We start from the raw sequence: 111,194 nt of genomic DNA on the forward strand, positions 1-111,194 counted from the left end.
GTAGGCGTAGACACCTGGCTGCAGGAACGTATAGAGCGCCGAGCCCGCCGAGCCGCCTCGGATGAACCAGGTTTCCAGGTCCTTGGCCGGCGGGTTGGAGAATTTGCCCTGTTCCCAGACATAGTCGCCATGACCGCCGATCAGATGCGGCCGCGTATCGCGATTGGCCTGCGAATGGACGATAAGCACGGTTTCACCGACCTTGGACTTCATGGCGTTGTCGCCGGTCAGGGATCCAGCCTTGCCATTGAACACCACATGGGTCGGGATCAGTCCACGCATGACCTTGACGACGTCATCGTAGCCGTCGCCGGCGGATTCGTAGCCCTTGAAGTTGCCCTTCTCGTCGCGCGGAATGTAGAAGTCGCTCTCGCCGATGTAGAAGATCTTGTCGTACTTGACCGGTTCGCCCTTGTCGTTCCTCAAGCCGTCACGCGGCAGCACCATGATGGCGCCATTCATGCCGGAGACGACATGCCAGGGGATCATCGCGCCGCCAGGAGCGCAGTGATAGACAAACGTTCCGGTCCGCGTCGCCTTGAAGCGCAGGGTCACCTGTTCACCAGGATTGATCAGCGTGAGCTCGCCGCCACCCAAGGCGCCGGTCGCGGCGTGAAAGTCGATGTTGTGGGCAAGCGAATTGGTATCGGGATTGATGAGCGTCAGTTCGAGGTAGTCGTCCTGATGCACGACCATCAGCGGGCCGGGGATCGATCCATTGTAGGTCATTGCATTGAGCTTTGTGCCATTGGCATCGATGACGACAAACTTTTCCTCGATCATCATCGTGAATTCGACGATCTTCGGACCGCCCTTGGCGATCTGGTCATGCGGATGCACGAAAGGCGGTGCCACGAGCGTGATCTTCTCGCGAGGTAGCCCGCTAATCTCTGCCTTTGTAACCGTGGCCGACAATGCGGGCAGTGCCGCAACGGCGGCAGCGCCAAGTGCTGCTCCAAAGAGGGCTTCGCGTCGCGTGATCATGTCAGTCTCCTGTCTTTCTACCGTTGCAGATGAGTAGAAGCTATCTGACCTGACGCAGCGTTTCTTTGCGCTGGCGCAAATTGATAGACGTTAATCGCAGAAACAACAGCCCTTGAAATGCGGCTATTGCGCGCGAATTGAGATGCAGCAGTTTCGTGTCGCAGTTTTCTGCAAGCCTGCGAAGTCACCGGTGGCTTTCTGAAGATCAGCGACCGCTTTTGTTTTTCAAATCGATCGCAATTCGCGCGGCGGCCCCGTCGCGATCTTCGTGCTGGTCACTCTTTCAGAGCTCAAACAAAGCAATCCAGGCCAAGCGCACCAAGAAAGGTTGGTGGTTCCAATGAGGAGATGTCTGTCAGATCGGCTTTTTTAAGACAGGCGGGACGTTATCACAGAGGGCGCATTCGGCGCGGATGGCACGCCAAGCATGACGAGCGCAATATGCCGAAGGAAAGTTGCCAACGGCCTCATGTCGAAGATGTGGGAGGAAAGGAGAACCCAATGGACTCTGCTTTGCGGCCCCCGCTTTTTTGCAGCTACGAAACCATCATCACCGAGAACGGATCTGTACGGAGGTGGAGGCCGTCCTTGACTTGCCCAATGCCGGCAACGTTCTCCGCCGCAACGATCGCTGCCTTGCGTTGACGCTCGTCGACAATCGCCCCTGTGAGTTCGACCACGCCGTCGCTGACCCTCACACCAATCAACTCACCACCGTTCCACGATTGCCGTTGCAGTTCGGCAAGTATGGCCTTACGGATCTGCTCGTCATCGGGCAGCGTGGTGCCCGGTTTCGGCAAAGTGCGGATCAGGACGCGTAGCAAATCAGTTCGCGTGATGATGCCGACGACCCTGTTCCGGTCGACAATCGGCACATTGTTGATGCGGTGTTGCATCATCAAGTTTACAATATCAGCAATCGAGGCGCCTGGAGGCGCCGAAATGACGTTTGTAACCATCACCTGATGGACAATCCGTCCGTTCGATCGCGCATAGCCATCGGCGATTGTGCCAGGGCCAAGGTCAAACTCCAGCCAGCGAGGACGCGTCCGCTGCGTCCCCAGTTCCTCTCGGCGCAAGAAGTCGCTTTTGCTTACAATGCCAACAAGGGCACCGTCGCTGCCCGTTACCGGGAGGCAGCTTATTTTGTTTGAGAGCATGAGCTCGACTGCTTCGGCAATCGTCGCGTTCGCATCCGTCGTGATGACCGGCTTCGTCATTATGGCTTCGGCTTGCATGCTCACCTCCTGATTTTTTGTCAGACGATGATAGGACATCGCCACACACGGCACCTTGATCTGAGTCACTTGGAACGAGGGGCATTCTCCGCGCCGTCGTCGCGTTCGATGAGAATGCGCTCCGCCGCGCCGTCGAGATCCTCGTACTGGCCGCTTCTCAACGCCCACAGGAAGCCGGACAGGCCGAGTGCGCCAAGGAAAAGCGCGACGGGTATGAGGTAGGTGAGAGTGGTCATGACGATCCGACCAGTTCGTTGGCGTTGGATAGTCTTTCGCGGCGAATATTCCTGGCCGGTGAAATTGGCTCTGACGAGCGCAGCCGCAGCGCATTGCCAATGACAAGCAGTGACGAGGCGGACATGGCGATCGCCGCTATCAAAGGCGTGGCGTGTCCGAGGATGGCGATCGGTACCGCGACCGCATTGTAGACGATCGCGATGACGACGTTCTGCCGGATCAAGCGTCCTGCCTGGCGCGAGACGTCCAGCGCCAGTGGGACCGCCAGGAGGCTTTCGCGCAGAAAAACGAAGTCGGCTGCATTGCGGCCAATGTCGGCGGCTGTGGCGGGCGCGATCGAGACATGCGCAGCCCTCAGCGCCGGCGTGTCGTTGAGCCCGTCGCCAACCATCAGAACCTTGTGCCCGTCTCTCGCCAGACTCTCGATGCGTTCGACCTTGCCGGACGGCAGCAGGCAGGGAACGAAGTCATCGACACCCAGAACGTCCGCAACCTCCGAGCAGGCTTTGGCGGTGTCGCCCGACAGCATTTCCACGCACAGACCAGCATTATGCAGCTGGTCGATGGCTGTTCTGGCGCCGACGCGCAGCGCATCCTCGAAAACGAAGGATGCGACAATCATCCCGTTTTCCGTCAGGACTGTTCCGCCGTAGCCATGTTTGCCTTCACCGCCAGTTCGGGCCTTCCAGCCAGCCCATCCGCGTCGGCCCAGCCGCCAGATGCTTCCAGCGGCGGTAGCTTCGATCCCGAATCCCGGGTGCTCGGTGACTTTATCGAATTTGTTCTGGCTGCTGCTGGCGGCAAAGCCGGAAATGGCCTTTGAATATGGATGGCGCGAATGCGCGGCCAGGCCGGCTGCGATTTCCAGCATGGCGGGATCGATCGACGACGCGTTGACGAGCCGCGGCTGGCCAAGCGTGAGCGTGCCGGTCTTGTCGAACACCGCCGTGTCGATTGTCGCCAGGCGCTCCATGGCCGAGCCATCCTTGACCATGATGCCGTTCTCGAACAGGCGCCGTGCGGCGACCACCTGCACGATCGGCACGGCGAGGCCGAGCGCGCAGGGGCATGTGATAATGAGAACAGCGATGGCGATCGTCATCGCCCGGTGCCAGTCGCCCGTCGCCGCCATCCAGCCCAGGAATGTCACGAAGGCGGTGAGATGAACCACCGGGGCGTAAAGCGCTGAAACTCGGTCAGCGATGCGGCGATAGTGCGCGCGACCGCCCTCGGCGGCTTCCATCAGTCGAACCATTTCGGCGAGGAACGAATCCTTTGCGGCTGCGGTCGCCTCGATCGTCAGCGGGCCGGTGAGATTGAGCACGCCGGCCTGCACGGCTGCGCCCGGCGCCACGTTTTTCGGCACGCTTTCGCCTGAGGCCAGCGAGCAGTCGAGATCAGACGCTCCGTGGATGATCTTGCCATCCACGGGGATCCTTTCACCGGCCGCGATCAGCAGCTGCATGCCTGGTTCGATCTCGCCAACCGGCAGATAGTCGCGCGCGCCGTCGCCGCGCAGCACCATGGCGCCACGCGCGGCGAGCTGCGACAGGCCTTTCACCGCGGTGCGGGCACGTTCGCGCATCACGTGATCCAGCGTGCGGCCGATCAAAAGGAAGAACAGCAGTGATACCGACGCGTCGAAATAGGCGTGATCGCCATGGTTGATCGTCTCGTAGAGGCTCATCGCGTAAGCGAGCGACACCCCAACCGCGATCGGCACGTCCATGTTCATGCGGCCGTGGCGCAGTGCCTTCCAGGCCGAGCGGAAGAAGATGCCGCCGGCGAAGGCGAGCGCCGGGATGGCAATCAGCGCCGAGACCCAGTGAAACAGGTCGCGGGTGGCCCCTTCGGCGCCGGACCAGACCGAGACCGAAAGCAGCATGATGTTGCCTGCGGCAAAGCCGGCGACAGCAACGGCGCGGATCAGCTCGGCAAGCGTCTTGTCTTTTTCATCGATCTCGGCGGCGAACAGATGCGCCTCGTATCCCAGTCGTCCCAGCGCAGCGACGAAAGGCGGCACCTTGTCTCCACGCCACCGGATCGCGACCCGCTTCGTCGACAGGTTGACACGCGCGCCTTCGACATTGTCGAGTTTCGCCAGCGCCGTCTCGATCGTCCGGATGCAGGCTGCGCAATGAACCATCGGCACTGACAGATCGGTCTGACGAAGATCGTCGCCAAGCGAGCGGCTCGCGAGCCTGATTTCCTGGCTGGATGGCAGCACCGATGCCGCGCTGCCCAGGTCCAGCGCCATTTCGGCGCCCGGTGCACAACAGCTCATTGCAGCGCTCCATGGGAGATCATGATCCGGCTGACGTCGCGATACGGTTTATCCAGACCGGCATCGGCGTCGATCTCGACGATCCAGACGCCGTCCTTGGGCATATGCTGCGCGGCGAATTCCTGGCCGGAGCCGAGCGCGAGCGTGACAGACTCGTCCTCTTTCTCGTAAGCCGGATGACGAAACAGCATTTTGACACCGTGCAGGGGAACCGGCTTGCCAGCGGCATCGGTGAGGCTGTAGCGGACTTCACCCCATGCGATGGTCAGCTTGCCGGTCCAGCCAAGGGCTGCCTGNCCGTGCAGGGGAACCGGCTTGCCAGCGGCATCGGTGAGGCTGTAGCGGACTTCACCCCATGCGATGGTCAGCTTGCCGGTCCAGCCAAGGGCTGCCTGTGCCCGTCCTTCCGTGGCCTTCTTGTTGAATTGCTGGCTCGCCACATAGGTGTTTTCGACGACGAGGCCAGTCCAGCTTGTGCTGGCGAGCGTCGCCATGGTCAAATTGACCGCGATGATCACGCCGAAAAAGGCGAGGATGATGGCCAGCATGTGCCTGCCGGTGAATTCACGAGGCTTTTGTACATTGGCAGTCATCTGGGGGCCTCCGGCGCGTTGAAGGTGGCGGTGTACTCGTTCGACTCGAAGCTGGCTCTGTCCTCGACGCGGAACTTGAAAGTCTGCGCCGGCGCGCGGATCTGGTCCGCCGGCGCAGACTTTCAAGTTCCGCGTCGAGGNTCCTTCCGTGGCCTTCTTGTTGAATTGCTGGCTCGCCACATAGGTGTTTTCGACGACGAGGCCAGTCCAGCTTGTGCTGGCGAGCGTCGCCATGGTCAGATTGACCGCGATGACCACGCCGAAAAAGGCGAGGATGATGGCCAGCATGTGCCTGCCGGTAAATTCACGAGGCTTTTGTACATTGGCAGTCATCTGGGGGCCTCCGGCGCGTTGAAGGTGGCGGTGTACTCGTTCGACTCGAAGCTGGCTCTGTCCTCGACGCGGAACTTGAAAGTCTGCGCCGGCGCGCGGATCTGGTCCGCCGGCTGGCGCACGAAGACCTTCAGCATTTTCAGGCGGTCGGGTTCCACCGGAATGGCGAAAGAGCGGCCTGCCGGGATGTCGTCGCCGACGACGACCATGTCAGCGCCTTCAAGGCCCTGCATGGTGACGACGAGCGTCCGCGGCTCGGGGATCATGTTGAGCAGCTTGACGGTATAGCCATTGCGGATGGAGCCGTCGGACAGCGTGACGAACTGAGGATTGCGATCATGCAATACGTTCAGTTCGAGCCGATCGCGCGTCAGCAGCGAAAAGAGCAGGCCCAGGCCGATCAGCGACCAGATGCCCATGTAGACGTAGGTGCGTGGCCGAAAGATCTTGCGGATGTGAAAATGCGCTAACTTGTCGGAGAACAGGCCATCAGCGGTCCTGACCAGCGGCGGGTTGACTGAACTGGAGCCGCCCGCGGTTGCCAGCATCATATTGGTGTTGTAGTCGGAGAGCGTCGCGTAGGAGATCAGCCCGCGCTCCTTGCCGAGNCGGGTTGACTGAACTGGAGCCGCCCGCGGTTGCCAGCATCATATTGGTGTTGTAGTCGGAGAGCGTCGCGTAGGAGATCAGCCCGCGCTCCTTGCCGAGCTTGTCCATGACGCCGTCACAGGCGTCGATGCAGAGCGCGCAGGTGATGCATTCGAGCTGCTGGCCATCGCGAATGTCGATCCCCATCGGGCAGACCGCGACGCAGGCATTGCAGTCGACGCAGTCGCCGACGGACTGCCCTGCAGCTTGCACCTTCTTCGCATGACGCGAACGCGGTTCGCCGCGCCAGTCATTNGCGACGCAGGCATTGCAGTCGACGCAGTCGCCGACGGACTGCCCTGCAGCTTGCACCTTCTTCGCATGACGCGAACGCGGTTCGCCGCGCCAGTCATTGTAGGTGACGGTGAGCGAACTTTCGTCGAGCATGGCCGCCTGGATGCGTGGCCATGGGCACATATAAGTGCAGACCTGCTCGCGCATCAGCCCGCCGAACGTGTAGGTGGTCGCCGTCAGGACGGCGACGGTGATGTAGGCGACGGCCGCCGCAGTGCCGGTGAAGAGCTCGCCGAGCAGTGTCGGTGCATCGGCAAAGTAGAAGATCCAGGCGCCGCCAGTCGCCGCGCCTATGACCAGCCAGATGGTGTGCTTGGACACGCGCAGCATGAGCTTGCGCGCGGTCCAGGGACCTGCATCGAGCGTCATGCGGGCGTTGCGGTCGCCCTCTATCGCACGCTCGACGACAAGGAACAGATCGACCCACACCGTCTGAGGGCATGCATAGCCGCACCAGGCACGGCCGACAGTCGAGGTGATCAGGAAAAGTCCAACGCCGGCCATGACCAGGAGACCAGCCACGTAAAAGAATTCCTGCGGCCATATTTCTATGAAGAAGAAGTAGAAGCGCCGATTGGCGACATCGAGCAGCACGGCCTGGTCGGGCGCAAACGGACCACGGTCCCATCGCAGCCATGGAGTCAGATAGTAGATGCCAAGCGTGATCGCCATCACCAGCCATTTGAAGCGTCGAAAGTTGCCCGAGGCGCGTTTTGGAAAGATCTTCTTGCGCGCAGCATAAAGGGGCTGACGGATCTTGGCGGAATTGACCGCCTCGGCTTCCAGCCGTTCTACCTGCGTCTTGTCCAGCAACGACTTTTCTCCGCTCTACACGCAGACGGTGATTTGACTGCGTCAGGCAACAATGCCGCCGGGTGGACCTGCCCGCGTTGATGCAGGTCAATCTGCGCGCTCCGGAAAAGAGTCGAGGCCCGGCAGGGCCGGGCCTCGTCGCCTGGAAGGTGAAGGGTTGAGAATAGGTCCCCGCTTCCTATTCTCCACCGCCAAGCGAATGGATGTAGACCGCCAGTTCCTTGACCTTGGTTTCGCCAAGACGCGCTCCCCAGGCTGGCATGACGCCCTGCTTGGGTGCTCGAACCTGGTCGGCGATCGCCGTCTCGCCGGAGCCGTAGAGCCAGATAGCGTCGGTGAGGTCGGGTCCGCCGAGCTCTCGGTTGCCTTTCGCGTTGTCGCCATGACAGGCAACGCAGTTGTCGGCAAAGACCTTGGCGCCGGATTGGATCAGACTTGCATCGTGGACCTTGCCTGACAGGCTGGCGACGTAGGCGCTGACCTGTGCAATCTGGTCAGCGGTGATGATGTCGCCAAAGGCCGGCATTTCCGACAGCCGCGTTTCCGCATCAGTCGCAAAGCGGATGCCATGCGTGATCGTCTGCTGGATCTGCTCGGCCGTGCCGCCCCATAGCCAGTCGTCGTCATTGAGGTTGGGAAAGCCAGCTGACCCCTGGGCGCCAGAGCCGTGGCACTGCGTGCAGTTGACCTTGAACGCGGCGCCGCCAGCGGCGACCGCGAATTCGCGCAAGGCATCGTCCGCGGCGATCTCCGAGACCGTCTTCGACTCTACGGCCGCGACATACTTGCCCTTCGACACTTCTGCCGCCGCCAACTCGTTCTTGACGTCCTTGCGGCTCGAATAGCCGAGCACACCGGTTGTCGCGGAGTGCAGCAGCGGCCATGCCGGATAGGCGATCATGTAGCCGATCGCCCAAACGATGGTGACGTAGAAGGTTATGACCCACCAGCGCGGAAGCGGATTGTTCAGCTCCCGGATGCCGTCCCACTCATGGCCAGTGGTTGAGACGCCAGAGATTTCGTCGATGTGCTCGTCGCTCATGATCACTCGTCCTCAAGGGGAATCCGGGCAGCTTCGTCGGCCAGCTTGCGGCTGCCAGGGCGCAGCGCGAAGGCAACCGCGCCGACAAAGAAGAGCGCCATGGCGACCAGACCCCAGCTGTCAGCAAACTCCCGCATCAAATTGTATTCCATGAATAAAGCTCCTCAGCGGTAACCGGCGGCCTCGTCGTAGTTCTTGAAATCCACCAAGGTCCCGAGCATCTGCAGATACGCAACGAGGGCATCCATTTCAGTCACCTGTTGCGGATTGCCGTCGAAGTCTCCGACCTTGGCTTTGGGATAGCGTTTCTCAAGGCCGGAGGTGTCGGCATTGGGGTCGGCCTGCGTCGCCAGATCGGCATTGGCATTGGCGACCATGTCATCCGAATAGGGGACGCCGACGCGCGCGTTTGCAACCAGGTGTGTCGAGAAGTTCTTCACCTCGATGGGCGCGTCCTTCAGGAAGGCATAGCTCGGCATGACCGATTCCGGCACGACCGAGCGCGGGTCGGCAAGATGCGCGACGTGCCAGGCATTCGAATAGCGGTCGCCAACCCTGGCGAGGTCCGGTCCAGTGCGCTTCGATCCCCACTGGAAAGGATGATCGTACATCGACTCGGCCGCCAGACTGTAGTGACCGTAGCGTTCGACTTCGTCGCGGAACGGTCTGATCATCTGGCTATGGCAGAGGTAGCAGCCCTCGCGCACATAGATGTTGCGCCCGACAAGTTCGAGCGGCGAATAGGGGCGCATGCCTTCCACCGTCTCGATCGTGTTGTCGAGATAGAAGAGCGGCGCGATCTCGACGATGCCGCCGACGGTCACCACAAGAAGAGAGCCAACGAGAAGGAGCGTGGCGTTCTTCTCGATGATTGCGTGTCTGTCCATCAAGCCCATTATCTGGCTCCTTATTCGGCAGGCTGAAGGGCGGGAACGGAGCCGGGCATCGGCTGCTCCTCGCGCTGATATCCGAGGATGGTCATGGTGATGTTCCAGGCCATGATCAGGGCGCCCGAGAGGTACATGGCGCCACCGACGGCGCGCATGACGTAGTAGGGGTGCATGGCTGCGACCGTTTCGGCGAAGGAGTAGACCAGGAAGCCCTGCTCGTCGTACTCACGCCACATCAGGCCCTGCATGATGCCGGACACCCACATGACCGCGGCGTAGACAACGATACCAAGTGTCGCCAGCCAGAAGTGCCAGGTGACCAGCCGCAGCGAGTAGAGCCGTTGCCGGTTCCAGAGCTTCGGCACCATGTAGTAGATCGCGCCGAACGAGATCATGCCGACCCAGCCGAGCGCGCCGGAATGGACGTGACCAATGGTCCAGTCGGTATAGTGGGATAGCGAGTTGACGGCCTTGATCGACATCATCGGTCCTTCAAAGGTCGACATGCCGTAAAAGGCGATCGCCATCACCATCATACGGATGATGGGGTCGGTGCGAAGCTTGTCCCACGCGCCGGACAGCGTCATCAGGCCGTTGATCATGCCGCCCCATGATGGCATCCACAGCATGATCGAGAACACCATGCCGAGCGTCTGCGCCCAATCGGGCAGGGCGGTGTAGTGCAGGTGGTGCGGCCCGGCCCAGATGTAGAGGAAGATGATCGCCCAGAAATGGATGATCGACAGCCGATAGGAATAGACCGGCCGGTTTGCCTGCTTGGGCACGAAGTAATACATCATGCCGAGGAAACCGGCAGTCAGGAAGAAGCCGACGGCGTTGTGTCCATACCACCATTGCGTCAAGGCGTCCTGGACCCCGGAAAAGGCGGAATAACTCTTGGAGCCCAGGAACGAGGCCGGCATCGACAGGTTGTTGATCACATGCAGCATCGCGATGGTCACGATGAAGGAGAGGTAAAACCAGTTGGCGACGTAGATGTGCGGTTCCTTGCGCTTGAAGATCGTGCCGAGGAACAGGATGAGATAGGCGACCCAGACGATGGTCAGCCAGATGTCGACATACCATTCGGGTTCGGCGTATTCGCGGCTCTCGGTGATGCCGAGCAGGTAGCCGGTCGCCGCCATGACGATGAAGAGCTGGTAGCCCCAGAACACAAACCAGGCGAGATCGCCACCGAAGAGCCGGGCGCGACAGGTTCGCTGTACGACATACAATGATGTGCACAAGAGCGCGTTGCCGCCGAAGGCGAAGACGACGCCTGAGGTATGCAGCGGCCGCAAGCGGCCGAAATTGAACCAGGGCTGGATGTTCAGATCGGGGTAGGCAAGCTGCAGCGCGATGACGACGCCGACCAGCATGCCGACGACACCCCAGAACATGGTGGCGATGGCGCCGTAGCGGATTGGACCATCCATGTATGCGGATGGGTCAATCGGAGCGGTCACCTCGAAATTCGTGTTGCGGATGAGGATGGCGACAAAACCAAGCAACACAAAAAACAGCACCCACATATGCTGCCGGAAAGGCTCGTCGACACCGAAGCCGGCCGCGACAAGGGCTGCAAATGTGAACAGGCCCAAAGCGAAGATTTGTGTACCAAACTTCATGACATGTCCCCGACGTCGATTCCGATGCGCGGACGCCAATCCGCGTGACACCAATTCAGCAGTCGGCCCATCGCCGCCTTGATCCATGTCAAAGCCACATCCTTTTGGATTGGGCAGCGTTGGTCGCACAAACGATCAGGAGGCTGTCGTTGAACAGGTTGAAGGAGCTGGGATCGTTGCTGAACGAAACAGGCCGTGAAAATACGGCAGCTCGATCTGGCCGGGAGGCGGTTACGGCGGCGGTGATGAAACGTGCCCATCTGGAAAAGCTGCAGCTCTGCGCCGCGCTGGAAAAAATCGCAGACACGCTGCCCCGAGTCGATCCTTTGGCATGCCTGACTTTGGCGAACGCAATCGTTCCGCTTCTGCGCGACAGCCACGAATACGAAGAATCGGTTATCTTCCCTGCCTACGAGACCGCCCTGGCCAACAATCGTGATTCAGCCCGGCGATTGCGCGCCGAGCATGTCGAGGATGAATGCTTTGCCGCCGAGGTGACCGAGATTCTGCTGGCCATCGGCCATGGCAAGACCATCGACAATGCCGAAGCGGTTGGCTTCATGCTGCGCGGCTTCTTCGAAAGCCTGCGCCGGCATATCGCCTTCGAGCGCGAGCACGTCTTGCCGATGATTGGATCCGACTATTGATCCTAAGCGCCGGAGCGGCGCTGTAGCCGGTTCAGGTTATCGACTGTGACATGCCGATTGTTCTCAATCCGGATCACGCCATCTGATCGCAACCTGGTCAACTGGCGGCTAACTGTCTCGATCGTCAGACCGAGAAAATCGGCGATGTCGGCGCGGGTCAATGGCAGGTCGAAACTTGTCGACTGGGCGGAGGGGTCGAGCGCGGGGTCGATGTTCCTGGCGATCATGAGAAGAAAGCTCGCCACCTTTTCCGAAGCACTCTTGCGGCCCAGCGTCACCATCCAGTCGCGGGCATCATCGAGTTCGTTCAGCGTCTGCTTGAACAGGCGATGCTCCAGTCCCGGCGACTCTTTCATCATCCGTTCAATAGCGGCCTTGGGGAATGAGCACAAGGAGACTGCGGTTGCAGCCTCGGCGTTGATGGCGCTTTCCACCTTGAAGGGCCTGCCCAAAAAATCGGGAGCAAATTGAAGCCCGACAATCTGCTGGCGCCCATCCGAAAGGCTCTTTGTGAGCTTGACCACGCCGGAAAGCACATTCGAGTAACTGTCGACTGTCTCGGCGTCGCCAATCAATTCCACGCCGGGCTCAACCGTATGTTTCGATGAAGTTCTGGCGAGACCCACCAGTTGTTCAGGGCCGAGAGCGCCGCAAACGCCATGGTGGCGCGCCTCGCACGATTGGCAAAGCACGGGAATGCCGGCGCTGTGTACATCCTGACGCACTGTCATCGTGGTCTTCCGCGGGTCCAAAGTCCTGTCACGATATAGCATCGACCCAAGCAAAAGCGCTTGCGGCAGTTTGTCCGCAGCCGATGGGCATTGACCGAAATCAAGGCGCTACTGCCTCTTGTGAGCAACATCGCGCGACACAGCCCGGAGCAGATTAGGACATGCGCCCAGATTTAGTTGCCCGACTTGGCGAGAACGTGCCGCGTTACACGAGTTACCCCACGGCGCCGCATTTTCATCCGGGTGTCGATGCTGCTGTGTGTCGTGGTTGGCTGCAGGCGCTTGGCGAGGATGACGAGATCTCGCTCTATCTGCATATCCCTTATTGCGACAAGCTTTGCTGGTTCTGCGCCTGCCATACGAAGCAGACACGCCACTACGAGCCGGTGACCCAATATCTGCACTCGCTGCATGACGAGATCGCGACCGTTGCCTGTCTTGTCGCAGGCAAGGGCCGCTTGCGTGCCGTTCATTTCGGTGGTGGTTCGCCAACCATGCTCAAACCGCAGGATATCGTTGCACTATCGGAAGTCTTGCGCGATGGATTCACATTTCTTCCCGACGCCAGGATCAGCGTTGAAATCGAACCCAACGACATGGACGAAGCCCGGCTCGACGCACTCGCCGAAATCGGCATGACGAGAGCGAGCCTCGGCGTCCAGGATTTCGATCCCAAGGTCCAGAAGGCCATCAATCGCGAGCAGACCTTCTTGCAAACGAAAGCTGTCGTTGACGGCGTTCGTTCGCGCGGCGTCGAATCGGTCAACTTGGACCTGCTCTATGGCTTGCCGCACCAGACCCGGGAGAGCGTTTCCTCGACGGTCGCACAAGCGTTGACCCTGGAGCCGGATCGGATCGCCCTTTTTGGCTACGCGCATGTGCCGTGGTTCAAAAAACATCAGACAATGATCGACGAGGCCTGGTTGCCAGGTCCGGAAGAGCGGTTTGCCCAATCGCAACTGGCAGCGCGCGCCATCCTTAACCAGGGATACGAAGCAATCGGGCTCGACCATTTCGCCAAACCGGACGATGCGCTGGCGGTTGCCGCGCGTTCGGGAACTTTGCATCGGAACTTTCAGGGCTACACCGAAGATCGCTGCGAGACTTTGATTGGCCTTGGCCCTTCATCCATCAGCCAGTTTCGCCAGGGCTACGTCCAGAACATGCCTTCGACCGCTGAATATGGCCGCATGGTGGGTGAGGGTGGGTTGGCTTCGGTCCGCGGGATTGCCTTTTCCAACGACGACCGCGCTCGCGGGTGGATCATCGAGCGGCTGATGTGCGACTTCGCCTTTTCGGCGATCGACCTAGTTGAGCGCTTCGGCGAAGCCGGCCAAAAGCTTCTCAGCAAGGCAAGCTCGACCGCGCTTCTTGACCCCGCACGCATGCTTGAATTGAACGGCGACCACTTCGTCGTGCCGGTGGAAAGCCGCCCCTTTGTCAGGAGCGTCGCCGCGAAGTTCGACAAATATTTCGAAACCGGCAAGGCCAGGCATTCAGTAGCGGTCTGAACATTGGCCCGGTCAGAAATGCTCGCCGGCCTTGAACGGGCCGATACGAGTGCCTGCCGCGATCAGGTAGGCGGTCGACCAGCCGATTAGCAAGAACCCGTTTACGCCCTCCAGCGCCGCCAGCACACGCCACGCATGGGCAGGCACGATGTCGCCATAGCCGACGGTCGAAAAGGTAATGGTCGAAAAGTACAGTGCGGTTTCGAAGTCGGCGAAGATATCAAGCAACCTATATAGGCCGGCCCAGAGCCAGACCTCTACGGTCATGACCGCAAAGAGGCCCATCACCACGCTGATCATCGCCACGATGCGGCTGCGGCGCCCGTGCATGCGAAACCGCGCGACCAGATACCCCATCGCGTGTGTGACGGCGATCAGACCAAATGTGTGGACGAGAACCGTCAGACTTATGACGACAGTGCCGATGAGTAGATTGAGGATCATGCGCGGAACGTAGCCGCCAAGAGCCCTTCGTCCTTGTGCGAGATCAATCTCAATCCCGACGGAGGTCTGAAAGCGCGGAAGCTCTGGCCAAAAACCGACACTCTGCTCTTTAGACTGAATCTCAGATTTCAGCCATTTCAGCCTTGAGGCAGCGTGCCCAAAGTTTGAAGGTCTGTAATATTGGCCGTACTAATTTGGAAAAAACCACCCAAAAAAGTACGGCGACAATTTCGCTAAGTGTTTGAAATGCATGGTGATCCCGACAGGAATCGAACCTGTGACCTACAGATTAGGAATCTGCCGCTCTATCCTACTGAGCTACGGGACCACGCGGCCAGACACATAGCCGCTTCGGATCGTTTCGCCAAGAGGCCGGCCGAAGGCAATCCGGCCGGCTTTGCGCTGCCGCCGTCAGGCGGCCAGCGCGGTTTCCGCCAGTTTCACCCAGTAACTCATGCCGTGCGGGATGACCTCGTCGTTGAAATCGTAGGCAGGGTTGTGGAGACCGGCGGTGTCGCCATTGCCGATGAAGATGAAGGCGCCGGGGCGGGCTTCGAGCATGTAGGAAAAATCCTCGCCACCCATCACCGGCTGGATGCCGCGGTGGACATGGGCGTCGCCGGCGACACTCATCGCGACATCACCGGCAAACACCGTCTCTTCCGCGTGGTTGAAGGTCACGGGGTAATTTGCCTGGTAGTCGACCTCGATCTTTGCCCCGAATGCGGTCGCCAGCCCGTCGCATATGCTGCGGATGCGCTCTTCGGACTTCTTGGCGATCTCCTTGCGCAGGGTGCGCACGGTGCCGGCGATTTCAGCGGTTTCGGGGATGATGTTGTAGGCGTCACCGGCGTGGAACTTGGTCACCGACACCACCACGGCCTCGACCGGATCGGTGCTGCGCGAGGCGATCGTCTGCAAGGCGCCGACCAGTTGGCTGGTGATGACGATCGGGTCGATCGTGCCGTGCGGCATCGCCGCGTGGCCGCCCTTGCCGCGCACGGTGATGGTGAACTCGGCGGTCGCCGCCATGATCGGGCCCGGGCGAATGGCGAACTGCCCGACAGGCAGGCCCGGCATGTTGTGCATGCCGAACACCCTGGAGATGTCGAAACGCTCCATCATGCCGTCCTTGACCATCTCGTTGCCGCCGCCGCCGCCCTCTTCGGCCGGCTGGAAGATCACCGCCACGGAACCGGTGAAGTTGCGCGTCTCGGCGAGGTATTTGGCCGCGCCCAGCAGCATTGCCGTGTGGCCGTCATGGCCGCAGGCGTGCATCTTGCCGGGGATGGTCGAGGCGTAGGACTTGCCTGTGATCTCGTTGAGCGGCAGCGCGTCCATGTCGGCGCGCAGGCCGATGGTGGGGCCTTCGCCCTGCCGGCCGCGGATGATGCCGACGACGCCGGTCTTGCCGAGGCCGGTGACCACATCGTCACAGCCGAAGGCTTTCAGCTTCTCGGTGACGAAGGCAGCGGTCTTGAAGACGTCGAAGTTCAGTTCTGGCGTCTGGTGCAGATGCTGGCGCCAGCCGGCAACTTCGTCCTGCATTTCGGCGGCACGGTTCAGGATTGGCATGATGGTTCCATCTCGCTGTTGGGACAGGCGGGTGTCGTCCGCTGCCTTGCAATTGTGATCGCCAGGCACTTTGCCATCTTGGCGTCACATAGGGTAAATAGCACCGCAACGATGCGGTCCGGTTTTTGAGGGTCGGACCAATCATGCTGGCGATCGCGTAACGAAATCTTACGGAGCCAGGGGCGACTACGGCAAGAGGCGATTTCGGATTTGATCATGCGGTACAGGCATTTCCTCAAACTATTCTCGGTTGGCACAATCGCGCTGTCGGTCGTGGCCGGGCCGGCGCTGGCCAATCCGGTGGTCGTATTCGATCTCGGCAGCGGCAAGATCCTGCAGCATCAGGACGCGTTCAAGCGCTGGTATCCGGCATCGCTGAGCAAGCTGATGACCGCTTATGTCACCTTTCGGGCGATCGCCGCCGGCGAGGTTCAGCTTGATTCGCCGATCAAGGTGACCAAACACTCCGCCGCCGAGCCGCCAAGCAAGATGGGCTTCAAGCCGGGCTCGGTGATGCGGCTCGACAACGCGCTGAAGATGATGCTGGTCAAATCGGCCAACGACATCGCCATGGCGGTGGGCGAAAATGTCGGAGGTTCGCAGGCGGCCTTTGCCGACCGGATGAACGCCGAAGCGACCCGGCTCGGCATGAACGGCACGCATTTCGTCAATCCGAACGGGCTCTATTCGCCGGATCAGTACACGACAGCGCGCGACCTCGCCGTGCTGGTGATGGCGATCCGCCGCGAATTTCCGCAATATGCGCCGTGGTTCTCGATCGAAGGCCTTGCCGTCGGCAAGAAGGCTATCCCCAACTACAATCTCTTGATTGGCCGTTATCCCGGCGCCGATGGCATGAAGACCGGCTTTGTCTGCCCTTCCGGCTTCAACATGATCGGTTCGGCGACCCGCAACGGGCGCACGCTGGTCGCGGTGGTGCTTGGCGAGAAATCGGCGGTCACACGTGCCGAGACCGCGGCAAAACTGCTCGATCAGGGTTTTGACGCGCCTGCCGCCGGCTCGGCCACCGTCACCACGCTGGCGCCCTATGGCGACACGGTCTCGCCCAACGACATGAAGGACGAGGTCTGCAAGAAGAAGACGCCGCAGGAGCAGTCGGAGGCGCCGCCGGTCGTCGCCAAGGACGTGCCGAAATCGCCCTATCAGGAAAAGCTCGACCATGTGCCAACGCTGGTTGCCGTCGGCCTTGGCGGCGCCACCGGTCCGGCGCCGAAGGCCATCCTCGACCGGGGCGGTCAGGAATATGCCGATGTGCCGATCCCGAGCTGGCGGCCCGACAGGCCGGCACCGGCCGGCGCAGGCCCGAAGATTGCCGGCTCCGCCGCGCAGGGCGACCAGCCGGCCAAGGTTGCGAACTAGCCAATGGGCAGCGGCTTCCCGATCCCCGTCTCGGTGCTGACCGGCTTCCTCGGCGCCGGCAAGACGACGCTGCTCAACCGGCTGCTCAAGGATCCGGCGCTGGCCGACACGGCGGTGATCATCAACGAGTTCGGCGAGGTGGCGATCGACCATTTGCTGGTCGAGCAGTCTTCCGACGGCATCATCCAGCTTTCGGACGGCTGCCTGTGCTGCACGGTGCGCGGCGAACTGGTCGATACGCTGGCCGACCTGGTCGACCGGCTGCAGACCGGCCGCATCGCCCGTCTGGCCCGCGTCATCGTCGAGACCACCGGCCTTGCCGACCCGGCGCCGGTGCTGCAGTCGATCATGGCCCATCCGGCGCTGATCCAGGCCTTCCGGCTCGACGGCGTCATCACGCTGGTCGATGCCGTCAACGGCAACGCCACGCTCGACGCCCATGTCGAGGCGGTCAAGCAGGCTGCCGTCGCCGATCGCATCGTGCTCAGCAAAGCCGATCTGGTCGCCGATCCCAATGAGTTGGAAATGCTTCGGGCGCGCCTGCGGCAGATCAATCCGGGCGCCGAACTGCTCGATGCCGGCGACACGGGGACAGGCGTGGCGGCGCTGTTTGATTGCGGCCTCTACAACCCGGCAACCAAATCCGCCGATGTGCGGCGCTGGCTGGGCGAGGAAGCCGCTCATGATTATCACCATCATGATCATGATCACCATGATGGGCATGATCACGAACATGGCCATGACCACGGTCATCGCCACGATTCGCGGGTGCGTTCCTATTCGCTGGTGCATGACGGCCCGGTGCCGTTTTCGGCGATCGAGATGTTCCTCGACCTGCTGCGCTCGACACATGGCGAGCGCCTGCTGCGCATGAAGGGCGTCATCGAGCTCAGGGAAGACCCGTCGCGGCCTTTGGTGATCCATGGCGTGCAGAAGATCCTGCATCCGCCGGTGCAATTGCCGTCCTGGCCAGATGGCCAGCGCGGCACGCGGCTGGTGCTGATCACGCTCGATATGCCCGAAGATTATATCCGCAGGCTGTTCGCCGCCTTCACCAACCGGCCGTCGATCGACACGCCCGATCGCGCCGCGCTGGAAAACAACCCGCTGGCGATTGCCGGGCGGTAGCTCCCACGATTACGGCGCGCCGCGCTCGACCAGGAAGCGATGGCCGCCGGAGACCGCCGCCGTTTCAATCAACTGGTGGCCGCTCTCGGAACAGAATGCCGGAATGTCGATGACGGCCAGCGGGTCGGTGGTCTCCAGCCAGAGCCGGCTGCCCGGTTGCATCCCCGCCAGGCGCTTCTTGGCCTTGAGCACGGGCAAGGGGCAGTTCAGCCCCTTGAGGTCATAAATAGCGGCGCGATCATCCACGGGCGAAATCAACCGCCGAACATGCCGAGCAGCTTGTTCTTCAGCTTCGTCACGCGGCTCTCGTCGGCACTCGCCGCTTGCGTCTCGGCCATCGGTGCCGCTTCCGAAGGGGCCGCGATGGTCGCGGTGGCGACAGGGGCTTCCTTGGCAGCCTTTTCGGCCTCCTTTTCGGCCAGAGCCTGGGCCTTGGCGGCTTCCTTGGCTTGCTTGGCCGCCTCTATGGCAGCGAGCCTCTGCTCCTCGGCCTTCTGCTTGGCCGCCTTTTCGGCATCGAGGGCCGCCATCTTGCGGCCAGCGGGCGAATCGATGCGGCCCATGCGTGCCGTCTCGGTGACCGAGCCGTCATTGTTGAGCGACGGCGGATCGATCGGCACGCGTTCGCCGCGTGCGCGGCGCTTGGACCAGTCGGAGACGATGCTGGCTTCCTTGATGCCGGCGATGGTCGGCTTGGGCGCCGGCACGCTGGCCTTGACCGCGCCGCTGAACGCAGCGTCGTAGGTGCTCATGTAGGAATTGTAGGCGCTCTTCAGCGAATCAGGTTGCGTGGTCGCCGGGCAGGCGCCGGTCGGATCGAATGTCTGACCGTCGGCGGCAACCTGGTTGAAGACATAACGCTTCTCGCAGACATCGACCTTCGGCGGCACCTTGGTGATCTCGAAATTGTCGTAGCCGACCTTCAGCATCTTCCAGAAGTCGTAATTGGGGTCGTTGCGGTAGCGCGCCATGTTGGCGGCGGTCATGCGGAACGGAAACGCCTGAATCTGGAACTCGGTCTGGCCGCCCTGGAATGCGTCGCGGCCGAAGGCATAGATCTGCTCGATCTGCGCATCGGTCATCGAATAGCAGCCCGACGACGAGCAGGCGCCGTGCACCATCAAATTGGAGCCGGTACGGCCATTGGCGCGGTCATAGGCGTTGGGATAGCCGATGTTGAAGGACAAATGGTAGTTCGAGCGCGGATTCATCTGCGCCGGGCGCACCGTGTAGAAGCCTTCCGGCGCCTGGCGGTCGCCTTCGGTGTATTTCGGCCCGAGCTTGCCCGACCATTTGCAGATGTCGTAGCTGGCGACCATGTCGTAGCGGCCGTTGGTCTTGGCCTTCCAGATCTCGAGCTTGCCTTCTTCCTTGAAGATGCGGGCCATCACCGACGAGGTGCGGACCATGCCCTTGGCTCTCATGTCGGCGAGGATCTTGTCGGGCAGCGGCTTGTTGGCCTCCGGGGCAAAATCCTTCATCGACGAATTGTTGCAGCCGGCAACGCCGAGGGCAGCGATCAGGATTCCGGTGCGGGCAAGCTTGACAAACATGGCTACGGATATCGTCTTTTCTCTGGCGCCAGGACGCTTCCTGCCCCGGCTGCTACACTGCGCATCGACGGACCCTAAGCCCGTTAACCCTAATAAATTCCTTACCGCAAGTGCCGACGCATCCCCCTGCGGCAGTCTCATTGAGCCGAATGCAGCGGCATTTTTGTGGCAAAAATGCTCCGCCCCGCCACATTGTTGCGGCCAAGGCTGCCTGTGGTCAGAGACTGCGGCCCATGGCCAGGTATTTTTCGCGGCGCTGCTCGCGGAAATCGGTGTTGGCGCCGGCAAAATCCTTCATCGTCCTGGCGATGAGGTCTCCGGTCGCGGCGATCACCGTTTCGGCGCCGCGATGCGCACCGCCGAGCGGCTCGGGGATGATGGCGTCGATGATCTTTAATTCAAAAAGATCCTGCGCGGTGATCTTCATGTTGGTCGCCGCGTCCTTCGATCGCGTTGTGTCGCGCCACAGGATCGAGGCGGCCCCTTCCGGCGAAATCACCGAATAGATGGCGTGTTCGAGCATGTAGACGCGGTTGGCGGTGGCGATGGCAATGGCGCCGCCCGAACCGCCTTCGCCGATGACCACCGAGATCGACGGCACTTTCAGGCCGAGACAGGTCGAGGTTGAACGGGCGATAGCCTCCGCCTGGCCTCGCTCCTCGGCGTTGACACCGGGATAGGCGCCGGCCGTGTCGACCAGCGTCAGCAGCGGGATCTTGAAGCGGTCGGCCAGTTCCATCAGCCGTACCGCCTTGCGGTAGCCCTCCGGGCGAACCGATCCGAAATTGTGTTTCAGGCGGCTGGCTGTGTCGGAACCTTTTTCCTGGCCGATGATGGCAATGGGTTCGCCGCGGAAACGGGCGAAACCGCCGACGATCGCCTGGTCCTCACCGAAATTGCGGTCGCCGGCCAGCGGCGTGAAATCGGTGAGCAGGCCCTTGATATAGTCGACGCAATGCGGCCTGTCGGGATGGCGAGCCACCTGCACCTTCTGCCACGGCGTCAGCGCCTTGTAGGCGTCGCGCAGCGCGTCGCGGGAGCGCTTCTCAAGACGGCTGATCTCGTCGCCGACATCGACCGCCTCGCCATTCTCGGCAAGCTTCTTCAGCTCGAGGATCTTGCCCTCGAGGTCCTGCACCGGCTTTTCGAAATCGAGGTAATTATACATGCGTGAGCGGACCGATACGTCGGAAGGCAGTGGCTGACGGAACCCTTGAATCCAAGGCTCCGGGCGGTGAAATGTCGTCCTCACATAGCGATATGAGGCCTAGTCGGCAAGCGGATGATGATCGTTGACCAGCCGCACCAGCCGCTCTTCCAGCACATGGGTGTAAATCTGTGTCGTCGATATGTCGGCATGGCCAAGCAATTGCTGCACGGCCCGGAGATCGGCGCCGTTCTGCAGGAGATGGCTGGCGAAAGCATGGCGCAGCACGTGCGGCGAGATCTTCGCCGAGGCGATGCCGGCCCTTGCCGCCAGCCCTTTCAGGTCACGCGCGAAGACCTGGCGCGAGAGATAGCCGCTGTCGGAGGCGGCCGGAAACAGGAACGGACTGTCGGCAAAGGCGGGCACCCTGGCGCGGGCGGCAAGCCAGGTCTTCATCGCCGCGCGTGCCTTGGCCGAGAGCGGCACCATGCGCTCCTTGTCGCCCTTGCCGCGCACCATGAAGAAACGGTCGTCGCGCTGCGCCACCGTCACCGGCAGGCCGACCAGCTCGGAAACGCGCAGGCCGGTGGCGTAAAGCACCTCGACCAGCGCATGCAGGCGCAGTGACGCCAGACTGTCCCCATCGTCCGACGAGGCATCGCCGGCCTCAAGCGCCGCACGGTCGATCAGCCGGCCGGTGTCCGCCTCGCTCATCGTCTTGGGCAGCGGGCGGCCCTTTCTCGGGCTGTCCAGCGTGCCGGTCGGGTCATCGCCGCGCAGGCCTTCGGCGTAGAGGAATTTGAAGAACTGGCGGATCGCCGACAGTTTGCGCGCCTGCGACGTGGCGGCAAAGCCGCGGGCGGCAATGTCGTCGAGATAGGTGCGGATATCGGCGGCGGCGGCACCAGCCAGCCCGCCATCGATCGCGCCAGAAGCGTCCTCGAGGTCGCGGCGGTAGGAGGAAAGCGTATTTTCAGCCGCGCCCCGCTCGGCGCTCAGCATTTCCAGAAAGGCTTCGATGCGGGCGGCGCTGTTCATTCAACTTTTCTTCGGGTTCAGCTTTTCTTGGGGTTCAGCTTTTCCGGAGGGATGCGCACGCTCATTTCGCCCTTCTTTGGCTCGACGAACATCACCAGTGCGAACATCGCACCATAGGCAATACCTGCCAGAATCGCTGTTACCACGACAAAGCGAAACAGTGTCGGCATCAATTTTCGCCCGTCTTCTTGTTCTGCGTTTCCAAACCCTGTCCCCTTATGGGACGCCAATCCGGCCAATTCAAGGAAGAAGCGGAGGCCTGTTAGCAACTTCTGATGCAGACCCTGCCGGTCCATGTCGGGTTCAAGGCGCTTGCCACGCTTGACGCAAACGGGCTTTTCATGTCGATACGCCGGCAAAGAGGGCCTTCGAAACATCCGATGAACGCGTTGCCAGCAAATCCTCCAGACGAGACCTACGCCGCGTTGCTTGGCCGGCTGGGCAGCCGTTCCGTCGTCTTCGTCGGATTGATGGGTGCCGGCAAGACGGCGATCGGCCGCAAGGTGGCGACGATGCTGGCGCTGCCCTTCATCGACAGCGACCAAGAGATCGAAAGCGTCTCGCGCATGACCGTTCCGGAGCTGTTCGAGCGCTATGGCGAGACCGAATTCCGGGCGCTGGAGCAGCGCGTCATCCTGCGCGTGCTGGAAAACGGCCCGCAGGTGCTGTCGACCGGCGGCGGCGCCTTCATGAATGCGCAGACGCGCGAGGCGATTGCAGCGCAGGGCGTGTCGGTATGGCTGAAGGCCGAGCTCGATCTTCTGATGGACCGCGTCTCCAAGAAACAGAACCGGCCGCTCCTGAAAAGCGACGACCCCCGCGCCGTGCTGGAGCGGCTGATGGGCGAGCGCTATCCGGTCTACGCGACATCCGACGTCACAGTGCCGACCCGCGATGATCGCAAGGAAGTCATCGCGACCGAAGTGGTGGACGCGCTGTGCCGGCATTTCGGCATCGATGAGGCGGCTGCGACGGGCGAGGTGGAATCGTGAGCATCGAGGCACCCGTCGTCGTCGAAGTCGGCCTTGGCGATCGGACCTATGACATTCTGATCGGCTCGGGATTGTTGTCCCGCGCGGGCGCCGAGATATCGGGTCGCCTGCCGGGCACACGCGCCGCGGTCGTCACCGACGCCAATGTCGCGGCAGCGCATCTCGATGCGCTCAAGGCCGGGCTCGACACGGGTGGCATCCAGCCCGCCATCATCACGCTGCCGCCCGGCGAGAAGACCAAGAGTTTTGCCCATCTCGAGGAAGTGGTCGACGGTGTTCTGGCTGCGAAACTGGAGCGCGGCGACATCGTCATCGCCTTCGGTGGCGGCGTTATTGGCGACCTTGCGGGCTTTGCCGCCGGCATCGTGCGGCGCGGCATGAATTTCGTGCAGATCCCGACCTCGCTGCTGGCGCAGGTCGATTCCTCGGTCGGCGGCAAGACCGGCATCAACAGCCCACGCGGCAAGAACCTCGTCGGCGTCTTCCATCAGCCGAAACTGGTGCTGGCCGACACCGGAGTGCTCGACACGCTGCCGATCCGCGAATTCCGCGCCGGCTATGCCGAACTCGCCAAATACGGGCTCATCGACCGGCCAGAATTTTTCACCTGGCTGGAAAAGAATTGGGCCCAGGTTTTTGCCTGCGGGCCGGAGAGGACGCAGGCGATCGCCGAAGCCTGCCGCGCCAAGGCCGACGTGGTTGCGCGCGACGAGTTCGAGACCGGCGACCGCGCGCTGCTCAATCTCGGCCACACATTCGGCCACGCGCTGGAAGCCGCCACCCAATATGACGGAAGCCGCCTCGTCCATGGCGAAGGCGTCGCCATCGGCATGGCGCTGGCCTACCGGTTCTCGTCGCGGCTCAATCTGGCCAGCCCCGACGATGCCGCGCGCGTCGAGGCGCATCTGCGCGCCGTCGGCCTGCCCTGGCGGATAGCCGACATATCGGGCGATCTGCCTGACGCCGAGGCGCTGCTGGCATTTATCACCCAGGACAAGAAGGTGTCGCGCGGCGCGCTGACCTTCATCCTGACGCGCGGCGTCGGCCAAGCTTTCATTGCCAAGGATGTTCCGGCATCGGAAGTGCTGTCGTTTCTGACAGAAAACCATCCGGACCAGCAGAAAATGCGGCCGAGATGACCAACGAGCCCGGCTGGATCGTCGTTGCCGTCCTTGCCATCCTCATCGTGCTGCTCGTTGCCGTGCGCACGCGCCTGCTTGCCATGTTCGGATACGAGCTTTCGCGCATCGAGCCGCAGCGTTCCAGCCAGGACGAATTGCGCGGCGCGGTCGATGATTTCCGCCGCGACGGCCAGGTGGTGCGCGAGGATCGCGACCGCGTCGGCGGCCTGTTCGATCTCGCCGAGCTCGAAGTCTCCGACATCATGGTCCACCGCACCAATATGCGCTCGGTCAATGCCGACAATGCGCCGGAAGCGGTGGTGCGCGAGATTTTGCAAAGCCCGCACACCCGCATGCCGCTGTGGAAAGGCTCGCTCGACAACATCGTCGGCGTGCTGCATGCAAAGGATCTGCTGCGCGCCTTGAACGAAGTCGGCAACGACTTCTCCAGGATCGATGTGATGAAGATCGCCTCGAAACCATGGTTCGTGCCCGACACCACGACCTTGCAGGAACAACTCAACGCCTTCCTTCGCCGCAAGGCGCATTTCGCCGTCGTGGTCGACGAATATGGCGAGGTCGAAGGGCTGGTGACGCTGGAGGACATTATCGAGGAGATCGTCGGCGAGATCGCTGACGAGCATGATGTCGACATACAGGGCGTCAAGCAGGAGGCCGACGGCTCCGTGGTCGTCGACGGTACGGTGCCCATCCGTGATCTCAACCGGGCTCTCGACTGGAACCTGCCGGATGAGGAGGCCACCACCATTGCCGGCCTCGTCATCCACGAGACGCAATCGATCCCCGAGGAGAAGCAGGCTTTTACGTTCCACGGCAAGCGCTTCATCGTCATGAAACGCGACAAGAACCGGATCGCAAGGCTGAGGATCAGGCCAGCCGGCGACACCTGATACGTGCAGGGAGGCCGGGGCACGTCATCCGGCGATCTGGCTTGTCGAGCGTTCGTGGATCGTCGCGCCGGTCTCTGCATCTATGGCCGCCAGGCTGACTTCATAACCCCAAAGCCTGCGGATGTGACGAAGCGTGGCGTCGCGGCTGGCATCCTCGAGCAGGATGCCGTCATTGACCTTGTGCTGCAGGCGCAAATGGCGGTCGCCGAGCAGATCGACATCCACCACCTGAATGTCCGGCCGGTTCGCGCCGAGATCATAGCTGTTGGCGAGCGTGGCGCGTATCTTGGCGTAGCCGCGCTCGTCGTGGATCGAGGCGACCAGACAATGCGGTTGGTCGGCAGCGTCGCCAAGCACAAAAAACCGCCATTTCCGGATCAAGGCGGGACTGAGGTACTGGCGGATGAAGGATTCGTCGCGGTGCTCGGCCCAAGCGTCAAGCAGGACCTCGCGCCAGTTGCCCTGGCCAGCGATGTCGGGGAACCAATCGCGGTCCTCAGCCGTGGGTTTGGTCGAAATGCGCTGAATGTCCTGCATCATGTCGAGGCCGAGAGCATAGGGGTTGATGCCTGAAAAACGCGGATCGTCGAACGCCGGCTGAAAGACCACGTTGGAATGATTGCGCAGGATTTCGAGCATGGCGCCTTCGCTGATCTGGCCGCGGTCGAACAGCATGTTCATCAGCGTATAGTGCACGAACGTGGCGCAGCCCTCGTTCATCACCTGTGTTTGCCGTTGCGGGTAAAAATATTGCGCGATGACCCGAACGATCCTGATGATCTCACGCTGCCAGGGCTCCAGGACCGGGCTGTTCTTTTCCAGGAAATAGAGCAGGTTTTCCTCAGGCAGGTTTAGCGATTTCTTCCGCTCCGGGTCCTGGCCCTTGTCGTTGGCCGCTTGCTGCGAAGGCGGCAGCGTACGCCACAAGTCGTTGTAGGAGCGCTCCTCGTATTCGAGACGCTCGCGAATTCCTTCGCGCTGCCGTTCCGACGACAGCCTCGGCGGCCGGTGATAGCGAAACACGCCCTGATCCATCAGCGCGTGGGCGGAATCGAGCACAGCCTCGACGGCGGCGAGGCCGTGCCGCTCCTCGCAACGGACTATGTAGCCCTTGGCGAAGTCCAGGTAGCCGAGGATCGCACCTGCATCCGTCCATTGTTTGAACAATTGATTGTTCTTGAAGAAATGATTGTGCCCGAGAGCTGCATGGGCCGTCACCAAGGCCTGCAGGGCCATGGTGTTTTCCTCCATCAGATAGACGATGCAGGGATTGGAATTGATGACCAGTTCATAAGCAAGCCCTCGCCCGCCCTTGCGATAGAGCAGATCCTGGTGGAGGAAATGTTTGCCGAAAGACCAGTGACGGTACATCAATGGCATGCCAATGGACGAATAGGCGTCGAGCATCTGTTGCGAAGAGATGATCTCCATCTGAACGGGATAGGTGTCCAGATGAAGCTCTTCGACCGCAAGTGCCTCGATCGCGTCATAGGCCCGCGACAATGTTTTGAAATCCCAGTCGGACCCTGAAAAAAGCAGGCTGGATTTGCTGGCTTGTCTGACCATCGGGAACCCTCATGCCCGCTTGAGGGAGACCGGCTGCCTGCCGAAAAGCTGGCGAAAGACCGGGTAGATATCGGCGGGCGTAGCGATGCGGCTCATCTGGAAGTTCGGCCATTTCTGGTCGATGGCGTTATAGGCACGCCACAGCGATGTCCCGTTTTCGGTCGAGCCGAAAATATGGGCTTCACGCTCGTCGATGATCTCGACATAGGCAAAATACTGGCACAGCCGCATGAGCTCGCCGTTGAGAAGCGAAATGCATCGCTCTGAATCGCCGGCGAAATTGTCGCCGTCCGAGGCCTGGGCAGCATAGATATTCCAGTCGTGGGCCGGGTAGCGGCTCGCGATAATACGGTGCATTTCCTCCAGCGCGGTGGAAACGACAGTGCCGCCGCTTTGGGTGTTGTAGAAAAATGTCTCCTCGTCGACCTCCTGAGCCAGGTGCGTGTGGCGGATGAAGACAATCTCGATGCGGTCGTAGCGTCGTTTCAAGAACAGGTGCAGCAAGACGAAGAAGCGCTTGGCCAGATCCTTCTCGCGCTCGCCCATGGACCCGGACACGTCCATCAGACAGAACATGACGGCATTGGCGTTCGGCACCGGCCGGGAATCGAAGCGGTTGAAGCGGATGTCGACCGGATCGACATAGGCAATGCGTCGGCGGCGTCGTTCCAGCCGGTCAAGCTCTTCGCGCAATGCCGCGATACGCCGGCGCGCGTCGGCGCTGTATGGCGCCTCCTCGAGCGAGGCGATTTCCTCGAGGATCGCATCCAGTTCGACCTGCTTGGGGCGCCTCAGCGCAATGCGGCGGCCGTGGCTGTTGCGCATCGTGCGGCCGACATTGATGTTGGTCGGCGAACCGGTGGCGGCGAAGCCCGCCCTACGCGGCTTGAAGGCAAGGATCTCCTTGAGGTTGAGCTTGACCATGTCGGGGAGTTCGAGATCCTCGAAGAAAAGATCGAGCACTTCCTCGCGCGACAGTACGAAACGAAAGTCGTCCTCGGATGCCTTGTTTCCCGGGGACGACGCTCCCCCGCCGCCTCCGCCGGGCTTGGGGATCAGGTCTCCAGCGGAGAAATGCCTGTTGCCCGGCAAGATGTGCTGGCGCCTGCCGCTGTCGCGGGCGTTGTTGAAGCTCGGCTCGCTTGTGCCTCTTTCGGGCATGCGCACGGCGTGCTCGGAGTCCGCGTCGGCGATCCTGCCGGTGCGGATCTGGTCGCGTATGCTCCGTTTCAATTCCTCGCGCGCGCGTCGCAGGAAGCGCTGGCGATTGCCGAGGCTCTTGTCTTTCGGGTTCAGGCGGCGGTCGATGAAGATCGGCATGGAACCATCCGGGTTCTCTAACCCGCCCTGTTCACCCGCATGTACCAGTCCACAAGGCGACGAACCTGCCGCTCGGTGTAGCCGCGCTCGACCATCCGCTGCACGAATTCATTGTGCCGCTTTTCCGTGACGCTGTCCTGCTTGGAGCCGAAACTGATCACCGGCAGGAGGTCCTCGACCTGGCCGAACATGCGTTTCTCGATGACTTCCCGCAGCTTTTCGTAACTTGTCCACGCCGGGTTGCGGCCATGGTTTCTTGCACGGGCGCGCAGCGTGAATTTCACCACCTCATTGCGGAAATCCTTGGGATTGGCGATGCCGGCCGGTTTTTCGACCTGCGAAAGCTCGTTGTCCAAAACCTCGCGGTTGAGGATCTGGCCGGTGTCGGGATCCTTGTAGTCCTGGTCTTCGATCCAGGCGTCGGCATAGGCGATGTAGCGGTCGAAAAGATTCTGGCCGTACTCGCTGTACGATTCCAGATAGGCTTTCTGGATCTCATGGCCGATGAACTCGGCATACCGCGCGGCCAGCTCGGACTTGATGAACTCCAGATAGGCGGCTTCCGTCTCCTTCGGAAACTGTTCGCGCTTGATCGCCTCCTCCAGGATGTACATGAGGTGCACGGGGTCGGCGGCCACCTCTTCGGTGTCGTAGTTGAAGGTCTGCGACAGGATCTTGAAGGCAAAGCGCGTGCTGACGCCGGCCATGCCCTCGTCGACGCCGGCGGCGTCCCGATATTCCTGAACCGACTTTGCCTTGGGGTCGACCTCCTTGAGGTTCTCGCCATCATAGGCGCGCATCTTGGTGTAGAGCGGCGAGTTGTCGTGCTCGGCCAAGCGGGTCGAGACGGTAAACCGGCTGAGGATGTCCAGCACCTCTGGAGCGCAAGGACTGGCGGCCAATTCGCTCTCCCGCAGCAGTTTCTCGTAGATCCGCCGCTCTTCGGTTATCCGCAGGCAATACGGCACCTTGACCACGAGGATGCGATCGAGAAAAGCCTCATTGTTCTTGTTGTTCTTGAACTGCAGCCATTCCGACTCATTGGAATGGGCCACGATGATTCCCTGGTAGGGAAAGGCGCCGAAATTTTCGGTGCCGTTGTAGCTGCCTTCCTGGGTGGCGGTCAGCAGCGGATGCAGGACCTTGATAGGCGCCTTGAACATTTCGACGAATTCAAGCAGCCCCTGGGTGGTCCGGTTCAGTCCGCCACTATAGGAATAGGCGTCCGGATCGGATTGGCTGAAGTTTTCCAATTGCCGGATGTCCACCTTGCCGACCAGGGCCGAAACGTCCTGATTGTTCTCGTCGCCGGGCTCGGTCTTGGCGATGCCGATCTGGCGCAGTCGCGACGGCATCAGCTTGACGACGCTGAACTTGGAAATGTCGCCGGAAAGTTCGTCGAGGCGCTTGGCCGCCCATGGCGAAATGAGCCCATTCAACCGGCGTCGGGCAATGCCGTATTTGTCCTCCAGCAGGTCGCCCATGCGATCAGGATGGAAAAGACCAAGCGGCGATTCGAAAACCGGGCTGACCTGATTACCGACCTTCAGCGTGTAGATCGGGCGCTGTTCCATCAATTTCTTCAGACGCTCGGCAAGGGAGGATTTGCCGCCGCCCACGGGGCCGAGCAAATAGAGGATTTGCTTGCGCTCCTCGAGCCCCTGGGACGCATAGCGAAAATAGCCGGCGATGCGCTCGATTGTGTCCTCCATGCCATAGAAATCGGCAAAGGAGGGGTACACTTTCAGGGTCCGATTGGAGAATATGCGGCCGAGCCGCTCATCCTTGCTGGTGTCGACCAGGTTCGGCTCGCCGATCGCCTCGACCATTCGTTCAGGCGCCGAGGCATACATCGACTTGTCCTCGCGGCAGGCAAGGAGATATTGCTGGATGCTGATCTCTTCCTGCGCCGCGTTGGTGTAAATTTCCGAAAACAGATCGAAGACGTCAGACTGGTTCTCTCGCATGATGCTTTTGCCCTCGGAGCCGCTGTGGCTTCCATTCGGCTCACCTCGCATTCAACTGTCGGGGGGTACCGTTTGTTCCCTTCATGTGAAGAGGTGGCTGCGATCGTAAGATTCGAGGCCACTCCGAGATCAAGGCGCTCGGTGCGGAGCGGCATTCAGCGCGGGTAGCGGGTGTGTTGCGAATCCCTGACTGGACGGCTGGGGCCGCCGCGTGCAGTCTTGCCTCGCCAGGAGACAATGATGATCGATCGACGAAGCCTGATCATGGCCTCGGTGGCGGCGATGCTGCCGTTGGAAGCATCGGCCGCGTCGGAAACACGCCGACCCACGCCAAAGACCTTCGACTACGGGCCGGCCAAGCTCGACATCTATGCGCCCGATGGGGCAATCGGCCTGCCGGTCGTGGTTTTCGTTCATGGCGGTACCTGGCAGTTTGGCAAACGCAGTCAGGTCGACGCCAAACCGGCTTTTCTGCTCGCCAACGGCTTTTGCTTCGTCTCCATCGATTATCGCATGTTGCCGCAGGCCGATGTCGCCACCCAGGCCGGTGACGTCGAAAAGGCCTACGCCTACATCAGGGCCAACATCGCCCGGCATGGCGGCGATCCAAACCGCATCGTTGGCATGGGCCATTCGGCCGGCTGCCATCTGATTGCGCTGACCGGCATGCGCGGCGGATTGCCCGGCATAGCTGCGCTCATTCTCGACGATACCAGGGCCTATGATCTTGCAGCACTTGCCAGGAAGGGCGGCATGGTGCGGGCCTATGCCCGCGTCTTTTCCAATCCCGCGCAATGGGCGGCACTGTCGCCGGCCAGCCATGTCGACGGCCGCAAGCACCCGCCGACGTTCATTGCCTATTCGCGCGCCCCTGGCCGGAGTGAGGACTCCAAGGCCTTTGCCGAGCGCCTGCGCGCGACGGGCACCCAGGTCACGCTGTTCGACGGCAGCGCCTACACGCATATGTCGATCAATCGCGATTTCGGCGAGGACGGCGATGCGCTGACCGCGGCCGCGCTGGCATTCCTGAAATCGACGGTTGGCTGATCCTTACGGCACTGGATCAGATCAAAAGTGGCGGCGGGATATTGCTGTGCGGGCGCGCCCGGGTGCAAGTGCTCTTCGATCGTGAGCGGGAGGGAATTGCATGAACGGCGCCGATGTCCTGTGTGACGTGCTTCTGGCCAATGATGTGACGGTCTGCTTTGCCAATCCCGGCACCTCCGAAATGCATTTCGTTGCAGCACTTGACCGCAAGCCGAAAATGCGTTGCGTGCTCGGGCTGTTCGAGGGCGTGGTGACGGGTGCCGCCGATGGCTATGCGCGGATGACCGATCGGCCGGCCGCGACGCTGCTGCATACCGGTCCCGGCCTGGCCAACGGGCTCGCCAACATGCACAATGCCCGGCGTGCCTTCAGCCCGATGATCAACATCGTCGGCGACCACGCCTCTTACCATCTGCCGCTCGATGCCCCGCTCACCAGCGATATCGAGAGCCTTGCGGCGCCGATGTCCAACTGGGTCGGCCGCGTCAAGGGCTCGGCCGATATCGTGCCGGCAGCTGAAGCAGCCTTTCGTGCCTCGCTGACACCGCCCGGCGTCGCGACGATGATCCTGCCGGCGGATGCCGCCTGGGGCGCAGTCGACGCGGTTTCGGTCGGCAAGGTGAAGCTGGTGCCAGCGCCGGCCGTCGATATGGATGCCGTGCGCAAGGTCGCCGCGGCGATCCGTACCGCTCCGGGCCGGGCAGGCATGATCGTTCGCGGAAAGGCCGCACGCGCCGATGGGCTCGCCATCGCCGGGCAGATTTCGACGGGCAGCGATGTCCGCCTGTTCGGCGAGGTTCTGATCGCACGGATGCAACGCGGGCGCGGGCGTGTCGCGCCGACCCGCATTCCCTATCCGGTCGATGCGGCGATGGCTGTGCTCAGGGATGTCGATGTTCTGATCCTGGTCGGCGCGAAGGAGCCGGTGGCCTTCTTCGCCTATCCGGGGAAACCGGGACGGCTCGTCCGGGAAGGCTGCGAGGTGCTGACACTGGCCGCCCATGGCGACGATCTGCATGCGGCGCTGGAGGCGCTTCGCGACGAACTTGGCATCAAGCCGTCACAACAACAGGTGCTCGCGGCCGCTTTTCCCGACGAGGCAACGCCGAACGGCAAGCTGACGGAAGATGCCATCGCGCTGTCGGTGGCGCGGAAACTGCCGGCCGATGCGATCGTTTGCGATGAAGCGGTCACCTCGGCCAGGCGTTTCTTCGCGCTGTCGGCCTTTGCAGCGCCGCACGACTACATGATGGGCACGGGCGGATCGATCGGCGGCGGCATCCCGATGGCGACCGGGGCGGCAATCGCCTGTCCGGACCGCAAGGTGATCAACCTCGAAGCCGACGGCAGCGGCATGTACACGGTACAGGGATTGTGGACGCAGGCGCGGGAAAAGCTCGACGTGGTGACGATCGTGTTTTCCAATCGAACCTATGCAATCCTGCATGGCGAGATGAAGAATGTCGGCGTGGGCGCGATCGGCGAGAACGCCAGGCGCATGCTCGACCTCGACCATCCCTCGCTCGACTGGGTGTCGCTGGCCAAAGGCATGGGCGTGGAGGCGGCTCGCGCCGATACGTGCGAGCGCTTCGAGGCGCTGCTGGACAGCGCGCTGTCACGGCGCGGGCCGTTCCTCATCGAAGCGGTGCTCTTCTGAGCGCGGCGAAAAACGATCGGCGGAACCGAGCTACCAGCGGGTCTTTTCGCCGGGAGCCGCCGGTTCGATCGCCAGCGCGTGCACGCCGGCCTTCAATTCGTCGGCAAGCAGTTCATTGACGGCGCGGTGACGGTCGATGCGGCTCATGCCGGCAAAGGCGGAAGCGACGACGCGGACGCGAAAATGCGTCTCGCCGGTGCCGTCATAAGTGCCGTGATGGTCGGAGCCGTGATGGTGGTGGCCGGCATGGAGATGGCTCTCGTTGATGATAACCAGCCTGTCCGGCGAAAATGCCTTATTGAGCTTGTCTTCCATGGTCGCCTGTATGGACATCGCCATCTCCCTTCACCACATATCGCTGGCGTCTCGGCCTGGAAACCGAAAATCGGTTTCGCAAGGGGCCGCCGCCGAGCAACAAAATCCGCCATTCGCCTGCTTTATGCCGCGATTCAGCGGTTAGGGCGATGATCGCGAAAATGTCAATTCTTGTTTCGCATCTGCGAACGCCCCATAAATGGGTAAGATGAAGCCGTACCCCAAATATTTCGAGAAGATTCGCGTCCGCCCCGACAAGGACGCGGAGCTGAAGTCGCACTCGCCGATCTGCCAGTGGGACGGCTGCAAGGAAGCGGGCACCCATCGTGCGCCGGTCGGGCGCATGAAGGAAGGCGAGTATTTCCACTTCTGCTTCGATCATGTGCGCGAGTACAACAAGGGCTTCAACTACTTTTCCGGCGTGCCGGACACCGAGGTCGCGCGCTTCCAGAAGGAAGCCATGACCGGGCACCGGCCGACCTGGAAAATGGGCGCCAACGGAGCCTCGACGCGATCGTCGCCCGATATGGCCCAGATGCGTTCCGGCCGGGCCGGCTACTATAACCGCATGCGCGACCCGTTCGACCTGTTCAAGGGACCGAAGGATCCGCGCGAGGCGCGCGAGCGCAAGGCCAAGCCGCTTGAGGCCAAGGCGCTGGAAACGCTTGGTCTTGATACAAAGGCGACTGGCAAGGAGATCAAGGCGCGCTATAAGGAACTGGTGAAACTGCACCATCCGGATGCGAATGGTGGCGACAGAGGTTCGGAAGACCGGTTCCGCGATGTGCTGCAGGCCTATCGCGTGCTCAAACAGGCGGGCCTGTGCTGAGCGGCCATACGGTTCGTGTCGTTTTCCAACTTTCATAAGGTTGGAAAAGGCTCTAAGACCGCCCCCGGACAAAATCGATTGCCGGCGAAATCAGACGTTTCGCCCGTGGAGACGTTGAGAGATATGAACAAGGTCGATCGTGACATCGCCAACCTGCCCGACACGACGGTGTCGGTGAAGGAGAAATTCGGCTTCGAGTCCAAGATGGTGGTGCCGGCCTATTCGGTGACATCGGAGCATGTGCCGGACATCGATCCGGACTATCTGTTCGACAAGAACACGACGATGGCGATCCTTGCGGGCTTTGCCTACAACCGCCGCGTCATGGTGTCGGGCTATCACGGCACCGGCAAGTCGACCCATATCGAACAGGTCGCCGCTCGCCTCAACTGGCCTTGCGTGCGCGTCAACCTCGACAGCCATGTCAGCCGTATCGATCTCGTCGGCAAGGACGCGATCGTCGTCAAGGACGGTTTGCAGATCACCGAATTCCGCGACGGCATCCTGCCCTGGGCCTACCAGCACAATGTCGCGCTGTGCTTCGACGAGTACGATGCCGGCCGTCCGGATGTGATGTTCGTCATCCAGCGCGTGCTGGAATCGTCGGGCCGGCTGACGCTGCTCGACCAGAGCCGGGTCATTCGCCCGCATCCGGCCTTCCGGCTGTTCTCGACCGCAAACACGGTCGGCCTTGGCGACACCACCGGCCTCTATCACGGCACCCAGCAGATCAACCAGGCGCAGATGGACCGCTGGTCGATCGTCACCACGCTGAACTATTTGCCGCACGACAACGAAGTCGCCATCGTGCTGGCCAAGGCCAAGCACTATCGCGACGGCAAGGGCAAGGACATCGTCAACAAGATGGTGCGCGTCGCCGACATGACGCGCTCGGCCTTCATCAACGGCGATCTGTCGACCGTGATGAGCCCGCGCACGGTGATCACATGGGCCGAGAATGCCGAGATATTCGGCAATATCGGCATGGCGTTCCGGCTGACCTTCCTCAACAAATGCGACGAACTGGAGCGCTCGGTGGTGGCCGAGTTCTATCAGCGCGCCTTCGGCGAGGATCTGCCCGAGAGCGCCGCCAACGTGGTGCTGGGCTAAGCAGGGTCTCGATGGCGGGTCCGGGCGACAACACGCGCAACAAGTCGAAGACGGGGTCTGAAGCCGATAGCTTCAAGCGCGCCGTCACCGTCTGCATGCGCGCCATTGCCGGCGACAAGGAACTGGAGGTCGGTTTCGCCAAGGACCGGCCGGCGCTCGCCGGCAGCCGCGCGCGCTTGCCGGAGCTGCCCAAGAAGGCATCGAAGACCGATATTGCGATCACCCGCGGCCTCGGCGATTCCATGGCGCTGAAGCGCGCCTGCCATGATGTGCGCATCCACACCAAGCTGGCGCCGGAAGGCAAGGCGGCCCGCGCCATCTATGACGCGGTCGAGCAGGCTCGCGTCGAGGCGATAGGCTCACGCGCCATGCAGGGCGTTGCCGACAATATCGGCTCGATGCTGGAGGACAAATACGCCAAGGCCAACCTCGTCGACATCAAGGACAAGGCCGACGCGCCGATCGAGGAAGCTCTTGCCCTGATGGTCCGCGAGAAGCTGACCGGCCGCCCGGTCCCGAAAAGCGGCGAGCGGCTGGTCGAACTCTGGCGCCCTTGGGTCGAGGAGAAGGCCAAGGCCGACCTCGACGGATTGTCGGCCAAGCTCGGCGACCAGCAGGCGTTCGCCCGGGTCGTGCGCGAGATGCTCGCCTCCATGGAAATGGCCGAGGAACTTGGCGACGACCAGGAGACGGAAGATTCCGAGGACAATGACGACAACCAGCCGCAAGGCGAGGAGCAGAGCGAGGAGGGTGGCGAAGAGGATTCCGGCTCCGAGCAGTCGCAGTCCGAGGATGCCGAAGCTTCGGCCGATGACGAGCAGTCGGCCGAGACGGAAGCCTCCGATGCCACCGCCGACGATCTGTCCGACGATGACGACGCCGATGCCGAAACACCCGGCGAGGCGCGCCGTAACGACAATCCCTTCACCAATCTGCCGAAGGAAATCGACTACAAGGTCTTCACCACGGCTTTCGACGAGACGGTCGGCGCCGAGGAACTGTGCGAAGAAGAAGAACTCGACCGGCTGCGCGCCTTCCTCGACAAGCAGCTGGCCAATCTGTCCGGCGTCGTTGGGCGGCTGGCCAACCGGCTACAGCGCCGGCTGATGGCGCAGCAGAACCGCTCCTGGGATTTCGACCTGGAAGAAGGTTACCTCGACCCGGCAAGGCTGGTGCGGGTCGTCATCGACCCGATGCAGCCGCTGTCGTTCAAGCAGGAGCGCGACACCAAATTTCGCGACACGGTGGTGACGCTGGTGCTCGACAATTCCGGCTCGATGCGCGGCCGGCCGATCACGGTCGCGGCAACCTGCGCCGACATCTTGGCGCGCACGCTGGAGCGTTGCGGCGTCTCGGTCGAGATCCTCGGCTTCACGACACGGGCGTGGAAGGGCGGGCAGGCGCGCGAGAAATGGCTGAAGGATGGCAAGCCGCCGAATCCTGGCCGGCTCAACGATCTGCGCCACATCATCTACAAGTCCGCCGACCATCCATGGCGGCGGGCACGGCGCAATCTCGGCCTGATGATGCGCGAAGGCCTGCTCAAGGAAAATATCGACGGCGAGGCGCTGCTGTGGGCGCACAACCGGCTGATCGCCCGGCCCGAGCAGCGCAAGATCCTGATGATGATCTCGGACGGCGCGCCGGTCGACGATTCGACGCTGTCGGTCAATCCGGGCAACTATCTCGAGCGCCATCTGCGCGCCGTCATCGAGCTGATCGAGACGCGTTCGCCGGTGGAACTGCTGGCCATCGGCATCGGCCACGACGTCACGCGCTACTACCGCCGCGCTGTCACCATCGTCGATGCCGAGGAACTGGCCGGCGCCATGACCGAGCAACTGGCTTCGCTGTTCGCCGAGGAAAGCGCGAAGGATACGCGACGCGGCGGTGGTATGCGGCGCGCCGGATGATTTCCAGGCGCGGCGGGTTTCGGCAGACGCTTTTCGCCGCCATCGTCCTGCTTTCCGGCGTGGCTTCGGCGGCAGCCGGTTCGGCTGACTCTGGTTCTGTCGAACCGGTCGAAATCTCGGCCCGCCCGATCACCCAATTCCACATTGGCCGTGCCGACAAGCAGTTCGGCGCTTTCGAATTCGTCGGCGGGCTGGAGATGACCTCGCCGACACGCGATTTCGGCGCGCTGTCAGCCTTCCGCTTCCTGAAAGCCGGCGGTGACTTCATCGGCGTTGCCGACACCGGCTTCTGGTTCTTCGGCACGGTGGTCCGCGACGCGGAAAAGCGACCCTCCGGCATCCAGAATTTCCGCATGCAGCAGATGGTGGACCAGACCGGCCGGCCGATCGACAGGAAATGGGAGGTCGATGCGGAAGGTCTCGCGGTCAAGGACGGCATCGCCACCGTCGGCTTCGAGCGCAGCCACCGCGTCGCCCAGTTCAAGATCGACCCCAACGACATGAAGGCGCCGTTCAAGCCGCTGGATTTCGTCGTGCCGGCCCGCGAGCTGCGCCAGAATCGCGGCTTCGAGACCGTCACCCACGCCAATGCCAACGGCCAGCATGAGGGCGGCCTGGTCGTGGTCTCCGAGAAGAGCCTGGACAAGGCCGGCAACATCTATGCCGCCATCATCGAAGGGCCGCACAAGGGCGTCTTCACCGTCAAGCGCAATGGCGATTTCGACATCACCGACGGCGCCTTCCTGCCCGATGGTGATCTGTTGCTTCTGGAGCGCAGTTTCTCGATGGCCAGCGGCGTCAAGATGCGGCTGCGGCGCATCTACGGCGAAAGCGTCGAGAAGGGCGCGGTCGCCGACGGGCCGGTGCTGCTGGAGGCCGACATGGACTACCAGATCGACAATATGGAAGGGCTCGACGTCTGGAGCCGCGACGACGGCGCGCTGATGGTGTCGCTGATCTCCGACGACAACCACTCGATCCTGCAGCGCAACCTCTATCTGGAATTCATTCTCCACCAGGATTGAGCCAGCCGGCTTACGTCCTGTTGGCGATCCAGATGACATGGCGGGCGCCGCGCTTGCCGTTGGCGCGCGTACTGACCTCTTCGACCGCGAAGCCTGCCTGCTTCAGCCGCCGCGTGAAGCCGCTGTCGGGGCCTTGCGACCACACCGCCAGCACGCCGCCGGGTTTCAGGGCGCTGCGTGCGGCTGCGAGGCCTTGCACGCTGTAAAGTGCGTCGTTGGATTTGTGGACGATGCCTTCCGGGCCGTTGTCGACATCGAGCAGGATGGCGTCCCAGGCCGCGGGCCGCGACCGGATCAACTGCCCGACATCGGTTTCCTGGATGGTGACGCGAGGATCGTCGAGACAGCCGTCAAAGATTTCGGCCATCGGGCCACGTGCCCAGGCGACGACGGCGGGCACCAGTTCGGCGACGACAATTCCGGCATCATTGGCCAATTCTGTGAGTGCGGCGCGCAAGGTAAAACCCATGCCAAGCCCACCGATCAGGATTGTGGGCCGGCTATGGCCGGCAATCCGCTCACAGGACAGTTTTGCCAGCGCTTCCTCGGAACCGCTGAGGCGGCTGTTCATGAGCTCGTTGGTGCCCAGCATGATCGAGAATTCGGTGCCGCGCCGCTTGAGGCGAAGTTCTTGTCCGCCGTCCGGGGTCTTTGCCGAATCGAGCTGAACCCACGGGATCATGATCTTTGTCCGACCATGATCTTTTCCGAAAATCGGGTCCCACTTTTCGGGATCATGGTTTAAGCCGCAACCGCGGGCTGGCTCCAGCGGGCCGCGAGCAGACGGTAGGGGATCAACGCCACCACGGCGATGATCAGCTTCACGCTGAGGTCGCCCAGCGCCCAGGAGATCCAACGCATCGCGTCGACATGGAACACGCCCATCAAGGGTGCGTTTTCCAACGCAAAGCCGTCGTTGGGACCAGCGAAGGCAAAGGCGGCCGAGAACGCGACGGTGAAGAACACGGCTGTGTCGAACACCGACCCGACCAGCGTGCCGACGATCGGCGCCCGCCACCAGCTCTGGCGGCGCAGCCGGTTGAAGACAGTCACATCGAGCAATTGCGCGGCAAGGAACGCCGCTCCGGACGCGGCCGCGATCCGCACCAGCCGGTCGGCGGCGGTCTCGAATTCGATCAGGCCGTGACGGAACAGGAAGGGCGGGACAAGGATCGAGCAGATCACCGCCGTCATGAAGCCGACAAAGACGATCCGGCGCGCCACAGTGGGGCCGTAACGGCGGTTGGCGAGGTCGGTGACCAGAAACGAGAAGGGATAGGTGAAGGCCCCCCAGGTCAGAAGGTCGGCCAGCGAGAGGCCGCCGATCTGGCCCTGCATCGGGAATTGCACGAGAATGTTCGATGCCACGACGACAAGCGTCATGGCGGCCACGAAGGGCAAGTATCGCGAGAAGAAAGTCATTTTTTTATCCTGGGTAATGGAACCAGCGGAACGTATTCCGAAATCGGATTACGCTAGCTTCGTAATTTAAGCATCGGGTTGCCGAAACCTTGCGGCTTCGATCCGATGCCTAGGCCAACAAGAGGTCGGCCAGAGGCCAACAAGAGGTTGGCCAGGGCGGTCGTCCCCCGCCTTTGAACTGTTTTAAGCGGCAGCCTGTTCGGCGGTCTTCTTGGCGATCTGCTTCTTCAGCAAACGGGCGCGCTGCGACAATTCCTTGACGTCGGCCTTGGCCAGGAAGGCGTCGAGGCCGCCGCGATGTTCGACCGAACGCAGCGCGTTGGCCGAAATGCGAAGACGCACGTTCTGGTTCAGCGCTTCCGAAATCAGCGTCACATTGACGAGGTTCGGCAGGAAGCGACGCTTGGTCTTGTTGTTGGCGTGGCTCACATTGTTGCCGGACATGACTGCCTTGGCAGTGAGTTCGCAGGTGCGGGACATTGTTCTAACCTTCAGTTCTCGGGGTCTGCCAAACACTCAAGCCCACGCCGGGTGGCGCGCGGTTCTGGTCAGGCGGCCTTATGGAAAAAGTTGGCGTTCCATAGTTGCATTTCGCCGAGGCGTCAAGCTCCAGCTTGCCTGCGGACACGCCCGGCATTTCATATTAAGGCCGGAATTCATCCTATAAGCGGTTCCATAGGGACATGCCAGACCGGAGTTGCCCGCCTCCGGCCGAAAATCAAGGACCCGATCCCGCCATGCTTCGTTCGCCACATGCCCTTGTTGCCATGCTTGCCATAGCTTTGCCGTCCGCCGCGTCTGCTGCCTCGCCGCAGTCGTTCAAGGGCGAGTACACAGTGTCGTTCCTCGGCCTTTCGATAGCGAAATCAACGTTTTCCAGCCGCTATGAGAACGGCGCCTACGCGATCCAAGGCAGTGTCACCGCAGCCGGCCTCGCCAAGCTGTTCGACGATACGCGCGGCACGATCTCATCCAAAGGCACGATCGCGGGCAAGAAGATGGTGCCGCAGGCATTCCGCGCCGATTACACCTCCGGCAAGAAGGCATCGGTTGTCGATATCCGCTTTGCCAATGGCAGGGTCACCTCGACGAAGGTCGTGCCGGCGCCGGGCAAACGCGACCCCAAGAACTGGGTACCGCTCGGTGCCGGCGACCTGGCGTCGGTGCTCGATCCCATGGCCGCCACCGTCATTCATGCCGACAGTCTCGACCAGGTCTGCGGCCGCACGGTGAAGTTCTATGACGGCGAGATGCGTGCCGACCTGACGTTGACCTACGCGTCGAAAGGCACGATCTCGGTCCCAGGCTACAAGGGCGACACCGTCACCTGCCAGATGGGCTTCGAGCCGGTGGCGGGTTATCGCAAGGGCCGCAAGGCGCTCAACTATCTCAAGAACAAAAGCCGCATGATGGTGACGTTTGCACCGCTCGGCCAAACCGGCGTATATGCGCCGATCCGTGCCACGGTGGGCACGCAGATCGGCACCTTGACCATCAGCGCCGGGCGTTTCGAAGCCGTACAATAGCCAGGCGCGGAATTGGCGCGCCACTGGAGACAGAATGGGGCGCGCAACACTGATCGGCTTTTCGGCGGTCGCCATGTGGGCGTTGCTCGCACTGCTCACCGATGCGTCGGGCCAGGTGCCGCCGTTCCTCTTGTCGGCGATCACCTTCTCGATCGGCACCGGGGTCGGGCTCATCGCGCGGCTGTTCATGCCGGCACCCGACAAGAGCCAGAAGATACCGCCGCAGGTGTGGCTGATCGGCATTGCCGGCCTGTTCGGCTACCACTTCTTCTATTTCACCGCGCTGCGCAATGCGCCGGCGGTGGAGGCGAGCCTGATCGCCTATCTGTGGCCGCTGCTGATCGTGCTCGGCTCGGCGCTGATGCCGGGCGAAAAACTGGCGTGGAACCATGTCGTCGGCGCGCTGCTCGGCCTTGCCGGCACCGTGCTGATCGTCACCAAGGGTGGCGGGCTGGCCTTCGACGCCCGCTATTCCTTCGGCTATGCCATGGCTGCCGTCTGCGCCGTCCTGTGGTCGTCCTATTCGTTGTTGTCGCGGCGCTTCCCGTCGGTGCCGACCAGCATCGTCACCTGGTTCTGTGCTGCCACCGCGGTGCTGTCGCTCGCCTGCCACCTGGCGCTGGAACAGACCGTTCTGCCCGTCGGCGCCGGCCAGTGGCTGGCGGTGCTTGGTCTTGGCCTGATGCCGGTGGGCGCTGCCTTCTATGCCTGGGACATCGGCGTCAAGCGCGGCAACATCCAGGTGTTGGGTGCCGCAAGCTACGCCGCACCGCTGTTGTCGACGCTGGTGCTGATCGCGGCCGGCGTCGCCGAGCCGTCGCTGCGCATCCTCGCCGCCTGCGTGCTCATCACCGGCGGCGCGGCGCTCGCCGCAAAATCCCTGTTCCTGCGCAAGCCTGCGGCGACCGAGAGCCGAGCCGGGTCATCCGAAGGCGGAGCCCGGGGCATCCAAAGGCGGAGCCGGGCATGACGATGCCGTTTGCGGGCGGTATCGACGCCAATGCCAATGCGACACTGATTTTTTCGCTGGCGGCGGCGATGATCTATGCGTTCACGCTAGGCATGCCGCCGACGCTCGCCCGCTCGGCGGCAAAGACGCTTGCCGTGGCGATGCTTGCCGTTCTGGGCGGGCTACAGGGCGGCCCGCTGCTGCTGGTCGCCGCGCTCGCCCTCAGCGCCGCTGGCGACGCCTTCCTGTCGCGCGACGGCGAAAAGGCCTTTCTCGGCGGGCTGGCCAGTTTTCTCGTCGCCCACATCGTCTATGTCGCGCTGTTCCTGCGCAGCGGTGGCGGATTGGGAGTGCTTGGCGCCGAGCCGTGGCGCGGTGCGATCGCGCTCGCCATGGCGGTGTTCGTGGTCATCATGCTGGCGGCGCTGTGGCGTCGCGTCGGTCCCGGCCTGCGTATCCCGATCACCGTCTATATCGCCGCCATCCTGGCAATGGGCATCTCGGCGCTGACAACAAGCAATATGTGGGTGATCGGTGGCGCCGTGCTGTTCATGGTATCGGACGGGCTGCTCGCCACCGAGAAATTCCTTGTCGCCGCCATCTCGCCCCACCGCGCCTGGATGCGCCTCGCCGTCTGGGCGCTGTACTACGCCGCCCAGCTCGCGACGACACTTGGGTTCCTGCTAAATTTGGGTTCTTATTGAGTTAGGGTTGTTTCGGCTGCCAGCCGGGTTCGGCCAGCTCAAAGGCGGCAAACTCGAAGCCCGGCGCGACGGTGCAGCCGACCAGCGTCCATTCGCCCAGGCTGCGCGCCGACTGCCACCAGCCTGCCGGCACGACGATCTGAGGCCGCTCACCGGCTGCGAGATCGATGCCGAGGACTTGCTCTACAAGGGCGCTGCCTTCTTCCCACATCGAGAGCGCCAGCGGTGCGCCGGCATGGAAATGCCAGACCTCGGCGGCATCCTTGACCCGGTGCCAGGCCGAAACCTGATGCTCCTCAAGCAGGAAATAGATGGCAGTCGAATGGCCGCGCGCGCCGCCGGTGCCATCGCGAAAGGTCTCGGCATACCAGCCGCCTTCCGGATGCGGCTTCAGCCCGAGCGTCGCGATAATTTCTGCGGAGCTGGTCATGGCGACGACACTACCGGGCCTAGAAATTGTCCTTGCGCTTGCGGATTTCGGCAAAGACCTCGGCGTCCGAAGCTTTCTCCAGCCCCAGATGCTTGCGGATCGCCGGATCGTGCCAGCGCAGGAAGGGATTGGTCGACAGCTCTTCGCCGATCGTCGTCGGCAGCGTCGGCTTGTTGTCGGCGCGCAGCTTTTCGATCCTGGCGGCGCGTTCCTTCAATGCCGAATTGGTCGGGTCGACGGTCAGCGCGAAACGGGCGTTGGAGAGCGTATACTCGTGGCCGCAATAGATGGCCGTTTCAGCTGGAAGTGCAGCCAGCTTCTTCAGCGATTCATACATCACCGGCGGCTTGCATTCGAACAGCCGTCCGCAACCCAGCGCAAACAGCGTGTCGGCGGTGAACGCCACACCCGACGCCGGCAAATAATAGGAAACGTGGCCGGCGGTGTGGCCGGGCGTGGCGATGACTTCGATCTTTTCATCGCCAAGATGGAGAACCGAGCCGTCTTCGACGGTCTCGTCGATGCCGGGGATCTTGGCCTTTTCCGCTTCCGGGCCGACGATGCGCAGCTTGAAGCGCTCCTTCAGCGCCAGATTGGCCTCGACGTGATCCATGTGATGATGCGTGGTCAGGATCGTCGTCGGCGTCCAGCCAGTGCGCTTTATCGCTGCCAGGATAGGCGCTTCCTCGGGCGCGTCGATGATCGCGGTCTGGCCGCTTTTGGGATCATGCACCAGCACGCCGAAATTGTCGCTGCGGCACATGAACTGTTCGATTTCGACCGGCATCGCATCTCTCCGTTTATGGCCGCAGACATAGGGCGCCGGCGCGTGGATGTCATCCCGGATGTCGAATGACATCTCGGAATGTCAGATGTCGCGGCCTTTTGTTGAAACCCGCCGATATCACGGCTACATCCCTGCCATGCATTCCGACATCGTCGATCTTCGCTCCTTCTATTCGACAACACTCGGCCGTTTCGCCGAGCGTTCGATCACCATGGCGTTGTCGTCGATATGGGCAGCGGTACCCAACGAGCGGCTGGTTGGTCTGGGTTACACCTTGCCCTGGCTGGAGCGGTTCGGCACCGATGCCGAGCGGGTCTTTGCCTTCATGCCGGCAACGCAAGGCGCGGTGGTGTGGCCGGCGACAGGGCCGACGGCGACGGCACTGGTCTTCGACGAGGAACTGCCGCTGGTCGATTCCTGCATCGACCGCATGCTGCTCGTCCATTCGCTCGAACATGTCGAGAACCCGCGTGAGACGCTGAACGAGATCTGGCGCGTGCTGTCGCCGGCTGGCCGGGTGGTCATCGTCGTGCCCAACCGGCGCGGTGTCTGGGCGCGCTTCGAGCACACCCCATTCGGCAATGGCCGGCCCTTTTCGCGCGGCCAGCTTACCGAATTGCTGCGCGAGGCGAATTTCACGCCCGCCGCCTGGTCCGATGCGCTGTTCTTTCCGCCGTCGAGGCGCCGTTTCATGATGCGCTTCCACAATGTGCTGGAGCGCGCCGGCCGGCGGCTGTGGCCGATCTTTTCCGGCGTCATCGTCGTCGAGGCGCAGAAACGGCTCTATCAAGGCGTGCCCGTCGTCCAGCGCGCCTCGCGCCGCGTCTTCGTGCCGGTGCTGTCGCCGCATGGCGCCACCCGGCTTGGCCGTCACAAAGCCGATGCCGAGCCCTCGGCTGCGCGGGTGACGGCTTCGTGATCACGGCAAACGTGCCTGACGTCGTTTCCCGGCCTATCTGTCGCAAGTGGACCGACAGGCCATCCGGCAGCCCATACGAACGCCTGGCAAATTTCTCCATCCGGTTTCGGCACTGACGCAAGGACCTCGGCCATGGCTGATCAACCGGACAATGCCGCCGTCGTTCAGCCGGTTGCGGTGGCGGTCGAAGCCAGCAGCCTGCGCGATCAGGTGGCGACGATCCGGCGGGCGCTGGCGGGATCGCCGGTTCGCAAATGGTTGCTGTGGACGTCGGTCGGTATCATGGCCGTGATCATCGCAACGTCGATCGGCCAGGTTCTGCTCAACCGCTGGAACCAGCCTTTCTACGATGCGCTTGCGCGCCGCGACATGGCGGCCTTCCTGCACCAGCTCCTCGTCTTCGCGATGATCGCCGGCGGGCTGCTGGTGCTCAATATCGGCCAGACCTGGCTCAACCAGATGATCAGGCTCAAACTGCGCGAGGCGCTGACGCTGGATCTGATCGATCAGTGGATGCGGCCGGCGCGCGCCTTCCGGTTGGCCAATGCCGGCGCCATCGGCGTCAATCCCGACCAGCGCATGCAGCAGGACGCCGCGCATCTGTCCGACCTGTCAACCGATCTCGGCGTCGGGCTGCTGCAGTCGTGCATCCTGCTCGTGTCCTTCGTCGGGGTGCTGTGGGAGCTGTCCTCGGGCTTCGTGTTCCACATCGGCGGGACCTCGCTGGCCATACCGGGCTACATGGTCTGGGCCGCTATCCTTTACGCCGGCATCGCTTCCTGGCTGAGCTGGCTGGTCGGGCGCCCGCTCATCCGCCTGAACAGCGACCGCTATACACGCGAAGCCGAGCTGCGCTCCTCGATGGTGCGCGTCAACGAGAATGTCGATGCCATTGCGTTGTATCATGGCGAGGCCGACGCAAGGCGGCGGCTCGAACTCGATCTCGGCACGGTGCTGGGTGCCATGCGGCGCATCTACACCGCCCAGATCAACCTGTCCTGGGTGACCGACACCTATGGCTGGATCACCGTCGTGGCGCCCATACTGGTCGCTTCGCCGGTCTATTTCTCAGGTGATATCAGCTTTGGCGGGCTGATGATGGCGGTCGGCGCCTTCAACCAGGTCCACTCTTCCTTGCGCTGGTTCATCAACAACATCGGCAGCATCGCCGATTGGCGCGCCACGCTGATGCGCGTGGCCGATTTCCGCATCGCGCTCGATGAAACCGATGCGCTGCACGACACGGAAAAGCGCATCGCCTTCGGCCAAAACGTCGATGGCAGCCTGACTTTCGAGAAGCTCGAAGTGACCTCGCCGGAGGGTTGCACCAGACTCGCCGATCCGCATGTCGAAATCCGCCCCGGCGAGCGCGTCATGATCACCGGCGACCCCGGTGCGGGCAAGACGCTGTTCTTTCGTGCCATTGCCGGCCTGTGGCCATGGGGAAGCGGCCGGATCGGCCTGCCGTCGGGAGAAACCCCCATATTCGTGCCGCGCGTGCCTTATTTTCCGGTCGGCACGTTGCGCGAAGTCCTCGATCACCCGAACGGGCCCGCGCCGGCGAACGATGCCGACATTTCGGCGGTGCTGGCCGAGGTCGGTCTGGGACGGCTGTCCTCATCGCTCGACCGTGCGGGGCGTTGGGACCATGAGTTGGGCGATGACGAACAACGCTCGCTGGCCTTCGCCAGGCTCGCGTTGCGGCAGCCGAAATGGGTGATAATCGACGAGGCGCTGGATGCGTTCGACGGCCCATCGCTAAGACGCGTGCTGTCGATGCTCGAGAAGCGTTTGCCGGGGACAGCGATCCTCAACATCGGGCGCGGCCAGCACAACAACCACTTCTTCCCGCGCGCGTTGACGATCGTCAAGGATTCCGGTGCGCCAGCCCTGAAGCCCGCCCGCGTCAGGGCCGGCGCGATCGAACCGCCGCCAGCCGCCGCTCGTCGCAAGAAATGAGCTGATTTCCGGGCGGGGGAAGCAAAGCTTTATTTTGCCGCGATCGCGAGGGAAGCTCCTCGGGAGAAACAACCCTGGCGACGGCCATGCTTCATGCCCTGCGCCTGCTTGCCTGTCTTGCCTGCGCCCAGGCTGCCCCGATGGCCTCGCCGGCGGATGCGCTCGCCGTCGACGTCGAGCTGGTGCTGGCGGTCGACATCTCGCTGTCGATGGACGAGAAGGAGTTCGCCCTGCAGCGGGCCGGTTATGTCGAGGCGCTGCGGCATCCCGACTTCATCAAGGCTGTCCGCGCCGGCGCCACGGGCCGCATAGCGCTGACCTATTTCGAATGGGCCGGCACGGTGCGCGACGACGCGGTCATCGGCTGGCAGATTATCGATAGTGCCGAGAGCGCGAACAGCTTTGCCGACAAGGTCGCGGCTCGCCCGTTCCGCAGCTTTCGCGGCACTTCGATTTCCGGCGCGCTGGCCTTCGGCACCGAGCTTTTCGACCGCACGTCTTTCCAGGGCGAACGCAGCGTCATCGACATTTCGGGCGACGGACCGAACAATATCGGGCCGCCGGTCACCGCGACGCGTGATGCGGCGACTGCCAAAGGCATCGTCGTCAACAGGCTGCCGATCCTGATCAGCCCGTCGCCCACCTTCAGCCATCTCGACCAGTATTATGCGCAGTGCGTGATCGGCGGACCCGGTTCCTTCGTGCTGCCTATCTATGCCGCCGCCGAGTTTTCGACAGCCATCCGGCGCAAGCTGCTCCTGGAAGTGAGCGGCATTCAGGACGAGGTGAGAAGCATCCCCATCGACGCGGCGACGCCGATAGACTGCCTGCAAGGCGAACGGGACAGGCGGTTTCTATCGGATCCGTATTTTCCCGAACTTGACCGTTGAGCTCTCGACAGAGGGGTTAACGCGATCCGGAGGGAAAACCGTTCCACAATTTCCCGGAATCCCTCTCGGTTTAAGCGGGCCGGGCACCAAATTGATTGCGAAACTCGTTGGAGAGATCGCGGCGCCAGCGCCGGCCGTGGACATAGCCTTGCATCAATTCCGGCAGCGAATAGCCAAGCGTTTTGGATGAACGGTTGGCCATGTAGCCCTGAAATGCCTCCGGTATCCTGCCTCGCAGGATGTCGGCGATGAGTTGCCGCGAGATCATGTAAGGCGGAATGTGCGGGTAGGCATGGGCAATATGCGGATGTTTGCCCATCAGGTTCGCATAGGCCTCGACATAGCCGTCACGGCGGCCGGAAATCGAGTTCTCCGAATTGTATTTCGTCCAGTCCAGATCCCTGGACAACTGCGCACCGAAGCGCCGGGCAAGGCGCAGCAGCAATTCGCGATCCTGCATGCGGGTGATGTCGCTGTCGTAGCCGCCGATGGCCAGCAAGGCTTCGCGGCGAGCCGTGATCGCGGAGCCGGCAATGAAGATGGTCTGCCCAACCAGCGTCCGCTCAAGCATTGCGGGGCTCACGAACGCCTCGGGGTTGACGCAGTTTGTGATGCGACTGCCTTTCAGGGACACGAACGAACTGATCAGCACTTGCAGTACAGGATTTTCCTCGAACCAGGTCAGGGTTCGTTCGAGCCGGTGCGGCATGTAGATGTCGTCCGAATCGAGGAACGTCACCAACGGTGCCCGCGCGCGCTCGATGCCGGCATTCCTGGCTGCGTTGGCGCCTCGCCATTTCGCCCCGACATAGATCAGCCGCGGGTCCTGGATGCGGGCCAGCGCCGATTCGGTCCCATCGGTCGAACCATCGTCGACGACAATGTGCTCAAGCCTCGACATGCTCTGGGAGAGTACGCTTTCCACGGCGCGCAACACCGTTTCGCGTCGGTTGTGGGTCGGCGTAATGACCGTGATGAGAGGTGTCGGTTCGATGGTTTTGCCCATTTTGACCATAGTGCTTCAGCTATGTCCCACGTAGAGGGGCACGTTTTCAACCTTGTCCCGAACCAGCCCAAGGGCCATGGCCGCTTGTGCACAAAAAACCAGCGCGCAAAAGGCCAATCCGACGATCAGTGCAAACGGGATCTGCCATGCCGGCATTCCGAGCCGAGTTGCATGCGTCAGAATACGCCCGCCCACTTTCCAGGATGTCGAAAACCAACGTCTTGTCGCCTTCAGCACTCGCGCGGCTTGGGATGGCGATGCCAGTGCCACATATTTCCGGTCCGCATCGCGCCCGGTGACCAGGGCACGCCAAAAGAAAAACCGCCAACCGCGCGGAGGATCATGGCTGGCCCGGGCATCGACTCTGACAAAATCATGCCCGCTTGCTCGTAACTGGCTGGTGAGCAACGTGCAAGAAACCTTGAATCCATTGCTGGCCGGAAAGGGATGGCCGGCTAACCAGCTTCTGCGGAAGGCGCAATTGTTGGCGTTCATCGCGCGCTTGGAGGCAAAGCGTCGATCACCATCACGCAGCGGGAAGAACCACAGAAGCGCAAAGGTCCGCGAAGCGAAATCGTCACAGCCGAGATAGGTGTAACCGTTCACGGCGATCGTCTTCGGATCTTGGAGCGGTTTGAGAAGTGCCGACAGCCAGCCGTCTTCGATCACTGTATCGGAATCGCAGAAAATGACGATGTCGCCCTTGGCCAACGCGGCGCCTGCGTTCTTGACCTCATAGTACCGGCCGCCTGTGCAGGCGCTGAAGACCGTATTTGCTGCCATGCCAAGTTGCGGAACAATTTCGGTGAGACGATGCCGGAGAATCGGTGTGTCGGTATCTGGTCCGCTGTGAACGACGATGACCTCCGGTTTCAGGTATTGACCGGTTGTCGTCACGGCTTTTATTTCCCGTGCCAAAGCGCTGAACGAAACGCCGATCTCATCTTCATTGATGGACTTGGCGTTTTCCATTTCGACAACGATCGAATAGGTCAGGTTCCCCGCTCCGTGCTTCGCTCGGCATCGCGTCCGGCATGACGCTACGAAAAACATGCTCCCGTGTCATCATCTGGTTGCAGAGTTCAATCCGTCCGCAACCCCGAATTCGCAACCTTGCGTCTCAACGGCAACACCCTGAGGGCCGGAGACTGGAAACCGCCTCAGGATCGCGCAGGCCGATTCGTCTTGATCGCCTCATCTCATTCTTATTACTTTTGGGGTAATCGAATTCTGTCACAACCCTTGGCAATCTGTGCCTTCGGAGCCGGCAATCGGCTTCGATTGAAAGGGAGTGCACTTATGACCGCTTACGCCGTCGCCCATATGCGCCAAGCCACGATGGGCCCGCAGATCATCGAATACCTGCACAAGATCGATGCCACGCTGGAACCTTTCGGCGGCCGTTTTCTGGTCCATGGCGGCGATGTCGAGGTGATCGAGAACAACTGGCCGGGCCATCTGGTCATCATCGAATTTCCCGACAGGCAGCATGTGCATGGCTGGTACAATTCGCCCGCCTATCAAGCGATTCTGGCGCTGCGCACGGACAATTCGGAGGCCGACGTGGTGTTTGCTGACGGCGTCGAACATCCGCACAAGGCCACGGACATCCTCGATTAGCTTGCGGCTACTGCCGTTTCAGCAGGAACACTGCCTGCTGGCCGAAGAAGTTCCAGAACCACCACGGCATCGACAGGCCGATCTTCTGGCCGTTGGCGTCGAGAGCGGTTGCCTTCTCGACGGTCGCGCCGAGCTCGTCGCACAGATTGACGAAGTCGCGGATGGTGCAGAAGTGGATGTTGGGCGTGTCGTACCAGGAATAGGGCAGGTCCTTGGTCACCGGCATGCGGCCGTTGACGAACAGTGACAGACGCACACGCCAATGGCCGAAATTGGGGAAGGAGACGATGGCGCGATTGCCGATCCTGAGCAGTTCGTCGAGCACCAGCTTCGGGTTGCGGGTGGCCTGCAGCGTCTGCGAGAGGACGACGAAGTCAAAGCCCTTGTCGGGATAGAATTCGAGATCCTTGTCGGCATCGCCCTGGATGACCGAGAGGCCGCGCGCCACGCATTCGTTGACGCCGCGCTGCGACAGCTCGAGCCCACGGCCGTCGACCTGCTTGCTGTCCTGCAGCAATTCGAGCAGCGAGCCGTCGCCCGAGCCGACATCGAGCACGCGCGACTGTGGTGGGATGAGGTTGGCGACGACTTCAAGGTCGACGCGCTGGTCGCGGTTGACGCTCATAGGCCCAGCCCTCTCGCCCTGGCGGCCGAGCCGATGAAGCCGTTGATGGCGGCAAACAGTTCCGGCTCGTCGAGCAGGAATGCGTCGTGGCCGCGGTCGGTCTCGATCTCGACGAAGGATACCGATGCTCCGGCGGCGTTGAGCGCATGCACGATCGAGCGGCTCTCCTCGGTCGGAAAAAGCCAGTCCGAGGTGAACGACACCAGGCAGAAGCGGGTTTTCGTGCCGGCGAAAGCATCGGCCAGCCGGCCGCCATGGTCGGCGGCAAGGTCGAAATAGTCCATCGACCGCGTCATGTAGAGGTAGGAATTGGCGTCGAAGCGATCGACGAAGGTCATGCCCTGGTGGCGCAGATAGCTTTCGATCTGGAAGTCGGCGTCAAAGCCGAAGGTCAGCGCTTCGCGATCCTGCAGATTGCGGCCGAACTTGCGGTGCAGGGCGGCTTCCGACAGGTAAGTGATGTGGGCGGCCATGCGCGCCACCGCCAGGCCCTTTTCCGGGCGTTTACCGTGCTCGAAATATTTGCCGCCATGCCAGTCCGGATCGGCCATGACAGCCTGGCGGCCAACCTCATGAAAGGCGATGTTCTGCGAGGAATGGCGCGCGCCGGTGGCGATCGGCAGCGCCGAGAAGACGCGCTCCGGATAGCTCGACGCCCATTCCAGCACCTGCATGCCGCCCATCGAGCCGCCGAGCACGCAAAACAGTTTCTCGATGCCGAAATGGTCGATCAGCATCTGCTGCGCCCGCACCATGTCGCGAATGGTGATAATGGGCAGGTCAAGCCCGTAGGGCTTGCCGGTGGCGGGATTGGTCGAGGCCGGACCGGTGGACCCAAGGCAACCGCCGATAACGTTGGAGCAGATGACGAAGAAGCGATTGGTGTCGATGATCTTGCCGGGGCCGATCAGCACTTCCCACCAGCCAGGCTTGCCGGTCACCGGATTGGTGCTGGCGACGTGCTGGTCTCCGGTCAGTGCATGGCAGACGAGGATGGCGTTGGAGCGGGCATCGTTCAGCGTGCCGTAGGTCTGGTAGGCGATCTGGAACGGTGACAGCAGCGTGCCGGCGTCCAGCTTGAGCGGCTTGTCGGATCCAAAACGCAAAACCGGGCTCGACGGCTGGTCGACCTCGTTGTTGGTTTTGCGGGCGCGCAGAACGGCCATGACATCCATCTCACACTTTGAGCCCACGCATCGCGCTTGTCGAAAGTCGATGCCGATACGGGTGTCCGGCCGGGGCGGACAACAAAAAACCGGCATTGCAGTCGCAAAGCCGGTTACAGGATGCAAACGGCCCTTTAGCAAGTTGTTTAACGTGGCTGCAAGCCGACCGGCCAAATCACCACGGAAGTTCGCACCCCTTCTAGGGCTGTGGCGCGCCGTCGTCAACGGCCAGCCCTGGGCGATGGCTGTCGCCTCTCGACATTGCAGGCCACGGCTTGTATTTCCGCTGCGGCTTCCCTCAGGAAGCGTTCTCGACGGATTTTGCGACATGAGCCAGACACCGGACCAGGCACGTCCAACCCCGCGTGCGGGCATCATGGACATCGACGCCTATGTGCCGGGCAAGAGCACGGCGCCCGCCGGCGTCGCCAAGGTCCACAAGCTGTCATCAAACGAGAATCCGCTAGGGCCCTCGCCGAAAGCGATCGAAGCCGCGCGCGAGATTGCCGGCAAGCTCGACATCTATCCCGACGGCACCGCCAGGCGGCTGCGCGAAGCGATCGCCGAGGTGCACGGCCTCAACCCGCAGAACATCATCTGTTCCAACGGTTCCGACGAGATTCTCGGCCTGCTGGCGCAGACCTATCTGGCGCCCGGCGACGAGGCCGTCATCACCGAACACGCCTTCATGGTCTACAAGATCTACATCCAGTCGGCGGGTGCCGTTCCGGTGACGATCAAGGAAAGAGACGAGCGCGCCGACATCGACGCCATCCTGGCCGCGGTCACGCCGCGCACCAAGATCGTGTTCCTCGCCAATCCCAACAACCCGACCGGCACCTATGTACCGTTCCAGGAGGTACGCCGGCTGCATGCCACGCTGCCGAAGAACGTGCTTCTGGTGCTCGACGCGGCCTATGCCGAATATGTCCGCCGCAACGACTATGAGGCCGGCATCGAACTGGTCGGCAGCACCGAGAACGTGGTGATGACCCGTACCTTCTCCAAGATCGGCCTGGGTGGCGCGCGGATCGGCTGGATGTATGCGCCGATGCATATCGTCGACGCCATCAACCGCGTGCGCGGTCCCTTCAACGTCAATGCGACGGCGATCGAGGCCGGTATCGCAGCCATCCGCGACCGCGCCCATGTCGAGCGCAGCGTGGCGCACAACGAGACCTGGCTTGCCTGGTTGAGCGAGGAATTCACAAAGCTCGGGCTGCGGGTGACACCCAGCGTCGGCAATTTCATCCTCGTTCACTTTCCCGAGGACGAGAAACATTCCGCAGCGGCGGCGGACGACTATCTGACGGCGCGCGGCTATATATTGCGGCGCGTTTCGGGCTATGGCTTTCCCAACGCGTTGCGCATGACCGTCGGCACCGAAGAGGCCAATCGCGGCGTTGTCGCCGCTCTCACGACATTCCTGAAAAGCTAGAGACCATGACATCACCGATGTTTGAAAAGATCGCGCTGGTCGGCATCGGCCTGATCGGCTCGTCGCTGGCCCGCGTCATCCGCCGCGAAGGGCTGGCCCGTCACGTGGCCATATCAACGCGCAGTGCGGCGACGCTGGCGCGAGCCGAGGAACTCGGGCTGGGCGATAGCTATACTACCGATGCGAGAGAAGCTGTCCGCGATGCCGACCTGGTCATCGTCTCGGTGCCGGTCGGCTCGTCCGGCGCGGTGGCCGAGGAAATCGCGCCGGCGCTGAAGCCGGGCGCGATCCTCACCGATGTCGGCTCGACCAAGGCGTCTGTCATCGCGCAGATGCAGCCTTATGTGCCTGAAGGCGTCCATTTCATTCCCGGCCATCCGCTGGCGGGCACGGAAAAATCCGGCCCCGACGCCGGTTTCGCCGACCTGTTCGACAATCGCTGGTGCATCTTCACGCCGCTGCCCGACACCGACCCGGACGCGCTGGAGAGGCTGTCGGAGTTCTGGCGCCGCTGCGGCGCCAACATCGACACGATGGACCCGCAGCATCACGACATGACGCTGGCCATCGTCTCGCATTTGCCGCACATCATCGCCTACAACATCGTCGGCACCGCCGATGATCTGCAGTCGGTGACCAAGTCCGAAGTGATCAAATATTCGGCTTCCGGCTTCCGCGACTTCACCCGCCTTGCCGCCTCGGACCCGACCATGTGGCGGGATGTCTGCCTGCACAACAAGGACGCCATCCTCGAAATGCTGGCGCGGTTCTCGGAAGACCTTGCGTCGCTGCAACGCGCGATCCGCTGGGGCGATGGCGAAAAGCTCTTCGACCTGTTCACCCGGACGCGGGCTGTGCGCCGCTCGATCATCGAAGCCGGCCAGGACATCGACGTGCCCGATTTCGGTCGCCAGGCCGTCGAGCACCCCGCGAAGGGCTAGAGCAATTCCAGGAAAAGTGTGAGGCGTTTTTCCCGGGAAAAGCGCTAGCGCTTTCCCTTGGGAATTGCGTCAAAACAAAGCGTCGGTTTCAGGCTGGCCAGGTCTGCGCAACCATGGCCAGCGTCTCGGCCCTATCCGGCGCGCCCAGCCTGCCGCCGAAGCGCAGGCATTTGAGCGCCGCGGCCGCACTGGCAAAGCGCAAAGCCTGCTCGACCGGCATGGCTTCCGCCAACCCGACGGCGAAAGCACCGTGGAAGACATCGCCGGCGGCCAACGTGTCAACCGCCTTGACCCTTGGCGCCGCGACATGGCGCACATAGCCTGCGCGACGGTCGTGCCACCAACAGCCCGCCGCGCCGCCGGTTACCGCGACAAAGGCGTCGGTGCGGCTGGCGAGATCGGCGCAAGCCGTTTCCGGATCGAGCGCCTGGCCGCAGACGATGCGCGCCGCCGGCTCCGAAGCGACGATGTGCGTGGCGAGCGGCAACAGCTGTTCCAGAACTTCCAGCGGCGCGGTGTCGGCATCGAGGATCGCCGGACGCCCAACGGCGCGTGCCGCCTTGAGTGCCAACGCTGCCGCGCCCGGCCAGCGGACATCGACCAGCACGGCGTCGAATGCGGTGAGGTCGGCGACCGGCAAGACTTCGGGATCGGCCTGGGCCAGCCCGTCATAGAACGGCACGATGATGCGCTCGCCATGCGCGTCGACCAGGATCGAGGCCAGCGCCGAGCGGGCGCCTCTGACGCGGCGCACAAAGGTGCAATCGACGCCTTCGGCCTCGATGCCGGCGATGAGCTGGTCGGCGACGGCATCGTCGCCCGCACTCGCCCACAGCGATACCTCGGCGCCCAGGCGATGCGCGGCGCAGGCAGCACTGGTGGCCATGCCCGAGGCGATCTGGACGCCGTCGGAGGCAATGAACTTGCCTTGATGCACAGGCAGTGTCTCGACGCGCAGGATGGTGTCCAGCGTCAAGGCGCCAACGCTCAGCAGCTTCACGGGTTTTGCCATGGTTGAGCTATTCGACCGGCTTGATCTTGCCCAGCGGAATGAAGCCGAGCGAGGCCTTGCCCCTGACCACCTTCAGCGGCATCGACGGTTCGTTGCCGAGCACCGCCAGGGCAGAAAAACCCTGCTCGATCTGGCTTTTCTGCTCGGGTATGGCGGCGCCGAGGATGGCCGCCACCGCCTTCGGGTCCTTCAGCCTGATCATCAGGTCGGCGTTGACCAGGCCCTCGGCATCGACCGAGAGCGGTCCCGAAACGGTAATGCGCGCCGTGCCCGACGACAGGTCAAGGTTGCGGATTTCGATCGCCTGGCCACGAAGGCTCTTCACCTGCGTGCCGATCAGTGCGACGCCGTTCTTCAATGTCACATCGCCGCTGGCATCGAGCGCCGGAAGCACGCGCCCTCCAATTGCGTCGGGGTCGATCTCGAGATCGCCGAAACTGCCGAGATAGTCGATATCCTCGCCGTTGGGCTGCAGCTGACCCGATGCCTTGCCGGCGCTAAACAGTTGCACCGGATCGGTGTCGTCGGCCGGATCGGTCTGGCCGGACAGGCCCTCCGCCTCCAGCGAGATCCGCTGCGGCAGCGGCCACCACAATTTGAAATTGGCCTGCAGATTGTCCCAGTCGATCCACAGCGGCACCATGTCCGGAACGGCGGTCCTGAGCGGGCCGCGCAGATTGGCAACCGGCGACAGAGGCTGGATGATCTGGGCGGCCGCGTTGAAACTGCCGGCTGAAGCCGCAATGTTCCTGGCATCGTCCTCATAGGCGAGGTTGTCGCAGGAGACGGTAAAGCTCAAGGGATAGCCGCTGACCTGGAGATTGGCACAGCCGGCCTCGACGCCATTCTTGTTGAGCGTGGCAACCGCCTTGTCGGCCTCGCTCCTGACGCGGTCGGCCAGATAAAACCAGCCGCCGCTGTAAAGGGCGAACAGCACGACGATGAACGCTGCAAGCCAGAACAGGCGGCGACGGTTACTTGGCTGGCGTTCGTCACTTGACGTCATGCTTTGGCTCTCGTTAACGCATGGGTGTTGCGGACGGGTGGTCGATTCCGCCAGGCAGACAGACGAATAGTTAGACGGGACGGGCGGAAAAAACACCGGTCCGGGTGCGGTGTTGGCATCTTTTGCAATCAGGCGCGGCGATATGGGCGATTTTTGGGTGTTTGGCTATGGCTCGCTGATCTGGCGGCCGGGATTCGCGCATGTCGAAACACAGCGTGCCCGCCTGCATGGCTACCGGCGCTCGCTCTGCGTCTATTCCTTCGTGCATCGCGGAACGCGCGAGCGGCCGGGGCTGGTGCTCGGCCTCGACCGTGGCGGGTCCTGCGTCGGCCTCGCATTCCGCGTCCCCGGCGACTTGCGCGACGAGGTCATGGCCTATCTTCGCGAGCGCGAACTGGTCACCAATGTCTATCTGGAGCGCATGCTCAAGATTCGCCTCGACGGGGGCGATACGGTCGACGCCGTGGTCTACATTGTGGACCGCCAGCACGAGCAATATGCCGGAGCGCTCGATGTGGCGGATGCGGCGGCCGTGGTGCGCGGCGCGGTCGGCCAGTCCGGCAACAACGAGGACTATGTGCTGAGCACGCTGGAGCATCTCGAGGCATTGGGCATAAGCGACCACTGGCTGGAGGATGTCGCCAGCCAGGTCGCGCCTTTGTGAAGCTGGCTCTGCGGAAAATGGCGGCCAGGCCTTTGACCTCGTTCAGGCAAGACCTAGGTTAGGCTCCGACCCTCAGCCCGCGGCGCCCTTTGCCCGCCGCAATCATCCCGGAGATCCGCCTTGCAGAAACGTCGTCTCGGTCGCACCGACCTGTCCATCGCGCCGCTGGTTCTGGGCGGCAATGTCTTCGGCTGGACCGCCGACGAGAAAACCTCGTTCGACCTGCTCGACCGCTTCGTCGGCGCCGGCCTCAACGCCATCGATACGGCGGATGCCTATTCGCGCTGGGTTCCCGGCCACAAAGGCGGTGAATCGGAAACCATCATCGGCAAATGGATGAAAGACCGTGGCAATCGCGACAAGGTCGTGGTGATCACCAAGGTCGGTTCGGATATGGGGCAGGGGCACAAGGACCTGTCCGCCGCATACATCGAAAAGGCCGTCGACGCATCGCTGAAGCGGCTGCAGACCGAAGTCATCGACCTCTATCTGTCGCACTGGCCGGACCCTGCAACGCCCTATGAAGAAACGCTTGGCGCCTACGAGAAGCTGCTCGCCAAGGGCAAAATCCGCTATGCCGGCTGTTCGAATCTCGACGCCGGCCAGTTGCGTGCCGCACTCGATGTGGCGAGCTTGCGCAGTCTGCCGCGCTACGAGGTGCTGCAGCCGGAATACAATCTCTACGATCGCTCGTCCTTCGATGGGCCGTTGCGCGATCTGTGCGTGGCCGAGGACATCGGCGTCATCACCTATTTCAGCCTGGCCAAGGGTTTTCTCAGCGGCAAATACCGCAGCGAGGCCGATCTCGGTCAAAGCCCGCGTGGCGGCGGGGTGAAGGACTATCTCAATGCGCGCGGCATGCGCATCCTTGCGGCACTCGACGCGGTTTCATCAAGGCATTCGGCCAAGCAGGCGGAAGTCGCGCTTGCCTGGGTGATTGCGCGGCCGGGTGTCACCGCGCCGATCGCCAGCGCCACCAAGCCTGAACAGATGGACAGCCTGATCAGGGCGGCGTCGCTGAAACTGACCGCCGCCGACATGGCCGAACTCGACAAAGCGAGCGGCTGAAGCTTCAGGCGCCGCGCCTCGCACGAACGTCCAAGACGCCCCTCTGGTCCTGCCATACTGTCTCTTCGCGCAAGGCAGGACAGAGGAGAAAATGACTGAGCCGCTTCTTTCGCAGCCGGATCTTTGGGGGCAACTTCTCGCGCTCGTGCTTGCCGCCCTGGTGATCATGGGCAGCCCGGGTCCGGCAACGATAAGCGTTACCGCCGTTGGGACCGCCTTCGGTTTGCGCCACTCGCTGGGCTATGCCTGGGGGATCATCCTGGGCACGATCGCCGTGCTTCTGGTTGTCGCGACCGGGGTCGTGGCGGTGCTCACCGCGACGCCGAAGCTGGCGCCGTTGCTGGCTTTCGCCTCGGCGGCCTACATCCTCTATCTCGCCTTCAAGATCGCCACGGCGCCGCCCATGGCAGCACGCGGCGCGGAGGCTTCGTGTCCAACATGGCTGGCTGGATTCCTTCTCGCGGTCGCCAATCCGAAGGCCTATGTGGCAATCGCCGCCGTGTTCGCCGGTGCTTCGCCCAAACAGGGTAACACTGAGCTTGGTCCATGGCTGAAGCTGATGGCTCTCGCGCTGATGATCGTCGCCATCCATGCTCTGTGGCTTGTCTTGGGAGTGGCATTCGCGCGCTTCCTGCGCCGGCCGGCGGCCTCGCGGATCGTCAACCTGGTCTTTGCCGCGACGCTGGTGTTGACCACCGCGCTGGCCGTTTTCGGCTGAGAACTGCCGGCAGGAGACTTCCGGTTCAGGCTTTGTGTCTTGCGGCGTTGTCCAGCTCTTGCAGTCTTTTCACCGCTGTCGGCGGCAAGGCAGGCGGATTCGGGCCCCGCGCGGCATCAATCAGGAACTGGTCGCAGGCAGCCTCGGTCTCGCCGATCAGCCGGGCCATGAATTCGTCCTTGCTCAGTCCCGGTGGGATCGGCGGCAGGAAGCGCGCCTTCACGGTGCCGGGGTAGCGCAGAAATTTTCGACGCGGCCAATAGAGACCGGCGACATGGGCAACCGGCACCACCGGAACGCCAAGTTGCGCATAGATTTCGACGATGCCGTATTTGTAGGCCGGCTCGTCGCCCGGCGCGCGTCTTGTCCCTTCGGGGTAGATGATGAGCTGGCGAGGATTGCGCGCCATCTCCGCCTTGGTCGCGGCGACCACGGCCTTCAGCGCTTTCGAACGGCTGCCGCGATGAACCGGAATCATGCGCATCTTCATGATGTACCAGCCGAAGAACGGGATCCAGGTGAGCTCGCGCTTCAGGATGTAGAGAGGGTCGTGAAGATAGGGAAAGAAGGCGATCGCATCCCAGAACGACTGGTGTTTGGGGGCCAGGATGAAGGAGCCTTCGGGCAGGTTTTCCCGGCCGGTGATCTCGCTCTTCGTTCCGGCGATCTTGTCGTAAAGCCACATCGAGGTGCGCGACCAGAATTTCGGCACGAACCAGGCGCGGTGCCGGGGCGACAGGAAATAGTACGGGGTCCAGAGGATCATCTGGACGATCAGGTTGACGTAAAAGACGAAATTGAACGTCAGCGATCTGATGTAGAGCATTGGGGGGGAGCCCGGTGAGGAGGTGAGCGTTGGTTACACCAAGCGCGGGAAAAAAGGAAATGGCCGCAGGGCGCTTTGGTTGGCAACGAAGAACGGTCGCCAATGGGAGATTGGCCTGGTTCCGCTACATCAGCTGTGCCAGCCGCTCCTTCAGGCGCGGGGCGGCAAAATCGAGGAATGCGCGCAGCTTGACCGGCAGCAGGCCGTGGCCCGCATGCACCAGGCTTACCGGCCATGACTTTGGCTCGAACTCCTGCAGCAGGATGCGCAGCGTGCCGGACCGCAGCGCGGCTTCGATCTGGTAGGAAAGCACGCGTGTCAGCCCGACGCCGGCAATCGCGGCATCGATGGCCGCTTCGGCGGTGTTGACCTGAAGCCGCGAGCGGACCCGAACCGGGATTTCGGCCTTGCCCCTGATGAAGCTCCAACTGGCGGCGGAGGCAAGTCCCTCGAAGGTGATGCAATCGTGTGTTTCCAGATCCTCCGGGGCCGTTGGCGTGCCGTGTTCGGCCAGATAGGCCGGGCTGGCGCAAACGACGCGGCGGATCGCGCCGACGCCGATGGCGACCAGGCTCGAATCGGGTAACTGGCCGATGCGGATGGCGAGATCGAAATGGTCCTCGACCAGCTGGGTTATGCGGTCGGCCAATGTCAGGCGGATGTCCACGTCGGGATAGGCGGCGAGAAAGCCGGTGACGACCGGCAGCACGTGCAGACGGCCAAAGACGACCGGCGCGGTGATGGCCAGTTCGCCGGTCGGAGCACTGTATTCGCCGGCTGCCGTGCGTTCGGCCTCGCCGACGTCGTCGAGGATGCGGCGGCAGGCGGCAATATAGGTCTGGCCGGCATCGGTCGGTGTTAGCCGTCGCGTCGAGCGATTCAGGAGGCGTGTGTTCAGATGGCGCTCGAGATCGGAAATCTTGCGGCTGACCGTCGCCAGCGGAATGCCGAAACGGCGGCTGGCTGCTGAAAGGCTGCCGGCCTCCACCGCGGCGACAAAGAGCGACATGGCTTCGAGACGATCCATAGCTTCTTCCGGAAAATGGAAGGACGGGTTACGAATATGTCATCTGCATTTGAATGATGGAAGGCTCTATATTGTGTCTGTCAGCCTGCCCGCAGCATGGCCCACAAAGGAGTTGCCATGTCCGAAGCCCGCCCGCCGATGCCGCCGTTTACCGCCGAGACATCAGCACAGAAGGCGCGCATGGCCGAGGATGCCTGGAATTCACGCGATCCGGCGCGGGTTGCGCTCGCCTATACCAAGGACAGCCGCTGGCGCAACCGCGCCGAATTCCTGCAAGGCCGCGACGCCATCCAGGCCTTCCTGACGCGAAAATGGAGTCGCGAGCTCGACTACCGGCTGATCAAGGAGGTCTGGGCCTTCCACGGCAACCGCATCGCCGTGCGTTTCGCTTACGAATGGCGCGACGACAGCGGTTCATGGTTCCGCAGCTACGGCAACGAGAACTGGGAATTCGATGAACACGGGCTGATGCGCCTGCGCATCGCCAGCATCAACGACCTGCCGATCGGCGAGGCCGATCGTAAGTATCACTGGCCGCTCGGCCGGCGACCGGACGACCACCCGACGCTGTCGGAGCTCGGACTTTAGCATCTTGCCGCAAGGAAGCTTTCAATGAACGCGCATGCTTTCACCAGCGACGTCGCCTTCACGCCGACCGTCAAGGCGATCCAGGCCCGCAAGGGCTCACGTCAGTCCTATGCCCGCGTCGAGGAGCGTGGCGGCTGGCAGGCCGGCATCACCCCGGACCTTGCCGCCTTCATCGAAATGCAGACCAGCGTCTTCCTGTCGACCGCCAACAGCGAGGGGCAGCCCTATGTCCAGCATCGCGGCGGGCCGGCCGGCTTCCTCAAGGTGCTGGATGAACATACGATCGGCTTCGCGGATTTTTCCGGCAACCGGCAGTTCATCACGCAGGGCAATCTGGCCGACAATCCAAGGGCGTTCCTGTTCCTGATCGACTATATGCACCGCCAGCGCATCAAGATCTGGGGCACGGCGCGGGTCGTCGAGAGTGACGCCGAACTGATGGCGAAACTGATGCCGCAAGACTACAAGGCGCGCCCCGAGCAAGTCATCCTGTTCACCGTCTCGGCCTGGGATGCCAATTGTCCGCAGCACATCCCGCAACGGTTCGAGGCGGCCGACGTGGCGGCGGCACTCGGCGAGCGGGACAAGCGGATCGAGCGCCTTGAACAGGAGATCGCACGGCTCAGGGGAGATTCGGGCGCGGCCGCAGCGGAATAATCAGCCGCCGGCCGCGGTTTCGGCCAATGCGATGCCGTTGGGCGTCGGCTTGACCGGCACGATGCCGCGCGCCAGCGCCAGCAAATACTTGTTGTATTCGGTGAACAGCACGCGCAATGCCCGCGGCTTGGTCAGCCAGCCGCCATTGTCGAGGTTGGAATTGACCACCGGATAGGGCTCGAGCTTGGCGCCATGCAGCAGCCTGCCCATTTCCAGCAGGCTGCGCGGCATATGATAATTGTTGGTGACAAGGATCACCGTGCCATAGGCGTGGCTCTCGACCCATTTGGCGCTTTCCTCCGCATTGCCGATCGTATCGAGCGCGGCGCGGTCGATGTCGACGCAGCAGGAGAACAGCTTCTTGTCGCCGCCGGTCGCCGCCTGCAACTGGCGGCGGCTGGCCGAAGGATGGACGCCGCTGATCAGCAGCCGCTCGCCCTTGCCGGACGCCAGCAGATCCATCGCCGCATCGAGGCGGGACTGGCCGCCGGTCAGCACGATGATCGCGTCCGCCTTGGCCGGATTGGCAGGCGTGGTCAGGTGACTGACCTTATTGGCGAACCAGCCGAAGCCGCCGGCAAACAATGTTGCGAGGATGAGGACAGAGAGAGCGGACAGACGCAACGCGGCTCTTAGACGGCTCACAGCGGAGCGGTCATGCGAACGGGCAACCACCACTGGCATCTGCCCAGCCGTACCGGTCGAATCCCGCGCGTCCATCGCCATATGGTTAATCCTGAAATGCGGCTTTGGGTAGGTAAAAGACGCACTTTGCGTTACGTGAATTCTCCATCCGTGATCACCCTGTCCTATCTATGTCGTTGTCCCAAAACCGGTTCCCACTTTTGGGCGACATGAATTAGCCTGCATCCGGCTGGCGGACATCGATGTCGCTGAGATAGGCAACGACGGTGGCGTGGGACGTGGCAGCCGTCAGTCCGCCGATCACCAGCACCATCAACACGACACCGAGATAGCCTGCCGAACCGATGGCGAAATTGCCGAACAGGGCGGTCGCCTGGTCGGCCTGCGGCGTCGCGATATTGCGCGACGACCACCAGGAAAAGACGATGAAGACGAGCACTGCCGCGGCACCGCCAGCCGCCGCTCCCTTCATGCCGGTGACCAGGAAATGCCGGCGGAATTCGCGCGCGATGAAGCGTGCTTCGGCGCCGACGAAATGCAGTACTTCGATGATGTGACCGTTGCCGGCCATGGCGCCGCGCGTCGCGAACACCACGGTCAGCACGGTCGCCGACAGCATCAATGCCAGCACGGCAATGCCGATGGTCACCGTGGTGCGGGCCATCGCTACCAGCCGGTCGACCCAGGTGCGGTGATCATCGAGCGATGCGCTCGGCAGTTTCGGCGTGATCGCGGCGCGCATGGCAGCGAAATCGGGCGGGCTGTTCTCGTCGATGGTGACGATGATCAGGCGCGGCACGGGTAATTCATCGATGTTGAGCCCCGAGCCCAGCCAGGGCTCAAGGAGCCTCGCGGTCGCCTCGCGGTCGATGATCCGGGTCGTCTTGACGCCAGGGAATTCACCGGCGATCTGGGAGGCCTGGGTAAGGGCTGCTTCCATGTCGAGGCCGTCGACCGGCTTGATCTGGATGGTCGCCTCGCGTGAAATCTGGTTCTCCCAGACGGACGCTGTGTCGCGCACCAGCGTCACCGCGCCGAAAGTCAGGCAGGACAGGAAGGTCATGATGGCGATGACCAGGACCAGTGCCCGGCCGGCGATGTTCTGCGCCGGCACGATCGGCGCCATCCTGCGCTGGGCGCGGGGCTTTGCCTCGGTCGCCTCGGCGTCCTGCTCCCGTTCCACAAAATGTTCGGCGGACAGTTCAGTCATAGATGTCCAGCCTTCCGCCGGCCAGGATCATGCGGCGCGCGTCGACCTGTTCCATCAGGCCAAGGTCGTGGGTGGCGATCACCACCGCGGTGCCGAGCCGGTTGAGCTCGATGAACAGCCGCAGCAGGCGTCGCGCCAGCGGCGGATCGACATTGCCGGTCGGTTCGTCGGCGAGCAGGATTTCCGGCTGCTCGATCAGCGCCCGCGCGATCGCCGCGCGCTGCTTCTCGCCGCCGGACAGAACCGGCGGCAGCACGTGCATGCGCTCGCCCAGCCCGACCCACTTCAACAGTTCGGTGACATCGGTGCGGTAGCTCGCCTCCTCGCGCCCGCGCACGCGCAGCGGCAGCGCGACGTTCTCGTAGGTGGTCATGTGGTCGAGCAGGCGAAAATCCTGGAACACCACGCCGATGCGGCGGCGCAGATGCGGCAATTCGGTGCGCGAGATGCGCGAACGGTCCTTGCCAAAGATGGTGATCAGCCCGCGCGTCGGCTTCAGCGACATGAACAGCAAGCGCAGCAAGGTCGTCTTGCCGGCGCCCGAAGGCCCGCTGAGGAACTGGAAGGAGCGCTCCGGGATGTGCAGGGAGATGTCGCGGAGGATTTCCGGACCCATGCCATAGCGGAGGCCGACATTTTCGAAACGAATCAATTTCGACGACCTGAATTTCGGCACGGCGGCGAGCCGGCCTGTTCTGGGTAAAGACCATCGGCCGGCATGGTTAACCGGCGGTTAATTTCTGGGCTCTTTCGGCTCGTCACGAGGGCTCCGGTGGGGAAGCGTTAACCATTTGTGTTTACGCAAAAGAAACGAAAAGCGAACACGTGCTGCAATGCTGGGGCCATGATGGCTGACGATCGAACCGCGCGCCCGGTTTCCGGCGAAATCATGACCGATCCGGCGGCAATTGCCGCAGCGGACCGGTTCATGCGTGGTTCGGCCGCCGACATCGTCGATGCCGACTACGTGGTGATGCCGCGCCTTGCGCCTGCCGTGGAGAGCGTTTCGCCGCTGCCGCGCGCGATCGTCATGCCACCCGTCGCGGGCATGGACATGCTGCGCAAGCCCGAGGCCCCGCCGGAGCGGCTACCAGCCTCGCGCGGCGGGCCGATCTTCTGGGTCGCTGGCATCGGCGCTGCCTTGGCCGCGTTCTGGGTCTCCGGCGGGCACGCGCTGGTGCGCCAGGCGCCGTTCCTGTCCAGCGCGCAGGCGTCGGCGCTCAGCATTTCGGGCGTCACGTCACGCGTCGACGCTACCGGGCCGAACGCCGCACTGTTCGTCGATGGCGAGGCCGTCAATGATGGTGCGAAACCGACGGAGTTGCCGCCGCTCGAAATCCGGGTGACCGGCAATGACGGGCAGACTACCCGCTATACGTTGGGGACATCCGGCCGTTCGCTGGCGTCTGGCGAAAGATTCGGCTTTGCCAGCCGGCTCGACGTGCCTAGAAACGGTGTGAAGACCGTGTCGGTCACTTTCGCCGAATAGGCGATCACCGGGGAAGACCATCAATGCCCATCGTACGCGGCAAGGACATCGAGGTTCTGTTTTCAGCATCGGCGATCGCGCGGCGCAATCTCGAGCTCGCCAAGGAGATTGCCGGACACGACTATCACGATCTGCTGGTGATCTCGGTGCTGAAGGGCTCGTTTATCTTCGCCGCCGATCTTATCCGGGCCATGCACGATGTCGGCCTGTCGCCGGAGGTCGAATTCATCTTCATCTCCAGCTATGGCGCCGGCACCAGCAGCGGCGAGGTGAGGGTGCTGCGCGACATCGACAATGAGGTCGCCGGCCGCGACGTGCTGCTGATCGACGACATTCTCGAATCGGGCAAGACGCTGAGCTTTACCCGCGAGCTGATGTTGTCGCGGGGCGCCAAGAGCTGTTCGATCGCCGTGCTGCTCGACAAGCGCATGCGCCGCCAGACCGAGCTCAATGCCGATCATGTCGGCTTCGACTGCCCCGACTATTTCGTCGTCGGCTACGGCATGGATGTAGCCCATGCTTTTCGCGAGTTGCCGTTTGTCGGTGTCGTCAAAGGGGATGTCTGAGCGGCATCAAAAAGGTTTGCTGATGCTTAGAGCGGTTCGCCGCTTCACGAAAACGCCGAACCGCTCTAGTTTTTTGTTTTGACGCAATTCCCAAGGGAAAGCGCTATGCGCTTTTCCCGGAAAACCGTCTCACACTTTTCCTGAATTGCTCGGGGGCTTTCAGGAAAAGTCAACTTTTGGCGGCCAAATATGCCGGCCATGGCAAAGCTTCTGATCGTCGAGGACGATGAGTCCGTCCGCACCCTGGCCGCCCGCGCGCTTGAACGCGCCGGGCACACAATCGATATCGCGGCGGACGGCGCGCAGGGACTTTCGCTGATCCAGGCGGCGCGTGGCGGCTACGATCTCGTCGTCTCCGATATCCGCATGCCGGAGATGGACGGCATCGAGATGGCGATCGCGGCTGCTGCATTGTTTCCGTCGATCAAGATCGTGCTGATGACCGGCTATGCCGACCAGCGCGAGCGCGCCGAGGAATTGAACGGCATCATCCTCGATGTCGTGCAGAAGCCCTTCACGCTGGCCGAAATCCGTTCGCGAGTCGAGCGGGCGCTGATCTGCTTCGCCTGATCAGGCTGGGTCGGCGGCAGCGAGCACGGGTGGAACATTCTTGCGCCGTTCGGTGTTGAGCGCCAGCAGACCGGCGCCGATAATCAAGGCAGCACCGATCACCGTGGTCGACCGCGGCACCTCGGCGAAGAACAGGAAACCCCACAGCGGCGACCACAGGATGCCGGTGTATTCGAAGGTGGCAACGCGGTTGGCCGGCGCCATCCGGTAGGCCTGCGACAGCAGGATCATGCCGGCGGAGGCGACGAAACCGCAGGCCGCCATCTTGAGAAAATCCGGCAGCGTTGGCCAAATCCATGGCCGTACCAGGAATTCCAGGCTCGGGTGAACGGCGTGTGTGATGCCGGCCAGGTGAAACGCCCCGGCAACCACGGCGGCGCCGACCAGATAGGCGCCGTTCTGATAGAAGGCCATGACGGTGGACGATTCAGTATCGCCGATCTTGCGGGCCATCAGCTGCGAAAAACCATAGAGCGCCGCCGAGCCCAGCGACAGCAGCGCTGCCCAGTCGAACAGCCCTGCGCCGGGGCGCAGCATCACGAGGACGCCGAACAAGCCGATCAGCACGGTTGCCAGTGTCTGCCAGGAGACGCGCTCGCCAAGGTAAGGTCCGGCCAGCACCATGATGAACAGCGGCGCCATGAAATAAAGCGCCACCGCATCGGCGAGCGGCAAAGCAGCGATGGCCAGGTAGTACATCGTATAGGAGGTGAACTGGATGAAGGCGCGCACCGTCAGCATGCCGAATCGCTTCGACAGGATCGCCCGCAAGCCGACATCGGCATGGACCAGAACGATCAGGATCGGCAGGGCGACGATCGAGCGGATCGCCATCACCTCGGTCACCGGATAACCGCTCGACACGGCTTTGACGAGCGGATCCTGCAGCGAAAAGACCAGCACGCCGAGGCACAGGCTCAGGATGCCGCCCACCATCCGATTCTGCATCTGCATCCAGGCTCCTGCGCGTACGACCCGAAGCTGCCGCCTGCGGGGGTAAAAAGAACCCGCCACCGTTTCGGGCAGCGGGCACGAGTGAGGACTCTTGATTGGTCCGCGGCTGATTTCGCAGCCGCATATCCAATGGGTATAGCGACTATCGTCCGCCATTTGACATGTTGCAAACGAATTGGAATGATACCAGCAATCAAATTCTCTTATGGCGGATTCCATGCGGCCGACCCTCGACAGCGACCTCCTGCGAACCTTCGTGGCGATTGCCGAGACCGGCAATTTCACCAAGGCGGCGGAGCAGGCCGGCCGCACCCAATCCGCGGTGTCAATGCAGATGAAGAAGCTCGAAGAGCTGATCGGCGCCAGCCTGTTCGAGCGCGGTTCGCGCGGCGTCGCGTTGACGCGGCGCGGCGGCGAACTCATCGTCAACGCCCGCCGCATTGTCTCGCTGCTCGACGAGACGTCGGCATCGATGGCGGCAGCGCCGCTTGGCGGGCCGGTGCGCATCGGCATTCCGGAGGAATATGGCCACGCCATCCTGTCGCGCGCGCTCGGCGCCTTCTCGAAGCGTCATACACAGGTCGAGGTCACCGTGCGCTATGCCCATTCCGGGGCACAGATGGCGGCGCTCGCTGCCGGCGAACTCGATCTGTGCGTGGTGTTCGAATGGCAGGATCCCGCCGGCGGCGAAGTGCTGATGCACGACCCGACCGTGTGGGTGACGTCGACCCTGCATCACATGCATGAGGAACAGCCGGTGCCGATCGCGCTCTACAACCGGGCCGGCTGGTGCAAGGACTTCGCCATCAAATCACTGGAGCAGCGCGATCTTGCCTATCGTGTCGCCTATACCAGCGACACCACCGGCGGCCTCAAGCTCGCCGTCACTTCCGGACTGGCGATCGCGCCGATTTCGCGCAGCAACATTCCGGACGGCTGTCGTGAACTGACCACCGCGGACGGATTCGGCGCCATCGATTCCTCCAACGTGGTGATGCACCGCAACCCCAATGCGTCAGGTGAGGCGATCGACGGCATGCAGGATGCGATCCGCGAAGCCTTCGTCAACAGGCTCAGTCAGCCGGCGGCATCCTCGTAGAAATGCAGCCTGTTGCCGAACGGATCGGCGACCGACACCTCGCGGGTCTTCCAAGGCGTATCTTCCACGCCCGGCCTGGCGAAGCGATAGTTTTTGCCGATCAGTTCGCCATGAAGAGCGGTGATGTCCTCGACCTCGATGCGCAGGGCGATGCCGGGTGCACCGTCGCCATGATGTTCGCTGAGATGCAGAACGCAGCCGTCGCGGCCGACCGCCATGTAAAGCGGCGCGTCGTCGGCGAAGCGATGTTCCCACTGCACCTCGAAGCCGAGGAAGCCGACATAGAATTCACGCGCCTTGGCAATGTCGAAGATGCGCAGGATGGGTGTGACAGCGCCAAGTCTGGGCATGGTGGTGCACCCGTGCGAGAGGTTTTCAGGTGGGATGGACGCGGGCGGCAATCCCTTTGTTTTTTCGCAATTCCGGACGGAAAACCGCTTCACAATTTTCCTGGAATTGCTCTATTTCAGCTCGAGCAGCCGTTCCAGATAGCTGCGTTCGATGTCGGGGCTGAGCGCATTGCCGAGCCGTTTGCGGATCGCTTCCAGAATCTGACGGGCGCGCTGCACGTCGATCTCGTCGGGCACCTTCACCGAATCGCCGAAATCGGGACCCTGGCTGGCGCGTGGCCGGCCGAGCGGATCACGATCGGCGTTCTGCTGGCGGCCGCCTTCCTCGCCGCCGCCCTGGTCGCCCTGCATGGCCTGCATCTGCTTCATCATGTCCTTGGCGCCCTTGCGCAGCGCTTCCAGCGCCCGGCCCTGATGACCGACGGCCGCATCGCCTTCGCCCTCGCCGAGTGCCTGTTCGGCATTGCCCATGGACTTGCCGGCCTCGCCAAATCCTTCATTGGGCTCCATACCCATGCCTTCGAGGCCCTTCTTCAGCTGATCCAGGTCGCTTTGCAGCTGGCCCTGGCCCTGCTGCAGCTGTTTCAGCGCATCGGCGAATTCCTGGGGTGTCATCGGCTTTTGCCGGGCGAGCGGATCGCGGTCTTCGCCGACGCCGGGTCTGTCCTCATCCTGGCCGCCTTCGCCGAGCTGCTCGTCACGGTTCTGCCCGCGCTGGCGCTCGCCGCGTTGCATCTGATCCATGCGGAAGGTGTCGTTCATCATCTCCTGCTGACGCCGCAGGATCTCACCCAGCTTGTCCATCTGCTGGCGCATCTCGCTGTCCTGCTGGCCGCCTTGCTGCTGACGGCCGGCTTGCAGATTGTTCATCATGTCCTGCAGTTGCGACAGCAGTTGCTGGGCCTTGTCGCGATCTCCGGACTTCGCCAGGTTTTCGATCTGGTCCATCATGCGATCGATGTCGCTCTGGCGCAATTCCTGGCCGTTCTGCTGCATCTGCGGGGCGTTGGGATTCTGCTTGGCGCGCTCCGCGAATTCCTGCAGGAACTGGTTCATCGCCTCGCGCAGTTCCTTCATCGCCTTTTCGATTTCAGCGTCGCTGGCGCCATTCTTGATGGCGTCCTGCAGCGCCTGTTGCGCCTGGCGCAACCGCTTTTCGGCGGCCGATAGATTGCCTTCCTCGATGCCGAGCGCGATTTCCCAGAGATAGGAGACCTCGCTGCGCAATTGATCGTCGCTCTCGGCCATCTTCAGCCGGGTGCGGGCGCTCATGATGGCGAGATAGTGAGACATGTTGTCGAACGTGTCTTCCGGCCGAAGTGTGATGGCGTCCATCAGGTCGAGCACGCGCGGCTTGGCGTTGGCGTCGAGCGCCAGCAGGCGGCGCTGTTCGATCACGGCGCGTGCCAGCGGATTGGCGAAAGGCCGCTCCGGCATCAGCAGCGTCTTGGTTTCGCTCGATGCGGTGTGCCCGGCATCATCGGTGGCGACCAGCGTCAGCTTGATGCTGCTGCCGGCCCAGACATGCTCGGTCAGGTCCTTGGAGGTCTTGGCGGCGTTCGACTTGCCGCCGCGGCGCGGCAGCGTCAGCGGCATTTCAGGTGCACCGTACAGCGGGCGCGCATTGGGCGCCTGCGGATCGGCGAGCGCGAACACCGCTTTGGCGGTGGCGGCGCCATAGTCGTCGTCGATCTGGTAGTTTAGCTCGAAGGCGCCGTTTGCGGCGCGCTTGGGCTCGCCGACGAAGCGGATCTGCGGCGGCTTGTCCGATATGACCGCGAAGGCCCAGCGGCCGAGCTGGTCCTCGCCCGACGTCAGCGTCAGCGTGCCGTCGCCGGTCAGCTTGCTGGTGAACTGGCGCACCTTGGACGGCGGCGCCGGGCTTGCAGCCGGCTTGGCGGCGGCCTGCGGCGCAGCGGGGTCGATGACGCGGGCGTTGCCATTCTTGTCGGCATAGCCGAGCGTTTCCTCGCCTGAGCCGCCCGTCACGCGCAGCGAAACGTCACTGCCTTCGGGAACCGTAAAGGTCGGGATCGCCTGGTTGGCGTCGGCGGTCAGGAAGATCGGCGGCTTGCCGGTATAGGCCGGTGGCGTCACCCATGCATCGATGCGCGGCGGCACGATATCGCGCGCGCCATGGGCAGTGAAGCCGTCGCTGATCCTGCCGCCCGTCGGCCCGAAGGAGAAGGCGAAGGCGGTAACGAGCAAAAGGGCCGCCACCGCGCGCAGCCCCCAGGGGTCGCGCTCCGGCACGCGCGTGCGCGGCAGGTCGGCGCCAAGGTTGTCGAGCTTTCCAGCCATACGCTTCTGGTGTTCGCGCCACAGCGCCTGCGAGAAGCTGCTTTCCCGGCCGCTGGGCCGGTCGGTCTGCACCAGCACCGGGCTGTGCAACAGTTGATTGGCGGCCTCTATGCGGCGGTCGATTTCGGCGGCGCCCGGCAGGCGGAAGAAGCGCAGCGGATAGAGCGCGGCCAGTGCCGCTATGGCAAAAGCAGCGACCAGGCCGACGCGCGCCATATCCGGCAGCCGGGAGAACAGCCCCAGCCAGGAGATGCTGAGGAACAGGCTGGCGACGATGACGAGCGGAAGCAGCAACGGCCAGCCGCGCTCGACCATCATCGAGACCCGCGTCGCCAACCGGCTCAAGGCCAGGCGTCCGGCCAGGCCGCGATCGCTGCTGAAGGTGGGTCGTTGCGTCATCGGCCCTTCCTTGAGCCTATCCCGAAAACCGGGATGCGGCCCTATCCCTTTGAGCATGATCTGTTCCGAAAGGGATTTCACTTTTCGGGATCATGCTGTGGAGCGGGCAGGATAGCCCGACGCCTCACGACTCAAAGAATACCAGCAAACACGGCAAAGGCGAGGCAGTTCGGAAAAACGTGAAGTGGACCGTTATAGTTCCATCCTGCATACCCTTTAGAAGGCTGCAGGCCCTTTAGAAGGCAGCAGGCCCTTTAGAAGGTAGCGGGGTCCGCATTCGCTCCGCAGACCAGTACGGCGACCCGTTCGCCCGCCGCCGGCGCATAGCGGCCCGACAGGACCGCGGCAAAGGCGGCGGCGCCACCCGGCTCGGAGATGATGCGGGCCCGGTTCCACAGCGCCTTCTGCGCGGCGATGATGTCGTCGTCGCTGACCAGGATCGAGCGTTCGACAAAGGCTTCGGCAATCGGGAACATCATTTCGCCGACGCGCTTTGGCGCCAGTGAATCGGCGGCGATGCCCTCGGCCGGTGCGTCGACGGGGTGTCCGGCCTCGAAGGCGCGATGCAGCGTCGGTGCTCCTTCCGGCTCGACGGCGATAATGCGGATGCGGCCGGCAAACCAGGCAGCGATGCCGCCGATCAGGCCGCCGCCGCCGACAGCGACCAGCAGCATGTCGATCCGAGGCAAATCGCTCTCGATTTCGAGCCCGAGCGTGCCCTGGCCGACGAGCGTTTCCTCCTGGATGAAGGCATGGATCTGCAAGGCGCCGGTCTCCTCGGCGAACCGTTCGCTGGCCGCCAGCGCCTCGGCGTAGCGGGCGCCGCCGACGATCAGTTCGGCGCCGTAGGAGCGGATTCGCTCCAGTTTGGCTGGCGGGCTCACTTCGGGAACGAAGATGGTCGCCTTGTGGCCGAGCCGCATGGCGGCATAGGCGACGGCCGCGCCATGGTTGCCGCCCGATGCTGCGACGACACCGGCCTCGGGAACCGGACGCTCCAAGAGATTGGTGAAGGCGCCGCGCGCCTTGAACGAGCCGGAATGCTGCAGGCATTCGAGCTTCAGGTCGACGGCCAGCGGCGGCTGGTCGAAGTCGGCCATGTCGACGCGCAGCACCGGCGTGTGCCTGATATAGGGGCGGATGCGCGGTTCCATCGCGGCAATGCGCTCGCGTGTGACGGTGATGCCGTTCGTCATGACTTGCTCCCTATGACGGGTAGGTGTGTTTCCGGCGCTTCTATGCAAGCCAGTCGGGCATGGAATCCAGCCCGATCAGGTCGTCATAGGTCGGGCGTGGGCGCACGACGTGGAACCGGTCGCCGTCGACCAGCACCTCCGGCACCAGCAGGCGGGTGTTGTAGGTGCCGGCCTGCACCGCGCCATAGGCGCCGGCGGTGGAGACGGCAATCAGGTCGCCGGCCTTCAGCCTGGGCAGATCGCGGTCCAGGCCGATATAGTCGCCGGTCTCGCAGACCGGGCCTACCACGTCGACCATCATGCGCGGCGTGTCGGCCGGCGGCTGCACGACCGGACGGATGTCGTGGAAGGCGTCGTAGAGCGTCGGCCGGATGAGATCGTTCATGGCGGCATCAACGACGAGGAAGTTCTTGGCGTCGCCTTCCTTCACGAAGATCACTTCCGAGACGAGGATGCCGGCATTGCCCGATATCAGCCGGCCAGGCTCGAACATCACCTTCAGCCCGAGCTTGGTGACATGCTTCCTGACGATCTGGGCATAGGCGTCGGGCAGCGGCGGCGGGTTGTTGTCGATGCGGTAGGGAATGCCGAGCCCGCCGCCGACATCGATATGCTCGATGGCATGGCCGTCCGCCCGCAGCGCGCCGACGAGATCGACAAGCAGGGCGAAGGCATCGTCGAAGGGCTGCAGCTCGGTGATCTGGCTGCCGATATGGGTATCGATGCCGGTGATCCTGATGCCGGGAAGCTTTGCCGCGCGGGCATAAACCTGCCGCGCCCGCTGCCACGGGATGCCGAACTTGTTCTCGGCCTTGCCGGTGGAGATCTTCTTGTGGGTCTTGGCGTCGACGTCGGGATTGATGCGCAGCGAGATCGACGCCACCTTGCCAAGGGCGGTGGCTCGCGCCGACAACAGCTCGAGTTCAGGCTCGGATTCGACGTTGAAGCAAAGGATGCCGGCAGCAAGGGCAAAGTCCATTTCGCGCGCGGTCTTGCCGACGCCCGAAAACAGGATCTTGCCGGCCGGAATGCCGGCGGCGAGCGCCCGGCGCAATTCACCTTCCGAAACCACGTCGGCGCCGGCGCCGAGCTTGGCCAGCGTCCGCAGGACGGCCTGGTTGGAATTGGCCTTCATGGCGTAGCAGACCAGCGCGTCCAGCCCTGCAAAGGACTGGGCAAACACCCGGTAGTGCCTGGTCAGGGTCGCCGTCGAATAGCAGTAGAATGGCGTGCCGATCTGTGCGGCGATGTCGGGGATCGCCACGTCCTCGGCATGGAGCACGCCGTCGCGGTAGTCGAAATGGTTCACGAGAGTGGTTCCGGAAGTTGGGGCGCGATGAGATCGGGTTGAAAGGCCCGGCTCTCGTCGGCTCTAGATCAGCGGGTCGAGGATGAATTTCTTGTCCTTGACCGGTTTTTCCGGCTCCGGCGGCACGGGCTGGTGGGCCTTTGAGGCATCCTTGCGCGCCTGCACGGCCGCCTCATAGGGCGTGTCGAGAGCGCCCCTCCTGCCGCAGGCCGAAACGGCCGCGATCGCAACCAGCAGCGTCAGCGTCACCAAAATCCTGCTTCCGGTCATCGATCCATCCGTCCGAAACGTTTGTCAGCCGCCGCTTTTAGCCGAGTTCTCGGCGCATTGCACCCCGAGATATTGCCCGTCGCAATATCCGGGATATTACTGCTCGCAATATCCGGCATTACGCTTTCGCCAGTCGCTTTTTCCAGGCACGGATCTGCTTCCTCACTTCCGACGGCGCCGTGCCGCCGAAACTGGTGCGGCTCTTGACCGAGTTCTGCACCGCCAGCACCGAAAATATGTCGGCCGTGATGCCGGAATTGATCGACTGCAAATCCTCCAGTGAAAGCTTCTCCAGCCCCACCTTCCTGTCTTCGGCCAGCGCCACCGCCCGGCCGGTGACATGATGCGCCTCGCGGAACGGCAGGCCGAGCGTGCGCACCAGCCAGTCGGCAAGGTCGGTTGCTGTCGCGTGGCCGGAGCCGGCGGCCTTCTTCATTGCGGCAGCGTTGACCGTCATGTCCGAGACCATGCCGGTCATCGCCGCCAGCATCAGGTCGAGCGTCTCGGCGGCGTCGAACACCGATTCCTTGTCTTCCTGCATATCCTTGCCATAGGTCAAAGGCATGCCCTTCATCACCGTCAGCAGGCCGACCAGATGACCGGTGACGCGGCCGGTCTTGCCGCGCACCAGTTCGGCGGCATCGGGGTTCTTCTTCTGCGGCATGATGGAGGAGCCGGTGGAAAACGAGTCCGACAGCCTGACGAAGCCGAACTGCGGCGTCGACCAGATGATGATCTCTTCGGCCAGCCGTGACAGATGCGTGGCGCAGATCGCCGCCACGCCGAGGAACTCGAGCGCGAAATCGCGATCCGAGACGCTGTCGAGCGAATTGCGCATCGGCTCGCGGAAGCCGAGCGCCTTGGCGGTCCGGTGACGGTCGATCGGGAAGCTGGTGCCGGCGAGGGCCGCGGCACCGAGCGGGCTTTCATCCATCCGCTCGATCGCATCGCGCACGCGCGACAGGTCGCGCGAAAACATCTCGACATAGGCCATGCAGTGATGGCCGAAGGTCACCGGCTGGGCCGCCTGCATATGGGTAAAGCCCGGCATCACGGTCGCGGCATGCTCCTCGGCCCGCTCCAGCAGCGCCTCGATCAGCCCTTTCAACGCCTCGGCGACGCGAAAGCATTCATCCTTGACCCACAGCCGCAAATCGACCGCGACTTGATCATTGCGCGAGCGGGCGGTGTGCAGCCGGCCGGCCGCCGGGCCGATCAGATCGGCGAGGCGCGCCTCGATGTTCATGTGGATGTCTTCGAGCCGTGTCGAAAACTCGAAGCTGCCGGCCTCGATCTCTTTCAGGATCGTGTTCAGCCCGTCAGCGATTTTTTCTTGGTCGGCCGCCGAAATAATGCCCGTTTGCGCCAGCATCTCGCTATGGGCGATCGAGCCTTTGATGTCCTGCGCATAGAGTTTGCGGTCGAAGGAGATAGACGCGTTGATCGCTTCCATGATCGCGGCCGGACCCGAGGCAAAACGTCCGCCCCACATCTGGTTGCTGGTTTTCTTGTCGCTCATGGCTATAACCCGTGCTTCGGAGCAGTTTTGAGAAAATGGCAGACGGTAGTAGATTCTTCCCGGCCCCGCGCCTGATCCTCGCCGCCTTGGTGGCGGGCGCGCTGGCGGGCGCGGTCGCGGTATATGTCAGCGAGAGCCGGTCTGGCAACAATGCACCGGCACAAGCTGCCGTGGGTGACAGCAGGGACGACGTGACTTGCGCGGCCAAGAGCGACCGCGCCAAGAAAGTCGCGGCGTCGGCCACCGGTGAGGTTGCGGCACTTTTGCCGGCCGATCCGCCTCAATCCATGAAGAGCCTTGCCTTCAATGGTCCGGACGGCAAGCCGATGACGCTTGCCGATCATGCCGGCAAGACGGTGCTGCTCAATCTGTGGGCGACATGGTGCGCGCCGTGCCGTGCCGAAATGCCGGCGCTCGATGCGCTGCAGAAGGAAAAGGGCAGCGACTCCTTTGAAGTGGTCGCCGTCAACGTCGATGCCGGCGACGATGTGAAGCCGAAGAAGTTCCTCAGCGATACCGGCGTCGCGACGCTCGGCTATTACCGGGATTCGACGATGACGCTGTTCAACGACCTCAAGAAGCGCGGCTTGGCGCTAGGCCTTCCCGTCACCATGCTGATCGACGGCGAGGGCTGCCTGATCGCCCACATGAACGGCCCGGCCGAATGGTCGGGGCCGGACGCCAGGCGGCTGGTCGAGACGGCACTCAAGCCCGAGAGCCTGTAGTCTAGCGTGTGGCTAGCGCGGGTGCGGGCGCGAAGGCCAGAACGCTTCTGTCGCGCAGGCTGGCGGGTTTGCTGCCGACAGCGGGTGCGACGACGCCGGTCAGATCGCCGAATTCCTCGATGAGAGCCGGCTTGCCGATATAGTAGCCCTGGCCGATCTCGCAGGCTTCGGCGTCCAGGAACTTCAGTTCGCCGAGCGTCTCGACACCCTCCGCCAGAACCGGCAGGCCGAGCCCGCGTCCAAGTCCCAGGACGGCGCGCACGATCGCCGCGACCTGGCCGTTCTTGTCGACGGACTTGATGAATGAGCCATCGATCTTGATCTTGTCGAAGGGAAAGGCGCGAAGGTTGGAGAGCGAGGAATAGCCGGTTCCAAAATCGTCCATGGCGACGCGCACGCCTAGCGCCTTGACCTGCCGCAAGGTGGCCAATGCCCGCGGCATGTCCTTGACAAGCGCCGTCTCGGTGATCTCAAGCTCGAGCCTGCCGGGCGCCAGGCCGGAATTCAGCAAGGTTTCGTGGACCTCGCGGCTGAAATTCGTGTTGTGGAGCTGCACCGCCGAAACGTTGACGGCCACCGTCAGCGGATTTTCCCAGCGGGCGGCTTCCTCGCAGGCGGCCGTCAGCACCCATTCGCCAATCTGGCCAATGGCGCCGCTGTCTTCGGCGACCGGGATGAATATGCTCGGCGAGACGTCGCCGCGCGTCGGATGCCGCCAGCGGACCAGGGCTTCGAAGCCGACCATCTTTCCGCTGCTGATCTCTTTCTGCGGCTGGTAGACGAGGTAGAACTCCTGGCGTGCGACCGCCTGGCGCAGTTCGTGCTCCATCACGCGCTTGTCGCGGGCCTCGGCCCCCATCGAAGCTTCGAAATAGCGGTAGGTGTCCTTGCCTTCGGTCTTGGCCCGGTAGAGCGCCGTATCGGCGTGGCTTATCAGGCTGGCCTGGTTTTCGGCATCCGATGGATACAGCGCAATGCCGATGCTTGCCGACACAAGGCCGCCGCCGACAGAAAGCCGGTTTTCCTCGCGCATGGCGGTCAGCACGGTGTTGGCGATACGGCCCGCCTCCAACGGGTCGGTCAGGTTCGGCGCGATGATGGCGAACTCATCGCCGCCCAGCCGCGCCACCATCTGTCCTTGGCGAAGAATGCCGGTAACGCAGTGCGCAACCTTCTGCAGCATGGCGTCGCCCGCGCCGTGCCCATACAGGTCGTTGACCTCCTTGAACCGGTCGAGATCGAGCAGCAGAAGCGCAAGCTGGCCGCCTTTCCTGGTCCGGCCTATCGCAGCAATTTCCGTCTCCAGCCGGCCGGAAAAGCTGCGGCGATTGGCCAGTCCGGTCAATGGATCGAAATGGGCAAGCCGCAGGATCTCCTGTTCCGCCTTCTTGCGCTCGCGAATGTCGCGGACCGCAACCACGTTGTGAGGCTTGCCACAATAGTCGATGCTCCTGGCGATCAGCTCGACAGGAATGCTCGTGCCATCGCGGCCGCTCAATTCGGCCTCCTGCGGCTGTTCGCCGAAGCCCGACATATCGGATCCGAAGAGATCGCCAAGCTGCATTCCGTTCAGCGTCGCTGTTGCGATGCCCGTCAATGTCGCCATGCTGTCATTGGCACTGATGATGCGGTGGCCGTCGCAGACGATCAGCCCCTCCACGGCGGCATTGGCCAGACCGTGCATGCGGTCTACCTCGAGCTTCTGGCGACGGAAGCGCAAATCGATCCACAGCGCCGATGCCGACAGAACCAGGATCACCAGTGTGGCGGCGGCGGCCGCAAAAGCCTGCGAGGTCGGCTCGATCGTGTATTCGGATATGACGATCGAGGGATCGGGGAAGATCGAGACGGCACCCATACCGATGAAATGCAAGGTGCAGATCGCCAGCGTCAGCAGCACCGCGCCGCCGGATGTCGCCTTCAAGGAGGGACGGCGCTGCACGACACGCAGCGCCAGCGCCGCGAGCGTTACGCCGGCCAGAAGGGAAACGGCGACAAGCAACAGGTTCCACTCGATGCGGCCCTGAACCTCGAACGCCGCCATACCGATGTAGTGCATGGCCGCGATACCGCCGCCCAGCACGGCGCCGCCGACGAGATGATAGTCGAACTCATTCCGCGAGGTGGCGATCCACATGCCGGCTGCCGTCAGAGTGACCGAAGCAGCGAGCGAAAGCACGGAAAGTGCGGGATCGTAAGCACTGGGTATGCCCGGTGTGAATGCGAGCATGGCGATGAAGTGCGTTGCCCAGATGCCGAAGCCGGTCGAAGTGGCCGCGATCATCAGCCAGGCAAGCCGGTTCCGATCGGTGGAGCGGCTTATGTGATGAAGCAGGTTGACGGCAGAGAAACAGGAAATTCCGCAGATCAGCGCGGCGAGTGCGACCAGTCTCAGATCGTGTTCGTTGACGATACAATTGTAGACCGTCAGCATTTTATTTCACCTGATCTTTGGAAATAAACAGGGCAGCAGGATTGAGTAGCGCTTTGCCGTTGAGGGATCGATAAAGTCGCCTGCAACCTTGGCGTGTCTCTTCGGGTTGCAGCGGCTGCAATCAAGGCTGCCACCCCGAAAGCTAGCTTGGCAGTTCCGACGGCAGTTCCTGGCGCTCGTCGTCTCGCTAAGCCGGCTAGCCGTGTGGCTTTCCATGCGTCCAAGCGGAGGCGAGGGTGGCGTTGGGTAAAGGGCGAAGTTCGTCGATCTGCAACAAAACCGTTGTCTGATTGTCACGAGCGACACATATTGCCTTTGCGGGAGTGCCCCCTTTCGCCAATGACAAACGGGAGATGAAACATGAAGTCCTTCGGCTTCGCGGCCGGTGTTGCCGCTACCTTTATGATGCTTTCCTCAACCTCCGCTTTTGCTGTCACGCAGATCAGTTGGTGGCACGCCATGACTGGCGCCAATGCCGAAGTTGTCGACAAGATCTCCAAAGATTTCAATGCCAGCCAGAGCGACTATGAACTTGTTCCGGTGTTCAAAGGCACGTATCCCGAGACGCTGAATGCCGGCATCGCCGCCTACCGTGCCGGCCAGGCGCCCGACATTATGCAGGTGTTCGACGTCGGCACCGGCGTGATGATGGCAGCCGAAGGCGCAATCAAGCCGGCAGCCGATGTGTTGACCAGCGCTGGAATGACCTTCGACAAGAGCCAGTATCTGCCAGGCATAGTCGGCTATTATTCGAAGCCGGACGGCACCATGCTCTCCTTCCCCTACAACTCCTCCTCGCCGATCCTTTATTACAACAAGGATATCTTCAAGAAGGCTGGTCTCGACGTCGACAGCCCGCCCAAGACCTGGAACGAGGTGTGGGAAGACGCCAAGAAGATCAAGGCGAGCGGCGCGGCCGCCTGCGGCTACACCTCGACCTGGCTGACCTGGATCCATCTGGAGAATTTCGCGGCCTGGAATGACGTGTCATGGGCCACCCAGCAGAACGGTCTGGCCGGCGGCGATGTCGAGCTCAAGATCAATGCGCCGATTTTCGTCAACCACTTCCAGGCGCTGGCGGACCTCGCCAAGGACGGCACTTTCAAATATGGCGGCCGCACCTCCGAAGCCAAGCAGATCTTCCTCGCCGGCGAATGCGGGATCATGACCGAATCCTCCGGCGGCCTTGGCGATATCGTCAAGTCCGGCATGAATTACGGCATCGGCCAATTGCCCCATGACAGCGACGCCAAGGGCGCACCGCAGAACACGACGCCGGGTGGCGCCAGCCTGTGGGTTTTCGCTGATAAATCCGACGAGGAATACAAGGGCGTCGCGGCCTTCTTCGCCTACCTGTCGAAGACCGAGGTGCAAGAATACCTGCACCAGAAGTCGGGTTATCTGCCGGTAACGCTTGCCGCCTATGAAGCGACCAAGAAGTCCGGTTTCTATGACAAGAACGTCGGTCGCGAGACCCCGATCCTGCAGATGACGGGTAAGGCGCCAACCGACAATTCCAAGGGCGTACGTCTGCCGAACCTGCCGCAGGTGCGCGATATCCAGAACGAGGAGTTCGAAAAGATGCTCGCCGGCCAGCAAACCGCGCAGCAGGCGCTCGACAATGCGGTTACGCGTGGCAATGCGGCGATCAAGGAAGCGCTGGGGAATTAGAGCGAGCGCAGGTCCTTGCTCTACGGCGCATCCACCTGTCCTGCCAGGCATCTCCCCTCGGCGAGGGGAGTTTTGCCGTCGCTTGCGATTTCGCCAACGGTCGATGAAGCCCAATCCGAAACGCTCATCAAAGCCATCTTGGCGAAGAGGTATGCCACATCGTGCCGCCCGCCTCATCACCTCGGAGTGGCTCCATGACCCCTCGCGTCGTGTTTCCCAACAAGATCCTTCCCTACCTGCTGGTGGCGCCGCAACTGGCCATCACGCTCGTGTTTTTCTACTGGCCGGCCGGTCAGGCGTTCTACCAATCCATGCTCAGGCAGGATCCGTTCGGACTGAGGACCAAGTTCGTCTGGTTCGCCAATTTCAGGAAAGTGCTTGCCGATCCGGCCTACCTGAACTCGATCAAGGTCACGGTGGTGTTTTCCCTTGCGACCGCCATCGTTGCCATGTGCGTGGCGCTCTTGCTCGCGGTCATGGCAGAGAAGGTGGTGCGCGGCAAAGGTCTCTACCGCACGCTCTTGATCTGGCCCTACGCGGTGGCGCCGGCGATCGCCGGTATGCTGTGGCTGTTCCTCTTCAACCCGTCGATCGGGTCGCTGGCCTACATGCTGAGAAGTTTCGGCATCGCCTGGGATCCACTGCTCAACGGCACCCACGCCATGATCCTGCTGGTGTCCGCCGCTGCCTGGAAGCAGATCAGCTACAATTTCCTGTTCTTCGTCGCCGGCCTGCAGGCGGTGCCGAAAGCCTTGATCGAGGCGGCGGCCATGGACGGCGCCGGCGAGACCAAGCGATTCTGGACCATCGTCTTCCCGCTGCTTGCGCCGACGACCTTCTTCCTGCTGGTCGTCAACACCGTCTATGCCCTGTTCGACACGTTCGGCATCGTCCATGCCGTCACCGGGGGCGGTCCGGGCAAGACGACTGAAACGCTGGTCTACAAGGTCTACAATGACGGCTTCGTCAATCTGATCCTCGGTGACTCGGCGGCGCAGTCGGTCATCCTGATGGTCATCGTCATCTCGCTCACGGCCATCCAGTTCCGCTATGTGGAACGCAAAGTCCATTACGGCTGAGGGCGAGCGATGATCGGCCAGTCACCGCTCCGCACCGTCATCGCCCACGCCGTGCTGATCCTCGGCATATTGATCGTTGCTTTCCCGATCTACTACACGTTCGTTGCCTCGACGCAGACGCTGCAAACGATCCTCAGGCCGCCATTGCCGCTCCTGCCCGGCGATCAGTTCTGGAACAATTACACCGAAGCGCTGTTCGGCGGTGTCGGCCGTATCGGCGGCGTCAGCGTCGGCAGGCTGCTGCTCAACACGACGATCATGGCGCTCGGCATCGCGGTGGGAAAGATCTTCATCTCGATCCTGTCGGCCTACGCGATCGTATTTTTCCGCTTTCCGCTGCGCATGACCTTCTTCTGGCTGATCTTCGTCACCTTGATGCTTCCCGTCGAGGTGCGCATCCTGCCGACCTACAAGGTGATGGTCGATCTCGGCATGATCGACACCTATGCCGGCCTGATTATCCCGCTGATCGCCTCCGCCACCGCCACATTGCTGTTTCGACAGTTTTTCATGACCATTCCAGGTGAACTGGTGGAGGCGGCGCGTGTTGATGGTGCGGGGCCGTGGCGCTTCTTCTTCGATATCCTGTTGCCGCTGTCGCGGACAAACATCGCGGCGCTGTTCGTCATCCTCTTCATTTATGGCTGGACACAGTATCTGTGGCCGTTGCTCGTCACCAACAGCAGCAACATGAACACGATCGTTATCGCGTTGAGAAAGATGGTCTCCTTCGCCGATGCCGACACGCAATGGCACCTGGTCATGGTCACAGCGATGCTGGCCATCGTGCCACCGATCCTGGTCGTGGTGCTGATGCAGCGCTGGTTCGTTCGCGGCCTGGTCGATTCCGAAAAGTGAGAAGCTGATGGCGACCGTCGATCTGAAGGATGTGAAGAAGGTCTACCCCAGCGGTTTCGAGGCCGTGAAGGGCGTTTCAATCGCAGTTCCCGACAGGCAGCTTTGCGTGCTGGTCGGCCCATCGGGCTGCGGCAAGTCCACGCTGCTCAGGATGATCGCCGGGCTCGAAACCATCTCCTCGGGAACAGTTGCGATCGACGGCAAGATCGTAAACTCAATCGGTCCGACCGAGCGGGACATCGCCATGGTGTTCCAGAACTATGCGCTCTATCCGCATATGAAAGTCTACGACAACATGGCCTATGGGCTGCGCAACCGCGGCACGCCGAAAGATGAGATCGACAGCCGGGTCCGCGCGACGGCGAAAATACTCGAACTTTCGGCGCTGCTCGACCGCCGCCCGCGCGAGCTTTCCGGCGGCCAGCGCCAGCGTGTCGCCATGGGTCGTGCCATTGTGCGCAACCCGAGGGTTTTCCTGTTCGACGAGCCGCTCTCCAATCTCGATGCCAAATTGCGTGGCCAGATGCGCGTCGAGATAAAGAACCTGCAACGCTCGCTTGGCGTCACGTCGGTCTATGTCACGCATGACCAGCTCGAGGCGATGACGTTGGCCGACATCCTCGTCGTCATGAACGGCGGACTGGTCGAGCAAATGGGGGCGCCGCTCGACATCTATGAAAGGCCGGCCTCGACCTTCGTCGCTTCCTTCATTGGCGCGCCGCCGATGAATCTCCTGGCACTGACCGAAAGCGCCTCGGGCGCGGTGCTCGCAGACGGCACGGCGATCGCTTTCGCACCTCGGGAGGCAAGAGCTGCGACCCTCGGTTTTCGGCCCGAGGATGCCGACGTCACCTTCAATGCGGAGGCGCCGCCCGGCGCCCTCGTCCTGCCGGCGCTGGTCGAGGCAGTCGAACCGGTAGGCGCCGAAAGTTTCCTTCACTGTGCGGCAGGCGGCAACCGTATCGTCGTGCGTGTCGCGGGTCGCGCCACCGCCACGGTTGGCAACCAATTGCGCGTGGTTGCCAAGGCAGAAAAGCTGCACTGGTTCGATCAGACAGGAAAGCGCGTCGGCTAATCCAAAAGATATGCCCAGAGCGTTTCACCGTTTCACGGAAACGGCGAGCTGCTCTAACTCTTTGTTTTGACGCAATTCCAGACGGAAAACCGCTTCACAGTTTCCTAGAATTGCTCCAGCATACGGTGTTCAGGCGAAGACATGCGCCTTTCCCGATACGGTCAGCCGGACGATCTCGCCGACCGCCGGCGCGTCCATGCCCGGTTTGCGCAGGACCAGCGGCGTGTTGCCGATCGCGGCCGCATCGGGCGGATCGGCATTGTTCAAGAGCCGCACCGCGACCGTGCACATCGAGCCGGCGAATTCGGATTCCGTCACTTCGCCGAACAGCATGTCCGAGGTGCCGGACATGCCCTCGCGCGACGTTCTCTTCAGCGCGATCTGCTCCGGGCGAAGCATGATACGGGCGATATCGCGGCTGTCATTGGTGTCGACCGCGATGCGGCCGAGGGGCGAGTTGGCGAATCCATCCGATATCTTGGCCGGCAGGATGATGGCGTCGCCAAGGAATTCGGCGATCATCCTGTCCTTCGGCTTGAGATAGAGCTCGCGCGGCGTGCCGATCTGCGAGAACTTGCCGTCGCGCATCACCGCGACCTGGCTGGCGAAGGACAGCGCCTCGGCCTGGTCGTGCGTCACCAGGATGGTAGTGATGCCGGCAGCTTCCAGAAGCTCGGCCACCGCCTTGCGCATCGAGGCGCGCAGGCCGGTATCGAGTGCCGAGAACGGCTCGTCGAGCAGCATCAGCCGGGGCTTCATCGCCATGGCGCGAGCCAGCGCCACGCGCTGCTGCTGGCCGCCGGAGAGCTCGTGCGGGCGGCGCTTGAGGATCGCCTTGTCCAGCCCGACGATATAGGCGAGCTCGACGATGCGCTCGGTGCGCTTGTCCTCGCCGCGACCCATGCCGAAACCGATATTGTCGCCAATGGTCAGATGCGGAAACAGGGCGCCATCCTGCGCCACCACGCCGATGCCTCGCCGATATGCCGGCACCGCAGCGCCGCCATTGGCCAATATCGTACCGTCGAGCGTGATGTGCCCCTGGTCCGGCGCCTCGAAGCCGGCAATCAGCCGCAGCAGGGTCGTCTTGCCGCAGCCGGAAGGACCGACAATCGCCGTGCGGCTGCCGCTGGCGACGTTCAGGTCGACGCCGGCAAGGGCGGCCACCGGGCCGTACTGCTTGTGCAGGCCGCCGATTTCGAGAAAGCTCATCGTCCGGCCATCCGTTTCGACTGGACATAGAGCAGCCAGGTCAAGGGCAGCGACATCGCCACCATGATGAAGGCGTAAGGTGCCGCGGAGGCATAATCAATCTCGCCGCTGTAGGACCAGAACGCCATCGCCAGCGTGCGGGTGCCGTTCGGCGCCAGCATCTGGGTGGCAGTCAGTTCGTTCATGATGCCGAGCGCCACCAGCGCCATGCCGGCCGCGGCACCCGGCGCCGACAGGCGGATCGTCGTCGACCACAGCGCCTGCAGCGGCGGGCGGCCGAGGCTGGAAGCGGCGCGTTCGAGCTCGACCGGTGCCTGCGCGATAGATGCCCGCAAGCTGACCAGCGCGCGTGGCAGGAACATCAGCGCATAGGCCACCAGGATGGTGAACAGGGTCTGGTAGAGCGGCAGCGCGATGCGCACCGTGATGGTGACCAGCGCCAGCGCTATGACAACCCCCGGCAACGAGCCGACAATGTAGTTGCAGCCCTCCAGCAGGCGCTGCAATGGCCCCGGGGCGCGGATCGAGATCCAGGCCATCGGCATGGCGGCGACGGTGGCGAGCAAGGCGCCGGCGAGCGCCAGGAACAGCGTCTGCCCAAGCGCCAGGCCGATCTCGTCCAGGCGCCAGACAGCGGCGCCGCCGGCGACAAGCCAGCCGCCGATGGTGACGAACGGCACGCCGAGCGCCAAAAGCGTGGTGACGACAAGCAAGAGCAGGCTCGGAATGGTGGCGCGCCCGAGGCTTGCGCGTTGCTGATGGCGCGCCGCACCCGAGCCGACGCGGGCATAGCGCTCCTCGCCGCGCACCAGCACTTCGAGGCCGAGCAGCACGAAGCAGCAGCTGACCAGCACGCCGGCCAGCATGTTGGCGGCCGGTCCATTGAAGGTCGATTGGAACTGGTCGACGATCGCCGTGGTGAAGGTGTCGAAGCGGATGAAGACATAGAGGCCGTACTCGGCCAGCAGATGCAGGCCGACCAGCAGTGAGCCGCCGCAGATGGCGAGCCGCAATTGCGGCAGCACGACCCGCCAGAACACGCGTCGGGGTCCAAGGCCGAGTGCGGCGGCGGCGTCCTCGAGGGCGGGATCGAGACGGCGCAATGCCGCCGACACCGGCAGATACAGGAACGGGAAATAGGCGATAACGGAAACCAGCACGCCGGCCCACAGGCCGTGCAGTCCCGGCACCATGGTGATCCAGGCGTAGCTGTGGACGAAGGCGGGGATGGCGAGCGGCGCCACGCACAGCCAGGACCAGATCCGGTCGCCCGGCAGGTCGCTGCGCTCGGTCAGCCAGGCCAGCGCAACCGACAGCACGATGGTGATCGGCACCGAGAGCGCGACCAGCAGGACAGTGTTGACCAGAAGCTCGCCGACACGCGGCCGGAAGACCAGCGCCGAGACGGTTTCCCAGCCGGTCTGCACCGCGATCCAGATGATGAAGGCGAGCGGCACCAGCGCCAGCAGCGCAACGAAGATGGCGGCGAGGACCAGCCACAGCGGTGCGCGTCGCCGGGCCCTTCGGCCTGTGCCCGAAGGCAGGCCCGAACGCGCGAGATCGACCGCGGACTGCATCAGGTCAGACGCCGTGCCGTTGCCGTCCAGCGGCAGCAATTGAAGGACCGCGATCGCGGTCGGGAACACAGCGTGTCGTCATCGACGAATGCCATCTCGAAAAACAAAATCACTCCCGCGGAAGGCGAATTCCCGCGGGAGCGTGGTCGGGTGTCCTTTTAGGACGAATGGCAACTAAAGCAAGCCGGCTGCCGTCATCAGGTCGGTGACCTTCTTGGAGTTCAGCGTCGTGGCATCGACCTTCGGCGCCTGCAGATCGGCGAGCGGCACCAGCTTCGGGTTGGAGTCCGCACCCTTGCCGACCGCGTATTCGAAGGAATCGCCTGTTTTCAGCACGTCCTGACCGCCCTTGCCGGTCAGCCATTTCAGGAACGCCTGGGCTTCCTTGGGATGCTTGCTGGAGGCCAGCACGCCGCCGCCGGAGATCGAGACGAAGGCGCCCGGATCCTGGTTCTTGAAATAGTGCAGCTCGACATTCTTGCTGTTTTCGCCGGTCTTGGCCTGATCGCCGAAGTAGTAATAGTGATAGATGACGCCGCCTTCGATCTCGCCGGCATTGACCGCCTTCATCACCGTGCTGTTGCCCTTGTAGGCGGTGAAATTGGTTTTCATCGCCTTCAGCCAGTCGGCGGTAGCGGCTTCGCCCTTGAGCTGGAGCAGGGCGCTGACGATGGCCTGGAAATCGGCGCCCGACGGGGAGGCGGCCCAGCGGCCCTTCCAACTCGGATCGGCGAGGTCAAGCATCGACTTGGGCAGCTGGTCGGCGGTCAGCTTGGTCTTGTTATAGGCAAAGACCGTGCTGCGCGCGGCGACGCCGACCCATTTGCCGCTGGCCGGCTGATAGTCCTGCGGAACCTGTGCCAACGTGTCGGCATCGACCGGCGCGAACAGGCCGGCGCTCTCGACCAGCGCCATGGCTGGTGAGTTTTCCGTCAGGAACACGTCTGCGGGTGAAGCAGTGCCCTCGGCGACGATCTGATTGGAGAAGTCGCTGTCGCCGCCATTGCGCACTGTGACCTTGATGCCCGTTTCCTTGGTGAAGCCTTCGGCCCACGCCTTGGTCAGGCTTTCGTGCTGGGCGTTATAGACAATGATGCCGGCATCCTCGGCCATCGACGGGCTGGCGATCAGCATGATTGCCAGCGCCGTGGCGCCGGCGAGGGTGGAAAGAGCATATTTCATGACATTGTCCTAAAGTTCGGGTTGGCACCGGCTCACCTACCGATACCTGACAGGCTTAGTCAACATTGGTGATCTGCTTCAATCGGTCGCTGAAGCACAAACGCTTGATATCGGGCTCACAATTCCAAGCATGAAGGGACCCGAATGGAGTGCCGAATTCAAACCGATGGTTGATCCGCGGGCCGGATGAATGGGGCGGCTTGCAGACCGTGGAAAAGCACCGAATGCCGCCTGACGACCCTGGGAAGGTCCAAGCACCAGCCTTTGGCCTGCGTGAACAAGGCCTCCAGCAGTACAGCTATTTCTAACCGGGCGACGTGTTGACCCAGACAGGCATGCAGTCCGGTGCCAAAGGCAAGGGCCGACGAAATGCCGGAACCCAAATCCAACCGGTCGCCCGCCGGAAAAACAGAGATGTCTCGATTGGCGCTCGCCAGCACGGGTACGACGGCCTGCCCGGCTTTTATGGTTGCGCCACCAAATTGCAAATCTTCCGCGGCGATGCGCGCTCCGGCATAGTGAACCGGAGCGCAAAAACGGAGCAGCTCTTCGGCTGCTGAAAACCAACTGACTTTCCCATCTTCAAGCAGCGAAAGCTGTTCTGGGAAGCGTGCAAGCGCGACCAGCGCATTGCCGAAGGTATCGACGACTGTCGCCTGCCCGGCAAAGAGCAGGAATACGATGTTTGCAATGGCATCGTCTCTCAGCCAGCGGCCAGCCTCGACTTCGGCAAGCATCTGAGCTGAAATACCGTTTGGGCGCACAGTACCGTGTTCTATCACGCTGGATACCCATGCCTCCAACCGGCGGCAGGCATCGTTTGCGTCTTCGTCTACGCCGCCGGCCCTTATTTCCAGGGCGTTGGCCATAAGCTGTGCGTCGGCGCCAATCCGCCAGGGATCGTCCATGTCGATACCAAGGATCTGTTCCAGGCCTGAAAACGATAGCGGCAGGCCTATATCACGAACCGCGTCGAACTCCGGTTTTTGTACAGCTGCCTGCGTAAGTTCCGACGCTTTGGCCGCAAGCCGGTCGAATAGCCCGTTGCTGGAGGAAAAGCTTAGCGAACCAGCCAATGGGCGGCGCAGGCGCATGTGCCGCGGCGGGTCGGACAGCAGCATGGAACGGGTCAACAGGTCCAGGGCCGGATTGGCGCTGATCTTTTGCCTGACCTCCTGATAGGCGCCCGGCGGTGCCTGCAGCAACAGCGGGTGTTTCAAGGCCTGGGAAACAAGCGCATGGCTGAACACGTAGAAGGCTTCACCGACCTCGGGATAAGGAGGTTTGCCCCAACTGGCGCCTCCCGAACTCCGACGACGGGCGAATTCGGGAAACGCATCGCTGCCATGGGCGATGGGGTCAAATAGATCAGCCTGATCTATCATCGGGCAAGATCGACAGCAAAGATAACGCGAAATCCGCCGGAACTCATGTCTTCAGGTAGAAAATCGGACGCGAGATGTAGAAATTCGCACCGGAGAACACGGTTATAGAACCGCAGTAGCGGATCCCTCGTTATGGATTCCACCGAAGGCATGACACCGGTCCGATGCCAATCGTCGATGGTCCGACGAAATTCCGGATCCGGCCGAACCTTGTCGGGCAACTCGTCCTGTGCTCCCGCGTAGGACGGGCAACGTCCGTCGCCGACCAACCAACGCGCACCGACCTGCCGTCCATACTCAGACATTTGCGACAACAGGCGGCGTGCCATGTCGGTGCCGCGGAATTCGGGTCGCACACCAAGATTGTACACGTAGAGTGACCGTGCAGGTTGGCTCCTGGCAAGCGAAGAGTAGGCGGAGAAGGTCTTGGGGAACCTTCCCGTATCGTGCGGATCTTGGTTGGTTTCCACGAAGCAGATCGCGCCGGCAACAAGGTTCTCAACCATGGCCAGGATCATTGTATGCCCGAGCGAAAGCCAGTGGTGAATTGTTTTTTCGCTGGCACCGAGTCTTCCCCAGGCCGCGGCCTCCATCGCGGCCATGCCCGGAACGTCGTCTGCCATAAGCTGTTGAAATACGATCATCTTCATCGTCGAAAGGCGGCTCGTAATTGCGATATCGAATCGATAATTTTCTGATACCAGCTGTTGATGAGTGCATGAGTAGGGGCGGGTTGTCTCATGATCTTCTATGTTTGCCATCGCTTGCATGCCTATACCCTGGCAAGCCTGCTACTCTATTTTCGAACAGATTTGCAGGGTTCTGTGCGCTTTGTCCCCTATGACGAACGGGAGCATCTGCTTGAGATTTCCAGAGGCACCGTTCTTTGGACGGATTTGGACCGACTGAGCGAAGCAGAGATTGAAGCATGCTCCAATCTCAGCCAGCGGATGAAGTCGCAGCAGCCTGATCTGTTTCAACTCAACCATCCCCGAAAAAGCCTTCAGCGTTTCGATCTATTGCGTATGCTGTTCGCGGACGGCATCAATGATTTCAATGTATACAGACCCGAAAGTCTGCCGGCGGGAATGCGTTTCCCTGTCTTTCTGCGTGACGAGACGGGCGCCGCTTATAAAGTGCCGCCGCTGTTGCAATCGCCGGTGGAACTCGGCCAGGCGCTCTCTGACCTGGGTACGATGAATTTTGTTCGCCCCATGGTGGTGGAGTTTGGAGCAAAGGCAGGTGCCGATGGCAGCTACCGGAAATACTCGGCATATCGGATCGGCGCGCGCAGTTATGCGCAACACTGCTTCGCCAGCAAGGAGTGGTTCATAAAGGTACAGGGAGGCGGCATGTCGCGGCGACATCGGGTCGAGCATACCGCCTTTGTGCGCGACAATCCGCATGCGGTAGAACTGATGCCGATTTTCGAGAAGGCGGGGATCTCATATGGCAGGATCGACTACACCATTGTCGATGGTCGTATCCAGGTTTTCGAGATCAACACCAATCCCACTGTATTGAACGACCCGCCCACACCCTTCGACAGATACGATTCGTTGCCTTACGCCAACATGCATGCAGATGCCTTGGCACAGCTGCCATATGCTAACGATCCCCTATCCACTCCGGTTATCGATGAGACACATCTCCAGATCTTGGGCCGCCTGAAAAACAAGTACCGTCGCAGACGGATGAAGCTGACCGTTCGAAAGGGCTTCAGGTCTTTCCGGGACGCCATGTTCGGCGCCAAGCCTTGAGTTCTCGAACAAGAGCGCTGGGCAATATCGCACTGGCGATCGGCGCGCGGTGTGCCGCAATCTTTCGTGATTTGCCGATAGTTTGGCTTGGACATTATTTCGCCGGCCACGTAACAAATCAGCGCCGAGACGCGAAATTCGGGGGAGTGAACTCTTGTGAGCGGCAAGGACGAGGCCGAACTTTCCCGGCTGATGCGGGCCGCGATCGCGGGAGATGAAAGGGCTTACGCCGACTTTCTGCACCGGATTGCCGCGCTGGTTCGCGGTTTTGCCAGGCGCAAGATCGTGCAGGGCGGGGTCGATCCCGAGGATGTCGTGCAGGAAACCTTGCTGGCTATTCATGTAAAACGACATACCTGGCGTCAGGATGCGCCGGTGTTGCCGTGGATCTACGCGATCGCCCGCTTCAAGCTGATCGATGCGTTCCGGCGGCGAGGACGGCGCATCGAGATCGATGTCGACGATATCGCCGAGACGTTCGCCGAGCCGGAAATCGAGACCGTCAGCGAGCGAGACATCAACCGGGCATTGGACAGCCTGTCGCCGGCACAGCGCTCCGTGGTCTCGGCCGTGTCGGTGGAAGGGCGGTCCATCGGTGAGACGGCGGCGAAGTTCGGCATCAGCGAGACGGCGGTGCGTGTGTCGCTGCATCGCGGACTTGCCGCGATAGCCAAGCGATTCGGGCAGGGGCGGTTCGGGCGGGAATGACATGAGGACGGATGATCTCATCAAGGCGCTGGACGCCGACGCAAGCAGCAAGGCAATCCCGTTGCTGTCGGCCTGGTGGCTGGCCGCCGGTGCGGGGGCGGTGATCGCGGCCGTCGTATTCCTGCTGACCATCGGCCCGCGCCCGGACTTCGTGGCGGCCGCTCACACGATGCGCTTCCTCTCCAAATTCGTCTTCACCATCGTGCTGGCCGTCAGCGCCTTCGCCCTGATCCGCGCCTTGTCGACGCCGGGCGCCTCGACGGGCCGGGCAATGGCCTGGATGGCTGCGGCGCCCGTGCTGGTCGCCGTGGCGGTGCTTCTTGAGCTTTTCATGGTGCCGGAGGCGCTGTGGGGTACACGGATGGTCGGCTCCAACATGATGCTCTGCATGGGCTTTATCCCGCTGATCGGTATTGGCCCGCTTGCCATCTTCCTGTGGATGCTGCGCTATGGCGCGCCGACACGGCCGGTGCTTGCCGGTGCGGTGGCGGGTCTGCTCGCCGGCGGGCTGGCGGCAACCTTCTATGCCGCGCACTGCTTCGACGACTCGCCGCTTTTCGTCGCCACCTGGTACACGGCAGCGATCGCAGGGCTCGCATTGCTCGGTGCGCTCGGCGGACGGTTTTTCATACGCTGGTAGCGTTTCGCAACGATCGCGGACCCGTGCACCGATCCTTAATCATGCCGGCAATTGTTTGCCGGTTAGCGACCACGCCGGCATGCCGGACGCAACCTTTCCTTAAAATCGATCCGCCAAGGTTGATGCGAGAACATGCGTTTGCGCACGGGGGTGGCACGTATCGTGATGTGGCGAGGATTGACCAGCCGAAAATCTCTTGGGCATGCAGGGCTGGCGTTGCTCGTCGCCGGCCTGGGCGTGCTGGCGACCTCGATCCTGCTGTCGAGCCTGGATTTCGGCACCGAAGCGTTGAGGCTCTGCCTGCAGATCGCGGTGGCGGTGGCGGCGGGCGCGCTGTTCCTCGCCGCCCTGTCTATCCGCAGGATCAGCAGGGATCGCCAGCAGATCGCCGAGAGCGAGCTGCGCTTCCGCCGCGCCATGGAGGATTCGGCGATCGGCATCGTGGTTGTCGGTCTCGACGGTCGCATCCGCCAAACCAATCCGGCCTTCGCCGCCATGCTTGGCTACACAAGCGAAGAGATCGAGGCGCTGACTTTCTTCCATGTCACGCATCCCGACGATCTGCTGATCGGGCGGGAGACGATGGACGATCTGAAGGCGGGCACGGTCAATTCCTTCCACTTCGAGAAGCGTTATCTCAGGAAGGACGGAACGCCCGTCTGGGCTCATCTTGCCGGTTCGGTCATTCGCGATGAGACCAGCGGCCGCCCGCTCTATCTCGTTTCGCAAATCGAGAACATCGACGCGCGCAAGCAGGCCGAGGCGCGCATTGCCGAGGCGGAGACGCGTTGGAATTTTGCTCTGGCTGGTGCCGGCCAAGGCGTCTGGGACCTCGACATGCGCAAGGGCGGCACGACCTATTCCTCGACCTGGGTCAAGATGCTGGGCTATGCGGATGGCGAGCTCGATGGCGACACCGATCGCTGGCTGACGATGATTCATCCCGACGATCGCGAGACTGTCGCCGAAGCGGATCGCGCTCATCTCGAGGGCAAGACACCGTTCTTTGAGGCCGAGTTCAGGATGCGCCACAAGGATGGCCACTGGATGTGGATACTCGACCGCGGCAAGGCCATCGAACGCGACGAGAATGGACGGCTGATCAGGGCCATCGGCAGCCTGACCGACATCACCCGTCGCAAGGAGGCCGAAGAGCGCCTTACTGTGTCGGCGGCAATGCTTGCCGACGAAAAGGAGCGGCTGAGGGTGACGCTGCAATCGATCGGCGATGCCGTCATCTGCACCGATGCCGCAAACCGTATCACCTTCATGAACCCGGTCGCCGAAAAGCTGACCGGGATTGCCGGCGGCGAGGCTCTCGGCAAGATGCTTGGCCATGTCTACTGGGCGGTCGACGAGGAGACGGGGCACAGGATCGGCGTCACCCGGCCCGCAGTTGGCGTTCATGCGCCCGCCGACCAGAACAGCCGCGCCGTCCTGATCCGGCGCGACGACACGCGCTGCAGCATCCGCCAGGTGGTGTCGCCGATCATCAACGAACGGAACGAATTCTGCGGGCTGGTCATCGTCTTCCAGGACTTTACCGATGCGCGCGCGCTGCAGCGCCAGCTGGCGCACGCCGCGGCACACGATGCGCTGACCGGCCTTGCCAACCGCTCGAGCTTCATCCGAGCCATGGAGGGCCTGGTCGGCCAGGCGCGCAAGAACGGCACTGCCGACACGACGAAGCCGGCCGGCGGCACGACAGAGTCGGTCGGAGCCAGCGGACATAAGTTCATGTTCATCGATCTCGACCACTTCAAACTGGTCAACGACACCGGCGGCCACGCGGCGGGAGACGCGCTGCTGAAGCGGGTTGCCGAGGCGATTCGCGGCGTGCTTGGTCCAGACGATATCGTCGCTCGCCTCGGCGGCGACGAATTCGCGGTCATTCTGAAATCGGGTTCGGCAGCCGGCGCCAAGATCGCGGCACGCTCCATCATCGATGCGATCGGCGGGCTGGACTTCACCTGGGACGGCCGTCGTCACGTGATCGGCGCCAGCATCGGACTGGCTGCGATCAATGCCAATTGCGGCGAGGTCGACGAGATCATCGCGAGAGCCGATGCGGCCTGCTATGCGGCCAAGGCGGCCGGCCGCGGCTGTGTCTCCGTGGCGTCCGACGCACGGATCGTGGAGGGCCGGACAGAGCCGCTGGCGGCGGCCTCCTGATCGAGCCTGTCAACCGCCGATCCGAAGGCTTGTCCCTGATTTGCGTCGACGATGCGCTCAGCGCGTCGGAACGGGATGCTCGCCACGATAATCGTAGAAGCCGCGCCCCGTCTTGCGGCCGAGCCAGCCGGCCTCGACATATTTCACCAGCAGCGGGCAAGGGCGGTACTTGGAGTCCGACAGGCCGTCATGCAGCACCTGCATGATCGACAGGCAGGTATCGAGCCCGATGAAATCGGCCAACTGCAGCGGCCCCATCGGATGGTTGGCGCCGAGCCGCATGGCGGTGTCGATGGCGTCGACCGAGCCGACACCCTCATAGAGCGTGTAGATCGCCTCGTTGATCATCGGCAACAGGATGCGGTTGACGATGAAGGCCGGAAAATCCTCCGAGACCGTGATCGTCTTGTCGAGCTGCTTCACATAGGTCTTGGCCGCCTCGAAGGTCTGGTCCTCGGTGGCGATGCCGCGCACCAGCTCGACCAGCTTCATCAGCGGCACCGGGTTCATGAAATGTATGCCGATGAACCGCTCAGGCCGGTCGGTCTGCGCGGCAAGCCGCGTGATCGAGATCGACGAGGTGTTGGTCGCCAGGATGGCTTCGGGATTGAGCTGCGGACAAAGCTGGGCGTAGATCTTGCGCTTGACCGTCTCGTCCTCTGTCGCCGCCTCGATCACCAGATCCGCGCCGGCAAGATCGGCCATCGCGGGCGCGGTCGAAATGCGGCCCATCGCGTCGTTGCGCACCTTCTCGTCGAGCTTGCCGGACCCCACCTGGCGGGCCATGTTGCCGCTGATTGTGGCGATGCCTTTCTCGATGCGGTCGGGCGAAATATCGTAGATCAGCACCTTGTAGCCCGAAAGCGCGGAGACATGGGCGATGCCGCCGCCCATCTGGCCCGCGCCGATGATGCCGATCGTCTCGATCTTGCTCATTACACCGATCCCGTCCTGAGCCCTTCCGCTTGAACTGCGAAAGCGCTCCACCTTTTTTTACCGCAATTCCGGACGCAAAACCGCTGCGCACTTTTGCTGGATTGCTTTTCGCCTTTGCGGCCTGCTTTTTGTGCGGTGCAAACTAAAAGGGCGGGGCGACTTCGTCTACCCCACCCTCACCATTTAATACGCTTTGGCAGAAGGCGTCAAAGCGCCTTTTGCAGCTCCGGCAGAATGACGAAGAGATCGCCGACGAGGCCGTAGTCGGCAACCTGGAAAATCGGCGCCTCCTCGTCCTTGTTGATGGCGACGATGACCTTCGAATCCTTCATGCCGGCGAGATGCTGGATGGCGCCGGAGATGCCGACCGCGATGTAAAGATCGGGGGCAACCACCTTGCCGGTCTGGCCGACCTGCCAGTCGTTCGGCGCATAGCCGGCATCGACCGCGGCGCGGGAGGCGCCGACGGCTGCACCGAGCTTGTCGGCGACCGGCAGGATGACCTCCTGGAACTTCTCCGCCGAACCCAGCGCACGACCACCCGAGATGATGATCTTGGCCGAGGTCAGCTCCGGACGGTCGGTCTCGGAAAGCTTGTTCTCGACGAAGGTGGACAGGCCGGGATTGGCCGCGGCCTTAACGGCCTCGACCGCCGCCGAGCCGCCCTCGGGGGCTGCCTGGAACGAGGCCGTGCGCACCGTGATCACCTTCTTGGCGTCGCTCGACTGCACCGTCTGGATGGCGTTGCCGGCATAGATCGGCCGCTTGAAGGTGTCGGGCGATACGACTTCGATGATCTCGGACACCTGCGCGACATCGAGCAGCGCTGCGACGCGCGGCGCGACATTCTTGCTCGACGAGGTCGCCGGCGCGATGATGGTGTCGTAGGCGCCCGCCAGCGACACAATGAGCGCTGCCGTCGGTTCGGCCAGGCGCTCGGCAAGTTCGTCTGCCTCGGCCAGCAGCACCTTGCTCACGCCCTTGAGCTTGGCGGCAGCGTCGGCTGCCGGCTTGGCGCCTTTGCCGGCAACCAGCACATGCACGTCCGAGCCGATCTGCAGCGCCGCCGACAGCGCCTTGGCGGTCTGGTCGGAAAGCGTTGCGTTGTCGTGTTCTGCGATGAGGAGAATAGCCATTTTTCTGTTCCTTTCCCGATCGCTTACAACACGCCGGCTTCGTTCTTCAGCTTGTCGACCAGCTCAGTGACGCTCTTGACCTTGACGCCTGCCTTGCGGCCGCTCGGCTCCTCGGTCTTGATGACCTTCAGCCGCGGCTTGACGTCGGCGCCGTAGTCGGCCGGGGTCTTCTCGTCGAGCTGCTTCTTCTTGGCCTTCATGATGTTGGGCAACGAGGCATAGCGCGGCTGGTTGAGGCGAAGGTCGGCGGTGACGATCACCGGCATCTTCAGTTCCACGGTCTGCAGGCCGCCGTCGACTTCGCGCGTCACCTTGGCCTTGTCGCCGTCGAGCACGATCTTGGAAGCGAAGGTGCCCTGCGCCCAGCCAAGCAGTGCCGCCAGCATCTGGCCGGTCTGGTTGGAGTCGTCGTCGATGGCCTGCTTGCCGAGAATGACGAGGCCGGGCTGCTCGGCGTCGACGACGCCTTTCAGCACCTTGGCGACGCCGAGCGGCTCGGTCTGTTCGTCGGTCTTGACCAGGATGGCGCGGTCGGCGCCCATGGCGAGCGCGGTGCGCAGTGTTTCCTGCGCCTGCTGCGGGCCGATCGAGACGACGATGATTTCTTCAGCCTTGCCGGCTTCCTTCAGCCGGATTGCTTCTTCCACCGCGATTTCGTCAAACGGGTTCATCGCCATCTTGACGTTGGCGAGCTCCACCGCCGAACCATCAGCCTTCACGCGAACCTTGACGTTCGCATCCACAACCCGCTTCACGGGCACAAGGATCTTCATTTGCCTGTCACCTCTTCACGCTAGTTGGGCGCGCTATAACAGCCTGCGCCCGTTCTGAGTTGTCGAAAGCCGACATTCCTGACTGAATTTTGGCCGGATGGAATTCCGGCCGGATGGAAATTCTGGTGTTTGCCCGCCTTAGGTTGCGGCGGTGACGTTTCCGTAGTTGCGGCAACCCTGCACGTCAATACGCTGCAAGCGGCTCAAATCGGTTCAGTCCGAACTGGAAGTGTTTCCTCGCCCCCAGCGCGGCGTCGCGGCGGGCGGGTCGGGGATCAGCGGTTCCGTGGCAACCGGCGGTTGGTCGGGAGCGGTGGGCGCGACGTCCTCGTCGGCGCCGGCAAACAGCGGCACGCCGCGGCTGCGCAGGACGAGCACAAGAACGGCTCCGGCAATGATGCCGCCGATATGGCAGGCCCACGAAATCTGGTCCTCGCCGCCGGCGGCAAACATCACCACCTGGAACAGCACCCACAAGATGAGCGGGATGAAGGCTGGGATGCGGAGCGGAATGCGGGCAAAGGCCAGCACCCAGACCTTCACCCTGGGATAAAGGATCAGATAGGCGACGACCACGCCGGCGATGGCGCCGGAGGCACCGATCAGCGGCGCCTGCGAATCCCAGGCGACGAGGCCCTGGAAAGCGGCGCCGGCGATCGCGCACAACAGGTAGAAGATGAGGTAGCGGATGTGGCCGAGCGCATCCTCGACATTGTCGCCGAACACCCACAGGAACAGCATGTTGCCGCCGAGATGGAAGATGTCTGCATGCAGGAAGGAATAGGTGAGGTAGCTCAGGCTTTCGGGGATGACGATGAAACGGGGATCGAGCTCGGCGGTGTCATGGACGACCGACGGGATGAAGCCGAGACCAAGCACGGCGGCATTGGAGAAACTCTCGCCGCCGAGCGCGGTGGCAAGGTAGACCAGGGCATTGACCACGATCAGCCCGATGGTCACATATTGCAGCCTGATGTGCCGCAGCCTGTTGGTGTCGTAAAGCGGGATGAACATGCCCCAGGCCCTCTTCCGCTTTCGACAATCAGCGGTTCTTGCCGGGAACCCATAGCACGTCGGCGTTTCCGTTGTCATTGACCGCCCGGGCGGCGACAAACAGGAAATCCGAGACCCGGTTGATGTATTTCAGACCGTCGCGGTTGACGTGCTCGTCCGGATCCTGGGCAAGGGCCACGATCAGCCTTTCGGCCCGCCGCGCCACGGTGCGGGCAAGGTGAAGTGCCGCCGCTGCCGGCGTGCCGCCATTGAGCACGAAGGATTTGAGCGGCTGAAGCTCCTTGTTGAGAAGGTCGATGTCCTTTTCGACCCGGTCGGTCTGCACGGCGACGATGCGAAGCGGCTCATAGCCGAGCGGCTTGCCGTCGTCGGGCACGGCGAGATCGGCGCCGAGGTCGAAGAGATCGTTCTGGATGCGGGAAAGCATGGCGTCGATCGCGGGATGGATCGCGGCCGTGTGGACCCGGGCGATGCCGATGCAGGCATTGGCTTCGTCGACCGTGCCGTAGGCGTCTACCCGCAGGTCGGATTTCAGCCGCCTCTCGCCGGTGCCGAGACCCGTGGTGCCATCATCGCCGGTGCGGGTGTAGATCTTGTTGAGCTTGACCATTTCGCCTCCCCGCCGACATCCCTCACTTGCGGGTGAAATACACCGCAAGCAGGATCAGCACCAGCGCCACGGCCTGCAGCATGACGCGCGCCTGCATCAGCTTGTTCGAGGTGACGCCGGAGCCGCCGCGCATCATGTTGATGAGGCCACGAACAAGCACGACCGCAACGGCGACCATGACCAGAATGGCGAGAATGTTGAAGACGGTTGCCATTGTTTCGTTCCAGTTGTTTTGGCGTTCAGGCGCGTTTGGCCATCAGGCGGTAAAGCATCGATGCCGGCAGGATGCGTTTGAGCACCGCACCGATTCTGGCCGGCAATGTTACCACATAGTGCGGTCGCGGGCGCCGCGACAGAAGTGCATGGCGCAGCGCCGCATGAACGACTTCCGGCCCTGGCTTCAAGGCCGATTGGCTGCCGCCGGCCCGCAGCCGTTCGAGTTGCGCCGCATAGTCCACGCGGTGCACGGAATTCTCGTGGTCGATGTTGCTGAGAAACCAAATGAGGCCATTGCTGGCGATCTTCGACTTCACCGGCCCCGGCTCGATCAGCGAAACGTGGACGCCGCTGCCGGCCAGTTCCTGGCGCTGGCAGAGCATCAAGGCCTCCAGTGCATGCTTCGACGCGGAATAGGCGCCGCGAAAGCGCACCGGCACGAGGCCAAGGATCGACGAGCAATGGACGATGCGGCCCTGACCCTGGCGGCGCATCACCGGCACCAGTCGGCGGGTCAAATCATGCCAGCCGAAGAAATTCGCCTCGAACTGCTGCTTGAGCGCCGCGACGGGCAGATCCTCGACGGCGCCAGGCTGGGCATAGGCGCCGTTGTTGAACAGGGCGTCGAGCCGGCCGCCGGTGCGGTCGAGCACCGCCGTCACCAGCGCGGCGATGGACTCCGGCTCGCAATAATCGAGATAGAAGGCCTCGATGCCGTCGGCTTCGAGCGCGGCGATATCCTGCGGCCTGCGCGCCGTTGCGAACACCCGCCAGCCTTCCGCCTTCAACGCGCGGGCGCAGTACGCGCCTATTCCCGAAGACGCACCGGTGATGATAATCGAGCGCAACTTCTGCGCCGGACTGTTCGTGGTTTCGCCAAGGGTTGCCATTTGCCGCAATCCCTTCCCATATTCCCGGCGTGGAGACAATTGGAGGGCGCGGTTCTTGTTGCGGAAGATCGTAGCCCTCAAGCGGGTCCTCTACGACGCGCTTGGCCATTTCAACACCGATGACGGCTGGGCGATGGCCAGTCATCTGGCGATCACATCGCTGATGGCACTGTTCCCGTTCCTGATCTTCGCGACGACGCTGGCGAGCTTCCTCGGCGCGGAGGCGTTCTCCGACACCGCCGTGCATCTGGTCTTCGACACCTGGCCCGAACAGATCGCCAAGCCGATCGCGCGCGAAGTGCTCAATGTGCTGACCGTCCGGCGCACCGACCTTTTGACCTATGGCGTGGTGCTTGCTGCCTATTTTGCGTCGAACGGCATCGAGGCGCTGCGCACGTCGCTCAACCGCGCCTACCGCGTTTCGGAAACGCGCGGCATCATCTACCGCCGGGTGCAGAGCATCATCTTCGTTCTCATCGCCACGGCCGGTTTCCTGGCGATCAGCGTGCTCCTGGTGTTCGCGCCGCTGCTGGCGCGGCTCGCCGAAGCCCATATCGACTGGATCAAGCCCTATATGGGCACCATCACGCTGTGGCGTTACGTCATCGCTTCGGCGGTCATTGTCGGCGGATTGTTTGCCGTGCATTTCTGGCTGCCGGCGGGCAAGCGCCGCTTCGTCTCGCTGGTGCCGGGCATCGTCTTCACGCTGGCGGCATGGCTTATCGGTTCGACCATCTTCGCCACCTATCTCGACCACTTCTCGTCCTACGTGACGACCTATGCCGGCCTGGCCTCGATCATGATCGCCGTGGTCTTCCTCTACATGGTCTCGGCGATCTTTATCCTTGGCGGCGAGCTCAATGCCGCGATCAGCCGCTATCTGGAGGCACGTGCGCGGGTGGGATGACAGGTCGAATTGAGGAATTGAAGAACTGAAGAAAAAGCGGGCCATATCCGGCGCTGTCTGTGCTTCTTCCTCAATTCCTCAATTCCTCAATTCCTCAATTCCTCAATTCTCCAATTCCCTTCGTCTGCCGCGCCGTTGCCAGGCCAACGCCGAAGGTCGTGATCGCCATGCCGGCAATCTGCAGCGCGTTGAGCTGTTCGTCGAACAGGGCCCATGCGATGACCGCCGTCACCGCCGGCACCAGGTAGAACAGCGACGCCACCTTCGACATCTCCCCGTCGCGGATCATCACCATCAGCAGGAAAATGGCGCCGAGCGACAGCACCAGCACCAGCCAGGCCATGGCGAAGATCAGTTCGCCATTGATGATGACCGTGTGGGTTTCGAAGGCGAGCGAGGCAAGGAGCATCAGCGAACCACCGCCGACATATTGCCACATGGTCGCCGCGACGAGGTCGCCGCCGGAGGCGAAGCGCTTCTGCCAGATGGTGCCGGCGCTCATGCCGAGCACCGAGACCAGCGAGGCGGTCAATGTCGCCGCGGTCACGCCGCCGCCGAGCGCGCCGAGCTTCGGCCACAGCACGATGACGATACCGATGAGGCCGATGCCAAGGCCAAGCCAGTGGCGCGGCAGGATCGCCTCGCCGAGAAACTTACCGGCAAGCACCGCCGTGATCAGTGGCTGCAGGCCGACGATGAGGGCTGAAAAGCCGGCCGGCATGCCTCTGTGGATGGCCCAGAAGACGGCGCCGAGATAGACGCCGTGCATCAGGATGCCGGCGCCGGTGGCATGCAGCGCCTCCTCGCGTGTGGCTTTTTTCGAACCCAGCACAAGCATCAGGACAGCCAGCAGGATGGCGGCGATGACGAAACGCGCGGCGAGGAAGGTGAACGGTTCCGCCCACGGCATGGCGTAGCGCGCACCGATGAAGCCGGTGGCCCACAGGACGACGAAGGTGGCGGGAATGAACCGCTTGATGCTGTGCATGTTCCGCAGACGCCGCACTGGAGGGAGTTGACCGTGGCGCTGCTCTACTGCGCTTCAACCCGGCGTGCAAAACGAAACCATTGATCCATGCATCACCGGAATTCAACGGGCGTCAAGTTCGACATGCGTTACCTTGGCCGCGCCGCGCTCAAAGCCCGACCATCCCCCTGATATCGCCAGGCGACGCGCCGGCATTGCGCAAGGCGGCAAGGCCGGTATCGCCCAGGCTCTTCGACAGCTTTCGTCCGTCGGGCCCGAGGATGAGACGATGATGGAAATAGGCCGGTTGCGGCAGCCCCAGGAGTTGCTGCAGCAGGCGCTGCACGCCGGTGGCGGAAAACAGGTCCTGGCCGCGCACGACGTGGCTGACGCCTTGCAGCGCATCGTCCATGACGACGGCGAGGTGGTAGCTGGTCGGGATGTCGCGGCGCGCCAAGATCACGTCGCCCCAGTCCTGCGGGCGGGCTTCGACGGAGCGCGTCGCGGAAAGCGTTTCGTCGGAATACTCTGTCCAGGACAGGTCCTTGCCGACACGCGCCATGGCGGCCTCGACATCCAGCCGCCAGGCGAAGGGCGCATTCTCGACTATCCGCCGCTGGCGTTCCTTCAGCGGCAGCGCCTTGTCCACGGCGGGGTAGAGCGGCACGCCATCGGGATCGCGCGGCCAGTCGCGCCCACGCTTTTCGCTGTCGGTGATGAAGGCGCGGATCTCGCCACGGCTCATGAAGGCGGGGTAGACGAGTTCCTCCGCGATCAACCGCTCGAGCACCGCCTGGTATTCGGCGAAATGCTCGGACTGGCGGCGCACCGGCTCTTCCCAGCCAAGCCCCAGCCATTTCAGGTCGGCAAGCACGCCGGCCTCGAATTGCGGCGTGCAGCGCGTCGTGTCGATATCCTCGATGCGCAGCAGCAGGCGGCCGTGCGCCCGTGCCGCCAGCTTCTGGTTGAGCAGCGCCGAATAGGCGTGGCCGAGATGCAGGTCGCCGTTGGGGCTGGGCGCGAAGCGGAATGTCAGGAGTGTCATCTCTCAGGCGGCAATCATGTTTTGCGGCGCTTCGCCAATTGCTACTCTGTCGACGGTCGAGGAACAAGAAAGCATGCGCCGTATCGTGACATCAGACGACATTGCCCGGGGGCTCGATGCGCTTTGCGTGATCGACCCGCGCCTGGAAAAGGTGCGCGGCATGGCCGGTGAGGTGCCGCTGCGGCTATCCGAGCCGGGGTTTCGAAGCCTGGCGTCGATCGTCGTCTCGCAGCAAGTGTCCCGCGCCAGTGCCGATGCCATCTTCGGCCGGCTGACCAAGCTCGTCGATCCGCTGACGCCGCAGGCGATCCTGGCCGCCGGCGAGGACATGTTTCGCGAAGCCGGCCTGTCGCGGCCCAAACAGCGCGGCCTGATCGCTGTTGCCCAGGCCGTGGTCGACGGCCTCGACCTTCATCACCTCTGTTCGCTCGATGCCCAGGAGGCGATCACGACGATGACGGCGGTGTCCGGCATCGGTCCGTGGACAGCGGAAGTGTATCTCTTATTCGCCGCCGGGCATCCCGACATCTTCCCCGCGCGCGACGTCGCGCTGCAGAGCGCGGTCGGCCACGCGCTCGGCATCGAGCCGCGTCCGCCGGAGAAAACCCTGATCGCATTGGCCGAATCATGGAGCCCGTGGCGAGGTGTCGCATCACGGCTTTTCTGGTCCTATTATCGCGAAACCAGAGGGCGGGACGCCGCGCCGCCGGCCTGAATCCGCAAAAAATCATAAAAATCATGCATTTTTGGCGCTTAGGCGACGCGACAATCCGCTTCACATCCCTGTCATGTCGGGCTTACAGTATCCGCGCCGTTCGGGTCTAGAACCAAGGAGGTGAACACGTGACGGTTGCCGTATCTCCGGATGGGCTTCCAGCACTGGTGCTGAATGCGGATTACCGTCCGCTCAGCTATTACCCCTTGTCGCTCTGGTCGTGGCAGGATGCCATCAAGGCGGTGTTCCTCGACCGGGTGAACATCGTCGCCGAATACGAGCACGCCGTCTCCTCACCGACCTTCTCGATGAAGCTGCCGAGCGTCGTCAGCCTGAAGGCCTATGTGAAGCCCTCCAGGCACCCGGCCTTCACCCGCTTCAACGTCTTCCTGCGCGATCGCTTCCAGTGCCAGTATTGCGGCACGCCGGAGGATCTGACCTTCGATCACGTCATCCCCCGCCATCGCGGCGGCGCGACGACATGGGAGAATGTCGTTGCCGCCTGTTCGCCCTGCAACCTCAGGAAGGGCGGCATGATGCCGGCGCATGCCAAGATGTGGCCGCTGCAGAAGCCTTTCCAGCCGACGGTGCACGATCTGCACAACAATGGCCGCCTGTTCCCGCCCAACCATCTGCATGAGAGCTGGATGGATTATCTGTACTGGGATGTCGAACTCGAACCCTGAGATCGTTCGAGAATTCGTGAGGCTGGCCGTCTGGAGCGATTGTCTGCGCTTCCGCCTACCAGACCATGATATCCGACACTCCCCGGTATCGGACCAGTTCGGTCGTGCTCACTTATCAGCGGCTTCGCGCTTAAGGACCGGCTTCCCCCACTCCGTCGCTGCTTCGCAGCGCCACCTCTCCCCCCTCCGGAGGGAGAGGAAGGGAGCCTCTCTCGGAGGAGCGCTGGCTACAACAGGCTCGCGCCCTTCCTCTACCCCGTCGATCGGGGGAGAGGTGGCTCGGCGAAGCCGAGACGGAGTGGGGGTCGACCTGGCTCGGACGTCGAAAGCCGCGCCATCCGACTCAGCCCGGCGAATTTTTGCTCGAACTCTGCGTCGCGCTGCTCAATCAGTCGCGGGTGAGGGCGCCGCGGAAGGCGGCGGCGGCAAGGATCAGGCTGGCGATGGCGTTCCAGCCGGCCAGGGACAGGCCAAGGATGCGCAAGGCGGCTTTGTCGCAGGACGGCGGCACGAATTTGTCGAGCGCGTCGAGCACGCCCTTGCCGCCGGTGTCGACCGGCCCGGCGCCTGCGGTACAATCGGTCGGGCCGGCCCACCACTGCCATTCGACGCCGGAGTGGTAGACGCCGAGATAGAGGCCGTAGAGCATCAGGATGCCGCCGACGGCCAGCAGGCCGCGCGTCAGCCAGCTGGGTGCGTGCAGCATCGATGCAATCACCGCCAGCACCATCAGCGGCACGCCGATATAATAGGGCGTGCGCTGTTCGAGGCAGAGGTGGCAGGGGATGTAGCCGCCGAGATACTGGAAGGCGAGCGCCGAGCCGACGGTGGCGGCCATGGCGACGGCGAGGAACAAGGCGGTCAGCGTGCGCTGGCGTCCGGTGTCGGCATTCATGGTCGCTGTCATTTCAATCGGTCCGTCCGGCTCGCGATGGTTCTGTTCAGAACGCGTATTTGACCAGGATATAGAGCAAAATCAGGGCAGCCGCGCCGGCGCCGGCGATGAGGCCGAGGCGCTTTTCGATGAATTCGCGGATCGGTTCGCCATAATGGCGCAGCAGCCAGGCGAGCAGCAGGAAACGGCCACCGCGGGCCACGATCGCCAGCACCACGAACAACAGCAAATTGACGCCGATGACGCCGGACAGGATCGTCACCACCTTGATCGGCGGCAGGTGGGCAGCGCCCGACGTGATCAGCATCAGGACGATGATGCCGACGCCTGCCCCTGCGCGCAGCGCTTCGAACTCGTCGTACTTGCCGTAGAATTCGAGGATCGGCCTCGCCACCGCGTCATAGGCGTAGTGGCCGATGAACCAGCCGGCGATGCCGCCCAGCACCGAGGCGACGGTGGCGATCAGCGCATAGCGGTAGGCGCGATCCGGCCGCGACAGCGCCATCGGCAGATAGAGCACGTCGGCCGGCACCAGGAACACCGAGCTTTCGACGAAGGCGATGAAGGCCAGCCACCATTCGGCGGATTTGCGGGCCGCCAGCGACAAGGTCCAGTCGTAAAGTCCGCGAAGCATCGGCACTCCTAATGCGTGTCGTTCCATTGCGCAGGCAGGTTGGGGTTAACGGCATGCACAGAACAAAGACCCAGAGCACGCCATCCGTCCCCGCAGACGTGCCGCGCTTTGATGCGCCGCCTGTCTAGAAAGATTTTCCGCGCTGCACAATGGCAGCCCCCTCACGAAATCGAAAGGCGCAGTTTGGTCGCATCTTGAGGGCGCCGGAGAATTGGCCAGTTGACGAACAGCCCTCCAACCGTATAGTCCCGCGCCATCCAGGCCGCCCGGCCTGAGCCCCTATGGCGGAATTGGTAGACGCGCTCGACTCAAAATCGAGTTCCGCAAGGAGTGCTGGTTCGATTCCGGCTAGGGGCACCATCCTACACTCTTCGAGCTTCGGGTGGGACAATTTAGCCTGTGTTTGTTTTGGGATCCGCTTGTGCGCGGCAGCGCCGGCGTTGCGTTCCCGGTTGGCCTTTTGGTGTATCGTGGTCTGCTGTTTCCCATGCTAACGCTTGCCGGCCCTTGTTCGCCTGCAAGTGCCCCTTCAGGCTGATCGGCGCTTTTCGCTCAACAAAACTCGCAGATGCGGTAACGCCGCATGCGCCACCGCCTTGGGTGGTTGCGTGAACATGCAAGGCGGTTCCGCAGCGCCTAGAAGGCAGGTCTTTTGCCAATCCAATGTAAGGGACCAACAACCGCCGCAGACACGCGGGGCAATATTGATATTGTTCGGGTAGGCGTAATAGCCGATCGGCGTTGGACCGAAAACGACACAACACGGCGTCCCTACACAGCTTGCGATATGAACAAGCCCTCCCTCCATGTCGAAATGCATGGACGAGTTCGCAAGAACGGAGGTGATTTGCGGCTGTGTTGTCTTGGAAGAAAGGTTGTAGTCGGCCGAACTGAGGGTGCCTCCTACCACGCCGACTTGGACAACAGGAAGATCCGGCAACTGCGCCTTCACCTCTTTCACGACATCATCCAAGAACGGATAATCTCGCGTAGCTCGAGGGCGACCCGACTCCTCGCTGAAGGAATTATGGACAGTAATGTAGGGTTTATGGTCCAGTCCCAAGCTTTGAACCAAGGACGCATCCTCAGGTAACGGATATTGATGGCCGCCAAAGGGCACACCGCTGACATGGTTCAGAAAGGTGTCTCGCCTCACGTTCTGAAATTGGGCTACAAGTGCTGGATGGAAGTCCAAATGAGGATGCGCATCGATCGCATGCGAAAACATCTTCCGATACGGTGCGATGCTTTGCAGCATTGCCGAAAGCGCCGGCCACCGTTCGGCAGCGGCAGAACTCATGTGCACAAGATCTACGGTGTGTGTGAGCTGCAGGACAAGAAGATATCGATGCGTGACCCACGTAAATACGCGTTTCTGAGCTTCAATGAAAGTTACATCCGGGAGAGGCTCGTAGAGCCAGCCCATTCCGCCCGTTACGGAATAGACGTCGATCTTTGCGCGGCCAAAGTGGCTCAGCAGATCGCGAATAAACCGGACGGCCACGATATGGTCGCCCATGCCGCCTGTTACACGAATGGCAATGCTGTCTCGTCGTTCTACGTTGATCGCTAGATGAAGTGCTAACGCCGCATTCTTGAAGCCGTTGCGCGTCCTGCGTGAGAAGCGCGTAAGGCCTCGATCTTGCCTGCTCATGGCGATTCCTAAGCTTTGACGTTGAACATTCTTCCAAACGGTATCTACGCCGCCGCCGCTCCAGATGCTATCCAAGGGCATGGAGCGCTCGGCGATGCAATGATCGAGCCGGGACTGATGGCGAGGAGACCTGCGGCAGCCATTTCATTTTTCATGGCTCGGAATCCTCGCTCTGGCAGGGATCAAGACGCTTGCTGAGGGCATCCACAGACACGGAAACCGTTGGAATGCACTCGACGTTTCGACGGCCTCGAGTTCGGTGTGCCAGAAGGGCGGCGACGTCATGCCGATCACCAACACGTCCGTCGGCTCGACGTGGCCACCTGCGTACCGATATGCCTCAGCAGGCGGTCAAGACGCTTTGCGCGTCCCGCCGGTGGGGCCGCCGTCATTGGCCGCGCCGATCTCGCCAGCCGCCAGCAATTCGTCGAACGTCCGTTCGAGATCGGCATTGTCATCGGCTGCCGGTCCGCTGGGGGGATCCTGGCGTGTCAGCGTTTCCAGCCTTTGGTGAAGCTGGCGGTTCTCATCGCGGCAACGGGCATGCGCGAGTTCGTCGGTCTTGCCGCGCAAGCGGAGATCGGCGAGTTGAACCTTCACCGCGCCATAGTCTCGGCGCGCCGCGTCGCGCTCCTGGCGCAACGTCGCAATCTCGGTTTCCGAGGTTTGGCGCCGATGCTCGGCCACGTCCTCGGCGCGCTGCCCGACGCCCGGCGTTGCGCGGACCACGCTTTGATCGGCGGCGCTGCGCTGGAGCGAGCGCAACCTCTTTTCAAGTTCGACGGCCCGCTCCTGCGCGGCGGCGGCGCAATCACCGAGAACGCCGCGCTGATGCTCGAGCGTGGACAGCCGCACCTGCAGGTCCTGCTGCACCAGCATCTGCGCCGAAAGTTTGCCGGTCAGTCTTTCGTTGTGGATCTGGTCATCCGCGACCTTGGAACGAAGCAGCATGGTGGCCTGTTGCAAGCTTGCGAGCCGCCATGCAACGTCCTCACGCGCCTGCTCGGCGGCTTGCCTGGCGATGATCTCGTCGCGAAGTTGCCCCGACACGCGCGCCAGGTTACGGCCCAGACGCTCGACCTCTACATTCGCTTCGAGGAACCGCGTTGCGCGCTGGCCGGCATGCCTGTCCGCTTGCGCAATGGTCTGCCGTGCCCTGTCGAGTTGGACCTCCAGGTCGGCGATGGTCTTGCTCGCGATCGATAGCTCGCGCGATTTTCGCCCAAGCTCTTTCGAGGTGCGATCCTGCAAGCGCTGCAGCTTCGCCACCTCTTCCTGCAATTCCCATTTGTCGGTATCGGGAGCGTCGGCATCGTGCGTTTGCGCATCAAGCCTGCCCACATCGTGGTCAACCAACGACCACGCCAAGTCGTCAACGGCACGTGGATCCAGCCTGTCGTTGGACAAGGACGAGGAGCCGCGCATGGCGCGGGCCTGGCTCGAGCCCGTCCGGGCCGAAGTCGAGCCGAGGGAGGCGGCCAGCGTGTCTGACTGGGCCAATCCGGTCACGGGCTCCTCTTCGAAGAGAGGCAAAGCTTGATACGTTGCGGCTCGAATGCTTCGAATCAGTTCGTCGAAGTCTTCGTCGGCCCTTCGGACAACGGCGCTATCCTCCGCACTGATGTGCCGGGCGCCGTTGGCCTCATGATTCAGCGACATTTCTCTCTCATCGCTACCGAATCACTAGATTATCGTGAATTAAGAACAAGAATGCGAGTAGGTTTTATCGGCTTTCACTGGAAATTTCTGCGAGAAATCTCGCTTTTTTACAAGCAGAGATCAATATTCGCGTTTGCCTGCTGGCAACCGAAGTAAACTCCCGGTCACCCACCCATCAAATATTGCAGCGAAGATGTGCCATTCTCCAGAACCGCACCCTGCCTTTTCTCAGCGCCGCCCCAACAGGCTCTTCATGCGGTTGCGCAGCAGGCGGGCCATGTTGCGGGTCTCGCGGTAGAGGTGCAGTTGCGAGGCGGCCTGGCGGGTGAGGCGGTCGGCATCCGGCGCCAGGCCGATCACCAGCGTGCCCATCGGCTTGCGCTCCGCCCATAGCCGGCTCATCACCGGATGGTCGGGCACCGCGCAGGAATCGGTCATCATGATGTTGGGATCGTCGAGATGCTGCCTGGTCACCTCGATCATCAGCAGCGTGCCGGGCGAATAGCTGGCCAGCGTCTCGTCATAGGCCGTCTTCCAGGTATAGGCGATGCCGGCTTCGACGAAGACGATCAGGCAGGCGATGGTGCGGCCGTCGAGCGTCAGCGAATGGATGCGGCACATGTCCTGTTCGGCCAGCCGGTGCACGGCTTCGCGGGCGAAGGCGGCGCGGAAGCGGTCGATCGCCATGGCGGTGCGTTCGCGGCCTTTCCAGCCGGCGGCTTCCAGCGACAGGAAGCCTTCGATGGCATGGCGGATGTCTTCAGGGCCGCGCGCCACGACATGCTCAAGCTTGCCAAGGTCGCCAAGGCGCCGCTTCAGGCGGCGGAACTCGCGATAATGGTGCGCGCGCAGCGAGGCCTTCAGATAATCGTCTCCATCGAGCTCGCTCTCCAGCGCCGGGCGCTGGATCTGGCCGGTGGTGACCAGCGTCAGGCCGCGCGCCTCGGCCACGGTGGCAAGCAGGCTCGCCACCGGGCCATCGAGCCGGACATCGGCCAGGACGAAGACTTTCGGCAGCTTGAGGTGCGGGCGCGACAGCATTGAGAAGAAGTCTTCGACGACGCCGACAGGATCGTCGCGGTCGACCAGCGGCGTGCCGAGCGGACCGAACGGGCTCGACCATGTGCGCATGACCGGCACGCCGAGCGGCACCACCGGCCGTTCCACCGAGAACGGCACCAGAAGGCGCAGCCGGTTGCGGTATTCGTCGCCGTCGCGGATGACCGCCAGCCGCACCTCGCGGTCCTCCAGCCGCGGCATGGCGGGCGCCAGGAAACGCGGGTTGAAGAACACGTTGGGCTCGACCGTGCGGGCGCAGAGATAATCCAGCTCCTCGACCAGGTCGAAGCCTGCCGATGGCGGATAGATGGCGAGCTTGCGCTCGGGCCGGTTGTTGGCGAGGATTTCAATGTGAGCGGGGTCGGCGTCGCGGGTCAGTCCGGCAAGGCCAGACACCATCGCGCCGGCAGTGCCGCCGCTGGTTTCCTCAAGCAACGGGATGGCAGCCATCACGCGGCTCCTTTCGGGGCTAAGAAGATGAGCATGGCGATGCCGAGCTTGCGCCACACCGTGAAGGAGAGCGCGCCGGCTTCGAAGATCATGGCAAAGGCGGTGGCCATTGCCGCGCCCCACAGGCCGAACATCGGGATCAGCACCACGTTGAGGGCGATGTTGAAGGCCAGCGTCATGGCATAGACGGCAGCACAGATGTTCTGGTTGCCGCTCATCGTCAGCAGGCTTTCGCAGGGGCCGACGGCGGCCCGCGCCACGACGCCGAAGACAAGCAGGAACAGCAACGGATAGCCTGATGTGAATTCAGGGCCGAACAGCACCAGCATCGGCTCGCCGAGCGCCAGCACCAGCAGTGCCATCAAGAGCGATGGCCAGAACGTCCACGACACCGTCTCGCGGGCGAAGGCGGCAAGCCTTTGCGGGTCGCCATGGGTGAACTGCGCATAGCGCTGGGCAACGCCGGCCTTGACGGCGAAGTAGACGAAATGCACCAGCGCCAGCGTCTTCACGGTGGCGAAATAAACGGCGACGTCGTTGGGATCCATATAGGCGCCGACCATCAGCACATCGGCATTGGTGAGCAGGAAGAAGAAGCTCTCGACCAGGAAGATCGGCAGCGAGACGATGAACCATTGCGCGAAATGCACCTTCATCGGCCCTGCCGGGATCTGCCGTTCCATGCGCTGGGTGACGCCGACGAGTTGTCCCAGCGTGGTGACGTAGGTGGCGGC

108 protein-coding genes, 2 tRNA genes, 2 pseudogenes and 1 riboswitch (2 of these 113 running past the window's edge) are annotated in these 111,194 nt (G+C 62.6%); of the genes and pseudogenes, 44 read left to right on the top strand and 68 right to left on the bottom strand.

The genetic code is table 11. The annotated features are described in order from the left end of the window. The 11 genes and pseudogenes from nirK to ccoN all read right to left on the bottom strand — a co-directional run. On the bottom strand, positions 1 to 984 hold the 5' portion of the coding sequence (nirK, locus tag EJ079_RS12925; RefSeq protein WP_127809167.1) for a copper-containing nitrite reductase. Its footprint begins 123 nt before the window's first position; only the first 984 of its 1,107 coding nucleotides appear in the window; the start codon lies at positions 982 to 984; its stop codon lies beyond the left edge, outside the window. A 536-nt stretch (positions 985 to 1,520) separates the two neighbouring features. Beyond that, a complete protein-coding gene (locus EJ079_RS12930) occupies positions 1,521 to 2,222 on the bottom strand; it encodes a CBS domain-containing protein (RefSeq protein ID WP_127809168.1) in 702 nt (233 codons plus the stop codon). A gap of 65 nt (positions 2,223 to 2,287) precedes the next feature. Beyond that, the gene (gene ccoS / locus EJ079_RS12935) at positions 2,288 to 2,458 is read right to left on the bottom strand and encodes a cbb3-type cytochrome oxidase assembly protein CcoS (protein WP_127809169.1); all 171 of its coding nucleotides are present in this window, start codon (positions 2,456 to 2,458) and stop codon (positions 2,288 to 2,290) included. Beyond that, positions 2,455 to 4,743 carry a cation-translocating P-type ATPase gene (locus EJ079_RS12940; RefSeq protein WP_127809170.1) on the bottom strand — a complete coding sequence of 763 codons (2,289 nt, stop codon included), beginning with the start codon at positions 4,741 to 4,743 and terminating at the stop codon, positions 2,455 to 2,457. Before EJ079_RS12940 ends, ccoS begins: the two co-directional genes overlap by 4 nt. After that, positions 4,740 to 5,336: a FixH family protein gene (locus EJ079_RS12945; protein ID WP_127811336.1), complete on the bottom strand. Its 597-nt coding sequence runs from the start codon at positions 5,334 to 5,336 to the stop codon at positions 4,740 to 4,742. Before EJ079_RS12945 ends, EJ079_RS12940 begins: the two co-directional genes overlap by 4 nt. A 141-nt stretch (positions 5,337 to 5,477) precedes the next feature. After that, positions 5,478 to 5,669: pseudogene (locus EJ079_RS12950) on the bottom strand (FixH family protein); the annotation flags it as partial. Further along, positions 5,666 to 7,424, bottom strand: a pseudogene (gene ccoG, locus EJ079_RS12955) (cytochrome c oxidase accessory protein CcoG). The pseudogenes ccoG and EJ079_RS12950, both read right to left, overlap by 4 nt. A 178-nt stretch (positions 7,425 to 7,602) precedes the next feature. Continuing rightward, positions 7,603 to 8,466 (bottom strand): cytochrome-c oxidase, cbb3-type subunit III, encoded by an 864-nt coding sequence (gene ccoP / locus EJ079_RS12960; protein WP_127809171.1) that lies wholly within the window; start codon positions 8,464 to 8,466, stop codon positions 7,603 to 7,605. A 2-nt stretch (positions 8,467 to 8,468) separates the two neighbouring features. Beyond that, positions 8,469 to 8,618, bottom strand: coding sequence for a CcoQ/FixQ family Cbb3-type cytochrome c oxidase assembly chaperone (locus EJ079_RS12965; RefSeq protein ID WP_027035450.1), 150 nt, complete (start codon positions 8,616 to 8,618; stop codon positions 8,469 to 8,471). 12 nt (positions 8,619 to 8,630) lie between these two features. Continuing rightward, entirely contained in the window at positions 8,631 to 9,362 is a 732-nt protein-coding gene (gene ccoO, locus EJ079_RS12970; RefSeq protein WP_127809172.1) for a cytochrome-c oxidase, cbb3-type subunit II, read from the bottom strand. A gap of 11 nt (positions 9,363 to 9,373) precedes the next feature. Then, positions 9,374 to 10,984, bottom strand: a complete 1,611-nt coding sequence (ccoN, locus tag EJ079_RS12975; protein WP_127809173.1) for a cytochrome-c oxidase, cbb3-type subunit I — start codon at positions 10,982 to 10,984, stop codon at positions 9,374 to 9,376. Between the two features lie 44 nt (positions 10,985 to 11,028). On the opposite strand from ccoN, the gene EJ079_RS12980 reads away from it, so the two are divergent. Then, positions 11,029 to 11,631, top strand: a complete 603-nt coding sequence (locus tag EJ079_RS12980; protein ID WP_348629736.1) for a hemerythrin domain-containing protein — start codon at positions 11,029 to 11,031, stop codon at positions 11,629 to 11,631. Positions 11,632 to 11,633: 2 nt separating this feature from the next. Here EJ079_RS12980 and EJ079_RS12985 read toward each other — a convergent pair whose 3' ends face one another. Beyond that, positions 11,634 to 12,362 (bottom strand): Crp/Fnr family transcriptional regulator, encoded by a 729-nt coding sequence (locus tag EJ079_RS12985; RefSeq protein ID WP_127809174.1) that lies wholly within the window; start codon positions 12,360 to 12,362, stop codon positions 11,634 to 11,636. A gap of 161 nt (positions 12,363 to 12,523) precedes the next feature. Here EJ079_RS12985 and hemN point away from each other — a divergent pair, with 161 nt between their 5' ends. Continuing rightward, on the top strand, positions 12,524 to 13,873 hold the full coding sequence (gene hemN, locus EJ079_RS12990) for an oxygen-independent coproporphyrinogen III oxidase (RefSeq protein WP_127396559.1): 1,350 nt from the start codon (positions 12,524 to 12,526) through the stop codon (positions 13,871 to 13,873). Positions 13,874 to 13,885: 12 nt separating this feature from the next. Here hemN and EJ079_RS12995 read toward each other — a convergent pair whose 3' ends face one another. The 3 genes from EJ079_RS12995 to EJ079_RS13005 form a co-directional block, all read right to left on the bottom strand. Continuing rightward, on the bottom strand, positions 13,886 to 14,317 hold the full coding sequence (locus tag EJ079_RS12995) for a potassium channel family protein (protein WP_127396560.1): 432 nt from the start codon (positions 14,315 to 14,317) through the stop codon (positions 13,886 to 13,888). 251 nt (positions 14,318 to 14,568) lie between these two features. Further along, positions 14,569 to 14,645, bottom strand: a tRNA-Arg gene (locus EJ079_RS13000). A gap of 83 nt (positions 14,646 to 14,728) precedes the next feature. Then, positions 14,729 to 15,892, bottom strand: coding sequence for a M20 aminoacylase family protein (locus EJ079_RS13005; protein ID WP_127329985.1), 1,164 nt, complete (start codon positions 15,890 to 15,892; stop codon positions 14,729 to 14,731). Between the two features lie 216 nt (positions 15,893 to 16,108). Here EJ079_RS13005 and EJ079_RS13010 point away from each other — a divergent pair, with 216 nt between their 5' ends. Further along, complete coding sequence (locus EJ079_RS13010; protein ID WP_127266676.1) at positions 16,109 to 17,272, top strand: D-alanyl-D-alanine carboxypeptidase family protein; 1,164 nt, start codon at positions 16,109 to 16,111, stop codon at positions 17,270 to 17,272. A 3-nt stretch (positions 17,273 to 17,275) separates the two neighbouring features. Beyond that, the gene (locus EJ079_RS13015) at positions 17,276 to 18,400 is read left to right on the top strand and encodes a GTP-binding protein (protein WP_127809175.1); all 1,125 of its coding nucleotides are present in this window, start codon (positions 17,276 to 17,278) and stop codon (positions 18,398 to 18,400) included. A 9-nt stretch (positions 18,401 to 18,409) separates the two neighbouring features. Here the strand turns inward: EJ079_RS13015 and EJ079_RS13020 are convergent, their stop codons facing one another. The 5 genes from EJ079_RS13020 to EJ079_RS13040 form a co-directional block, all read right to left on the bottom strand. After that, positions 18,410 to 18,646 (bottom strand): sulfurtransferase TusA family protein, encoded by a 237-nt coding sequence (locus tag EJ079_RS13020; RefSeq protein ID WP_164761850.1) that lies wholly within the window; start codon positions 18,644 to 18,646, stop codon positions 18,410 to 18,412. An 8-nt stretch (positions 18,647 to 18,654) separates the two neighbouring features. Continuing rightward, positions 18,655 to 19,953, bottom strand: coding sequence for a murein L,D-transpeptidase family protein (locus EJ079_RS13025; protein WP_013529353.1), 1,299 nt, complete (start codon positions 19,951 to 19,953; stop codon positions 18,655 to 18,657). A gap of 217 nt (positions 19,954 to 20,170) precedes the next feature. Continuing rightward, positions 20,171 to 21,121: an acetyl-CoA carboxylase carboxyltransferase subunit alpha gene (locus tag EJ079_RS13030; protein WP_127380033.1), complete on the bottom strand. Its 951-nt coding sequence runs from the start codon at positions 21,119 to 21,121 to the stop codon at positions 20,171 to 20,173. A gap of 99 nt (positions 21,122 to 21,220) precedes the next feature. Next, positions 21,221 to 22,138, bottom strand: a complete 918-nt coding sequence (locus EJ079_RS13035; RefSeq protein ID WP_127809176.1) for a site-specific tyrosine recombinase XerD — start codon at positions 22,136 to 22,138, stop codon at positions 21,221 to 21,223. A gap of 17 nt (positions 22,139 to 22,155) precedes the next feature. Next, entirely contained in the window at positions 22,156 to 22,308 is a 153-nt protein-coding gene (locus EJ079_RS13040) for a histidine kinase (protein WP_127266685.1), read from the bottom strand. 210 nt (positions 22,309 to 22,518) lie between these two features. Here EJ079_RS13040 and EJ079_RS13045 point away from each other — a divergent pair, with 210 nt between their 5' ends. From EJ079_RS13045 to EJ079_RS13055, 3 genes are read left to right on the top strand one after another with little or no spacing between them, the layout of a single operon-like run. Further along, positions 22,519 to 23,130, top strand: coding sequence for a shikimate kinase (locus EJ079_RS13045; protein ID WP_127809177.1), 612 nt, complete (start codon positions 22,519 to 22,521; stop codon positions 23,128 to 23,130). Then, a complete protein-coding gene (gene aroB, locus EJ079_RS13050) occupies positions 23,127 to 24,269 on the top strand; it encodes a 3-dehydroquinate synthase (protein ID WP_127809178.1) in 1,143 nt (380 codons plus the stop codon). Before EJ079_RS13045 ends, aroB begins: the two co-directional genes overlap by 4 nt. Then, positions 24,266 to 25,162 carry an HlyC/CorC family transporter gene (locus EJ079_RS13055; protein WP_127396955.1) on the top strand — a complete coding sequence of 299 codons (897 nt, stop codon included), beginning with the start codon at positions 24,266 to 24,268 and terminating at the stop codon, positions 25,160 to 25,162. Before aroB ends, EJ079_RS13055 begins: the two co-directional genes overlap by 4 nt. 24 nt (positions 25,163 to 25,186) lie before the next feature. Here the strand turns inward: EJ079_RS13055 and EJ079_RS13060 are convergent, their stop codons facing one another. From EJ079_RS13060 to EJ079_RS13070, 3 genes are read right to left on the bottom strand one after another with little or no spacing between them, the layout of a single operon-like run. Beyond that, on the bottom strand, positions 25,187 to 26,728 hold the full coding sequence (locus EJ079_RS13060) for a SpoVR family protein (protein WP_127396956.1): 1,542 nt from the start codon (positions 26,726 to 26,728) through the stop codon (positions 25,187 to 25,189). Positions 26,729 to 26,737: 9 nt separating this feature from the next. Next, the gene (locus EJ079_RS13065; protein WP_127809179.1) at positions 26,738 to 28,048 is read right to left on the bottom strand and encodes a YeaH/YhbH family protein; all 1,311 of its coding nucleotides are present in this window, start codon (positions 28,046 to 28,048) and stop codon (positions 26,738 to 26,740) included. 17 nt (positions 28,049 to 28,065) lie between these two features. Then, positions 28,066 to 30,015 carry a PrkA family serine protein kinase gene (locus EJ079_RS13070; protein ID WP_127398465.1) on the bottom strand — a complete coding sequence of 650 codons (1,950 nt, stop codon included), beginning with the start codon at positions 30,013 to 30,015 and terminating at the stop codon, positions 28,066 to 28,068. 240 nt (positions 30,016 to 30,255) lie between these two features. Here EJ079_RS13070 and EJ079_RS13075 point away from each other — a divergent pair, with 240 nt between their 5' ends. Further along, the gene (locus EJ079_RS13075; RefSeq protein WP_127809180.1) at positions 30,256 to 31,062 is read left to right on the top strand and encodes an alpha/beta hydrolase; all 807 of its coding nucleotides are present in this window, start codon (positions 30,256 to 30,258) and stop codon (positions 31,060 to 31,062) included. A gap of 100 nt (positions 31,063 to 31,162) precedes the next feature. After that, a complete protein-coding gene (locus tag EJ079_RS13080; protein WP_127809181.1) occupies positions 31,163 to 32,719 on the top strand; it encodes an acetolactate synthase large subunit in 1,557 nt (518 codons plus the stop codon). A 30-nt stretch (positions 32,720 to 32,749) separates the two neighbouring features. On the opposite strand, the gene EJ079_RS13085 is transcribed toward EJ079_RS13080, so the two are convergent. After that, positions 32,750 to 33,052, bottom strand: a complete 303-nt coding sequence (locus EJ079_RS13085) for a BolA family transcriptional regulator (RefSeq protein WP_013529365.1) — start codon at positions 33,050 to 33,052, stop codon at positions 32,750 to 32,752. A gap of 181 nt (positions 33,053 to 33,233) precedes the next feature. Between EJ079_RS13085 and EJ079_RS13090 the strand changes: the two genes are divergently transcribed. From EJ079_RS13090 to EJ079_RS13105, 4 genes are all read left to right on the top strand, one after another. Then, on the top strand, positions 33,234 to 33,863 hold the full coding sequence (locus tag EJ079_RS13090; protein ID WP_013529366.1) for a J domain-containing protein: 630 nt from the start codon (positions 33,234 to 33,236) through the stop codon (positions 33,861 to 33,863). 123 nt (positions 33,864 to 33,986) lie between these two features. Further along, complete coding sequence (cobS, locus tag EJ079_RS13095; RefSeq protein WP_013529367.1) at positions 33,987 to 34,973, top strand: cobaltochelatase subunit CobS; 987 nt, start codon at positions 33,987 to 33,989, stop codon at positions 34,971 to 34,973. Between the two features lie 11 nt (positions 34,974 to 34,984). Next, positions 34,985 to 36,886: a cobaltochelatase subunit CobT gene (gene cobT / locus EJ079_RS13100; protein ID WP_013529369.1), complete on the top strand. Its 1,902-nt coding sequence runs from the start codon at positions 34,985 to 34,987 to the stop codon at positions 36,884 to 36,886. Then, the gene (locus EJ079_RS13105) at positions 36,883 to 37,911 is read left to right on the top strand and encodes an esterase-like activity of phytase family protein (protein ID WP_127396394.1); all 1,029 of its coding nucleotides are present in this window, start codon (positions 36,883 to 36,885) and stop codon (positions 37,909 to 37,911) included. The genes cobT and EJ079_RS13105 overlap by 4 nt, the downstream gene beginning before the upstream one ends. A gap of 10 nt (positions 37,912 to 37,921) precedes the next feature. Here EJ079_RS13105 and EJ079_RS13110 read toward each other — a convergent pair whose 3' ends face one another. The 3 genes from EJ079_RS13110 to rpmB form a co-directional block, all read right to left on the bottom strand. After that, positions 37,922 to 38,593: a hypothetical protein gene (locus EJ079_RS13110; RefSeq protein ID WP_127809182.1), complete on the bottom strand. Its 672-nt coding sequence runs from the start codon at positions 38,591 to 38,593 to the stop codon at positions 37,922 to 37,924. Positions 38,594 to 38,652: 59 nt separating this feature from the next. Continuing rightward, positions 38,653 to 39,333, bottom strand: coding sequence for a queuosine precursor transporter (locus EJ079_RS13115; RefSeq protein ID WP_127266961.1), 681 nt, complete (start codon positions 39,331 to 39,333; stop codon positions 38,653 to 38,655). Between the two features lie 183 nt (positions 39,334 to 39,516). Then, positions 39,517 to 39,813, bottom strand: a complete 297-nt coding sequence (gene rpmB / locus EJ079_RS13120; protein ID WP_013529373.1) for a 50S ribosomal protein L28 — start codon at positions 39,811 to 39,813, stop codon at positions 39,517 to 39,519. A 257-nt stretch (positions 39,814 to 40,070) separates the two neighbouring features. Between rpmB and EJ079_RS13125 the strand changes: the two genes are divergently transcribed. The 3 genes from EJ079_RS13125 to EJ079_RS13135 are packed head-to-tail and all read left to right on the top strand — an operon-like array spanning position 40,071 to position 42,512. Then, positions 40,071 to 40,859 carry a DUF3108 domain-containing protein gene (locus EJ079_RS13125; protein ID WP_023811078.1) on the top strand — a complete coding sequence of 263 codons (789 nt, stop codon included), beginning with the start codon at positions 40,071 to 40,073 and terminating at the stop codon, positions 40,857 to 40,859. A gap of 34 nt (positions 40,860 to 40,893) precedes the next feature. Then, positions 40,894 to 41,829, top strand: coding sequence for an EamA family transporter (locus tag EJ079_RS13130; protein WP_127318422.1), 936 nt, complete (start codon positions 40,894 to 40,896; stop codon positions 41,827 to 41,829). Continuing rightward, a complete protein-coding gene (locus EJ079_RS13135; RefSeq protein WP_127399012.1) occupies positions 41,826 to 42,512 on the top strand; it encodes a lysoplasmalogenase family protein in 687 nt (228 codons plus the stop codon). Before EJ079_RS13130 ends, EJ079_RS13135 begins: the two co-directional genes overlap by 4 nt. 1 nt (position 42,513) lies before the next feature. Here the strand turns inward: EJ079_RS13135 and EJ079_RS13140 are convergent, their stop codons facing one another. Together EJ079_RS13140 and gloB are read right to left on the bottom strand one after the other, a co-directional pair. Continuing rightward, a complete protein-coding gene (locus EJ079_RS13140) occupies positions 42,514 to 42,942 on the bottom strand; it encodes a cupin domain-containing protein (RefSeq protein ID WP_127399013.1) in 429 nt (142 codons plus the stop codon). Between the two features lie 19 nt (positions 42,943 to 42,961). Beyond that, positions 42,962 to 43,729, bottom strand: coding sequence for a hydroxyacylglutathione hydrolase (gene gloB, locus EJ079_RS13145; RefSeq protein ID WP_127809183.1), 768 nt, complete (start codon positions 43,727 to 43,729; stop codon positions 42,962 to 42,964). Positions 43,730 to 43,865: 136 nt separating this feature from the next. Here gloB and EJ079_RS13150 point away from each other — a divergent pair, with 136 nt between their 5' ends. From EJ079_RS13150 to EJ079_RS13160, 3 genes are all read left to right on the top strand, one after another. Beyond that, the gene (locus EJ079_RS13150) at positions 43,866 to 44,648 is read left to right on the top strand and encodes a methyltransferase domain-containing protein (protein ID WP_127811338.1); all 783 of its coding nucleotides are present in this window, start codon (positions 43,866 to 43,868) and stop codon (positions 44,646 to 44,648) included. Positions 44,649 to 44,780: 132 nt separating this feature from the next. Next, entirely contained in the window at positions 44,781 to 46,607 is a 1,827-nt protein-coding gene (locus tag EJ079_RS13155) for an ABC transporter ATP-binding protein/permease (RefSeq protein ID WP_127809184.1), read from the top strand. A gap of 86 nt (positions 46,608 to 46,693) precedes the next feature. Next, positions 46,694 to 47,497, top strand: a complete 804-nt coding sequence (locus tag EJ079_RS13160; protein ID WP_127809185.1) for a DUF1194 domain-containing protein — start codon at positions 46,694 to 46,696, stop codon at positions 47,495 to 47,497. 70 nt (positions 47,498 to 47,567) lie between these two features. Here EJ079_RS13160 and EJ079_RS13165 read toward each other — a convergent pair whose 3' ends face one another. Both EJ079_RS13165 and EJ079_RS13170 read right to left on the bottom strand, forming a co-directional pair. Then, positions 47,568 to 48,503, bottom strand: coding sequence for a glycosyltransferase family A protein (locus EJ079_RS13165; protein ID WP_127396310.1), 936 nt, complete (start codon positions 48,501 to 48,503; stop codon positions 47,568 to 47,570). Between the two features lie 15 nt (positions 48,504 to 48,518). Then, complete coding sequence (locus EJ079_RS13170; RefSeq protein WP_245481865.1) at positions 48,519 to 49,475, bottom strand: glycosyltransferase; 957 nt, start codon at positions 49,473 to 49,475, stop codon at positions 48,519 to 48,521. A 327-nt stretch (positions 49,476 to 49,802) separates the two neighbouring features. Here EJ079_RS13170 and EJ079_RS13175 point away from each other — a divergent pair, with 327 nt between their 5' ends. Beyond that, positions 49,803 to 50,123: a DUF1330 domain-containing protein gene (locus EJ079_RS13175; RefSeq protein ID WP_127809187.1), complete on the top strand. Its 321-nt coding sequence runs from the start codon at positions 49,803 to 49,805 to the stop codon at positions 50,121 to 50,123. Positions 50,124 to 50,130: 7 nt separating this feature from the next. Here the strand turns inward: EJ079_RS13175 and metW are convergent, their stop codons facing one another. Then, positions 50,131 to 50,748 carry a methionine biosynthesis protein MetW gene (gene metW / locus EJ079_RS13180; protein WP_127268377.1) on the bottom strand — a complete coding sequence of 206 codons (618 nt, stop codon included), beginning with the start codon at positions 50,746 to 50,748 and terminating at the stop codon, positions 50,131 to 50,133. Beyond that, the gene (locus EJ079_RS13185) at positions 50,745 to 51,914 is read right to left on the bottom strand and encodes a homoserine O-acetyltransferase (RefSeq protein ID WP_127271091.1); all 1,170 of its coding nucleotides are present in this window, start codon (positions 51,912 to 51,914) and stop codon (positions 50,745 to 50,747) included. Before EJ079_RS13185 ends, metW begins: the two co-directional genes overlap by 4 nt. 114 nt (positions 51,915 to 52,028) lie before the next feature. Beyond that, a riboswitch (SAM riboswitch) is annotated at positions 52,029 to 52,106 on the bottom strand. Between the two features lie 136 nt (positions 52,107 to 52,242). Between EJ079_RS13185 and hisC the strand changes: the two genes are divergently transcribed. Further along, positions 52,243 to 53,352, top strand: coding sequence for a histidinol-phosphate transaminase (gene hisC / locus EJ079_RS13190; RefSeq protein WP_127809188.1), 1,110 nt, complete (start codon positions 52,243 to 52,245; stop codon positions 53,350 to 53,352). A gap of 5 nt (positions 53,353 to 53,357) precedes the next feature. Next, positions 53,358 to 54,293, top strand: a complete 936-nt coding sequence (locus EJ079_RS13195) for a prephenate/arogenate dehydrogenase family protein (RefSeq protein ID WP_174800311.1) — start codon at positions 53,358 to 53,360, stop codon at positions 54,291 to 54,293. Between the two features lie 88 nt (positions 54,294 to 54,381). Here the strand turns inward: EJ079_RS13195 and EJ079_RS13200 are convergent, their stop codons facing one another. Both EJ079_RS13200 and EJ079_RS13205 read right to left on the bottom strand, forming a co-directional pair. Beyond that, a complete protein-coding gene (locus EJ079_RS13200) occupies positions 54,382 to 55,305 on the bottom strand; it encodes a sugar kinase (RefSeq protein WP_127809190.1) in 924 nt (307 codons plus the stop codon). A 7-nt stretch (positions 55,306 to 55,312) separates the two neighbouring features. Continuing rightward, positions 55,313 to 56,311, bottom strand: coding sequence for a DUF2125 domain-containing protein (locus EJ079_RS13205; protein ID WP_127809191.1), 999 nt, complete (start codon positions 56,309 to 56,311; stop codon positions 55,313 to 55,315). Between the two features lie 142 nt (positions 56,312 to 56,453). Here EJ079_RS13205 and EJ079_RS13210 point away from each other — a divergent pair, with 142 nt between their 5' ends. From EJ079_RS13210 to EJ079_RS13220, 3 genes are all read left to right on the top strand, one after another. Continuing rightward, positions 56,454 to 56,975 carry a gamma-glutamylcyclotransferase gene (locus EJ079_RS13210; protein ID WP_127318398.1) on the top strand — a complete coding sequence of 174 codons (522 nt, stop codon included), beginning with the start codon at positions 56,454 to 56,456 and terminating at the stop codon, positions 56,973 to 56,975. A gap of 120 nt (positions 56,976 to 57,095) precedes the next feature. Continuing rightward, on the top strand, positions 57,096 to 58,043 hold the full coding sequence (locus EJ079_RS13215; RefSeq protein ID WP_127809192.1) for an aldo/keto reductase: 948 nt from the start codon (positions 57,096 to 57,098) through the stop codon (positions 58,041 to 58,043). Between the two features lie 91 nt (positions 58,044 to 58,134). Beyond that, positions 58,135 to 58,761: a LysE family translocator gene (locus tag EJ079_RS13220; RefSeq protein ID WP_127809193.1), complete on the top strand. Its 627-nt coding sequence runs from the start codon at positions 58,135 to 58,137 to the stop codon at positions 58,759 to 58,761. Between the two features lie 25 nt (positions 58,762 to 58,786). On the opposite strand, the gene EJ079_RS13225 is transcribed toward EJ079_RS13220, so the two are convergent. Beyond that, complete coding sequence (locus tag EJ079_RS13225; RefSeq protein WP_127809194.1) at positions 58,787 to 59,587, bottom strand: 1-acyl-sn-glycerol-3-phosphate acyltransferase; 801 nt, start codon at positions 59,585 to 59,587, stop codon at positions 58,787 to 58,789. Between the two features lie 124 nt (positions 59,588 to 59,711). Beyond that, entirely contained in the window at positions 59,712 to 60,614 is a 903-nt protein-coding gene (locus tag EJ079_RS13230; protein WP_127809195.1) for a LysR family transcriptional regulator, read from the bottom strand. A 117-nt stretch (positions 60,615 to 60,731) separates the two neighbouring features. On the opposite strand from EJ079_RS13230, the gene EJ079_RS13235 reads away from it, so the two are divergent. Further along, on the top strand, positions 60,732 to 61,202 hold the full coding sequence (locus EJ079_RS13235; protein ID WP_127809196.1) for a DUF1348 family protein: 471 nt from the start codon (positions 60,732 to 60,734) through the stop codon (positions 61,200 to 61,202). Positions 61,203 to 61,226: 24 nt separating this feature from the next. Next, on the top strand, positions 61,227 to 61,859 hold the full coding sequence (locus EJ079_RS13240) for a pyridoxamine 5'-phosphate oxidase family protein (protein WP_127809197.1): 633 nt from the start codon (positions 61,227 to 61,229) through the stop codon (positions 61,857 to 61,859). On the opposite strand, the gene EJ079_RS13245 is transcribed toward EJ079_RS13240, so the two are convergent. The 3 genes from EJ079_RS13245 to ftsE form a co-directional block, all read right to left on the bottom strand. Beyond that, positions 61,860 to 62,585, bottom strand: coding sequence for a YdcF family protein (locus tag EJ079_RS13245; RefSeq protein WP_127809198.1), 726 nt, complete (start codon positions 62,583 to 62,585; stop codon positions 61,860 to 61,862). A gap of 133 nt (positions 62,586 to 62,718) precedes the next feature. Beyond that, a complete protein-coding gene (locus tag EJ079_RS13250; RefSeq protein WP_127809199.1) occupies positions 62,719 to 63,714 on the bottom strand; it encodes an ABC transporter permease in 996 nt (331 codons plus the stop codon). Then, the gene (gene ftsE, locus EJ079_RS13255; protein WP_010911739.1) at positions 63,707 to 64,366 is read right to left on the bottom strand and encodes a cell division ATP-binding protein FtsE; all 660 of its coding nucleotides are present in this window, start codon (positions 64,364 to 64,366) and stop codon (positions 63,707 to 63,709) included. Before ftsE ends, EJ079_RS13250 begins: the two co-directional genes overlap by 8 nt. A gap of 192 nt (positions 64,367 to 64,558) precedes the next feature. On the opposite strand from ftsE, the gene EJ079_RS13260 reads away from it, so the two are divergent. From EJ079_RS13260 to EJ079_RS13270, 3 genes are all read left to right on the top strand, one after another. Continuing rightward, positions 64,559 to 65,203 (top strand): hypothetical protein, encoded by a 645-nt coding sequence (locus EJ079_RS13260; protein WP_127271081.1) that lies wholly within the window; start codon positions 64,559 to 64,561, stop codon positions 65,201 to 65,203. A gap of 23 nt (positions 65,204 to 65,226) precedes the next feature. Beyond that, positions 65,227 to 65,769: a hypoxanthine phosphoribosyltransferase gene (gene hpt / locus EJ079_RS13265; protein ID WP_127809200.1), complete on the top strand. Its 543-nt coding sequence runs from the start codon at positions 65,227 to 65,229 to the stop codon at positions 65,767 to 65,769. Between the two features lie 198 nt (positions 65,770 to 65,967). Next, complete coding sequence (locus EJ079_RS13270) at positions 65,968 to 66,339, top strand: response regulator (protein WP_027038124.1); 372 nt, start codon at positions 65,968 to 65,970, stop codon at positions 66,337 to 66,339. On the opposite strand, the gene EJ079_RS13275 is transcribed toward EJ079_RS13270, so the two are convergent. After that, positions 66,340 to 67,287 carry a DMT family transporter gene (locus EJ079_RS13275; RefSeq protein ID WP_164762775.1) on the bottom strand — a complete coding sequence of 316 codons (948 nt, stop codon included), beginning with the start codon at positions 67,285 to 67,287 and terminating at the stop codon, positions 66,340 to 66,342. 223 nt (positions 67,288 to 67,510) lie between these two features. Here EJ079_RS13275 and EJ079_RS13280 point away from each other — a divergent pair, with 223 nt between their 5' ends. Continuing rightward, positions 67,511 to 68,392 carry a LysR family transcriptional regulator gene (locus EJ079_RS13280; protein ID WP_127269182.1) on the top strand — a complete coding sequence of 294 codons (882 nt, stop codon included), beginning with the start codon at positions 67,511 to 67,513 and terminating at the stop codon, positions 68,390 to 68,392. Here EJ079_RS13280 and EJ079_RS13285 read toward each other — a convergent pair. The 6 genes from EJ079_RS13285 to argH all read right to left on the bottom strand — a co-directional run bounded on the left by EJ079_RS13285 (position 68,371) and on the right by argH (position 75,736). Beyond that, positions 68,371 to 68,742, bottom strand: a complete 372-nt coding sequence (locus EJ079_RS13285; protein WP_127269183.1) for a glyoxalase superfamily protein — start codon at positions 68,740 to 68,742, stop codon at positions 68,371 to 68,373. The two genes, EJ079_RS13280 and EJ079_RS13285, sit on opposite strands and share 22 nt — an antisense overlap. A gap of 111 nt (positions 68,743 to 68,853) precedes the next feature. Next, positions 68,854 to 71,442 (bottom strand): TIGR02302 family protein, encoded by a 2,589-nt coding sequence (locus EJ079_RS13290; protein WP_127809201.1) that lies wholly within the window; start codon positions 71,440 to 71,442, stop codon positions 68,854 to 68,856. Positions 71,443 to 71,696: 254 nt separating this feature from the next. Next, the gene (locus tag EJ079_RS13295; RefSeq protein ID WP_127809202.1) at positions 71,697 to 72,638 is read right to left on the bottom strand and encodes a threonine/serine dehydratase; all 942 of its coding nucleotides are present in this window, start codon (positions 72,636 to 72,638) and stop codon (positions 71,697 to 71,699) included. Between the two features lie 40 nt (positions 72,639 to 72,678). Continuing rightward, on the bottom strand, positions 72,679 to 73,947 hold the full coding sequence (lysA, locus tag EJ079_RS13300; protein WP_127380008.1) for a diaminopimelate decarboxylase: 1,269 nt from the start codon (positions 73,945 to 73,947) through the stop codon (positions 72,679 to 72,681). Positions 73,948 to 74,010: 63 nt separating this feature from the next. Beyond that, positions 74,011 to 74,217 carry a lipoprotein gene (locus EJ079_RS13305; RefSeq protein ID WP_023811112.1) on the bottom strand — a complete coding sequence of 69 codons (207 nt, stop codon included), beginning with the start codon at positions 74,215 to 74,217 and terminating at the stop codon, positions 74,011 to 74,013. Between the two features lie 118 nt (positions 74,218 to 74,335). Beyond that, a complete protein-coding gene (gene argH, locus EJ079_RS13310) occupies positions 74,336 to 75,736 on the bottom strand; it encodes an argininosuccinate lyase (protein WP_127408624.1) in 1,401 nt (466 codons plus the stop codon). Positions 75,737 to 75,771: 35 nt separating this feature from the next. Between argH and EJ079_RS13315 the strand changes: the two genes are divergently transcribed. After that, a complete protein-coding gene (locus EJ079_RS13315) occupies positions 75,772 to 76,461 on the top strand; it encodes a TlpA disulfide reductase family protein (protein ID WP_127395970.1) in 690 nt (229 codons plus the stop codon). A gap of 1 nt (position 76,462) precedes the next feature. Here the strand turns inward: EJ079_RS13315 and EJ079_RS13320 are convergent, their stop codons facing one another. After that, on the bottom strand, positions 76,463 to 78,895 hold the full coding sequence (locus EJ079_RS13320; RefSeq protein WP_127809203.1) for an EAL domain-containing protein: 2,433 nt from the start codon (positions 78,893 to 78,895) through the stop codon (positions 76,463 to 76,465). 360 nt (positions 78,896 to 79,255) lie between these two features. On the opposite strand from EJ079_RS13320, the gene ugpB reads away from it, so the two are divergent. From ugpB to EJ079_RS13340, 4 genes are all read left to right on the top strand, one after another. After that, positions 79,256 to 80,566 carry a sn-glycerol-3-phosphate ABC transporter substrate-binding protein UgpB gene (gene ugpB / locus EJ079_RS13325; protein ID WP_127809204.1) on the top strand — a complete coding sequence of 437 codons (1,311 nt, stop codon included), beginning with the start codon at positions 79,256 to 79,258 and terminating at the stop codon, positions 80,564 to 80,566. Between the two features lie 194 nt (positions 80,567 to 80,760). Next, positions 80,761 to 81,645, top strand: coding sequence for a sn-glycerol-3-phosphate ABC transporter permease UgpA (gene ugpA, locus EJ079_RS13330; protein ID WP_023811118.1), 885 nt, complete (start codon positions 80,761 to 80,763; stop codon positions 81,643 to 81,645). Between the two features lie 9 nt (positions 81,646 to 81,654). Beyond that, on the top strand, positions 81,655 to 82,503 hold the full coding sequence (ugpE, locus tag EJ079_RS13335) for a sn-glycerol-3-phosphate ABC transporter permease UgpE (protein WP_127809205.1): 849 nt from the start codon (positions 81,655 to 81,657) through the stop codon (positions 82,501 to 82,503). Positions 82,504 to 82,510: 7 nt separating this feature from the next. Continuing rightward, positions 82,511 to 83,578: a sn-glycerol-3-phosphate import ATP-binding protein UgpC gene (locus tag EJ079_RS13340; RefSeq protein ID WP_127809206.1), complete on the top strand. Its 1,068-nt coding sequence runs from the start codon at positions 82,511 to 82,513 to the stop codon at positions 83,576 to 83,578. A 129-nt stretch (positions 83,579 to 83,707) separates the two neighbouring features. Here the strand turns inward: EJ079_RS13340 and EJ079_RS13345 are convergent, their stop codons facing one another. The 5 genes from EJ079_RS13345 to EJ079_RS13365 all read right to left on the bottom strand — a co-directional run bounded on the left by EJ079_RS13345 (position 83,708) and on the right by EJ079_RS13365 (position 89,584). After that, positions 83,708 to 84,790 carry an ABC transporter ATP-binding protein gene (locus EJ079_RS13345; RefSeq protein ID WP_127268506.1) on the bottom strand — a complete coding sequence of 361 codons (1,083 nt, stop codon included), beginning with the start codon at positions 84,788 to 84,790 and terminating at the stop codon, positions 83,708 to 83,710. Next, complete coding sequence (locus tag EJ079_RS13350) at positions 84,787 to 86,367, bottom strand: iron ABC transporter permease (RefSeq protein WP_164873943.1); 1,581 nt, start codon at positions 86,365 to 86,367, stop codon at positions 84,787 to 84,789. Before EJ079_RS13350 ends, EJ079_RS13345 begins: the two co-directional genes overlap by 4 nt. Positions 86,368 to 86,541: 174 nt before the next feature. Next, entirely contained in the window at positions 86,542 to 87,549 is a 1,008-nt protein-coding gene (locus tag EJ079_RS13355) for an iron ABC transporter substrate-binding protein (RefSeq protein ID WP_127268508.1), read from the bottom strand. Positions 87,550 to 87,707: 158 nt separating this feature from the next. After that, on the bottom strand, positions 87,708 to 88,934 hold the full coding sequence (locus EJ079_RS13360; protein ID WP_127809208.1) for a cytochrome P450: 1,227 nt from the start codon (positions 88,932 to 88,934) through the stop codon (positions 87,708 to 87,710). Further along, entirely contained in the window at positions 88,931 to 89,584 is a 654-nt protein-coding gene (locus EJ079_RS13365; RefSeq protein WP_127809209.1) for a GNAT family N-acetyltransferase, read from the bottom strand. Before EJ079_RS13365 ends, EJ079_RS13360 begins: the two co-directional genes overlap by 4 nt. Before the next feature lie 90 nt (positions 89,585 to 89,674). Between EJ079_RS13365 and EJ079_RS13370 the strand changes: the two genes are divergently transcribed. The 4 genes from EJ079_RS13370 (at position 89,675) to EJ079_RS13385 (ending at position 94,214) form a co-directional block, all read left to right on the top strand. Then, a complete protein-coding gene (locus EJ079_RS13370) occupies positions 89,675 to 90,694 on the top strand; it encodes a hypothetical protein (protein ID WP_127331578.1) in 1,020 nt (339 codons plus the stop codon). Positions 90,695 to 90,850: 156 nt separating this feature from the next. Then, positions 90,851 to 91,402: a sigma-70 family RNA polymerase sigma factor gene (locus EJ079_RS13375; protein ID WP_127809210.1), complete on the top strand. Its 552-nt coding sequence runs from the start codon at positions 90,851 to 90,853 to the stop codon at positions 91,400 to 91,402. 1 nt (position 91,403) lies between these two features. Further along, positions 91,404 to 92,042 carry an NrsF family protein gene (locus EJ079_RS13380; protein ID WP_127809211.1) on the top strand — a complete coding sequence of 213 codons (639 nt, stop codon included), beginning with the start codon at positions 91,404 to 91,406 and terminating at the stop codon, positions 92,040 to 92,042. Positions 92,043 to 92,174: 132 nt separating this feature from the next. Continuing rightward, a complete protein-coding gene (locus EJ079_RS13385; protein WP_127809212.1) occupies positions 92,175 to 94,214 on the top strand; it encodes a PAS domain S-box protein in 2,040 nt (679 codons plus the stop codon). A 57-nt stretch (positions 94,215 to 94,271) separates the two neighbouring features. Here EJ079_RS13385 and EJ079_RS13390 read toward each other — a convergent pair whose 3' ends face one another. The 7 genes from EJ079_RS13390 to EJ079_RS13420 form a co-directional block, all read right to left on the bottom strand. Next, a complete protein-coding gene (locus EJ079_RS13390; protein ID WP_127809213.1) occupies positions 94,272 to 95,150 on the bottom strand; it encodes a 3-hydroxybutyryl-CoA dehydrogenase in 879 nt (292 codons plus the stop codon). Positions 95,151 to 95,356: 206 nt separating this feature from the next. Next, on the bottom strand, positions 95,357 to 96,286 hold the full coding sequence (locus EJ079_RS13395) for an electron transfer flavoprotein subunit alpha/FixB family protein (protein WP_127809214.1): 930 nt from the start codon (positions 96,284 to 96,286) through the stop codon (positions 95,357 to 95,359). A 23-nt stretch (positions 96,287 to 96,309) separates the two neighbouring features. Beyond that, positions 96,310 to 97,059, bottom strand: coding sequence for an electron transfer flavoprotein subunit beta/FixA family protein (locus EJ079_RS13400; RefSeq protein WP_127277120.1), 750 nt, complete (start codon positions 97,057 to 97,059; stop codon positions 96,310 to 96,312). 213 nt (positions 97,060 to 97,272) lie between these two features. Next, positions 97,273 to 98,073: a rhomboid family intramembrane serine protease gene (locus EJ079_RS13405; protein WP_127272488.1), complete on the bottom strand. Its 801-nt coding sequence runs from the start codon at positions 98,071 to 98,073 to the stop codon at positions 97,273 to 97,275. Positions 98,074 to 98,101: 28 nt separating this feature from the next. After that, a complete protein-coding gene (locus tag EJ079_RS13410; RefSeq protein ID WP_127270629.1) occupies positions 98,102 to 98,683 on the bottom strand; it encodes a cob(I)yrinic acid a,c-diamide adenosyltransferase in 582 nt (193 codons plus the stop codon). Positions 98,684 to 98,705: 22 nt separating this feature from the next. After that, a complete protein-coding gene (locus tag EJ079_RS13415) occupies positions 98,706 to 98,897 on the bottom strand; it encodes a twin transmembrane helix small protein (protein WP_013529428.1) in 192 nt (63 codons plus the stop codon). A gap of 25 nt (positions 98,898 to 98,922) precedes the next feature. Next, complete coding sequence (locus EJ079_RS13420; protein WP_127809215.1) at positions 98,923 to 99,789, bottom strand: SDR family oxidoreductase; 867 nt, start codon at positions 99,787 to 99,789, stop codon at positions 98,923 to 98,925. Positions 99,790 to 99,844: 55 nt separating this feature from the next. On the opposite strand from EJ079_RS13420, the gene EJ079_RS13425 reads away from it, so the two are divergent. Then, the gene (locus EJ079_RS13425) at positions 99,845 to 100,696 is read left to right on the top strand and encodes a YihY/virulence factor BrkB family protein (protein WP_127809216.1); all 852 of its coding nucleotides are present in this window, start codon (positions 99,845 to 99,847) and stop codon (positions 100,694 to 100,696) included. 94 nt (positions 100,697 to 100,790) lie between these two features. On the opposite strand, the gene EJ079_RS13430 is transcribed toward EJ079_RS13425, so the two are convergent. Then, a complete protein-coding gene (locus EJ079_RS13430; protein WP_127397255.1) occupies positions 100,791 to 101,684 on the bottom strand; it encodes a DMT family transporter in 894 nt (297 codons plus the stop codon). Positions 101,685 to 101,832: 148 nt separating this feature from the next. Next, complete coding sequence (gene gluQRS / locus EJ079_RS13435; protein ID WP_127397256.1) at positions 101,833 to 102,708, bottom strand: tRNA glutamyl-Q(34) synthetase GluQRS; 876 nt, start codon at positions 102,706 to 102,708, stop codon at positions 101,833 to 101,835. Positions 102,709 to 102,781: 73 nt separating this feature from the next. Between gluQRS and EJ079_RS13440 the strand changes: the two genes are divergently transcribed. After that, on the top strand, positions 102,782 to 103,423 hold the full coding sequence (locus EJ079_RS13440; protein ID WP_027038153.1) for a DNA-3-methyladenine glycosylase: 642 nt from the start codon (positions 102,782 to 102,784) through the stop codon (positions 103,421 to 103,423). A gap of 128 nt (positions 103,424 to 103,551) precedes the next feature. Further along, complete coding sequence (locus EJ079_RS13445) at positions 103,552 to 104,109, top strand: HNH endonuclease (protein ID WP_006328497.1); 558 nt, start codon at positions 103,552 to 103,554, stop codon at positions 104,107 to 104,109. Positions 104,110 to 104,497: 388 nt separating this feature from the next. On the opposite strand, the gene EJ079_RS13450 is transcribed toward EJ079_RS13445, so the two are convergent. Then, positions 104,498 to 105,016, bottom strand: coding sequence for a disulfide bond formation protein B (locus EJ079_RS13450; RefSeq protein WP_127809217.1), 519 nt, complete (start codon positions 105,014 to 105,016; stop codon positions 104,498 to 104,500). Positions 105,017 to 105,050: 34 nt separating this feature from the next. Beyond that, on the bottom strand, positions 105,051 to 105,638 hold the full coding sequence (locus EJ079_RS13455) for a YqaA family protein (RefSeq protein WP_127809218.1): 588 nt from the start codon (positions 105,636 to 105,638) through the stop codon (positions 105,051 to 105,053). Positions 105,639 to 105,913: 275 nt separating this feature from the next. Here EJ079_RS13455 and EJ079_RS13460 point away from each other — a divergent pair. Beyond that, a tRNA-Leu gene (locus EJ079_RS13460) sits at positions 105,914 to 105,998 on the top strand. 169 nt (positions 105,999 to 106,167) lie between these two features. On the opposite strand, the gene EJ079_RS13465 is transcribed toward EJ079_RS13460, so the two are convergent. The 4 genes from EJ079_RS13465 to EJ079_RS13480 all read right to left on the bottom strand — a co-directional run. After that, the gene (locus tag EJ079_RS13465) at positions 106,168 to 107,373 is read right to left on the bottom strand and encodes a hypothetical protein (protein ID WP_127809219.1); all 1,206 of its coding nucleotides are present in this window, start codon (positions 107,371 to 107,373) and stop codon (positions 106,168 to 106,170) included. A 270-nt stretch (positions 107,374 to 107,643) separates the two neighbouring features. After that, on the bottom strand, positions 107,644 to 108,951 hold the full coding sequence (locus EJ079_RS13470) for a hypothetical protein (protein ID WP_127809220.1): 1,308 nt from the start codon (positions 108,949 to 108,951) through the stop codon (positions 107,644 to 107,646). A gap of 228 nt (positions 108,952 to 109,179) precedes the next feature. Next, entirely contained in the window at positions 109,180 to 110,460 is a 1,281-nt protein-coding gene (locus EJ079_RS13475; protein WP_127809221.1) for a GNAT family N-acetyltransferase, read from the bottom strand. Continuing rightward, on the bottom strand, positions 110,460 to 111,194 hold the 3' portion of the coding sequence (locus EJ079_RS13480; protein WP_127809222.1) for a lipopolysaccharide biosynthesis protein. The gene runs 666 nt beyond the window's last position; 735 of the gene's 1,401 nt are visible here — the last part of the coding sequence; its start codon lies off the right edge, out of view; its stop codon occupies positions 110,460 to 110,462. The genes EJ079_RS13475 and EJ079_RS13480 overlap by 1 nt, the downstream gene beginning before the upstream one ends.

Source organism: Mesorhizobium sp. M7A.F.Ce.TU.012.03.2.1 (genome assembly GCF_004006095.1).
Taxonomy (GTDB): domain Bacteria; phylum Pseudomonadota; class Alphaproteobacteria; order Rhizobiales; family Rhizobiaceae; genus Mesorhizobium.

What these genes read in the sequence shown, in the direction of transcription:
- EJ079_RS13015 (WP_127809175.1), top strand. Translation starts at nt 17,276, where the DNA reads ATGGGCAGCGGCTTCCCGATCCCCGTCTCGGTGCTGACCGGCTTCCTC.
- EJ079_RS13350 (WP_164873943.1), bottom strand. Translation starts at nt 86,367, where the DNA reads ATGCAGTCCGCGGTCGATCTCGCGCGTTCGGGCCTGCCTTCGGGCACA.
- EJ079_RS13150 (WP_127811338.1), top strand. Translation starts at nt 43,866, where the DNA reads ATGCATTCCGACATCGTCGATCTTCGCTCCTTCTATTCGACAACACTC.
- EJ079_RS13090 (WP_013529366.1), top strand. Translation starts at nt 33,234, where the DNA reads ATGGGTAAGATGAAGCCGTACCCCAAATATTTCGAGAAGATTCGCGTC.
- EJ079_RS13110 (WP_127809182.1), bottom strand. Translation starts at nt 38,593, where the DNA reads ATGATCCCGTGGGTTCAGCTCGATTCGGCAAAGACCCCGGACGGCGGA.
- EJ079_RS13080 (WP_127809181.1), top strand. Translation starts at nt 31,163, where the DNA reads ATGAACGGCGCCGATGTCCTGTGTGACGTGCTTCTGGCCAATGATGTG.
- EJ079_RS13235 (WP_127809196.1), top strand. Translation starts at nt 60,732, where the DNA reads ATGTCCGAAGCCCGCCCGCCGATGCCGCCGTTTACCGCCGAGACATCA.
- EJ079_RS13230 (WP_127809195.1), bottom strand. Translation starts at nt 60,614, where the DNA reads ATGGATCGTCTCGAAGCCATGTCGCTCTTTGTCGCCGCGGTGGAGGCC.
- EJ079_RS13365 (WP_127809209.1), bottom strand. Translation starts at nt 89,584, where the DNA reads ATGAAGATGATCGTATTTCAACAGCTTATGGCAGACGACGTTCCGGGC.
- EJ079_RS13030 (WP_127380033.1), bottom strand. Translation starts at nt 21,121, where the DNA reads ATGTATAATTACCTCGATTTCGAAAAGCCGGTGCAGGACCTCGAGGGC.
- ugpA (WP_023811118.1), top strand. Translation starts at nt 80,761, where the DNA reads ATGACCCCTCGCGTCGTGTTTCCCAACAAGATCCTTCCCTACCTGCTG.
- rpmB (WP_013529373.1), bottom strand. Translation starts at nt 39,813, where the DNA reads ATGTCCCGCACCTGCGAACTCACTGCCAAGGCAGTCATGTCCGGCAAC.
- EJ079_RS13345 (WP_127268506.1), bottom strand. Translation starts at nt 84,790, where the DNA reads ATGAGCTTTCTCGAAATCGGCGGCCTGCACAAGCAGTACGGCCCGGTG.
- EJ079_RS13160 (WP_127809185.1), top strand. Translation starts at nt 46,694, where the DNA reads ATGCTTCATGCCCTGCGCCTGCTTGCCTGTCTTGCCTGCGCCCAGGCT.
- EJ079_RS13305 (WP_023811112.1), bottom strand. Translation starts at nt 74,217, where the DNA reads ATGACCGGAAGCAGGATTTTGGTGACGCTGACGCTGCTGGTTGCGATC.
- EJ079_RS13285 (WP_127269183.1), bottom strand. Translation starts at nt 68,742, where the DNA reads ATGCCCAGACTTGGCGCTGTCACACCCATCCTGCGCATCTTCGACATT.
- EJ079_RS13170 (WP_245481865.1), bottom strand. Translation starts at nt 49,475, where the DNA reads ATGGAAAACGCCAAGTCCATCAATGAAGATGAGATCGGCGTTTCGTTC.
- EJ079_RS13220 (WP_127809193.1), top strand. Translation starts at nt 58,135, where the DNA reads ATGACTGAGCCGCTTCTTTCGCAGCCGGATCTTTGGGGGCAACTTCTC.
- EJ079_RS13370 (WP_127331578.1), top strand. Translation starts at nt 89,675, where the DNA reads ATGATCTTCTATGTTTGCCATCGCTTGCATGCCTATACCCTGGCAAGC.
- ccoO (WP_127809172.1), bottom strand. Translation starts at nt 9,362, where the DNA reads ATGGGCTTGATGGACAGACACGCAATCATCGAGAAGAACGCCACGCTC.
- EJ079_RS13115 (WP_127266961.1), bottom strand. Translation starts at nt 39,333, where the DNA reads ATGACTTTCTTCTCGCGATACTTGCCCTTCGTGGCCGCCATGACGCTT.
- EJ079_RS13290 (WP_127809201.1), bottom strand. Translation starts at nt 71,442, where the DNA reads ATGACGCAACGACCCACCTTCAGCAGCGATCGCGGCCTGGCCGGACGC.
- EJ079_RS13280 (WP_127269182.1), top strand. Translation starts at nt 67,511, where the DNA reads ATGCGGCCGACCCTCGACAGCGACCTCCTGCGAACCTTCGTGGCGATT.
- hpt (WP_127809200.1), top strand. Translation starts at nt 65,227, where the DNA reads ATGCCCATCGTACGCGGCAAGGACATCGAGGTTCTGTTTTCAGCATCG.
- EJ079_RS13450 (WP_127809217.1), bottom strand. Translation starts at nt 105,016, where the DNA reads ATGACAGCGACCATGAATGCCGACACCGGACGCCAGCGCACGCTGACC.
- EJ079_RS13455 (WP_127809218.1), bottom strand. Translation starts at nt 105,638, where the DNA reads ATGCTTCGCGGACTTTACGACTGGACCTTGTCGCTGGCGGCCCGCAAA.
- EJ079_RS13385 (WP_127809212.1), top strand. Translation starts at nt 92,175, where the DNA reads ATGCGTTTGCGCACGGGGGTGGCACGTATCGTGATGTGGCGAGGATTG.
- EJ079_RS13010 (WP_127266676.1), top strand. Translation starts at nt 16,109, where the DNA reads ATGCGGTACAGGCATTTCCTCAAACTATTCTCGGTTGGCACAATCGCG.
- EJ079_RS13040 (WP_127266685.1), bottom strand. Translation starts at nt 22,308, where the DNA reads ATGCCGACACTGTTTCGCTTTGTCGTGGTAACAGCGATTCTGGCAGGT.
- EJ079_RS13085 (WP_013529365.1), bottom strand. Translation starts at nt 33,052, where the DNA reads ATGTCCATACAGGCGACCATGGAAGACAAGCTCAATAAGGCATTTTCG.
- EJ079_RS13210 (WP_127318398.1), top strand. Translation starts at nt 56,454, where the DNA reads ATGGGCGATTTTTGGGTGTTTGGCTATGGCTCGCTGATCTGGCGGCCG.
- metW (WP_127268377.1), bottom strand. Translation starts at nt 50,748, where the DNA reads ATGAGCGTCAACCGCGACCAGCGCGTCGACCTTGAAGTCGTCGCCAAC.
- EJ079_RS13395 (WP_127809214.1), bottom strand. Translation starts at nt 96,286, where the DNA reads ATGGCTATTCTCCTCATCGCAGAACACGACAACGCAACGCTTTCCGAC.
- EJ079_RS13065 (WP_127809179.1), bottom strand. Translation starts at nt 28,048, where the DNA reads ATGCCGATCTTCATCGACCGCCGCCTGAACCCGAAAGACAAGAGCCTC.
- EJ079_RS13380 (WP_127809211.1), top strand. Translation starts at nt 91,404, where the DNA reads ATGAGGACGGATGATCTCATCAAGGCGCTGGACGCCGACGCAAGCAGC.
- EJ079_RS12965 (WP_027035450.1), bottom strand. Translation starts at nt 8,618, where the DNA reads ATGGAATACAATTTGATGCGGGAGTTTGCTGACAGCTGGGGTCTGGTC.
- EJ079_RS13405 (WP_127272488.1), bottom strand. Translation starts at nt 98,073, where the DNA reads ATGTTCATCCCGCTTTACGACACCAACAGGCTGCGGCACATCAGGCTG.
- EJ079_RS13390 (WP_127809213.1), bottom strand. Translation starts at nt 95,150, where the DNA reads ATGAGCAAGATCGAGACGATCGGCATCATCGGCGCGGGCCAGATGGGC.
- EJ079_RS13415 (WP_013529428.1), bottom strand. Translation starts at nt 98,897, where the DNA reads ATGGCAACCGTCTTCAACATTCTCGCCATTCTGGTCATGGTCGCCGTT.
- ccoP (WP_127809171.1), bottom strand. Translation starts at nt 8,466, where the DNA reads ATGAGCGACGAGCACATCGACGAAATCTCTGGCGTCTCAACCACTGGC.
- argH (WP_127408624.1), bottom strand. Translation starts at nt 75,736, where the DNA reads ATGAGCGACAAGAAAACCAGCAACCAGATGTGGGGCGGACGTTTTGCC.
- EJ079_RS13295 (WP_127809202.1), bottom strand. Translation starts at nt 72,638, where the DNA reads ATGACGAACGGCATCACCGTCACACGCGAGCGCATTGCCGCGATGGAA.
- EJ079_RS13025 (WP_013529353.1), bottom strand. Translation starts at nt 19,953, where the DNA reads ATGTTTGTCAAGCTTGCCCGCACCGGAATCCTGATCGCTGCCCTCGGC.
- EJ079_RS13260 (WP_127271081.1), top strand. Translation starts at nt 64,559, where the DNA reads ATGATGGCTGACGATCGAACCGCGCGCCCGGTTTCCGGCGAAATCATG.
- EJ079_RS13440 (WP_027038153.1), top strand. Translation starts at nt 102,782, where the DNA reads ATGCGCCGTATCGTGACATCAGACGACATTGCCCGGGGGCTCGATGCG.
- EJ079_RS13125 (WP_023811078.1), top strand. Translation starts at nt 40,071, where the DNA reads ATGCTTCGTTCGCCACATGCCCTTGTTGCCATGCTTGCCATAGCTTTG.
- EJ079_RS13165 (WP_127396310.1), bottom strand. Translation starts at nt 48,503, where the DNA reads ATGGGCAAAACCATCGAACCGACACCTCTCATCACGGTCATTACGCCG.
- EJ079_RS13320 (WP_127809203.1), bottom strand. Translation starts at nt 78,895, where the DNA reads ATGCTGACGGTCTACAATTGTATCGTCAACGAACACGATCTGAGACTG.
- EJ079_RS13470 (WP_127809220.1), bottom strand. Translation starts at nt 108,951, where the DNA reads ATGTCGCTGAATCATGAGGCCAACGGCGCCCGGCACATCAGTGCGGAG.
- cobT (WP_013529369.1), top strand. Translation starts at nt 34,985, where the DNA reads ATGGCGGGTCCGGGCGACAACACGCGCAACAAGTCGAAGACGGGGTCT.
- EJ079_RS13200 (WP_127809190.1), bottom strand. Translation starts at nt 55,305, where the DNA reads ATGGCAAAACCCGTGAAGCTGCTGAGCGTTGGCGCCTTGACGCTGGAC.
- EJ079_RS13400 (WP_127277120.1), bottom strand. Translation starts at nt 97,059, where the DNA reads ATGAAGATCCTTGTGCCCGTGAAGCGGGTTGTGGATGCGAACGTCAAG.
- EJ079_RS13240 (WP_127809197.1), top strand. Translation starts at nt 61,227, where the DNA reads ATGAACGCGCATGCTTTCACCAGCGACGTCGCCTTCACGCCGACCGTC.
- EJ079_RS13250 (WP_127809199.1), bottom strand. Translation starts at nt 63,714, where the DNA reads ATGACTGAACTGTCCGCCGAACATTTTGTGGAACGGGAGCAGGACGCC.
- EJ079_RS13205 (WP_127809191.1), bottom strand. Translation starts at nt 56,311, where the DNA reads ATGACGTCAAGTGACGAACGCCAGCCAAGTAACCGTCGCCGCCTGTTC.
- EJ079_RS12985 (WP_127809174.1), bottom strand. Translation starts at nt 12,362, where the DNA reads ATGACAGTGCGTCAGGATGTACACAGCGCCGGCATTCCCGTGCTTTGC.
- EJ079_RS13140 (WP_127399013.1), bottom strand. Translation starts at nt 42,942, where the DNA reads ATGACCAGCTCCGCAGAAATTATCGCGACGCTCGGGCTGAAGCCGCAT.
- EJ079_RS13195 (WP_174800311.1), top strand. Translation starts at nt 53,358, where the DNA reads ATGACATCACCGATGTTTGAAAAGATCGCGCTGGTCGGCATCGGCCTG.
- EJ079_RS13245 (WP_127809198.1), bottom strand. Translation starts at nt 62,585, where the DNA reads ATGGCGATGGACGCGCGGGATTCGACCGGTACGGCTGGGCAGATGCCA.
- ugpE (WP_127809205.1), top strand. Translation starts at nt 81,655, where the DNA reads ATGATCGGCCAGTCACCGCTCCGCACCGTCATCGCCCACGCCGTGCTG.
- EJ079_RS13270 (WP_027038124.1), top strand. Translation starts at nt 65,968, where the DNA reads ATGGCAAAGCTTCTGATCGTCGAGGACGATGAGTCCGTCCGCACCCTG.
- EJ079_RS13045 (WP_127809177.1), top strand. Translation starts at nt 22,519, where the DNA reads ATGAACGCGTTGCCAGCAAATCCTCCAGACGAGACCTACGCCGCGTTG.
- EJ079_RS12940 (WP_127809170.1), bottom strand. Translation starts at nt 4,743, where the DNA reads ATGAGCTGTTGTGCACCGGGCGCCGAAATGGCGCTGGACCTGGGCAGC.
- EJ079_RS13035 (WP_127809176.1), bottom strand. Translation starts at nt 22,138, where the DNA reads ATGAACAGCGCCGCCCGCATCGAAGCCTTTCTGGAAATGCTGAGCGCC.
- EJ079_RS13360 (WP_127809208.1), bottom strand. Translation starts at nt 88,934, where the DNA reads ATGATAGATCAGGCTGATCTATTTGACCCCATCGCCCATGGCAGCGAT.
- EJ079_RS13410 (WP_127270629.1), bottom strand. Translation starts at nt 98,683, where the DNA reads ATGGTCAAGCTCAACAAGATCTACACCCGCACCGGCGATGATGGCACC.
- ccoS (WP_127809169.1), bottom strand. Translation starts at nt 2,458, where the DNA reads ATGACCACTCTCACCTACCTCATACCCGTCGCGCTTTTCCTTGGCGCA.
- EJ079_RS13430 (WP_127397255.1), bottom strand. Translation starts at nt 101,684, where the DNA reads ATGCACAGCATCAAGCGGTTCATTCCCGCCACCTTCGTCGTCCTGTGG.
- EJ079_RS13105 (WP_127396394.1), top strand. Translation starts at nt 36,883, where the DNA reads ATGATTTCCAGGCGCGGCGGGTTTCGGCAGACGCTTTTCGCCGCCATC.
- EJ079_RS13055 (WP_127396955.1), top strand. Translation starts at nt 24,266, where the DNA reads ATGACCAACGAGCCCGGCTGGATCGTCGTTGCCGTCCTTGCCATCCTC.
- hemN (WP_127396559.1), top strand. Translation starts at nt 12,524, where the DNA reads ATGCGCCCAGATTTAGTTGCCCGACTTGGCGAGAACGTGCCGCGTTAC.
- EJ079_RS13155 (WP_127809184.1), top strand. Translation starts at nt 44,781, where the DNA reads ATGGCTGATCAACCGGACAATGCCGCCGTCGTTCAGCCGGTTGCGGTG.
- gluQRS (WP_127397256.1), bottom strand. Translation starts at nt 102,708, where the DNA reads ATGACACTCCTGACATTCCGCTTCGCGCCCAGCCCCAACGGCGACCTG.
- ccoN (WP_127809173.1), bottom strand. Translation starts at nt 10,984, where the DNA reads ATGAAGTTTGGTACACAAATCTTCGCTTTGGGCCTGTTCACATTTGCA.
- EJ079_RS13315 (WP_127395970.1), top strand. Translation starts at nt 75,772, where the DNA reads ATGGCAGACGGTAGTAGATTCTTCCCGGCCCCGCGCCTGATCCTCGCC.
- EJ079_RS13060 (WP_127396956.1), bottom strand. Translation starts at nt 26,728, where the DNA reads ATGGTCAGACAAGCCAGCAAATCCAGCCTGCTTTTTTCAGGGTCCGAC.
- cobS (WP_013529367.1), top strand. Translation starts at nt 33,987, where the DNA reads ATGAACAAGGTCGATCGTGACATCGCCAACCTGCCCGACACGACGGTG.
- EJ079_RS13465 (WP_127809219.1), bottom strand. Translation starts at nt 107,373, where the DNA reads ATGCCCTTGGATAGCATCTGGAGCGGCGGCGGCGTAGATACCGTTTGG.
- EJ079_RS13070 (WP_127398465.1), bottom strand. Translation starts at nt 30,015, where the DNA reads ATGCGAGAGAACCAGTCTGACGTCTTCGATCTGTTTTCGGAAATTTAC.
- EJ079_RS12930 (WP_127809168.1), bottom strand. Translation starts at nt 2,222, where the DNA reads ATGCAAGCCGAAGCCATAATGACGAAGCCGGTCATCACGACGGATGCG.
- hisC (WP_127809188.1), top strand. Translation starts at nt 52,243, where the DNA reads ATGAGCCAGACACCGGACCAGGCACGTCCAACCCCGCGTGCGGGCATC.
- EJ079_RS13130 (WP_127318422.1), top strand. Translation starts at nt 40,894, where the DNA reads ATGGGGCGCGCAACACTGATCGGCTTTTCGGCGGTCGCCATGTGGGCG.
- ugpB (WP_127809204.1), top strand. Translation starts at nt 79,256, where the DNA reads ATGAAGTCCTTCGGCTTCGCGGCCGGTGTTGCCGCTACCTTTATGATG.
- EJ079_RS13475 (WP_127809221.1), bottom strand. Translation starts at nt 110,460, where the DNA reads ATGGCTGCCATCCCGTTGCTTGAGGAAACCAGCGGCGGCACTGCCGGC.
- EJ079_RS13275 (WP_164762775.1), bottom strand. Translation starts at nt 67,287, where the DNA reads ATGCAGAATCGGATGGTGGGCGGCATCCTGAGCCTGTGCCTCGGCGTG.
- EJ079_RS12995 (WP_127396560.1), bottom strand. Translation starts at nt 14,317, where the DNA reads ATGATCCTCAATCTACTCATCGGCACTGTCGTCATAAGTCTGACGGTT.
- EJ079_RS13005 (WP_127329985.1), bottom strand. Translation starts at nt 15,892, where the DNA reads ATGCCAATCCTGAACCGTGCCGCCGAAATGCAGGACGAAGTTGCCGGC.
- EJ079_RS13175 (WP_127809187.1), top strand. Translation starts at nt 49,803, where the DNA reads ATGACCGCTTACGCCGTCGCCCATATGCGCCAAGCCACGATGGGCCCG.
- EJ079_RS13420 (WP_127809215.1), bottom strand. Translation starts at nt 99,789, where the DNA reads ATGGCAACCCTTGGCGAAACCACGAACAGTCCGGCGCAGAAGTTGCGC.
- gloB (WP_127809183.1), bottom strand. Translation starts at nt 43,729, where the DNA reads ATGCCGGTCGAAATCGAACAGTTCATGTGCCGCAGCGACAATTTCGGC.
- EJ079_RS13075 (WP_127809180.1), top strand. Translation starts at nt 30,256, where the DNA reads ATGATCGATCGACGAAGCCTGATCATGGCCTCGGTGGCGGCGATGCTG.
- EJ079_RS13340 (WP_127809206.1), top strand. Translation starts at nt 82,511, where the DNA reads ATGGCGACCGTCGATCTGAAGGATGTGAAGAAGGTCTACCCCAGCGGT.
- EJ079_RS13225 (WP_127809194.1), bottom strand. Translation starts at nt 59,587, where the DNA reads ATGCTCTACATCAGATCGCTGACGTTCAATTTCGTCTTTTACGTCAAC.
- EJ079_RS13185 (WP_127271091.1), bottom strand. Translation starts at nt 51,914, where the DNA reads ATGGCCGTTCTGCGCGCCCGCAAAACCAACAACGAGGTCGACCAGCCG.
- EJ079_RS13135 (WP_127399012.1), top strand. Translation starts at nt 41,826, where the DNA reads ATGACGATGCCGTTTGCGGGCGGTATCGACGCCAATGCCAATGCGACA.
- EJ079_RS13355 (WP_127268508.1), bottom strand. Translation starts at nt 87,549, where the DNA reads ATGAAATATGCTCTTTCCACCCTCGCCGGCGCCACGGCGCTGGCAATC.